Annotated in this window: 70 protein-coding genes and 1 pseudogene; 46 read left to right on the top strand and 25 right to left on the bottom strand. The window is 71.8% G+C overall.

Annotation, left to right across the window (positions count from 1 at the left end; translation table 11 throughout):
• A partial coding sequence (locus tag ABT360_RS15570; RefSeq protein ID WP_351815442.1) for a hypothetical protein occupies positions 1-259 on the bottom strand: 259 nt, incomplete at its 3' end.
• A 243-nt stretch (positions 260-502) separates the two neighbouring features.
• On the opposite strand from ABT360_RS15570, the gene ABT360_RS15565 reads away from it, so the two are divergent.
• The 12 genes from ABT360_RS15565 to ABT360_RS15510 all read left to right on the top strand — a co-directional run bounded on the left by ABT360_RS15565 (position 503) and on the right by ABT360_RS15510 (position 17,121).
• Positions 503-2,806 carry an ABC transporter family substrate-binding protein gene (locus tag ABT360_RS15565; protein ID WP_351815440.1) on the top strand — a complete coding sequence of 768 codons (2,304 nt, stop codon included), beginning with the start codon at positions 503-505 and terminating at the stop codon, positions 2,804-2,806.
• A gap of 325 nt (positions 2,807-3,131) precedes the next feature.
• Positions 3,132-5,039 (top strand): translational GTPase TypA, encoded by a 1,908-nt coding sequence (typA, locus tag ABT360_RS15560; protein WP_351815437.1) that lies wholly within the window; start codon positions 3,132-3,134, stop codon positions 5,037-5,039.
• Between the two features lie 534 nt (positions 5,040-5,573).
• Positions 5,574-7,190, top strand: a complete 1,617-nt coding sequence (locus tag ABT360_RS15555) for a peptide ABC transporter substrate-binding protein (protein WP_351815435.1) — start codon at positions 5,574-5,576, stop codon at positions 7,188-7,190.
• 157 nt (positions 7,191-7,347) lie between these two features.
• Positions 7,348-8,271, top strand: coding sequence for an ABC transporter permease (locus tag ABT360_RS15550; protein ID WP_351815433.1), 924 nt, complete (start codon positions 7,348-7,350; stop codon positions 8,269-8,271).
• Positions 8,264-9,217: an ABC transporter permease gene (locus ABT360_RS15545; protein WP_351815430.1), complete on the top strand. Its 954-nt coding sequence runs from the start codon at positions 8,264-8,266 to the stop codon at positions 9,215-9,217. The genes ABT360_RS15550 and ABT360_RS15545 overlap by 8 nt, the downstream gene beginning before the upstream one ends.
• A gap of 11 nt (positions 9,218-9,228) precedes the next feature.
• A complete protein-coding gene (locus tag ABT360_RS15540; RefSeq protein WP_351815428.1) occupies positions 9,229-10,263 on the top strand; it encodes an ABC transporter ATP-binding protein in 1,035 nt (344 codons plus the stop codon).
• Complete coding sequence (locus ABT360_RS15535; protein WP_351815425.1) at positions 10,256-11,404, top strand: ABC transporter ATP-binding protein; 1,149 nt, start codon at positions 10,256-10,258, stop codon at positions 11,402-11,404. Before ABT360_RS15540 ends, ABT360_RS15535 begins: the two co-directional genes overlap by 8 nt.
• A 173-nt stretch (positions 11,405-11,577) precedes the next feature.
• Positions 11,578-13,194: a peptide ABC transporter substrate-binding protein gene (locus ABT360_RS15530; RefSeq protein ID WP_351815422.1), complete on the top strand. Its 1,617-nt coding sequence runs from the start codon at positions 11,578-11,580 to the stop codon at positions 13,192-13,194.
• A gap of 25 nt (positions 13,195-13,219) precedes the next feature.
• Positions 13,220-14,143, top strand: a complete 924-nt coding sequence (locus ABT360_RS15525; protein ID WP_351815420.1) for an ABC transporter permease — start codon at positions 13,220-13,222, stop codon at positions 14,141-14,143.
• Positions 14,136-15,092, top strand: a complete 957-nt coding sequence (locus ABT360_RS15520; protein ID WP_351815418.1) for an ABC transporter permease — start codon at positions 14,136-14,138, stop codon at positions 15,090-15,092. The genes ABT360_RS15525 and ABT360_RS15520 overlap by 8 nt, the downstream gene beginning before the upstream one ends.
• A 3-nt stretch (positions 15,093-15,095) precedes the next feature.
• Complete coding sequence (locus ABT360_RS15515) at positions 15,096-16,079, top strand: ABC transporter ATP-binding protein (protein ID WP_351815415.1); 984 nt, start codon at positions 15,096-15,098, stop codon at positions 16,077-16,079.
• Entirely contained in the window at positions 16,063-17,121 is a 1,059-nt protein-coding gene (locus tag ABT360_RS15510) for an ABC transporter ATP-binding protein (protein WP_351815412.1), read from the top strand. Before ABT360_RS15515 ends, ABT360_RS15510 begins: the two co-directional genes overlap by 17 nt.
• A 144-nt stretch (positions 17,122-17,265) precedes the next feature.
• Here ABT360_RS15510 and ABT360_RS15505 read toward each other — a convergent pair whose 3' ends face one another.
• Positions 17,266-19,395: a S9 family peptidase gene (locus tag ABT360_RS15505; protein ID WP_351815409.1), complete on the bottom strand. Its 2,130-nt coding sequence runs from the start codon at positions 19,393-19,395 to the stop codon at positions 17,266-17,268.
• A gap of 156 nt (positions 19,396-19,551) precedes the next feature.
• On the opposite strand from ABT360_RS15505, the gene ABT360_RS15500 reads away from it, so the two are divergent.
• From ABT360_RS15500 to ABT360_RS15480, 5 genes are all read left to right on the top strand, one after another.
• Entirely contained in the window at positions 19,552-19,746 is a 195-nt protein-coding gene (locus ABT360_RS15500; RefSeq protein WP_189550932.1) for a hypothetical protein, read from the top strand.
• Between the two features lie 38 nt (positions 19,747-19,784).
• On the top strand, positions 19,785-20,669 hold the full coding sequence (gene mshB / locus ABT360_RS15495; protein WP_351815405.1) for an N-acetyl-1-D-myo-inositol-2-amino-2-deoxy-alpha-D-glucopyranoside deacetylase: 885 nt from the start codon (positions 19,785-19,787) through the stop codon (positions 20,667-20,669).
• Positions 20,666-21,034: a DUF6113 family protein gene (locus ABT360_RS15490; protein ID WP_351815403.1), complete on the top strand. Its 369-nt coding sequence runs from the start codon at positions 20,666-20,668 to the stop codon at positions 21,032-21,034. Before mshB ends, ABT360_RS15490 begins: the two co-directional genes overlap by 4 nt.
• Before the next feature lie 142 nt (positions 21,035-21,176).
• Entirely contained in the window at positions 21,177-23,072 is a 1,896-nt protein-coding gene (locus ABT360_RS15485) for a hypothetical protein (RefSeq protein ID WP_351815400.1), read from the top strand.
• A 105-nt stretch (positions 23,073-23,177) separates the two neighbouring features.
• Positions 23,178-23,849 (top strand): PepSY domain-containing protein, encoded by a 672-nt coding sequence (locus ABT360_RS15480; protein WP_351815397.1) that lies wholly within the window; start codon positions 23,178-23,180, stop codon positions 23,847-23,849.
• 256 nt (positions 23,850-24,105) lie between these two features.
• Here ABT360_RS15480 and ABT360_RS15475 read toward each other — a convergent pair whose 3' ends face one another.
• Both ABT360_RS15475 and ABT360_RS15470 read right to left on the bottom strand, forming a co-directional pair.
• Positions 24,106-24,930, bottom strand: coding sequence for a transglutaminase-like domain-containing protein (locus ABT360_RS15475; protein WP_351815394.1), 825 nt, complete (start codon positions 24,928-24,930; stop codon positions 24,106-24,108).
• A gap of 5 nt (positions 24,931-24,935) precedes the next feature.
• Complete coding sequence (locus ABT360_RS15470; RefSeq protein ID WP_351815392.1) at positions 24,936-25,937, bottom strand: GNAT family N-acetyltransferase; 1,002 nt, start codon at positions 25,935-25,937, stop codon at positions 24,936-24,938.
• 113 nt (positions 25,938-26,050) lie between these two features.
• On the opposite strand from ABT360_RS15470, the gene fdxA reads away from it, so the two are divergent.
• Both fdxA and ABT360_RS15460 read left to right on the top strand, forming a co-directional pair.
• Positions 26,051-26,371, top strand: coding sequence for a ferredoxin (gene fdxA, locus ABT360_RS15465; protein ID WP_031078476.1), 321 nt, complete (start codon positions 26,051-26,053; stop codon positions 26,369-26,371).
• Between the two features lie 78 nt (positions 26,372-26,449).
• A complete protein-coding gene (locus ABT360_RS15460; RefSeq protein WP_351815389.1) occupies positions 26,450-27,547 on the top strand; it encodes a bifunctional succinyldiaminopimelate transaminase/glutamate-prephenate aminotransferase in 1,098 nt (365 codons plus the stop codon).
• Between the two features lie 56 nt (positions 27,548-27,603).
• Here ABT360_RS15460 and ABT360_RS15455 read toward each other — a convergent pair whose 3' ends face one another.
• Entirely contained in the window at positions 27,604-28,032 is a 429-nt protein-coding gene (locus tag ABT360_RS15455) for an ATP-binding protein (protein ID WP_351815386.1), read from the bottom strand.
• Positions 28,033-28,641: 609 nt separating this feature from the next.
• Complete coding sequence (locus ABT360_RS15450) at positions 28,642-29,550, bottom strand: hypothetical protein (RefSeq protein ID WP_351815383.1); 909 nt, start codon at positions 29,548-29,550, stop codon at positions 28,642-28,644.
• Between the two features lie 42 nt (positions 29,551-29,592).
• Between ABT360_RS15450 and dapE the strand changes: the two genes are divergently transcribed.
• Positions 29,593-30,672: a succinyl-diaminopimelate desuccinylase gene (dapE, locus tag ABT360_RS15445; RefSeq protein ID WP_351815451.1), complete on the top strand. Its 1,080-nt coding sequence runs from the start codon at positions 29,593-29,595 to the stop codon at positions 30,670-30,672.
• Between the two features lie 77 nt (positions 30,673-30,749).
• Positions 30,750-31,520, top strand: a complete 771-nt coding sequence (locus ABT360_RS15440; RefSeq protein ID WP_351815380.1) for an LOG family protein — start codon at positions 30,750-30,752, stop codon at positions 31,518-31,520.
• Positions 31,521-31,529: 9 nt separating this feature from the next.
• Here ABT360_RS15440 and folP read toward each other — a convergent pair whose 3' ends face one another.
• Positions 31,530-32,390 carry a dihydropteroate synthase gene (gene folP / locus ABT360_RS15435; RefSeq protein WP_351815377.1) on the bottom strand — a complete coding sequence of 287 codons (861 nt, stop codon included), beginning with the start codon at positions 32,388-32,390 and terminating at the stop codon, positions 31,530-31,532.
• 128 nt (positions 32,391-32,518) lie between these two features.
• On the opposite strand from folP, the gene ABT360_RS15430 reads away from it, so the two are divergent.
• Both ABT360_RS15430 and ABT360_RS15425 read left to right on the top strand, forming a co-directional pair.
• Positions 32,519-32,851 (top strand): DivIVA domain-containing protein, encoded by a 333-nt coding sequence (locus ABT360_RS15430; RefSeq protein ID WP_351815374.1) that lies wholly within the window; start codon positions 32,519-32,521, stop codon positions 32,849-32,851.
• Positions 32,848-33,435: a DNA-3-methyladenine glycosylase I gene (locus ABT360_RS15425; RefSeq protein ID WP_351815371.1), complete on the top strand. Its 588-nt coding sequence runs from the start codon at positions 32,848-32,850 to the stop codon at positions 33,433-33,435. Before ABT360_RS15430 ends, ABT360_RS15425 begins: the two co-directional genes overlap by 4 nt.
• 466 nt (positions 33,436-33,901) lie before the next feature.
• Here ABT360_RS15425 and ABT360_RS15420 read toward each other — a convergent pair whose 3' ends face one another.
• The gene (locus ABT360_RS15420; protein WP_351815368.1) at positions 33,902-34,684 is read right to left on the bottom strand and encodes an enoyl-CoA hydratase/isomerase family protein; all 783 of its coding nucleotides are present in this window, start codon (positions 34,682-34,684) and stop codon (positions 33,902-33,904) included.
• A gap of 313 nt (positions 34,685-34,997) precedes the next feature.
• On the opposite strand from ABT360_RS15420, the gene ABT360_RS15415 reads away from it, so the two are divergent.
• The gene (locus ABT360_RS15415; RefSeq protein WP_003966491.1) at positions 34,998-35,165 is read left to right on the top strand and encodes a DUF3117 domain-containing protein; all 168 of its coding nucleotides are present in this window, start codon (positions 34,998-35,000) and stop codon (positions 35,163-35,165) included.
• A gap of 90 nt (positions 35,166-35,255) precedes the next feature.
• Here the strand turns inward: ABT360_RS15415 and ABT360_RS15410 are convergent, their stop codons facing one another.
• Positions 35,256-35,921 (bottom strand): O-methyltransferase, encoded by a 666-nt coding sequence (locus ABT360_RS15410; RefSeq protein ID WP_084895721.1) that lies wholly within the window; start codon positions 35,919-35,921, stop codon positions 35,256-35,258.
• A 144-nt stretch (positions 35,922-36,065) separates the two neighbouring features.
• Here ABT360_RS15410 and sigE point away from each other — a divergent pair, with 144 nt between their 5' ends.
• The 5 genes from sigE to ABT360_RS15385 all read left to right on the top strand — a co-directional run bounded on the left by sigE (position 36,066) and on the right by ABT360_RS15385 (position 40,878).
• Positions 36,066-36,827 carry an RNA polymerase sigma factor SigE gene (gene sigE / locus ABT360_RS15405; protein ID WP_351815364.1) on the top strand — a complete coding sequence of 254 codons (762 nt, stop codon included), beginning with the start codon at positions 36,066-36,068 and terminating at the stop codon, positions 36,825-36,827.
• Positions 36,824-37,681 (top strand): anti-sigma factor family protein, encoded by an 858-nt coding sequence (locus ABT360_RS15400; protein WP_351815361.1) that lies wholly within the window; start codon positions 36,824-36,826, stop codon positions 37,679-37,681. The genes sigE and ABT360_RS15400 overlap by 4 nt, the downstream gene beginning before the upstream one ends.
• Positions 37,682-37,774: 93 nt before the next feature.
• On the top strand, positions 37,775-39,475 hold the full coding sequence (locus tag ABT360_RS15395) for a S1C family serine protease (RefSeq protein WP_351815358.1): 1,701 nt from the start codon (positions 37,775-37,777) through the stop codon (positions 39,473-39,475).
• A gap of 141 nt (positions 39,476-39,616) precedes the next feature.
• Positions 39,617-40,054 carry a sec-independent translocase gene (locus ABT360_RS15390; protein ID WP_351815355.1) on the top strand — a complete coding sequence of 146 codons (438 nt, stop codon included), beginning with the start codon at positions 39,617-39,619 and terminating at the stop codon, positions 40,052-40,054.
• Between the two features lie 128 nt (positions 40,055-40,182).
• Positions 40,183-40,878, top strand: coding sequence for a hypothetical protein (locus ABT360_RS15385; RefSeq protein ID WP_351815352.1), 696 nt, complete (start codon positions 40,183-40,185; stop codon positions 40,876-40,878).
• Between the two features lie 88 nt (positions 40,879-40,966).
• On the opposite strand, the gene ABT360_RS15380 is transcribed toward ABT360_RS15385, so the two are convergent.
• Genes ABT360_RS15380 through ABT360_RS15370 form a run of 3 tightly spaced genes read right to left on the bottom strand, consistent with a single transcriptional unit; the run spans position 40,967 to position 43,960 of the window.
• Positions 40,967-42,100: an Mrp/NBP35 family ATP-binding protein gene (locus ABT360_RS15380; protein WP_351815349.1), complete on the bottom strand. Its 1,134-nt coding sequence runs from the start codon at positions 42,098-42,100 to the stop codon at positions 40,967-40,969.
• A gap of 44 nt (positions 42,101-42,144) precedes the next feature.
• Positions 42,145-42,690: a DUF1003 domain-containing protein gene (locus tag ABT360_RS15375; protein WP_351815346.1), complete on the bottom strand. Its 546-nt coding sequence runs from the start codon at positions 42,688-42,690 to the stop codon at positions 42,145-42,147.
• On the bottom strand, positions 42,680-43,960 hold the full coding sequence (locus ABT360_RS15370) for a magnesium transporter MgtE N-terminal domain-containing protein (protein WP_351815343.1): 1,281 nt from the start codon (positions 43,958-43,960) through the stop codon (positions 42,680-42,682). Before ABT360_RS15370 ends, ABT360_RS15375 begins: the two co-directional genes overlap by 11 nt.
• 176 nt (positions 43,961-44,136) lie before the next feature.
• On the opposite strand from ABT360_RS15370, the gene ABT360_RS15365 reads away from it, so the two are divergent.
• On the top strand, positions 44,137-44,916 hold the full coding sequence (locus tag ABT360_RS15365) for a hypothetical protein (protein ID WP_351815340.1): 780 nt from the start codon (positions 44,137-44,139) through the stop codon (positions 44,914-44,916).
• A 248-nt stretch (positions 44,917-45,164) separates the two neighbouring features.
• Here ABT360_RS15365 and ABT360_RS15360 read toward each other — a convergent pair whose 3' ends face one another.
• Positions 45,165-45,671: a hypothetical protein gene (locus ABT360_RS15360; protein ID WP_351815338.1), complete on the bottom strand. Its 507-nt coding sequence runs from the start codon at positions 45,669-45,671 to the stop codon at positions 45,165-45,167.
• Positions 45,672-45,685: 14 nt separating this feature from the next.
• A complete protein-coding gene (locus tag ABT360_RS15355; protein WP_351815335.1) occupies positions 45,686-46,819 on the bottom strand; it encodes a magnesium and cobalt transport protein CorA in 1,134 nt (377 codons plus the stop codon).
• Positions 46,820-47,293: 474 nt separating this feature from the next.
• On the opposite strand from ABT360_RS15355, the gene ABT360_RS15350 reads away from it, so the two are divergent.
• The gene (locus ABT360_RS15350; RefSeq protein ID WP_351815332.1) at positions 47,294-47,884 is read left to right on the top strand and encodes a suppressor of fused domain protein; all 591 of its coding nucleotides are present in this window, start codon (positions 47,294-47,296) and stop codon (positions 47,882-47,884) included.
• A 6-nt stretch (positions 47,885-47,890) separates the two neighbouring features.
• Here ABT360_RS15350 and ABT360_RS15345 read toward each other — a convergent pair whose 3' ends face one another.
• Complete coding sequence (locus ABT360_RS15345) at positions 47,891-49,114, bottom strand: MFS transporter (protein WP_351815330.1); 1,224 nt, start codon at positions 49,112-49,114, stop codon at positions 47,891-47,893.
• Positions 49,115-49,277: 163 nt separating this feature from the next.
• Here ABT360_RS15345 and ABT360_RS15340 point away from each other — a divergent pair, with 163 nt between their 5' ends.
• The 3 genes from ABT360_RS15340 (at position 49,278) to ABT360_RS15330 (ending at position 51,652) form a co-directional block, all read left to right on the top strand.
• Positions 49,278-49,916: a DUF6758 family protein gene (locus ABT360_RS15340; RefSeq protein ID WP_351815327.1), complete on the top strand. Its 639-nt coding sequence runs from the start codon at positions 49,278-49,280 to the stop codon at positions 49,914-49,916.
• 77 nt (positions 49,917-49,993) lie between these two features.
• Complete coding sequence (locus ABT360_RS15335) at positions 49,994-50,860, top strand: PHP domain-containing protein (protein ID WP_351815324.1); 867 nt, start codon at positions 49,994-49,996, stop codon at positions 50,858-50,860.
• A 186-nt stretch (positions 50,861-51,046) separates the two neighbouring features.
• Complete coding sequence (locus ABT360_RS15330; protein WP_351815321.1) at positions 51,047-51,652, top strand: MarC family protein; 606 nt, start codon at positions 51,047-51,049, stop codon at positions 51,650-51,652.
• Positions 51,653-51,738: 86 nt separating this feature from the next.
• Here the strand turns inward: ABT360_RS15330 and ABT360_RS15325 are convergent, their stop codons facing one another.
• Positions 51,739-51,891, bottom strand: a complete 153-nt coding sequence (locus ABT360_RS15325; protein ID WP_351815318.1) for a hypothetical protein — start codon at positions 51,889-51,891, stop codon at positions 51,739-51,741.
• A gap of 175 nt (positions 51,892-52,066) precedes the next feature.
• Between ABT360_RS15325 and ABT360_RS15320 the strand changes: the two genes are divergently transcribed.
• Complete coding sequence (locus ABT360_RS15320) at positions 52,067-52,978, top strand: NYN domain-containing protein (protein WP_351815315.1); 912 nt, start codon at positions 52,067-52,069, stop codon at positions 52,976-52,978.
• On the opposite strand, the gene ABT360_RS15315 is transcribed toward ABT360_RS15320, so the two are convergent.
• Both ABT360_RS15315 and ABT360_RS15310 read right to left on the bottom strand, forming a co-directional pair.
• The gene (locus ABT360_RS15315; RefSeq protein ID WP_351815312.1) at positions 52,963-53,832 is read right to left on the bottom strand and encodes an alpha/beta fold hydrolase; all 870 of its coding nucleotides are present in this window, start codon (positions 53,830-53,832) and stop codon (positions 52,963-52,965) included. The two genes, ABT360_RS15320 and ABT360_RS15315, sit on opposite strands and share 16 nt — an antisense overlap.
• 95 nt (positions 53,833-53,927) lie before the next feature.
• Positions 53,928-55,961 (bottom strand): DEAD/DEAH box helicase, encoded by a 2,034-nt coding sequence (locus tag ABT360_RS15310; RefSeq protein WP_351815309.1) that lies wholly within the window; start codon positions 55,959-55,961, stop codon positions 53,928-53,930.
• 481 nt (positions 55,962-56,442) lie between these two features.
• Between ABT360_RS15310 and ABT360_RS15305 the strand changes: the two genes are divergently transcribed.
• Positions 56,443-57,186, top strand: coding sequence for a ferritin-like fold-containing protein (locus ABT360_RS15305; protein ID WP_351815306.1), 744 nt, complete (start codon positions 56,443-56,445; stop codon positions 57,184-57,186).
• A gap of 333 nt (positions 57,187-57,519) precedes the next feature.
• On the opposite strand, the gene ABT360_RS15300 is transcribed toward ABT360_RS15305, so the two are convergent.
• The 4 genes from ABT360_RS15300 to ABT360_RS15285 all read right to left on the bottom strand — a co-directional run bounded on the left by ABT360_RS15300 (position 57,520) and on the right by ABT360_RS15285 (position 59,281).
• Positions 57,520-57,786: a hypothetical protein gene (locus tag ABT360_RS15300; protein ID WP_351815303.1), complete on the bottom strand. Its 267-nt coding sequence runs from the start codon at positions 57,784-57,786 to the stop codon at positions 57,520-57,522.
• 157 nt (positions 57,787-57,943) lie between these two features.
• Positions 57,944-58,171 (bottom strand): DUF3107 domain-containing protein, encoded by a 228-nt coding sequence (locus ABT360_RS15295; protein ID WP_351815300.1) that lies wholly within the window; start codon positions 58,169-58,171, stop codon positions 57,944-57,946.
• An 85-nt stretch (positions 58,172-58,256) separates the two neighbouring features.
• Complete coding sequence (locus ABT360_RS15290) at positions 58,257-58,898, bottom strand: TetR/AcrR family transcriptional regulator (RefSeq protein ID WP_351815297.1); 642 nt, start codon at positions 58,896-58,898, stop codon at positions 58,257-58,259.
• Between the two features lie 155 nt (positions 58,899-59,053).
• A complete protein-coding gene (locus ABT360_RS15285; protein ID WP_351815294.1) occupies positions 59,054-59,281 on the bottom strand; it encodes a hypothetical protein in 228 nt (75 codons plus the stop codon).
• A gap of 155 nt (positions 59,282-59,436) precedes the next feature.
• Here ABT360_RS15285 and ABT360_RS15280 point away from each other — a divergent pair, with 155 nt between their 5' ends.
• The 7 genes and pseudogenes from ABT360_RS15280 to moeZ all read left to right on the top strand — a co-directional run bounded on the left by ABT360_RS15280 (position 59,437) and on the right by moeZ (position 68,372).
• Positions 59,437-60,408 (top strand): alpha/beta fold hydrolase, encoded by a 972-nt coding sequence (locus tag ABT360_RS15280; protein ID WP_351815291.1) that lies wholly within the window; start codon positions 59,437-59,439, stop codon positions 60,406-60,408.
• Between the two features lie 9 nt (positions 60,409-60,417).
• Positions 60,418-61,680, top strand: a complete 1,263-nt coding sequence (locus ABT360_RS15275; protein ID WP_444852248.1) for a DUF3152 domain-containing protein — start codon at positions 60,418-60,420, stop codon at positions 61,678-61,680.
• A 184-nt stretch (positions 61,681-61,864) separates the two neighbouring features.
• Positions 61,865-63,550, top strand: a pseudogene (locus tag ABT360_RS15270) (DUF3492 domain-containing protein); the annotation flags it as partial.
• 547 nt (positions 63,551-64,097) lie between these two features.
• Positions 64,098-65,255: a hypothetical protein gene (locus ABT360_RS15265; protein WP_444852247.1), complete on the top strand. Its 1,158-nt coding sequence runs from the start codon at positions 64,098-64,100 to the stop codon at positions 65,253-65,255.
• A gap of 111 nt (positions 65,256-65,366) precedes the next feature.
• Entirely contained in the window at positions 65,367-66,356 is a 990-nt protein-coding gene (locus ABT360_RS15260) for an NAD-dependent epimerase/dehydratase family protein (protein ID WP_351815281.1), read from the top strand.
• Positions 66,344-67,132, top strand: coding sequence for a spherulation-specific family 4 protein (locus ABT360_RS15255; protein ID WP_351815278.1), 789 nt, complete (start codon positions 66,344-66,346; stop codon positions 67,130-67,132). The genes ABT360_RS15260 and ABT360_RS15255 overlap by 13 nt, the downstream gene beginning before the upstream one ends.
• A 61-nt stretch (positions 67,133-67,193) precedes the next feature.
• Positions 67,194-68,372, top strand: coding sequence for an adenylyltransferase/sulfurtransferase MoeZ (moeZ, locus tag ABT360_RS15250; RefSeq protein WP_351815275.1), 1,179 nt, complete (start codon positions 67,194-67,196; stop codon positions 68,370-68,372).
• A 64-nt stretch (positions 68,373-68,436) separates the two neighbouring features.
• Here the strand turns inward: moeZ and ABT360_RS15245 are convergent, their stop codons facing one another.
• The 3 genes from ABT360_RS15245 to ABT360_RS15235 form a co-directional block, all read right to left on the bottom strand.
• Entirely contained in the window at positions 68,437-69,981 is a 1,545-nt protein-coding gene (locus ABT360_RS15245; protein ID WP_444852246.1) for an alpha/beta hydrolase, read from the bottom strand.
• A 55-nt stretch (positions 69,982-70,036) separates the two neighbouring features.
• A complete protein-coding gene (locus ABT360_RS15240) occupies positions 70,037-71,653 on the bottom strand; it encodes an alpha/beta hydrolase (RefSeq protein WP_351815273.1) in 1,617 nt (538 codons plus the stop codon).
• Positions 71,654-71,788: 135 nt separating this feature from the next.
• Positions 71,789-74,431 (bottom strand): lysylphosphatidylglycerol synthase transmembrane domain-containing protein, encoded by a 2,643-nt coding sequence (locus ABT360_RS15235; protein ID WP_351815271.1) that lies wholly within the window; start codon positions 74,429-74,431, stop codon positions 71,789-71,791.
• Positions 74,432-74,610: 179 nt separating this feature from the next.
• Between ABT360_RS15235 and ABT360_RS15230 the strand changes: the two genes are divergently transcribed.
• The 3 genes from ABT360_RS15230 (at position 74,611) to ABT360_RS15220 (ending at position 81,571) form a co-directional block, all read left to right on the top strand.
• Positions 74,611-75,057 (top strand): MGMT family protein, encoded by a 447-nt coding sequence (locus tag ABT360_RS15230; protein ID WP_351815268.1) that lies wholly within the window; start codon positions 74,611-74,613, stop codon positions 75,055-75,057.
• A 149-nt stretch (positions 75,058-75,206) separates the two neighbouring features.
• Positions 75,207-78,728 (top strand): UvrD-helicase domain-containing protein, encoded by a 3,522-nt coding sequence (locus tag ABT360_RS15225; protein WP_444852245.1) that lies wholly within the window; start codon positions 75,207-75,209, stop codon positions 78,726-78,728.
• 44 nt (positions 78,729-78,772) lie between these two features.
• A complete protein-coding gene (locus tag ABT360_RS15220) occupies positions 78,773-81,571 on the top strand; it encodes an ATP-dependent helicase (protein ID WP_444852244.1) in 2,799 nt (932 codons plus the stop codon).
• Positions 81,572-81,599: the final 28 nt, after the last annotated feature.

Below are 81,599 nucleotides of genomic sequence, written 5' to 3'. Positions count from 1 at the left end.
AGGGTGGGCGCTTTCCGCGCACGTGTACCTGGTGCGGGGGCGGACGAGTGCGCCCGGGACGGGTCGGTCCGGCGTCTCCGCCTGCGTTGCTGTCGTACGGGGTGTCCGGGATGGTGACCAGGCCGTCGGGCCGGCCGACCGCCATGGGGACGGGCTTCTCCTCCCGCTGGTGCGCGAGGTTCCGCTCCAGCTGGATGACCGATCGGGCCAGCTCCTCAAGGCGGCGCTTGACCTCGGTCAGATCGTCTTCGAGTGACATGAATTGCCCTCACTTCCGCAATAGCGGGTGGCAAACACGCGCCTGAGAGTGTCGCGCGTCACATCCCCCATTGTGAAGCCATGTGCACGGATTCCACTCTTCCGAGGCTTGGGCCGCACGGGTGGTGTTTGCGTGCCGTGTCGCCGTGTCGCCGCCCCGGGGCCCTGTCGATCGATTTCAGTGTATGGGCAATAGGTGTGATCATCTCTAAATTCCACAAAACAGGACGAAGAGGTACAAGACATGTCCCACGTCGGCGCCCCTCGGGGGAGGACATGCTCCCGGGGCCCCCGTTCCCGCAGACTCCGGTCCGCCGTCCTCCTCACCAGCGGCGTACTCGCCGTCTCCGTACTGAGCGGCTGCAGCTCCCCCGAGGAGCAGAGCGACGCCAAGGCCGTCCCGCAGGACATCGCCCCCGCCGCGCGCGCCGACGTCGCCGACGGCGGCACCCTGCGCTGGGCCGTCGACGCGATGCCGACCACCCTCAACGCCTTCCAGGCGGACGCCGACGCCACCACCACCCGCATCACCCAGGCCGTCCTGCCCACCCTCTTCACCCTCGACGACCGGGGCCGCCCCCAGCGCAACCCCGACTACCTGGAATCCGCCGAGATCGTCGAGCGCGAGCCCAAGCAGGTCGTCCTCTACAAGCTCAACCAGCAGGCGGTGTGGAGCGACGGCCGCGAGATCGGCGCCCCTGACTTCGTCGCCCAGTGGCACGCCCTCAGCGGCAAGAACTCCGCCTACTGGACCGCCCGCAACGCCGGCTACGAGCGCATCGAGAAGATCGAACGCGGCGCCGGCGATCTGGAGGTCAGGGTCACCTTCAACAAGCCGTACGCCGACTGGCGCGCCCTCTTCTCGCCGCTCTACCCCAAGGACGTCATGGCCACCCCGGCCGCCTTCAACGACGGCGCCCGTACGCGGCTGACGTCGACGGCCGGTCCCTTCCAGCTCAAGGGCGTCGACGCCCGCAGCGGCACGGCCACGCTCGTACGCAACCCCCGCTGGTGGGGGCAGCCGGCCAAGCTCGACGCGATCGTGCTCCGTGCGGTCCCGCGCTCCGGTCGCGCCACCGCGCTCGCCACGGGCACGCTCGACCTCGCCGAGGTCGACCGCGCCACGGCGGACCGGATCGCCCGCGCGGCGAAGGGCCCGGACAAGGCGGCCCACGGCAAGCCCGCGCAGCCGGCGCCCGGCTCCGACGCCGCGAAGGCCCGGCTCCACGAGGCGGCGCCCCCGCAGAACCAACAGCTCGTCGCGGCGTACGCGGCCGAGCAGAAGGCGCTGCGCGGCTACGTGGTCCGCAAGTCGCTGGAGCCCGCGTACACGCAGCTGGCGCTGAACGGCGAGAGCGGCCCGCTCTCCGACGAGCGGGTACGCCGGGCGGTGGCCCGCGCCCTGGACCGCCAGGAGCTGGCCGAGGCGGTCCTGAAGCCCCTCGGACTGCCCGCGTACCCGGTCGGCAGCCACCTCGCCCTCGCCGGGCAGCAGGCGTACGCCGACAGCAGCGGCGCCCTGGGCGGCGAGGACACCGAGGAGGCCCAGGAACTGCTGGCCGACGCCGGCTGGACGCGCGGCGGGGCCCGTAAGCCCGCGGTCCCGAAGGACGGCGCGAAGGCGGGCGCCGAGGCGTCGCCCGCAGCGCACAAGCCGGCCACGGGCGGGAAGAACGGCGGGGAGAACGACGTACCGTCCGACGAGGGTCTGTACATCGTCGGCGACGACAAGCCCGCCGTCGGCGGCGACGGCCCGGAAGGGACGTACGTCCTGGCTCCGGCCCCCGCCGCGGCAGCCCAGGGCATCGCCCTCCACCGCCAGGCCGTGAGCCAGGCGCAGTCCGAGAACCGGACCGAGAACCAGTCCGAGGCCCTCCGCGACACCGACAAGGGCGCGCCCGGCCGGCCCGAGGCCCAGGGCGGCGGCGCCCCCGGCGCCTACGCCCCCCGCGGCACCGCCGCCCCCGCCCCGGCGGCCCCGGCCGGTCCCGCGGGCGACGCGGCCGCCGGCCCGCTCGGCAAGGACGGCGAGTCGCTCACGCTCCGCTTCGTCCTCCCCGCGGGCCCCGACTCCGAGTCCCTGCGGGCCGTCGGCGACAAGATCTCCCGGATGCTCGGCCGCATCGGCATCGGGACCGAGATCGTCAAGGTCCCTGACGAGAGCTACTTCAAGGACCACATCGCCTCCGGCGACTACGACCTGGCCCTCTACTCCTGGCCCGGCACCGCCTATCCGGCCACCGACGGGCGCCCCATCTTCGCCAAGCCCCAGCCGGCCGCCGACGGCTCACTGCTGGTGGAGCAGAATTACACCCGGGTCGGTACGGACCACATCGACCAGCTCTTCGACCAGGCGGCCGCCGAGCTGGACGAGAAGGCCGCCCGTGACCTGGTGAAGCAGGCCGACGCCCGGATCTGGGCCGCGGCCGGCTCCATCCCCCTCTACCAGCGGCCGCAGCTGGTGGCGGCCAGGCCGGCGGTGGTGAACGCCGGAGCGTTCGGTTTCGCCACTCCCCGCTACGAGAACATCGGCTTCCAGCGGAAGTAGGGCAACCTCAGAATCCGCTCAAGTCGCTTGCCCGCCGGTGCCGCCGGCGGGCAAGCTCCGTTACGGACCATGACCCGGGCCACACTTACGCACCCCCAGTGCACCGCAGGACACCGCAGGACCGCAGTACACGGACCCGTACGCACCGCGTACAGGCCTCCGTCCACGCCCCGTCACACACCTGTTCGATCTTCTCCGGACGGGCCGGGAAGCCTTGTGCGCGTCGGCCCCGTACCATGGACACAGCCGTGGCGCGTCCGCCCGGCGGGCGTACGAGGAACAAAGAGACGCCGCACCCACGATCCGAGAGAAGCGCAAGCCACTCATGCCCACGCGCCACGACATCCGTAACGTAGCCATCGTCGCCCACGTCGACCACGGCAAGACGACCATCGTCGACGCCATGCTCAAGCAGGCTGGTGCCTTCGCCGCCCACCAGCTCGACTCGGTCGACGACCGCATGATGGACTCGAACGACCTGGAGCGTGAGAAGGGCATCACGATCCTCGCCAAGAACACGGCGGTGAAGTACCACCCCAAGGACGGCGGGGCGCCCATCACCATCAACATCATCGACACCCCCGGTCACGCCGACTTCGGCGGTGAGGTCGAGCGCGGTCTGTCGATGGTCGACGGCGTGGTGCTGCTGGTGGACGCCTCCGAGGGCCCGCTGCCGCAGACGCGCTTCGTGCTCCGCAAGGCCCTCCAGCGCCGGATGCCGGTCATCCTCTGCATCAACAAGACGGACCGCCCCGACTCCCGGATCGACGAGGTCGTCAACGAGACCTACGACCTGTTCCTGGACCTGGACGCGGACGAGGAGCAGATCGAGTTCCCGATCGTCTACGCGTGCGGCCGTGACGGCATCGCCTCGCTGACCAAGCCGGAGGACGGCACGGTCCCGGCGGACTCCACCAACCTGGAGCCGTTCTTCTCCACGATCCTGGAGCACATCCCGGCCCCGGTCTACGACGAGGAGGCCCCGCTCCAGGCCCACGTCACCAACCTGGACGCCGACAACTTCCTCGGCCGTATCGCGCTGCTCCGCGTCGAGCAGGGCGAGCTGCGCAAGGGCCAGACGGTCGCCTGGATCAAGCGCGACGGCACCGTCGCCAACGTGCGCATCAGCGAGCTGATGATGACCGAGGCGCTCACCCGCAAGCCGGCCGAGGTGGCGGGCCCCGGTGACATCTGCGCCGTCGCCGGTATCCCGGACATCATGATCGGTGAGACGCTGGCCGACCCGGAGAACCCGATCGCGCTGCCGCTGATCACGGTCGACGAGCCCGCGATCTCGATGGTGATCGGTACGAACACCTCGCCGCTGGTCGGCCGCGGCGCCACCGGCAAGGGCGCGGACAACAAGGCGGCCGTCAAGGACCGCAAGGTCACCGCCCGCCAGGTGAAGGACCGCCTGGACCGCGAGCTGATCGGTAACGTCTCGCTGCGCGTCCTCGACACCGAGCGCCCCGACGCCTGGGAGGTGCAGGGCCGCGGCGAGCTGGCGCTGGCCATCCTGGTCGAGCAGATGCGCCGCGAGGGCTTCGAGCTGACCATCGGCAAGCCGCAGGTGGTCACCAAGGAGATCGACGGCAAGGTCCACGAGCCGGTCGAGCGCATGACCATCGACGTGCCCGAGGAGCACATGGGTGCCGTCACGCAGCTCATGGGCGTCCGCAAGGGCCGCATGGACAACATGTCCAACCACGGCTCCGGCTGGGTGCGCATGGAGTTCGTCGTGCCGTCCCGCGGCCTCATCGGCTTCCGTACCGAGTTCCTGACGCAGACGCGCGGCACGGGCATCGCCCACTCCATCCACGAGGGCCACGAGCCGTGGTTCGGCACGCTGACGACCCGCAACAACGGTTCGCTCGTCGCCGACCGCTCCGGTGCGGTCACCGCCTTCGCGATGACGAACCTTCAGGAGCGCGGCGTCCTCTTCGTGGAGCCGGGCACCGAGGTGTACGAGGGCATGATCGTCGGCGAGAACTCCCGCTCCGACGACATGGACGTCAACATCACCAAGGAGAAGAAGCTCACGAACATGCGGTCGTCCTCGGCCGACTCGTTCGAGGCGATCGTCCCGCCGCGCAAGCTCTCGCTGGAGCAGTCGCTGGAGTTCTGCCGCGACGACGAGTGCGTCGAGGTGACCCCGGAGGCCGTCCGCATCCGCAAGGTGAACCTGGATCAGCGCGAGCGCGCCCGCGCCGCCTCGCGCGCCAAGAACGGCTGACACGGGCCCGAGGCCCTGCCGCCCGGCTCCTGAGCTGTCAACTCCCCGTCCCGGGAGGGGTGATCCCCCTTCCAGGGCGGGGAGTTTTCTCTGCGCCCGTGCCGGGCAGGCACGGAGCGCCCGCCCTCCCATAGCAGAACCGCCGCGCGCCCCCGCACTGGCCGGTCTTCGTGGGTGCCGGCCGACTGCACGTCAAAGCCTTTTCGCCGCCGAAGCGTCCGGATATCGACCGTCGCTCTCCGGAACATGTGTTAACGGTCCGTTTCGCGGGTGTCTGTCTGTGCTCGCTTTGTCCGGATTTCGGTCTTCGGGCCGTTGGTGATGTTGCCAAAACGAGACCCTTTAAGTGTGGTTTACGGCCCGGACGTACTTAATAGTTGGCTCCATTGAGCTCGGGTCAATGGGTCACGCGCTGTGGGGAGCGCCGACTCACGAGCACACTCGGGGCACTTGGGTCATCGCCGTCAGGGGTGTCGGCATGCAACCTCGAAGTGCCCTTCTCGTAGTGATAAGTGGACTCATGAGGAGGAACCCATGCGCGGTGCCAAGAGCGCCAAGTGGGTCGCGGGCGCGATAGTCGTCGCCCTGGCAGCCACGGCTTGCGGTGGCGGTAGCGACAGCAAGGCCAACGGCGCCAAGCAGGTCGTGATGGAGCTCGGTGAGCCCCAGAACGGTCTGATCCCGTCGAACACGTACGAGTCCGAGGGCTCCGAGGTCATGAACGCCCTGTTCACCGGCCTCGTGCGGTACGACGAGAAGAACGAGGCCCAGCTCGACATGGCCGCGTCGATCGAGACCAAGGACAGCAAGGTCTGGACGATCAAGCTCAAGGACGGCTACACCTTCCACAACGGTGAGCCGGTCACCGCGCAGTCCTTCGCGGACGCCTGGAACTACGGCGCCAACCAGGAGAACACGCAGGAGACGAACCCTCTCTACAACAAGATCGAGGGCTACGCCGACCTGAACCCGGGCGAGGGCAAGAAGCCCGCGACCGACAAGATGAAGGGCCTGAAGGTCGTCGACGAGAAGACCCTCGAGGTCACGCTCACGGCGCCGTTCTCCGCCTTCAAGACCATGCTGGGCTTCAACTCCTTCTACCCGCTGCCGAAGGCCTTCTTCAAGGACCCGAAGGGCTTCGAGACCGCGCCCATCGGCAACGGCGCGTTCAAGATGGACGGCAAGTTCGTCCGCAACCAGCAGATCAAGACGGTCAAGTACGACAAGCACCCGAACGCCGGCCAGATCAAGATCCCCGGCGTCACCTTCAAGATCTACAACAACCAGGACACGGCCTACCGTGACCTGCTCGGCGGCCGCGTCGACATCATGGACACCGTTCCGCTGTCCGCGATGACCACCGCCGCCAAGGACCTCGGCGACCGCTACATCCAGGGCACCGACTCCGGCGTCGGCTACATCGGCTTCCCGATCAAGTACAACAAGGCCTACGCGAAGCCCGAGCTGCGCAAGGCGATCTCCCAGGCGATCGACCGCAAGGCGATCACCGAGAAGATCTTCGTCAACACCCGTACGCCGGCGGACGACTTCATCAACCCGCTGGTCCCGGGCTACCGCAAGGGCGCCTGTGGCGCGCCGTGCACCTTCGACCCGGCCGCGGCCAAGAAGGCCTTCGACGCCGCGGGCGGTCTGCCGGGCAACAAGATGGAGCTCGGCTACAACGCCGACGGCGGCCACAAGGACTGGATCGAGGCCGTCGCCGCGCAGCTCGAGAAGAACCTCGGCGTCGACGTCACCGTCAAGCCGTTCGAGCAGTTCCAGGGCATCCTGAACGACCTCGGCGACAAGAAGTACAGCGGTGCGTTCCGCCTGGCGTGGTCCATGGACTACCCGCACGCGGAGAACTACCTGCGCCCCGTCTTCTCCGAGGACGCGATCGAGCACGGCTCGAACTACTCGGGCTACGTCAACCCGCAGGTCGAGAAGTTCCTCGACCAGGGTGACACCGCGACCACCGAGGACGCCGCGATCAAGGCGTACCAGCAGGCTGACGACCTCATCCTGAAGGACATGCCGTACATCCCGGTGTACTTCTACAAGCTGAACGCCGGCCTCAGCAAGAACCTCAAGCCGGGCGTGCGGATCGACAACATGACCCAGATCGACTGGACCACGGTCAACCCCGCCTGACGGTTCAAGGGTCTCCCCAGGGAGATCCTGACAGCAGTGGGGGTGACGGGGTTCTGCCCCGTCACCCCCCTTCTGCCGTCTCGTTGTCGATTACCCCTCACCCGGGCCGGGGCCCACTGGTGTGCCCTCCCCCGGTATCCGTACAACTGGAGACCTGATGGGTCGTTATGTGATCAGGCGTCTTCTGCAGGCGATACCCGTACTGCTCGGCGCGACAATTCTTATCTACTGCCTCGTCTTCCTGCTGCCCGGCGACCCGATCCAGGCGCTGGCCGGGGAGAAGAAGGCAGACCCCAACATCACCGCCATCCTGCGAGAGCAGTACCACCTCAATGACCCGCTCTACCAGCGGTACTGGTACTACATCTCCGGCGTGCTGACGGGCGATTTCGGCACCGACTTCACCGGCCGGCCGGTGGCCGAGATCATGAGCGAGACGTTCCCGGTCACGCTGAACCTGGCGACCATCGCGTTCGCCGTCGAGGCGGCCGTCGGCATCGTCGCGGGCGTCTTCGCGGCCCTCGGCCGCGGCAAGTTCCTCGACAACGTCGTGCTGCTGTCGACCCTTCTCCTGGTCTCCGTCCCGGTCTTCGTGCTGGGCAACGTGCTCCAGCTGGTGCTCGGCGTCAAATGGGCCATCGCGCCCATCAGTTACGACTCCGAGGACATGACCACCCTCATCCTGCCGGCCGTGGTGCTCGCCTCCGCGTCGCTCGCGTACATCACCCGCCTGACCCGCACCTCCATGATGGAGACGATGCGCGCCGACTACGTGCGCACCGCCACCGCCAAGGGTCTGAGCCGGTCGCGGGTCATCGTGCGGCACGCCCTGCGCAACGCCATGATCCCGATCGTCACCTTCCTCGGTGTCGACCTCGGCGCCCTGATGGGCGGAGCGATCATCACCGAGCGCATCTTCAACATCCCCGGTATCGGCGGCACGCTCTACCAGGCCGTGTACCTGCGCCAGGGGACGACCGTCGTCAGCATCGTCACCGTGCTCGTCCTCGTCTACATCGCCGCCAACCTGATCGTGGACCTGCTCTACGCCGTGCTCGACCCGAGGATCCGCTATGCCTGAGAACACCTCCGCCACCGTCGAGGAGAGCGCGGTCCCGGTCGCGACCGCGCCCGGCAGCGCCATCAAGGGCACGAAGAAGGACAAGCCCGAGCGGGTCGCCAGCATGTGGAGCGACGCGCGGCGCGACCTGATGCACAACTGGGTGTTCCTGGTCTCCGCGGTACTGATCCTGGGCCTGCTGGTCATCGCCGCGTTCCCGGGGCTGTTCACCAGCGGCGACCCGTACGCCAAGGGCTTCTGCGACCTGTCGAACTCGGTCGTCCCGCCCAGCGGCGCGCACTGGTTCGGCTTCGACGTCCAGGGCTGCGACATCTACACGCGGACGATCTACGGCACCCGCAACTCGATCATCGTGGGTGTGCTGACGTCGGTGCTGACCACGCTGGTCGGCTGCGTCCTCGGCATGGTCGCCGGTCTGCGCAGCGGCTGGCTGGACGTCCTCGTCTCCCGCTTCACGGAGATCTGGTTCGCCATCCCGACCATGCTCGGCGGTCTGCTCGTGCTGGCCATGCTCGGCACCGGCAACGTCATCACCGTCTCGCTGATCATGGCGGTGCTCGGCTGGCCGCAGCTGTTCCGCATCATGCGCGGAGCGGTGATCACCAACAAGCAGAACGACTACGTGATGGCCGCCCGGGCCCTCGGTGCCGGCGGCTGGCGCATCGCGATGCGCCACATCCTGCCGAACGCGCTCGCCCCGGTGATCGTGGTCAGCACCATCAACCTCGGCGTCTACATCTCGGCCGAGGCGGCGTTCTCGTACCTCGGTATCGGCGTCCAGTCCCCGAACATCTCCTGGGGCCTGATGATCAGTGACGGCCAGGACCGCTTCCTGAGCGCCCCGCACATGGTGCTCTTCCCGTCGCTGTTCCTGAGCATCACGGTCCTGGCGTTCATCATGCTCGGCGAAGCTGTTCGCGACGCCCTCGACCCCAAGCTGCGCTAGGAGGGCGTACGTTGACCACCATCGACAAGAAGACGAGCGCGACGAGCGCCCCGCTCCTCGAAGTGCGCGACCTGCACGTCGAGTTCCACACCCGGGACGGCGTCGCCAAGGCCATCAACGGCGTGAGCTACAGCGTCGACGCCGGCGAGACCCTCGCCGTCCTCGGCGAGTCCGGCTCCGGCAAGTCGGTCACCGCCCAGGCGATCATGGGCATCCTCGACATGCCGCCCGGCCGCATCCCCAAGGGCGAGATCCTGTTCCACGGCGAGGACATGCTGAAGATGTCCGCCGAGGAGCGCCGCAAGATCCGCGGCCGCCGGATCGCGATGATCTTCCAGGACGCGCTCTCCTCGCTGAACCCGGTGCTGTCCGTCGGCTACCAGCTCGGCGAGATGTACCGCGTGCACCTCGGCCTGTCCCGCAAGGAGGCCAAGGCCAGGGCGATCGAGCTGATGGACCGGGTGAAGATCCCGGCCGCCGCGGCGCGGGTGAACGACTACCCGCACCAGTTCTCCGGCGGTATGCGCCAGCGCATCATGATCGCCATGGCGCTCGCCCTGGAGCCGGACCTGATCATCGCGGACGAGCCGACCACCGCGCTCGATGTGACCGTCCAGGCCCAGGTCATGGACCTGCTCGCGGAGCTCCAGCGCGAGGAGAACATGGGCCTGATCCTCATCACCCACGACCTCGGAGTCGTCGCCGACGTCGCCGACAAGATCGCGGTGATGTACGCGGGCCGGATCGTCGAGCAGTCGCCGATCCACGACCTGTACAAGCGCCCCGCGCACCCGTACACCCGTGGCCTGCTCGACTCCATCCCGCGCCTGGACCAGAAGGGCCAGGAGCTGTACGCGATCAAGGGCCTGCCGCCCAACCTGATGAAGATCCCCCCGGGCTGCGCCTTCAACCCGCGCTGCCCGAAGGCGGAGGACATCTGCCGTACGGAGGTCCCGGCCCTGGTGCCGGTGACGGAGCAGGACGGCGGCGAGCTGCCGGGCCGTGGCAGCGCATGCCACTTCTGGAAGGAGACGATCCATGGCTGAGCTCAGGAAAGAGGACGAGGCCGTGGACGCGACCCCGAACGTCACCGAGGTGGAGACGGTCGAGGCGGCCACCGAGACCGCGGCCGTCGCCGCGATCGAGGCCCCCGTGGAGCGCGGTGAGCCGATCCTCCAGGTGCGGGGCCTGGTCAAGCACTTCCCGCTGACCCAGGGCATCCTCTTCAAGAAGCACGTCGGCGCGGTCAAGGCCGTGGACGGGGTCTCCTTCGACCTCTACCAGGGCGAGACGCTCGGCATCGTCGGCGAGTCCGGCTGTGGCAAGTCCACCGTGGCCAAGCTGCTGATGATGCTGGAGACGGCGACCGCGGGCGAGATCTTCTACAAGGGCCAGGACATCACCAAGCTGTCCGGCCGGGCGTTGAAGGCGGTCCGCCGGAACATCCAGATGGTGTTCCAGGACCCGTACACCTCGCTCAACCCGCGGATGACGGTCGGCGACATCATCGGCGAGCCCTTCGAGATCCACCCCGAGGTGGCCCCCAAGGGCGACCGGCGCCGCAAGGTGCAGGAGCTGCTCGATGTGGTCGGCCTGAACCCCGAGTACATCAACCGCTACCCGCACCAGTTCTCGGGCGGACAGCGCCAGCGCATCGGCATCGCCCGCGGCCTGGCCCTGAACCCCGAGATCATCATCTGCGACGAGCCGGTCTCGGCGCTGGACGTCTCGGTGCAGGCGCAGGTCGTCAACCTGATGGAGAAGCTCCAGGACGAGTTCAACCTCTCCTACCTCTTCATCGCGCACGACCTGTCGATCGTCCGGCACATCTCCGACCGGGTCGGCGTGATGTACCTGGGCAAGATGGCCGAGATCGGCACCGACGTGCAGATCTACGACCACCCGACGCACCCCTACACCCAGGCGCTGCTGTCGGCCGTCCCGGTGCCGGACCCCGAGGCCCGCGAGGGCCGGGAGCGCATCATCCTCACCGGTGACGTCCCGTCGCCGGCCAACCCGCCGTCCGGCTGCCGCTTCCGTACGCGGTGCTGGAAGGCCGAGGAGAAGTGCGCCACCGAGGTGCCGCTGCTGGCGGTCCCGGAGCGGTTCCAGGGCTCCGACACCCCGGCGGCGCACGAGTCGGCGTGCCACTTCGCCGAGGAGAAGGACGTCGTCCACGCGGCGTGACCGTCGGCAGGTACCTGAGGGCGCCCCGGGCAGCAGTCGGCCCGGGGCGCCCTCATGCATGCGGGTGGTGCGGCGCCCGGACGGCGGGGTAAAGCGTGCGTCGGCGTACCTTATGCGGTGATATGTGGGCCTAGGTGAGGTCGAAGACCGGACGAGGACCACGGGAGGCACCCATGCGCGGAGCCATGCACGCCAGGTCGGCCGCGTGCGCGGTGGCCGTCGCCCTCGCGGCGACCGCCTGCGGTGGCGGCGCCGGTGGCGGCGCCGACGGGATCGTCAGCTCCTCCTGGGGCGACCCGCAGAACCCGATCGAACCGGCCAACACCAACGAGGTCCAGGGCGGCAAGGTCCTCGACATGCTCTTCCGCGGCCTGAAGAAGTACGACCCGGAAACCGGCGAGGCCAGGGACATGGTCGCCGAGAGGATCGAGACCACCGATTCGCAGAACTTCACCGTCACCCTCAAGCCGGGCTGGAAGTTCAGCAACGGAGAGCCCGTCACCGCCCGGTCCTTCACCGACGCCTGGAACTACGGCGCCCACGTCGACAACAAGCAGGCCAACGCGCCCTTCTTCGCCGACATCGTCGGCTACGACGACGTCCACCCCGCCTCCGGCGCCGCCAAGTCCACGACCATGCGCGGCCTGGTCGTCAAGAACGACCGCACGTTCACCGTCGCCCTGAAGGAGAAGTTCTCCACCTGGCCCGAGACCCTCGGCTACCAGGCCTTCGTCCCCCTGCCCCGGATGTTCTTCACCGACCACGACGCCTGGCTCGCCAAGCCCGTCGGCAACGGCCCTTACACGGTCGAGTCGTACACCCGCGGCAGCGGTATGAAGCTGCGCCGCTGGGACGGCTACCAGGGCGAGGACAAGGCGCAGAACGGCGGTGTCGACCTCAACGTCTACACCGACAACAACACCGCCTACACCGACCTGATCGCCGGCAACCTCGACCTCGTCGACGACGTACCGGCACAGCAACTGAAGAACGTCGGCAACGACCTCGGCGACCGCTACATCAACCAGCCCGCCCTCATCATCCAGACCCTGGTCTTCCCGCTGTACCGCCCGGAGTGGAACAAGCCCGGCATGGAGAAGGTCCGCCGGGGCCTGTCCATGGCGATCAACCGCGACGAGATCACCAAGCAGATCTACCAGGGCACCCGCACCCCCGCCAAGGACTGGACCTCACCCGCCCTCGGCGGAGACGGGGGCTACAAGGAGATCTGCGGCGACGCCTGCACCTACAACCCCACCGAGGCCAAGCGGCTCATCGAGGAGGGCGGCGGCCTCCCCGGCGGCAAGCTGACGCTCACCTCCAACGTCGACACCGGCTCGCACCGCGCCTGGATGGACGCCGTCTGCAACAGCGTCAACAACGCGCTCGGCCGGGGCGCCGTCTGCACCGTCAACCCCATCGGCACCTTCGCCGACTTCCGCAACCAGCAGACCACGTTCAAGTTCAGCGGCCCCTTCCGCTCCGGCTGGCAGGCCGACTACCCCCTCATCCAGAACTTCCTGGAGCCGCTCTACTACTCCGGCGGATCCTCCAACTACGGCAAGTTCAGCACCAAGGAGTTCGACGGCCTCGTCGACAAGGCCAACCGCGAGCCCGACCAGGCAACGGCCGTCAAGGACTTCCAGGCGGCCGAGCAGATGCTCGCCGAACAGATGCCGGCCATCCCCCTCTGGTACCAGAACGGCAGCGCCGGCTACTCCGAGCGGCTCTCCGACGTGTCCCTCAACCAGTTCAGCGTCCCCGTCTACGACCAGATCAAGGTCAGCTGACCCCCCGCCATCCTCCGGAGCCCTCATGGGACGCTATGTGATCCGGCGGCTGCTCCAGATGATCCCGGTGTTCATCGGCAGCACGTTCCTCATCTTCTTCATGGTGTACGCGCTCGGCGACCCGGTCGCGGCCCTCTTCGGCGATAAGGCGCCCGACCCCGCCACCGCCGCCCGCATCCGCAAGGACCTCCACCTCGACCAACCCCTGTGGAAGCAGTACCTGCTCTACATGGGCGCGATCTTCCAGGGCGACTTCGGCACCGCGTTCAACGGCCAGAAGGTCACCGAGCTGATGGCCTCCGCCTTCCCGGTCACGCTGCGCCTCACCCTCGTCGCCATCGTCATCGAGATTGTCATCGGCATCACCCTCGGCGTCATCAGCGGCCTCAAGCGCGGCCGCCCCCTCGACACCGGCCTGCTCGTCCTCACCCTCGTCGTCATCTCCGTCCCCACCTTCGTCTCCGGCTACCTCCTCCAGTTCCTCCTCGGGGTCAAATGGGGCTGGGTACGCCCCTCCGTCTCCTCCGACGCCCGCATCGACGAACTGATCCTCCCGGGCGTCGTCCTCGCCCTCGTCTCCCTCGCCTACGTCACCCGGCTCAGCCGCACCTCCATCGCCGAGAACGTCCGCGCCGACTACGTCCGCACCGCCATCGCCAAGGGCCTGCCGCGCCACCGGGTCATCACCCGTCACCTGCTGCGCAACTCCCTCATCCCGGTCGTCACCTTCATCGGCGCCGACATCGGCGCACTGATGGGCGGCGCCATCGTCACCGAGCGGATCTTCAACATCCATGGCGTCGGCTACCAGCTCTACCAGGGCATCCTGCGCAACAACGCGCCCACGGTCGTCGGCTTCGTGACGATCCTCGTGATCGTCTTCCTGGTGGCGAACCTGCTCGTCGACCTGCTCTACGCGGTCCTGGACCCGAGGATCCGGTATGCCTGAGCCCCGCGACCCCGCGAAGGACGTCATCGCCCCCACCGGCGCGGGCGGCGCGATGGACCTGGCGATGAGCGAGGCCGAGACCCTCGAAAGGGCCGACACGGGCCGCCCCCGCAGCCTCTGGTCCGACGCCTGGCACCAGCTGCGCCGCAACCCCGTCTTCCTGGTGTCCGCGGCCCTCATCGTCTTCCTCGTCCTGATCGCCGTCTGGCCGCAGATCCTCACCAGCGCCGACCCGCTCCGCTGCGACCTCTCGAAGTCGCAACAGGGCTCCGCCCCCGGCCACCCCTTCGGGTACGACACCCAGGGCTGTGACGTGTACACCCGCACCGTCCACGGGGCGCGGGCCTCCATCACCGTCGGCGTCTGCGCCACCCTCGGCGCCGCCCTGCTCGGCAGCGTGCTGGGCGGGCTCGCCGGGTTCTTCGGCGGCTGGTGGGACGCGCTGCTGTCCCGGATCGCCGACGTGTTCTTCGGCATCCCCGTCGTCCTGGGCGGCCTGGTCTTCCTGTCCGTCGTCACCAGCTCCACCGTGTGGCCGGTGGTCGGCTTCATCGTGCTGCTCGGCTGGCCCCAGGTCGCCCGTATCGCCCGGGGCTCCGTCATCACCGCCTCGCGACACGACTACGTCCAGGCCGCGCGGGCCCTCGGTGCGGGCAGCGGACGGATGCTGCTGCGGCACGTGGCGCCCAACGCCGTCGCGCCCGTCATCGTCGTCGCGACCATCGCGCTCGGTACGTACATCGCGCTGGAGGCCACCCTGTCCTTCCTGGGCGTCGGGCTGCGGCCGCCCACCGTCTCGTGGGGCATCGACATTTCCAACGCCGCCCCGCAGATCCGCAACGCCCCGCACATGCTGCTGTGGCCGGCCGGCGCCCTGAGCATCACCGTCCTCGCGTTCATCATGCTCGGCGACGCGGTGCGCGACGCCCTCGACCCGAAGCTGAGGTGAGACGTGCTCCTCGAAGTGCGCGACCTGCACGTGGAGTTCCGTACCCGGGACGGGGTGGCCAAGGCCGTCAACGGGGTGACGTACTCCGTCGACGCGGGGGAGACGCTCGCCGTGCTCGGCGAGTCCGGCTCCGGCAAGTCCGTCACCGCCCAGGCCGTCATGGGCATCCTCGACATGCCGCCCGGCCGGATCACCGGCGGCGAGGTCCTCTTCCAGGGCCGGGACCTGCTGACGCTCAAGGAGGACGCCCGGCGCACGGTGCGCGGCGCCGAAATGGCGATGATCTTCCAGGACGCGCTGTCGTCCCTCAACCCCGTGCTCACCGTCGGCGACCAGCTCGGCGAGATGTTCGTCGTCCACCGCGGCATGTCCAGGAAGGACGCCCGCGCCAAGGCGATCGAGCTGATGGACCGGGTCCGCATCCCCGCCGCCCGGGAACGCGTCGGCCAGTACCCGCACCAGTTCTCCGGCGGCATGCGCCAGCGCATCATGATCGCCATGGCGATGGCCCTGGAACCCGCCCTCATCATCGCCGACGAACCGACCACCGCCCTCGACGTCACCGTCCAGGCCCAGGTCATGGAACTCCTCGCCGAGCTCCAGCGGGAACTCGACATGGGCCTCATCCTCATCACCCACGACCTGGGCGTCGTCGCCGACGTCGCCGACAGGATCGCCGTGATGTACGCCGGGCGGATCGTGGAGACCGCGCCCGTCCACGACATCTACAAGGCGCCCGCCCACCCCTACACCCAGGGGCTGCTCGACTCCATCCCGCGCCTGGACCACAAGGGCCGGGAGCTGTACGCCATCAAGGGCCTCCCGCCGAACCTGACCGCCATCCCGCCCGGCTGCCCCTTCCACCCGCGCTGCCCGCGCGCCAGGGACGTGTGCCGTATCGACGTACCACCCCTGTACCGGGTCTCCGAGGACCGGCGCAGCGCCTGCCACTTCTGGGAGGAGACGATCAATGCCTCCTCTTCTTGAGGTCCGCGAGCTCGTCAAGCACTACCCGCTCACCCGCGGCATCCTGTTCAAGAAGCAGATCGGCGCCGTCAAAGCGGTCGACGGGGTCTCCTTCGCCCTCGACACCGGCGAGACGCTCGGCATCGTCGGCGAGTCCGGCTGCGGCAAGTCCACGGTCGCCAAGATGCTCGTCAGCCTGGAGCGGGCCACGTCCGGGCAGATCCTCTACAAGGGCGAGGACATCAGCAAGCTGTCCGGCCGGGCGCTGAAGGCGGTCCGCCGGAACATCCAGATGGTGTTCCAGGACCCGTACACCTCGCTCAACCCGCGGATGACGGTCGGCGACATCATCGGCGAGCCGTACGAGATCCACCCCGAGGTCGCGCCCAAGGGCGACCGGCGCCGCAAGGTGCAGGAGCTGCTCGATGTGGTCGGCCTGAACCCCGAGTACATCAACCGCTACCCGCACCAGTTCTCGGGCGGACAGCGCCAGCGCATCGGCATCGCCCGCGGCCTCGCCCTCCGGCCGGAGGTCATCGTGGCCGACGAACCGGTCTCCGCCCTCGACGTCTCCGTACAGGCGCAGGTCATCAACCTGATGGAGAAGCTCCAGGACGAGTTCGGGCTGAGTTACGTCTTCATCGCGCACGACCTGTCGATCGTCCGGCACATCTCCGACCGGGTCGGCGTGATGTACCTCGGACGGATCGTCGAGACCGGTACGGACACCGAGATCTACGACCACCCCACGCACCCCTACACCCAGGCGCTGCTGTCCGCCGTCCCCGTCCCCGACCCCGAGGCCCGGGCGCAGCGCGAGAGGATCCTGCTGACCGGCGACGTGCCCTCGCCCACCAACGTCCCCTCGGGCTGCCGCTTCCGCACCCGCTGCTGGAAGGCGCGCGAGCGGTGCGCGCTGGAGGTCCCGCTGCTCGCCGTCCCCGCGGACTTCCGGGACGTCCCCACACCGGCGCGCCACGATTCGGCGTGCCACTTCGCGGAGGAGAAGCACGTCGTCCCCGGCGATGCCCGGGGGCACGACGCCCAGGAACAAATGGGCTGATCAGCCCTCAATCCCGTTAACAGGCAGGCAACTTGCCGGACCCCGTACCGATATACGGACACGCCAGGCTGAACAGCGTACGGCCGTGCGGGTGCCGTGGACCGGCCGGGGCGCACCATGTCGCCCCGGCCGGTCGCCGTGCTCCTACGCCAGGTCCAGTGCCCGCTTCAGGAAGTCCACCTGGAGCAGCAGCAGGTTCTCGGCCACCTGCTCCTGGGGCGTCATGTGCGTCACGCCCGTCAGCGGCAGCACCTCATGCGGCCGGCCCGCCGCCAGCAGCGCCGACGACAACTTCAGCGTGTGTGCCGCCACCACATTGTCGTCCGCCAGCCCATGGATGATCATCAGTGGCCGGGCGGGGTTCTCCGGCGCCGACAGACCGTCGTCCGTGATCAGCGAGTTCGCCGCGTACACCTCCGGAGCCTCCTCCGGAAGCCCCAGGTACCGCTCCATGTAATGCGTGTCGTACAGCCGCAGATCCGACATCGGCGCGCCCGCGACGGCCGCGTGGAACACATCCGGCCGCCGCAGCACCGCCATCGCGGCCAGGTAGCCGCCGAACGACCAGCCCCGCATCGCCACCCGGTCCAGGTCCAGCGGGAACCGGTCCGCCAGCCCGTGCAGCGCCTCGATCTGGTCGTCCAGCGTCAGCGTGAACCGCTCCTTGATCGCCTTCTCCCAGCCCGGCGAACGGCCCGGTGCGCCCCGCCCGTCCGCCACGACCACCGCGAAGCCCTGCTCGGCGAACCACTGCGACGTCAGGTGCGGATTGTGCGCCGCCACCACCCGCTGCCCGTGCGGCCCGCCGTACGGGTCCAGCAGCACCGGCAGCGGCCCGTCGCCCTCCCGGTAACCCCGGGGCAGCAGCACCGCGCACGGGATGCGGCGCGGACCCGACTCGGTGAGCGTCAGGCGCGGCGAGAGCACCGGCTTCTCCGCGTACGACGCCACCTCCGCCACCGGCTTGCCGTCCCGCAGCACCCGCACCGTCGTCCCCGGCTCACCGGGCCGCGCCGATGCCAGGACGGTCACCGCCCCGGACCGGACCGCCGAGTGGATTCCGGGCCCCTCGGAGACGCGCTCCACGCCCAGTTCGTTGACCCGGTACACATGAATCTCGCCAATTTCCGCCTCCGCGGCCTCCTCGCCCGCCGACGCCGACACCAGCACGTCGTTCTCGCCCACGTCCAGGACGCCCCGGAGGTGGAGCTGCGCTCCCGTCAACGTCCGGTCGCCGACCGCCAGCACCCGCGCCCCGCCCTCGTCGGCGATCCGCACCAGCCGCCCGTCCGGAGCCCACGCGGGCACCCCACCGAGCAGTTCCAGCCAGTCCGGGTCCTCGTCGACATGGACCGTCCGGGTCGTCCCCGTCGCGGTGTCCACCGCCAGATACAGCTGCGTACGCTGGTCACGGGCCTGCACCAGCAGCAGCGGCGCCCCACCGGAGGACCAGTGCACGCGCGCCAGATACGGGTAGCGCGTACGGTCCCACTCGACTTCCGTACGCGTTCCGTCCAGGCCGAGCAGACACAGCGACACCTCCGCGTCGGCCGTGCCCGCCGCCGGATACGCCACCTTCACCGGCTCCCGGTCCGGATGCGCCGGATCGGAGATCCACCAGCGCTGTACGGGGCTGTCGTCGGCCCTTGCGACCAGCAGCCGGTCCGACTCCGGCGCCCACCAGAACCCGCGCGAACGGCCCATCTCCTCGGCCGCGACGAACTCCGCCAGCCCATAGGTGACGTGCTCGTTCTCCGGCTCGGCCAGCGCCCGGTCGTCGCCCTCGCCCCCGGCGCCCGTCACCCGCAGGGCGCCCCCGGACACATACGCGACGTACCGCCCGTCCGGCGACGGCCGCGGATCGATCACCGGACCCGGTACGCGCAGTTCACGCGCCGTCCCGGCCCTCAGCTCGGCCACGAACAGCCGCCCCGACAGCGCGAACGCCGCCAACTCGACGGCTCCGTCCACCGCGTACCCCACGATGCCGCCCGCGCCTTCCCGGCTGCGCTCGCGGCGCGCCCGCTCCTCGGGCGACAACTCCTCCTCCGCGCCGCCCAGCAGGGCCTCCGGCTCGGCGGCCACGCGCTCGCGCAAGCCGTCGTCCAGATCGAGCACCCACAGCCGGTTCGCTCTGTCGGTGCCGGAGGGGGAGCGGAGGAAGACGACCCGGGAGCCGTCGGGCGAGACGGTGAACGCCCGGGGAACACCAAGGGTGTAGCGCTGAGTCCGTGCGTACTGGCGAGGGAATGAGAGCTGTTGCCTGGAGGTCATACGACCGAAACTAGCGGTCGTGCGCCCCCAGTGCTGCCGTGCACCGATCGATGCGTGGGAACGGATAGTTATGATCCGTAGCGCCAGGTGGGTATGTACCCTCCGGCACGTGCGCCCTGCCCGGTCCGGAACGAACACGTATGGAGGTGAACCGCCGTGGCACTCTCGATTTCGGCGGTGGTGCTGCTGGCGATCGTCGTCTTCCTGCTGATCCGGAAGTCCGGCCTGAAGGCCGGCCACGCGGTCGTCTGCATGCTGCTCGGCTTCTACCTGGCGAGTTCCTCCATCGCCCCGACCATCAGTGAGCTGACCACCAACGTGGCGGGCATGATCGGCGGCATCAAGTTCTAGGCGCCGGGTTCCGGGCGGCCACGTTCTAGGGTGTCCGTATGACGGAACTCCCCGCCCGTCGTCTGCTCCTGGTGCACGCGCACCCCGACGACGAGTCGATCAACAACGGCACCACCATGGCCAAGTACGCGGCCGAGGGTGCCCAGGTCACCCTGGTGACCTGCACACGCGGCGAAGAGGGCGAGGTCATCCCGCCCCACCTCGCCCATCTGGCACCCGACCGGGAGGACCGGCTCGGCCCCCACCGCGTCGGCGAACTGGCCGCCGCGATGAAGGAGCTGGGCGTCACCGACCACCGCTTCCTGGGCGGGCCGGGCCGGTTCCGCGACTCCGGGATGATGGGCGCCGAGCAGAACCGCCGCGACGGCGCCTTCTGGAACACGGACGTGGACGACGCCGCTCCGTACCTCGTCGAGATCATCCGGTCCGTCCGCCCGCAGGTGCTGGTGACGTACGACCCGGACGGCGGCTACGGCCACCCCGACCACATCCAGGCCCACCGCGTCGCCATGCGCGCCGCCGAACTGGCCGCCGAGCCGGCCTTCCGGCGCGACCTCGGCGACCCGCACGAGATCGCCAAGATCTACTGGAACCGGGTGCCGCGCACGGTCGCCGAAGAGGCCTTCGCCCGGCTGCGGGCGGCAGACGCCTTCCCGCACGTCGCCGCCGTCGACGACGTACCCGGTGTCGTCGACGACGAGCTGATCACGGCCGAGATCGGTGGGGCGGACCACGCCGAACGGAAGGCGGCGGCGATGCGCGCCCACGCCACGCAAATCGCCGTGGAGGGGACCTTCTTCGCGCTCTCCAACAACCTGGGGCAGCCCATTTTCGGTACGGAGTACTACCAGTTGGTACGGGGCGAGCCCGGCGCCCCGGCCGGGCGGCGCGAGGACGACCTGTTCGCCGGGGTGGCGTCATGAGGGCCGCGCGGATCGTCTGGTACGCGGGCCTGGCCGTCCTCGGGGCCGTGGTCGGCCTCGCCGGGGCGCTGGTGCAATCCGCCTGGTTCCCGGGCGGGTTGCTGCTGGCGCTGACCGCGTGCGCGGGCCTCTTCTACGGCGGCCTGCGGGCGACGGGCACGCAGGTGGGCGTGGTGGCGCCGGGCGTCGGCTGGCTGGTCGCCGTCGTGCTGCTGAGCCTCGGCCGGCCCGAGGGCGACCAGGTCTTCTGGGGCGGCGCCGCCGAGCTGGTGTACGTCCTCGGCGGCATGGTCGCCGCTGTGATGTGTGCCACGATCCCACGGCTCCCGCATCGGGACGGCCGATCCGGGTCACCTGGCATGTGACGTGCCCTGACTTGGGGCGGAATGACCGATCGGGTTCTCCCGGTCGTGGGATACCCGGCGGCGGTGGCCAGTATGGTGGTGCGCGCCGCCGAGCGCCCGCACGTGTAAGAGCGGGCGGCGGAGCCAACCGGGAGAACCTGCTTTGAGTCGTGAAACTGACAGTTCGTCCTCCGGCCCCCAGGGGCGCGGCGGAGCCGCGTACCCCTCGGGTACACCGCCGTACGGATCGCGCCAGTATCCGTCGCTGCACCCGACGCAGGACGCACCGGAGGAGGGTGCCGGAGCCGCCGCCGCGGAGCCGGACGAGCCCAGGACCGAGACCACGCTGACCACCCGCATCCGGATCAACATCCCCGGATCGCGGCCCATCCCGCCGGTCGTCGTGCGCAAGCCGGTGAGCGAGACGGACGGGATTGTCGCGGCCCCGGCCCCGGCCCCCCGGGCCGCCGCCGAGCGGGCACCGGCGGCCGAGGCGCCGAAGCCGGCGGAAGAGCCGCAGGCGGAGGAGAAGCCGGCCAGCGACTGGTTCGCCCCCCGCAAGCCCCCGACTCCCGCGCCCACGCCCACGTCTTCGTCCGCGCCCACGCCCTCGTCCGCGTCCGCGCCCGCGCCCGGGTCCGCCCCGCACGGTGACGTCCCGCGCCCCGAGGCCCCGCGCCCGCACAGCTCGCTCGCGGAGCTGGCGGCGGACGCGTCGGCCCCCGGCCGCCCGGCGCACCCGAGCGGCCCGACGACGGGCCCGGCGACCGGCAGCATGGGCGCCGTGCCGTGGGTGTCCGACGACACCGCCGTACTGACGCCGCAGAAGCCCGCGCCCGGGCCCGGGTTCGAGCCGGAGTACGAACGTTCGTACGAGCCGGGCCCGCCGGCCGGTGGCAACGTGTCGGGGGACACGCTCACCAGCGGCATCCCCGTGGTCCCGCCGGAGCACCGCACCTCGTCGCCGTTCCCGGTCTCCGGCCCGGCGCAGGTCGCCGCCGAACGGGGCCCCGCGCCGTACGAGGAGCCCGCCCCGGCGCCGGCCCCCGCGCCGCCCGCCCCGGCTCCCGCACCCGCTCCCGCCGCCTCCACCCCCGCCCGCCCGCAGAAGAAGGGCCGCTCGAAGCTGGTCCTCCTGGGCGTGGCGGCGATCGTCCTGACCGGTGTCGCGTACGGCGCCGGTCTGCTCCTCAACCACTCCGACGTACCCAAGGGCACCACCGTCCTCGGCGTCGACATCGGCGGCGGCACCAAGGAGCAGGCGGTCCAGAAGCTCGAAACCGCCTTCGGCGAGCACGCCTCCGCCCCGCTCCAGCTCAGCGTGGACGGCAAGAAGGAGGAGCTGGCCCCCGAGAAGGCCGGCCTGTCCCTCGACGCCCAGGAGACCGTCCGGGCCGCCGCGGGCGCCGACTACAACCCCGTCTCCGTGATCGGCTCCCTCTTCGGCGGCAAGCGCGTCGCCCAGCCGGTCATCCCGGTCGACGAGGAGAAGCTGGGCGTCGCCCTGACCGAACTGGCGGGCACGTCCGGCTCGGCCACCGAGGGCACGATCCGGTTCGAGCCGAACAAGGCCGTCGCCGTACCCGGCAAGGCGGGCAAGGCCCTCGACGTCCAGCGGTCGATGATCTCCGTACGGGACGCCTACCGCGCCCAGGTCGAGACGGGCCGGACGAACCCGGTGGAACTGCCCGTCGTCACCAAGGAACCCACCATCACCCAGGCCGAACTGGACCGGGCGATGAAGGAGTTCGCCGAGCCCGCGATGTCCGGGCTGGTCACCATCAAGGCGGGCGGCAAGGAGATCCAGTTCGGCCCGTCGCGGTCCCTCCCGAAGATCCTCTCCATGAAGCCGATCAACGGCCGCCTGGTCGAGGTCTACAACAAGCAGGCGATCACCGAGCTCCTCGACGGCGTCTTCGAGGGAGTCATGATCACCAAGGGTGACGGCAAGCAGCACGAGGTCTCCGCCGACGACGTGGCCCACGCGATGCAGAAGGCCCTCCTCGGCAAGACCCCCGCCGAGCGCACCGAGACGATCGAGCTCGACCCCCAGGGCTGACCCGCCCGGGCACAAGGCCCCCCGCCCACCCGGGCGGGGGGCCTTTCGGGTGAGCCGGGGGCGGCCCGGGCATGCCCGGACGCCGCAGGGGTTACCGGTGCCGGCATGACCGCTCAGCTCCGCCTCCGTACCCTCTCCGTCGCCGCTGCCGTGTGCGCCGCGGCGGCGGCGGCCCCGCTCCTCACCGGCTGCGGGGACGCCCGGGAATCACGCGTCGCCGCGGCCGCGCCCTCCCCGTACGGCAGCCCCACCGGCACCTCGTCGCCACGCCGGCCGACCCAGGACCAGGCGGAGCGGAAAGCCCTGCTCGGAGCCACCAAGGTGCCGTGGGACAAGGCGGCCGGGACGGCGGTCGGCGGGGTGCCGGAGGGGAAGCTCGCCGAGATCGAGCTCACGTGGGCGCGCTCCGCCGTCGGCAGCCCGAGCCCGGGTCCCCGCACCCCCGAGTGGGAGTCCACGGTCGTCGCCAAGGACGGCACCGCCCACACCGTCCGCGTCGACGCCGTGTCCGGCAAGGTGACCGAGTCGCGGATCGACCCCGGTCAGGCCCCGGACGACAAACGCGAACTCGCCGACCGGCTCGGCGCCGTCACGGTCACTCCGCAACGGGCCGCCAAGACGGCCACCGACCGGAAGAAGGGGACGGTCACCGCCGTCCAACTGGACGACGCGGTCTGGTCCGTGGACGTCGTGACGACGAACGACTGGAACAAGACGACGTACGACCTCGACGCGAAGACCGGCAAGATCGTGCGCGAGCACATGGACCGCGACTGACGCGGACCCCGCGCCGGGCGCCCCGGCGAGGTGCCGGACACTGCCGGTGGGTGGGGGCGTGGCCCCTCCGGGCTCACCTCCTCGAGGCCGGCGGCCTCGGGTGCCCACTACGGGAGCCGTCCCATGGCCGCCGACCTCTGCGGGGCGACCCTGCACGGCCCCGCCCGGCCGTCGTCCGTCTACGGGCCGGGGGGTGCGGCCTCGCCCGGGCGTCGTCCGTCTATCGGGCCGGGGGTGCGGCCTCGACGCGGCGGGGTCAGTTGAGCATCGCGCGGGCCGCCCGGGCCCGGTGGCGGACCGTCTCCGCCATGGCCGGTTCGACGGGGGCCACGACCTCGGCGTACGCGTCCATCTCCGCCGCGCCCGTCAGGAAGTCGCCGCGCTGGACCAGCAGCTGGGCGCGCTCGTAGCGCAGCCGGGCCGGGTGCGCGGGCAGCAGCAGGGACAGCTCGACCGCCCACAGGGCCACGTCCGAGCGCTCCGGGCGTACGGAGGCCCAGGCGCGGATGTTGTTGAGGATCCGCTGCATGATCTGCAACGGGTCCGTGGGGGTCAGCATCGACGGGTGCAGGCGCTCCCCGGTCGCCCCCGCCACCAGCAGCTCCGCGTCCGGCCCGGTCAGCGCCCGGCCCCCGGCGAACGGGTCCGCGAGCACCTGCTCCTCCGGGTCGCCGAACCCGACCACGAAGTGCCCCGGCAACGCCACCCCGTACACCGGCGCGCCCGCCCGCCTCGCGACCTCGATCCACACCACCGACAGCAGGATCGGCAGGCCCCGTCGGCGGCGCAGCACCTCGGGCAGCAGCGACGACTGCAGGAGCTGGTAGTCGCCGGGCGTGCCGTGGAAGCCGCACCGTTCGCCGAGGAGGCCGGCGAGCGCGGCCGCCCAGGAGCGCGGTCCGCGCACCCCGTACGGCAGCAGCCCGGCCAGCCGGTCCAGCTCGATCTCGGCGGCGTCCATCCCGGCCTGTCCCAGCGCCGGGTCCGCCTCGGCGCCCACCAGCAGGCACAGCGTCGCGAGGTCCGGCCGTTCCTCGCGGGCCTCCTCGGCGAATCGGCGGCGCCACTCGGTGGTGTGCATACGCGTCACGTACCCGCTTCGGGAGATCGGAAGTGGTGGTACAGGTGGTGGACGGTGAAGCCCATCCCTTCGTACAGGGTCAGGGCACCACCATTGTCCGACTCCACCTGGAGCCACCCCGCGGACGCGCCCTCCTCCAGCGCCCGGCGGGCCAGCGCCGCCATGACCGCCGTGCCGAGTCCCTGCCTGCGGTACGCCGGGTCCACCTCGACCGCCATGAAGCCGGCCCACCGCCCGTCGACCACGCACCGCCCGATCGCCGCCGGGACGTCGCCGTCGCCCGGTACGGAGGCGAACCACACGGACGGGCCGCTGTCCAGGACGTGCAGGACGTGGGGGCCGGGGACGCCCGAGCGGTTGTAACGGCGCAGCCACGCCTCGTCCACGGACCGGGAGAGCCGGACATCGCCCGGCTCCTGGTCGCCGACCGGCGCCAGGGCCCCGATCCGCACCTCCGCCGTGACCTCCCGGCGCCAGCCGCGCTCCTCCAGCGCCGCGCACAGCCGCTCCTGGGTGCCCTCCGCGCCGGTCGCGGTCTGTACGTACGGGGGCAGGCCGCGCTCCTCGTACCAGGCACGCGCGCGTGCCAGGGCGTCGTCCAGCGGCATGCCGGGATCACCGAGCGGCAGCACCGAGTTGGCCCGCCGGGTGAACCCGCCGGCGGCCCGCAGCGTCCACTCCCCGAGCGGCTCGCTCTCCACCGGCTGCCACGCCCGCGCGGTCACCCGTGCGAGCTCCTCGAAACCGGCCGCGGGGCCCCTGCGCCGGGCGGGCGCGGCGGGTACGACCTTCCCCGCGACCAGCGACGATTCCGGGATTCGGACAGTCTCGCCGGTCCGTCGTGTGATCAGCAGCACACCCTCGGTCCATGATGTGAGAACACCAACCGTGTCGGTGAACCTCTCCGGCCGTGCTCCGGTGTCGCTCAACCGGCGGACGGAGACTCGTTTACCCACGTCAGAGGGGCTGATCCGGACCTCCAGCCGTCCGCCCGCAGTGAATTCCACAGCTGTGTCCGCCCCTCCTGTTCGGTTCCGTCCCGAGAACGGAGATACTAGGTGCGGGCATCGACGACGCCGCGCTCCCGCGCAAACAGCCCTACCGAGGAGGAACGACCAGCGTGACCTACGTCATCGCGCAGCCTTGTGTCGACGTCAAGGACAAGGCGTGCATCGAGGAGTGCCCCGTCGACTGCATCTACGAGGGCCAGCGGTCCTTGTACATCCACCCGGACGAATGCGTCGACTGCGGTGCTTGTGAGCCGGTCTGCCCGGTCGAGGCGATCTTCTACGAGGACGACACTCCGGAGGAGTGGAAGGACTACTACAAGGCGAACGTCGAGTTCTTCGACGACCTCGGTTCGCCCGGTGGTGCCTCGAAGCTGGGCCTGATCGAGCGCGACCACCCCTTCATCGCCGCCCTGCCGCCGCAGAACGGCTGATCGCGCACTCTCGGTCCCGTACGGCCCCGCCGCTGTACGGGACCGACGCGTACGCCCCTCAGTAAGAAAGCGAGCACCGTGTCCTCCCCCGTCTCCTCACGCCTCCCCGTCTTCCCGTGGGACAGGCTCGAGCCGTACAAGAAGACGGCCATGGCCCACCCGGACGGCATCGTGGACCTTTCCGTCGGGACGCCCGTGGACCCCGTCCCCGAGGTGATCCGGCGGGCACTGACGGCCGCGGCGGACTCGCCGGGCTATCCGACGGTGTGGGGGACCCCCGAGCTGCGTGACGCGCTCACCGGCTGGTGCGAGCGGCGCCTCGGCGCACGCGGCTTCGCCCACACCAATGTCCTGCCGGTCGTCGGCTCCAAGGAGCTCGTGGCCTGGCTGCCGACCCAGCTCGGCCTGGGCGCCGGGGACACGGTGGCCTACCCGCGGCTGGCCTACCCGACGTACGAGGTCGGCGCGCGGCTGTGCGGCGCGACGCCGGTCGTCTACGACGACCCCACGGAGCTCGACCCGGCCGGGCTGAAGCTGCTGTGGCTGAACTCGCCGTCCAACCCGACCGGCAAGGTCATCCCCAAGGACGAGCTGATCCGGATCGTCGCCTGGGCGCGCGAGCACGGCATCCTCGTCTTCAGCGACGAGTGCTACCTGGAGCTCGGCTGGGAGGCCGACCCCGTCTCCGTACTGCACCCGGACGTGTGCGGCGGTTCGTACGAGGGCATCGTCGCCGTCCACTCGCTGTCCAAGCGCTCGAACCTGGCCGGGTACCGCGCCGCGTTCATCGCGGGCGACGCGGCCGTCCTCGGCGAGCTGCTCCAGATCCGCAAGCACGGCGGAATGATGACGCCCGCCCCGGTGCAGGCGGCCACGGTCGCCGCGCTCGGCGACGACGCACATGTGGCCGAGCAGCGCGCCCGGTACGCGGCACGGCGCACGGCGCTGCGCACGGCCCTGGAGACGCACGGCTTCCGGATCGAGCACAGCGAGGCGAGCCTGTATCTGTGGGCGACCCGCGACGAGGCGTGCTGGGACACGGTGGCGTACCTGGCGTCCCTCGGGATCCTGGTCGCGCCAGGTGACTTCTACGGCGCGGCGGGGGAGCGGTTCGTGCGCGTGGCGTTCACGGCCACGGACGAGCGGGTCGAGGCCGCGGTCAAGCGGCTGGGCTGAGACACGCGAAGGGCCCGGGGAGAGTGGGTGACTCCCCGGGCCCTTCGCATGCGGTTCTACTTGCCGGGCGCCGGCAGGGTCTTCACCGGCAGCTGAGCCGGCACGCCGCCGCCGAGCGCGTCGGTGGGCGCGGCGCCCGCGGCCCCGCCGACGATGTCACCGGCGCTGCCGGCCGCGTCACCGGCGGCCTTCTGGGCCGCGGGGGTGGTGGTCTCGCCCGTCTTGGCGACGGTCTCGCCCGTGGCGGGAACCGCCTGCTCGACCGCCTGGCCGCCGGCCTCGCCGACCATGCCGGTCGTGCTCTTGGAGGCGCCGCTGGCGGTGTCGGTCGCCGAGGCGGTGTCGAGGCTGCTCACGCCGCCCAGCTGGGGGGCGTTGGGAAGGTCCACGGCGCTTGCGGAGCCGGCCGCACCGACCACGGGAGCTGCGCCCGCTGCGATCAGCAGCGCGGCACGGGCGATCCGACGGGTCAGGGGGAGGGACATGATGCTCCTTCGACGGGAGAGGTCGTTTGACTGTGGTGCCTGTCCGACGATCGGACGCTGTGACAACCGCTCGGAGGGCGGGGAAGGTTGCGGTGGCCCGAGGTAAAGAGTTGGTAATGCGTCGCATTATCGGCTCCGCCTAAATCCGGGCAAACGAGCAGAGTTCCCAGCGGGCGAAGAACCGTCACTTCCCTGTGCTGACAAGGGAATTGGAGCCGAGTGGCGAGTTGAGGGAAATCCGGCCGCCGACGCAATGCCGAGTGCCTCGGCCGAGTGAATTCCCGCACGCGCGCCCGGCCGCATTTCGAGCACCAGCACCCGCGCATGCGGTGCGGGCCGCACCCGTTGCGGTGTCCCCCGCAGACGCCGGACGGCCGGGCGGGGCCGTGCAGGGTCGCCCCCGAGGGGCCACGCCCCCACCCACGACCCCGCTGCGCGCGCGCCGGGCGGGGTCCCGCGTCGGCCCCGGGGCGTCACCGGGGCACGACCTCGGGCACCGGCACGGGCACGGCCAGGGCCACCGGCACGGCACGGGCACCGGCACGGGCACGGCCACGGGCACCGGCACGACCACGGGCGCGGTGCCCCGCCGTGCGTGAGGCGGGGGTGCTACTTCGCGACGCGGATGCGGACCTCGTCCATGGGCGCGGCGTCGTCCGGGGCAGGGCGCCAGCCGTCCTCCGACTCCTCCGCGCTCCAGACGCGGCCCGCGTACGAGACCTCCGCCAGTCCGAGGGCGTCCGCCTGGGCCACCGCCCACTGCGCCAGCTCCCAGCCGCCGCGCGACCCGTCGCCGGGCGTCGCGCCCTCGGGACCCGAACCGGCGGTCACGCTCCGGACCGGTACGGAGATGCCGGGCGCCGCCCCGCCCGGGGGCAGGTCGCCGAACGCCCGCTTCAGCTCCGCCCGTACCCTCGCCGGGTCGCCGGCCTTCACCGGCCCGCTGCCGGACGTGCACGTCAGGGACGCGGGCGCCCGCCCCGTGAGCGCGGCGGCGAGCAGCGAGGCGTCCGGCTCGTGCTTCGCGTACGCCTGCGGGAAACCGCTGCGCTGCACGCGCTGCGCGGCGACGGTCAGCGGGAGCCGTGAGTAGCCGGGGACCTTGGCGAGGTGGTCGTAGAACTTCCCGGCCGAGAAGACCGGGTCGAGGATCTGCTTCTCGGTGCCCCACCCCTGCGAGGGGCGCTGCTGGAACAGGCCGAGGGAGTCGCGGTCGCCGTACCGGATGTTGCGCAGGGCGGACTCCTGGAGAGCGGTCGCCAGCGCGATGGTGACCGCGCGCTCGGGCATTCCGCGCGACGTTCCGACGGCGGAGATCGTCGCGGCGTTGGAGGCCTGCTCGGGCGTGAACCGGTAGGTGTTGCTCCCGCTGCCCACGACGCAGTGCGGGGCGTCTTTGCCGCCTGTCACGTACTGCACGACCACGTACGCGATCACCGCCAGCAGCACGGCGAGCGCGACGGCGATTCTCGGAGGGCGAGGTCGGCGGGGGCGGGTGGACTCGGACACGGAGCCCACCGTACTGGAGGCCGGGATAGGCTCGGCACCATGTCCGAGACCATGCCTGCCACCATGCTGGACCTCACCCAGGACGGCCCTGCACTCACCGCCGCGCTCGTCGACTTCCCCTCGGTCAGCGGCACGGAGAAGCCCCTCGCCGACGCGATCGAGCAGGCGCTGCGCACGCTTCCGCACCTGACGGTCGACCGGTACGGCAACAACGTCGTCGCCCGGACGAACCTGGACCGGGCCGAGCGGGTCGTCCTGGCCGGGCACATCGACACCGTGCCGATCGCCGACAACGTCCCCTCCCGGCTCGACGAGAACGGGATCCTGTGGGGCTGCGGCACCTCGGACATGAAGTCCGGCGTCGCCGTCCAGCTGCGCATCGCCGCGACCGTCCCCGAGCCCAACCGCGACCTCACCTTCGTCTTCTACGACAACGAAGAGGTCGCCGCCCACCTCAACGGCCTCGGGCATGTGGCCGCCGCACACCCGGAATGGCTGGAGGGCGACTTCGCCGTCCTGCTGGAGCCGTCCGACGGCCAGGTGGAGGGCGGCTGCCAGGGCACGCTGCGGGTCCACCTCCGCACCAAGGGCGAGCGGGCCCACTCCGCGCGCAGCTGGATGGGGTCCAACGCCATCCACGCCGCCGCCCCGATCCTGGCGAAGCTGGCCGCGTACGAACCGCGTCGCCCGGTGATCGACGGCCTGGAGTACCACGAGGGTCTCAACGCCGTCGGGATCGAGGGCGGGGTCGCCACCAACGTCATCCCCGACGAGTGCACCGTGATCGTCAACTACCGCTACGCGCCGGACCGCTCCATGGAGGAGGCCGAGGCCCACGTGCGTGAGGTGTTCGCGGACTGCGGCGTCGACGAGTTCGTGGTGGACGACCACACGGGCGGCGCCCTGCCGGGGCTGTCGCACCCGGCCGCCGCGGCCTTCATGGCGGCGGTCGGCGGCACCGCTCAGCCCAAGTTCGGCTGGACGGACGTGTCCCGGTTCAGCGCGCTGGGCGTGCCCGCCGTCAACTACGGCCCCGGTGACGCGCTCTTCGCGCACAAGCGGGACGAGCACGTCGCCGTCGACAAGATCACGCACTGTGAACGGCGACTGTACGACTGGCTCACTGCCTGACCTCCGTAATTTCGCCTTTTGTCACGTCCGTCGCCCTACCCTGAGCGGGAAACGATGTTCAGCGGAGGGAGCGGATCATGGGCAACCCCGAGGCCGAGGCCGAAGGACTGCGAGCGCTGGCCGAGCAGCGGCTGGGGCCGGTACTGCGCCGTCGGGAGCAGGTTCAGCCCGGCACCACCGATCAGCGGCTGCTGGACACCGCGGGCGACTCCGAGTGGGTCCACACCGACCCGTGGCGCGTCATGCGCATCCAGTCGGAGTTCGTGGAGGGCTTCGGCGCGCTGGCCGAACTGCCCAGCGCGATCAGCGTCTTCGGCTCGGCCCGCACCCCGGTGGGCACGCCGGAGTACGAGGCGGGCGTCCGGATCGGCCGGGCGCTGGTCGAGGCGGGCTTCGCGGTGATCACGGGCGGCGGCCCGGGCGCCATGGAGGCGGCGAACAAGGGCGCACGGGAGGCGAAGGGGGTCTCCGTGGGCCTCGGCATCGAGCTGCCCTTCGAGCAGGGGCTGAACCCGCACGTCGACATCGGCGTCAACTTCCGCTACTTCTTCGTGCGGAAGACGATGTTCGTGAAGTACGCCCAGGGCTTCGTCGTCCTGCCGGGCGGGCTCGGCACCCTGGACGAGCTCTTCGAGGCGCTCACCCTGGTCCAGACGCGGAAGGTGACCCGCTTCCCGATCGTGCTGTTCGGTACGGAGTACTGGTCCGGCCTGGTCGACTGGCTCCGCGGCACGGTCATCGCCCAGGGCAAGGCCTCCGAGCACGACCTGATGCTCTTCCACGTCACGGACGACGTCGACGAGGCGGTCGCCCTGGTCACCAAGGAGACCGGGCCCGGCCGCCCCTGACGAGAGGCCCTAGGCCAACCCCCGGCGGGCGACCGCCGGGGGGCGGTGCCCCGCGATGGAGGCCACCATGTCCAGTACCTGCTTGGTCTCCGCGACCTCGTGGACGCGGTAGACCTGGGCGCCCAGCCACGCCGAGACGGCCGTCGTCGCGAGCGTGCCCAGCACCCGCTCCTTGACCGGCTTGTCGAGCGTCTCGCCGACGAAGTCCTTGTTGGACAGCGACACCAGCACCGGCCAGCCCGTGTCCGTCATCTCGCCCAGCCGGCGGGTCGCCTCCAGGCTGTGCCGGGTGTTCTTCCCGAAGTCGTGACCGGGGTCGATCATGATGCCGTCGCGGCGTACGCCCAGCTCCACGGCGCGTTCCGCCAGCCCCACGGTCACCCGCAGGATGTCCGCCATCACGTCGTCGTACGTGGTCCGGTGCGGCCGGGTGCGCGGCTCGGCGCCGCCCGCGTGCGTGCACACCAGACCCGCGCCGTGCCGCGCGGCGACCTCCGCGAGCCTCGGGTCCACCCCGCCCCACGCGTCGTTCAGCAGGTCGGCGCCCGCCTCGCACACCGCCTCGCCGACGTCGTGCCGCCAGGTGTCGACGCTGATCACCACCTCGGGGAACCGCCGGCGCACCTCGGCCACGAAACCGACCGTGCGACGCGCCTCCTCCTCGGCCGTCACCTCGTCCCCGGGACCGGCCTTCACTCCACCGATGTCGATGATCGCAGCACCCTCGGACACCGCCTGCTCGACGCGGGCGAGCGCCGGCTCGTCGCGGAACGTGGCGCCCTGGTCGTAGAAGGAGTCCGGGGTCCGGTTCACGATGGCCATGATCACCGGCTCGTGCGCCTCGAATTCACGCCGTCCCAAGCGCAGCATCCCGTGTCTCCTCCTCGCGTTCGGTCGCCTGCGACCTTAACCGTCGGTGGCGCATGGCACGATCGGCAGCGATACGTTTTCGCTCCCGGTGGAGAGGCACGCTCGTGTTCTGGTTCTTGGCTGTAGCGATGGTGGTGGTCGTTGCCGCGGTCACTCTCGCCGTGATCGGCGGTGGGGAGAGCGACGTGCTTCCCGAAGCGGCGCCCGAGCACACGGTGGACCAGCTGCCGCTGACCCGGCCCGTCGACCGCGCCGACATCGACGCGCTGCGGCTGCCGCTGGCGCCTCGCGGCTACCGCATGGCGGAGGTCGACGACGTGCTGGACAGGCTCGGCGCCGAGCTGGCCGAGCGGGACGCGCGGATCGCCGAGCTGGAGGCCGCGCTGGCGGGAGCCCGTGCGGAGGCGTCGGGCCGGCCCCCCGCGGCCGGGGAGGCGCCCGGCGAGGAGCGGGGCCAGTGACCGGTGAGGCCCTGCCCGGCCCGGACGGGAGGCTGCGCTGCCCGTGGGGCCTGTCCACCGAGGACTACGTCCGGTACCACGACGAGGAGTGGGGCCGCCCCGTCCACGGCGACGACGCCCTGTTCGAGCGGCTCTGCCTGGAGGCCTTCCAGTCGGGCCTGTCCTGGATCACGATCCTCCGCCGCCGGGAGGGCTTCCGCCGGGCGTTCGCCGGATTCAAGATCGCCGCGGTCGCGGAGTTCACCGACGCCGACAAGGGCCGGCTCCTGGCCGACACCGGGATCATCCGCAACCGCGCCAAGATCGACGCGTCCATCGCCAACGCGCGCGTCCTGGCCGGCTGGGCGCCCGGTGAGCTGGACGCCCTGATCTGGTCCTACGCCCCGGACCCCGCCTCCCGCCCGGCCCCCCGCACCGTCGCCGACGTCCCGGCGGTGACGCCCGAGTCGACGGCCCTGTCCAAGACGCTCAAGAAGGCGGGCCTCCGCTTCATCGGCCCGACGACGGCGTACGCCCTGATGCAGGCCTGCGGCCTGGTCGACGACCACCTCGCCGGCTGCGCGGCCCGCGGCGGCGGGGCCTGACCCGGGGCCCCCGCGGGAGGGCTTTCTCCCGCTGTGGGCCCCTCCCGGCGGGAGCGTCTCCCCCGGTTGTGCCCACCCGTCCCGCAGGGCGATGGGGGTGCCCCCTGCTCGAGCGAAGCCGAGAGCTTGGGGGAGGGTGGGCACAACGGGGCGGGGCGGTGCCTGTTCCCGGTTCCGCCCGGGGCGGGGCGGGTGGCTGGGCCCGGTGGCCTGGTCGGGGCCCCCCGGGCTCGACTCTCCCCCAGAGGGGGCACCCCCACGCGGCCGGCGGCCCCAGACCCGGGCAGGGGAGCCGTTTCCAGGCCGCCGGCCTCTGCGGGGACGACCCTGCACGGCCCTCCTCGCCGTAGTCGAGGAAGGGCACCCGCGGGCCGAGGCGCGGCCACGGCTCAGGCGCCTGCCCCGGAGACGGCCCCGCCGCGGTCGCGCGATCGGCCCTCCTCCACCTGGCACCCCGCCGGAGGGCTCAGCGGCCCAGGTACTTGGGCTTCTCCTTGGCCAGGAAGGCCTGGACCGCGATGGCGTGGTCCTCGGACGCGCCCGCCAGCGTCTGGAGCTCGTCCTCCTTGTCCAGCGCCTCGTCCAGCGTGTGGGACGCCCCGTACGCCAGGGACCTCTTCAGCGCCGCGTACGCCAGGGTCGGCCCCTCCGCGAGGCTGCGGGCCACGGAGGCCGCCTCGGCCGCCAGGTCCGCCGCCGGGACCAGCCTGGTCGCGATGCCCAGCTCGTACGCCTCCTGTGCCGTGATCGAGCGCGGGAAGAACAGCAGGTCCGCCGCCCGGCCGGGACCCACCACGCGGGGCAGCGTCCACGAGACGCCCGAGTCGGCGGTCAGCGCCACCCCGGCGAAGGAGGTGTTGAAGGACGCCGTGTCGGCCACGACCCGGTAGTCGGCCGCCAGCGCGAAGCCGAAGCCCGCCCCGGCCGCGATCCCGTTCACCCCGGCGACCACGGGCTTCGGCATACCGGCGATCGCCCGGACGATCGGGTTGTAGTGCTCCCGCACGGTGCTCATCGTGTGTTCGGTGCCGATCAGCGCGACGTGCTCCTTGAGGTCCTGCCCCACGCAGAACGCCCGGCCCGTCGCGGTCAGCAGGACCGCCCGTACGGCCGTGTCCTCCGCCGCGGCGAGCAGCGAGTCCCGGAGGGCGGTCTTCGCCTGCGCGTTCATCGCGTTCATGGCGTCGGGCCGGTTGAGCGTGATCGTGGCGAGTCCGTCGCTCACCTCGTACAGCACGGTGTCGGCCATGGCAGGGTCCCCTTTGCGGCTACGGCGGTGATGTCCCGCCCAGCATGGCGGAGATCATCGCGCCCGGACATGTGACCTGCGTCAAAGAAAGTCAGGCCCCGCCGCCGTGCGCGGCGGCGAAGTATCGCAGGCGTATCGCCGAATTGGACGGTTTTGCGAGAGCGCGTTGCGCAAGCGATGCCTACTGATGTTGGTCATCGGGTCCTGCCATGCGGGATAATGACCTGGAAGCAATGTGTTCGATGCCGGTGATGCGTGCCCATGCCAGAGGGCCGTCGGCGACGATGAGCTGGTTTCAGGAAGGGGAACGAGCATGGCGGCCATGAAGCCGCGGACGGGCGACGGCCCGCTCGAGGTGACCAAGGAGGGGCGGGGCATCGTCATGCGCGTTCCGCTCGAAGGCGGCGGTCGGCTTGTCGTCGAGCTGACTCCGGACGAGGCCGACGCGCTCGGCGACGCACTCAAGAAGGTCGTGGGCTGACGCGGAACGCTCCCTGTTTTCCGAGAGCCCCGGCACGGTACGCGGTGACGCGACCGGGCCGGGGCTTTCGTATACGGGTGAGTGCGCCGCTCAGCCCCGGCGCACCGCGCACAGCAGCCCGTCGCCCACCGGCAGCAGCGACGGCAGCAGCTCCTGGCTCTCCCGTACCGCCCGCAGCAGTTCCCGCAGCCTGAGCACCTCGGCCGGCTGGGCCGCCGAATCCACCGTGCGGCCGTCCGCGAAGACGCCCTCGAAACAGACCAGGCCACCCGGTCGCAGCAGGCGCAACGATTCAGCGAGATAGTCCAGGCACTCCGTGCGGTCGCCGTCGCAGAAGACGAGGTCATAGCCGCCGTCCGCGAGCCGGGGGAGTACGTCGAGGGCGCGGCCGGGGATGAAACGGGCCCGGTTCCCGGCGAAGCCGGCCGCCCGGAACGCCTGCTTGGCGAACTGCTGGCGCTCCGGCTCGGGGTCCACCGTGGTCAGGACGCCGTCGGGACGCATGCCCTCCAGCAGGTAGATCCCGGACACCCCGGTCCCGGTGCCGATCTCCGCCACGGCCTTGGCGTCCGCCGTGGCCGCGAGCAGACGCAGCGCGGCGCCGGTGCCTGGCGACACCGAGGGCAGCCCCGCGTCCCGTGCCCGGTCACGGGCCCAGCGCAGCGCTTCGTCCTCGGCGACAAAGGCGTCGGCGAACGCCCAGCTCGTCTGCCGGTTGGCGGTAATGACCCTCTCCTGTCCCCGTAGTTGGCGCAACGGTGACTGTAGCCGTTCGGGCCCGGGAACCCGCAGATGGGACCGCGCGTTATGGAGGGGCAGGGGGAGCACATGGATCAAGAGCCGAAGACGGTCCCAAATTCACGCAAAGATTCTTATCCGGAGCTAACGGGCGAGGTGGCTATGGTAGGGGCTCCACTGGACACCACCAGAGCCGATAGGGGAGGTGCGGCTGCGCCTGTGGATCGGGGAGGAGTGCTGCGGCGCTTTCTCAGGTCGGCGGGTGAGCCGAAATCCGTGACCGACACCGCTGACCGTTCCATGCCCGCCGACTTCGCACCCACCACCGCGACCTTCGCCTCGGATGCGGAATCGCAGGCGTGGACTCCGCCCTCGTGGGAGGAGATCGTCAGCACGCACAGTGGCCGGGTCTACCGCCTCGCGTACCGCCTGACCGGCAATCAGCACGACGCCGAGGACCTCACCCAGGAAGTCTTCGTCCGGGTCTTCCGCTCGCTGTCCACGTACACGCCCGGGACCTTCGAGGGCTGGCTGCACCGCATCACCACCAACCTCTTCCTGGACATGGTGCGCCGCAAGCAGCGCATCCGGTTCGACGCGCTCGGCGACGACGCGGCGGAGCGGCTGCCCAGCCGCGAGCCGTCGCCCCAGCAGGTCTTCCACGACACGCACTTCGACGCCGACGTTCAGCAGGCCCTCGACACCCTCGCGCCCGAGTTCCGCGCGGCGGTGGTCCTGTGCGACATCGAAGGGCTGTCGTACGAGGAGATCGCCGCGACCCTCGGGGTCAAGCTCGGCACCGTCCGCAGCCGTATCCATCGTGGCCGCTCCCACCTGCGCAAGGCCCTCAAGCACCGGTCGCCCGAGGCCCGGGCCGAGCAGCGCACCTTCGTGGCCGTGGGCGGGGAGGGCGGACCCGCGTGAGTGGCACAAGTCCGACCCCCGCGGAACAGCATCTGGGGGACCGCCTCGCCGCGCTCGTCGACGGCGAGCTCGGTCATGACGCCCGCGAGCGGGTCCTCGCCCACCTGGCGACCTGCCCCAAGTGCAAGGCCGAGGCCGACGCGCAGCGCCGGCTGAAGAGCGTCTTCGCCCAGGCCGCCCCGCCGCCGCCCTCCGAGGGGCTGCTCGCACGCCTCCAGGGGCTGCCCGGGGGTGCTCCGGGCGGTGACGACGACCGGGGCGGGCCCTTCGGCCGCGACGGCGCCTTCGGTGTGAGACCGGGCCCCTTCGGCTACGCCGGGGGAGCGGATGCGGGTTTCCGTATCCACGAGGTGGGCCGCCAGGAGGCGGAGCGTTCCTCGTGGCGCGGCCGGAGGTTCGCGTTCGCGGCCGCCAGCGCGGTGTCGTTCGCGGCGATCGCCCTGGGCGGTGCGCTGCCGACGGTCGCCACGGTGGACGCACGGGGCGACGGCACGGGCAACAGCGTCACGCCGTTGCGGTCGTCGCCCGGCCAGACGCAGGGCACCGGCACGGGCACCGGCGAGAACAGCCGCCGCCGCGGCGGCGGGTACGAGCCGGCCAAGGCGACGGACCGGCCGGCCGCGCCCCTGTCCGCCGCGCCCCTGTCCGCCGTGCCGCTGCAGGCGGTGCAGCGACCGGGAGTCCATCCCTTTCTGTCGGCTTCGCCGCTGGGCACGGTGAGCGCGCTGAACACCACGGCACCCGCACCGCTGATACGTCCCACGGCGCTGGCACCGCACCTCGCCACCGCCACCCGGCCCACTCCGACGGCCACCCCGTCACCCAGCTCGCTGCCGCTCCCCGCGGGCCGCTGACCGGCGCCCCCTGCGCGGGGACCGCCGGACCTGGTTGAATCCCCCGCAGGGGCGTCCCGCGGGGGCGCGGAACGGGCACGCAGCGGGGAGAACATGGACGACGGGAAGCCCACGGAGTCGAAGCCGAAGTGGTGGAGCCGCCCGACGCGGCAGCACGCGGTAGCGGAGCCGGGCAGCCCCGAGGGCGCCCAGCAGACGCCCCCGCCCGCCCCGGCCGAGGAGCCGGTCTCCTCTCCGGCCACCGCAGCGGAGACCGCCGTGCAGGCCGCCGCACCGTCTCCGGCCACCGCAGCGGCCGGGGAGCGGACGGCGGTGGCGGCGGCGCGCCCGCAGCCGTTGCACCAGCCGGACGAGTACAGCACCCCGCCCTACGGCGAACCCGGCCCCTGGGCGCCCGCACCGCCCGTACAGCGGCCCATGGCGACCCCCGCGCACGGGACCTCCGTCCCGCCCGCGTACGGCACGCCGCAGCCGCCGAGCGCGCCGCCGACGGGCACACCGCAACCGGGTCCACCGCAGCAGCACCCCCAGCCCCCCGCCCCGCCGCAGCCGCAGCCGCAACAGGCCCATCCGGTGCCCCAGCCGACGCAGTGGTTGCAGTACGACCCCTGGAGCACACCCGGTGGCGGGCCGCAGCAGCCGCTCCTCCACCCCGGCGGCCCCGTACCGCACGCACCGCGCAAGGGGCGGCGCCGCGGTCTCGCCGTGGTCGCCGCGCTGCTGTTCGCCGGGCTCACCGGCGTACTGGGCGGCGGCGTCGGCGCGTACATCGAGCGGCACGGCGGCATCACCACCCTCGAGCTTCCGCAGGCCGGCCGTGAGGACGGCGGCCGGGCCCCCGACAGCGTCGCCGGTATCGCGGCCAGCGCCCTGCCCGGCGTCGTCACCCTCCACGTCAGCGGCGGCGGCGAACAGGGCACCGGCACCGGCTTCGTCCTCGACGAGCAGGGGCACATCCTCACCAACCACCATGTCGTCGACCCGGCCGGCCCCTCCGGCGACATCACCGTCACCTTCAGCGGCGGCGAGACGGCCGTGGCCGAGCTCGTGGGCAAGGACAGCGGGTACGACCTCGCGGTCGTCCAGGTGAAGGGCGTCTCCAACCTCAAGCCGCTGCCGCTGGGCAACTCCGACAACGTCCGCGTCGGTGACCCGGTCGTCGCGATCGGCGCCCCCTTCGACCTCCAGAACACCGTGACCTCCGGCATCATCAGCGCCAAGGAGCGGCCCATCACCGCGGGCGGCGAGAAGGGCGACGGCAGCGACATCAGCTATGTCGACGCCCTCCAGACCGACGCGCCGATAAACCCCGGCAACTCGGGTGGTCCGCTGCTCGACGCCAAGGCGCGGGTCATCGGTATCAACAGCGCCATCCGTGCCGCCGACAGCGGCTCCGGACCCGACGGCGGCCAGGCCGGGTCGATAGGGCTCGGCTTCGCCATCCCCGTCAACCAGGGAAAGCGCGTCGCCGAGGAGCTCATCAACACCGGCAAGGCGAGCCACCCCGTCATCGGCGTCAGCCTCGACATGAAGTACACCGGTGACGGCGCCAGGGTCGGCGAGAAGGCCCAGGACGGCGGCGCCTCCGTCACGCCGGGCGGCCCGGCCGCCAAGGCGGGCATCCGGCCCGGCGACGTCATCACCAAGGTGGACGGCCAGCGGGTGCACAGCGGCGAGGAGCTGATCGTCAAGATCCGCGCCCACCGCCCCGGCGACCGGCTCCGGCTGACCCTGGAGCGCGGCGGCAAGGAGCAGACCAAGACGCTGACGCTCGGTTCCTCCGCCGGTGGCTGAACATCCACCGGGAGGTCACCACGAGGTACCGCCCGGCCAGCCCGGCCAGGTACCGTGTTACGGGCCCCGGGCCCTGACCGGACGGACCGGACGGACCGACGGACCACGGACCACGGACCGGACCTGTGAAGGAGCAGCAAGGTGTTCAACGACATAGGCGCACTCGAGCTGGTGGCGCTCGTGGTCCTTGCCGTGCTCGTCTTCGGCCCGGACAAGCTGCCGAAGGTCATCCAGGACGTCTCCGGCTTCATCCGCAAGATCCGTGACTTCTCGGAGAACGCGAAGCAGGACATCCGCAGCGAACTCGGCCCGGAGTTCAAGGACTTCGAATTCGAGGACCTGAACCCCAAGACGTTCATCCGCAAGCAGCTGACGGAGAACGAGGACCTGAAGGAGCTCCGCAGCAGCTTCGATCTCAAGAAGGAGATCAACGACGTCGCCGACGCCGTCAACGGCCATGAGCCGGACGCGTCGGTCCCGGCCGTGGTCAACGGCGCGCACGGCGGCACGGACCTGCTGAAGAAGGGCGACGGGCCCGGCCACGGCGAGCGCCCGCCGTTCGACGCCGACGCCACCTGAGCCCCTCCCGCGCCGCTCTTCCGGAAAGACCTCCCGCAGGGTGGCTATCCTCTCCATCTGTCCGGTTGCGAGACCGCCCGTGGGGCGCGCCGTACCGGACTCGATTGATCGAGGAGGCGGCCGGGCAGATGGAGACGACGAGTCGAGTAGGGGCGCAGGGTGCCGCACCCGGCACCACGTCGACGTCCGAGGCGACCGGGACGCCCGAGGGGGTGCCCGCAGCCCGGCGTACGGTCGACGGCTATCTGCGTGCGTCGTTCCCCTGGTACGGGCTGGACGAGGCCTTCACCGGGCCGCGCTGGCTGATGCAGGTCGGCACGTCCGCCGACGGCACGGTGCAGCACGGCTCGATCGGCCACGGTGACGAGCCGTCGATACGGCCGGACCGGCTCGAAGCGGCCGGGGCGGAGAAGGAGCGGTTCGCAGCCGTCGTGACGGTCGCGGCGAGCCCCGTGCGCCGCAGCGGTGACGGTACGGGGGTGCTGGACGCCACCAGCGTGTCGTCCGCCGCCTGGCTGGCCGGTTCGGGGCTCCTCGCGTACACCTGGCCGCCCCAGCTGGACCACTCACTGCGGGACGACTGGCTGGACCAGCAGACCGAGGCCGCCTTCGAGCTCGCCGACGACCTGAACGGCCCGGAGTGGTCGACGCTCTCGCTGCCGGTCGACGGCGTCCCGACGCCGTTCCACTACCGCGAGTCCGAGTTCGGCTGGGTGCTGGCCGGGACGACACGCAGCGGGGTCCATCTGGGTGCGTACGGACGGGGGATGAGCGCGTACGGCCTGGGGTTCGCCGTGGTGCAGGACATCACCGCGTACGCGTAGCCGGGCACGGAGAACGCGGGAAGGGGCACCGCTCGGCGAGCGGCGCCCCTTCCGGCGTGATCAGAACGTCGTGATCAGAACGTCGTGATCAGAACTTGTTGCGCGGGGTGATCCCCAGCGACATGCCCGACAGGCCGCGCTGACGGCCGCCCAGCTTGCCCGCGATGGAGCGCAGTGCCGCGCCCGCCGGTGAGTCGGGATCGGTCAGGACGACCGGCTTGCCCTCGTCGCCGCCCTCGCGCAGCCGTACGTCGATCGGGATGGAGCCCAGCACCGGAACCGTGGCGCCGGTGGTCTTCGTCAGGCCGTCGGCGACCTGCTGGCCGCCGCCCGTGCCGAAGACGTCGACCATCTCGTCACAGTGCGGGCAGGGCAGGCCCGACATGTTCTCGACGACGCCCACGATCTTCTGGTGGGTCTGTACGGCGATCGAGCCGGCCCGCTCGGCGACCTCGGCGGCGGCCTGCTGCGGCGTGGTGACGACCAGGATCTCGGCGTTCGGCACCAGCTGCGCGACGGAGATCGCGATGTCACCGGTGCCCGGCGGCAGGTCCATCAGCAGCACGTCCAGGTCGCCCCAGTACACGTCCGCGAGGAACTGCTGGAGCGCGCGGTGCAGCATCGGGCCGCGCCAGACCACCGGAGCGTTGCCCGGGGTGAACATACCGATGGAGATGACCTTCACGCCGTTCGCCGACGGCGGCATGATCATGTTCTCGACCTGGGTGGGGCGGCCGTCCGCGCCCAGCATGCGGGGCACGCTGTGACCGTAGATGTCGGCGTCCACGACACCGACCTTCAGCCCGTCGGCGGCCATCGCCGCCGCCAGGTTCACGGTCACGGACGACTTGCCGACGCCGCCCTTGCCGGAGGCCACGGCGTACACCCGGGTCAACGAGCCGGGCTTGGCGAACGGCACCTCGCGCTCGGCGGTGGTGCCGCGCAGCGCGGCGGCCAACTCCTTGCGCTGCTCGTCGCTCATCACGTCGAGCGTCACGTCGACGCCGGTGACGCCCTCCACACGGGAGACGGCCTCGCTCACCCGCGTGATGATCGTCTCGCGCATGGGGCAGCCGGAGACGGTGAGGTAGACGGTGACGGCGACCGCCCCGTCCGCACCGACCTCCACCGACTTGACCATGCCGAGCTCAGTGATCGGTCGGTTGATCTCGGGGTCGTTCACCGTCGCCAGTGCTTCGCGCACCGCGTCTTCCGTAACCATATTGGAGATGGTACGGCGCCGGACCCGGGGCCCGGAAAGCCCTGTCAGCGGTCGGCTTCGTCACTCCTGTGGGATCCCCCCGGCGGGAATAGATCCCGCCGCTCGTCGAGCTCCCTGACCAGGTCCTCCAGCTCGGAGCGGATCCAGTCGCGGGTGGCGACCTCGCCGAGGCCCATCCGCAGCGCGGCGATCTCCCTGGTCAGGTACTCGGTGTCGGCGATGGAGCGCTCGTTCTGCTTGCGGTCCTGCTCCAGGTTGACCCGGTCCCGGTCGGCCTGCCGGTTCTGGGCCAGCAGGATCAGCGGAGCCGCGTAGGAGGCCTGGAGCGACAGGGCCAGCGTCAGGAAGATGAAGGGGTACTCGTCCCAGCGGAGGTGCCCGGGTGCCGAGATGTTCCACACCACCCAGACGATGACGATCACCGTCATCCAGACCAGGAACCGCCCGGTGCCGATGAAACGGGCGACCCGCTCCGAGAGCCGGCCGAACGCCTCGGGGTCGTACGCCGGCAACAGCTTGGGCCGCCGGATCCGTGGCTGGTCCAGCCGGATGCGGGGGGCGGGCGGCTCGCCGGGACGCTCATGCGCCATGCGCGGCCTCGCTCTCGCCCTCCGGCTCGAACTCCGTCTCCCGCCAGTCCTCGGGCAGCAGGTGGTCGAGTACGTCGTCGACGGTGACCGCGCCGAGCAGTGACCCGCTCTCGTCCACGACCGGGGCGGCGACCAGGTTGTACGCGGCGAGGTAGCTGGTCACCGAGGGCAGTGGGGTGTCCGGGGTGAGCGGCGCCAGGTCGGTGTCCGCGATCGCCGAGACCAGCGTGAAGGGCGGGTCGCGCAGCAGCCGCTGGAAGTGCACGGTCCCCAGGTACTTGCCGGTCGGGGTCTCGTCGGGCGCCCGGCACACGTACACCTGGGCGGCGAGGGCCGGCGACAGGTCCTGCTGACGTACTCGCGCCAGCGCGTCGGCGACCGTCGCATCGGGGCGCAGCACGATCGGCTCCGTGGTCATCAGACCGCCCGCCGTGCGCTCCTCGTACGACATCAGCCGGCGTACGTCGGCGGCGTCGTCCGGCCGCATCAGCGTCAGCAGCCGCTCCTTGTCCTCCTCGGGCAGCTCGGACAGCAGGTCGGCGGCGTCGTCCGGGTCCATGGCCTCCAGGACGTCGGCGGCCCGCTCCTCCTTGAGCTTGCCGAGGATCTCGACCTGGTCGTCCTCGGGCAACTCCTCCAGGACGTCGGCGAGCCGGTCGTCGTCGAGAGCGGCGGCGACCTCGGCGCGGCGCTTGGGGGTCAGGTGGTGCAGGACGTTGGCGAGGTCGGCCGCGCGCATCCGCTCGAAGGTGGCGACCAGGCTCTCGGCGCCCTGCCCCACCTCCTCCAGCGAGAAACCGGTCACCGCCGACCACTCGACGGTCAGCGTCTCGCCCTTGCGGCGCAGCGCCCCGCCGCCGCCCCGGCGCACGAAGACCTTGTCGATCTCCCAGTCGCGGCGGGCCGGGAGCTGCTGGATGGCGACGTCGAGGACGGTCACCTCGGAGCCGTCCTCGACGAGCCGGACCCGGCGGTCGAGCAGTTCGCCGAGGACCAGGCGCTCGGTGGGGCGCTGCTCGAAGCGGCGTACGTTGAGCACGCCGGTGGTGATCACCTGGCCGGACTCGACGCCGGTGACCCGGGTCATGGGCAGGAAGATCCGGCGGCGCCCGATCACCTCCACGACCAGGCCGAGGAGGCGAGGCGGGCGGCGGCCGACGCGCAGCATGGCGACCAGGTCGCGCACCCGGCCGACCTGGTCGCCGTTCGGGTCGAAGACGGGGATGCCGGCGAGGTGCGAGACGAAGATCCGGGAAGCGCCTGCCGCCATGCCGCACACCTCCTCGCCTGCCGGAATCCACATGCTTTGTGCCGATTCAGGCTAGCCCGTCCTGGTGCGGGTCGCCCAGGCAGGGCGTCCGTACGGCTCTCTGCCGAGGGTCGTATACGGCACGGGTACGCTGCGGTCTGCCAACCCCCCACGGTTTGATGAGAGGCAGTGCGCTGGTGACCTTTCTCGCCCCGGCTTCGCGCGCCCGCCGGGCCGCCCTCCCCGTCGCGTTGTGCGCGGGACTGACCGCGGTGCTCACCGCCTGTGGAGAGGAACCGCCCCCCGATCCGGACGCCGGTACCAACGGGGTGGGCAAGCTGTCCGCCACCGCGATCGAGTCGAAGGCGCGCGCGGCGGCGGGTGGGGCCCAGGCCGTACGCCTGTCGGGGACGCTGGTCAGCAAGGGCGGCACGTACGAGCTCAACATGCGGCTGAACCGGACCGGCGCGGCCGGCTCGGTCGTCACCAAGACGTCCACCTTCGAACTGCTGCGGGTCGGCGACGCGCTCTACCTGAAGGCCGACGCGGACTTCTGGGCGAGCGCGACGAGCGCGGAGGGCGAGGCGCGGGACGACTCCGGCACGGGGGCGGCGGACAAGCTCGACGACAAATACGTGAAGGTGCCCGAGGACGACCCCTCCTACAAGCAGCTGCGCGGCTTCACGGAGATGAACGTCCTGCTCAACGGGTTGCTGGAGCTGCACGGCGACGTCGTCAAGGGCGACCGCTCCAAGATCGGCGGCATCCGCACCATCAAGGTCGCGGGCGGCCCCAAGGGCGAGGGCGGCACCCTCGACGTCTCCCTGGAGGGCACGCCCTATCCGCTCCAGTTCGCCCGCGGAGGCGGCGCGGGTGTGGTGGTCCTGTCGGACTGGAACAAGACGTTCCCGCTGACGCCCCCGTCCAAGGACGAGACCCTCGACTACGGCCGTCAGCTCCCCCGCACCAGCGACTGACGCGCCCCCGCTCGCGGGACGGCTGTGCCCCGGCGCCGACGCCCGGCTCCGCCCCGGGCGGGCGCCGCAGCCCCCCGTCGCGGGCGGCCGCCCGTTTTCCGTTCCGGCCGGGCCGGTAGCCGGGTCGGTGGCCGGTGGCCGGTGGCCGGTGCGGGTGGTCGGTGGCCGGTGCGGGTGGCCGGTGGCTGTGCGGGTGGCTGGTGCCGGTGAGCAGGGGCCGGGACGGCTCCGGGCTCGCGACGCGGCGGTCAGCGCTTGCGGCGCTTCAGCAGGAGGCGGGGCAGCGCCGCCGGGATCGGGTGGCGGGTGGTGGCCGGGGTGGGGAGCGGGGGCGCCGCCAGGGAGCCGTCCGGGTGGGCGGTCGTCGCGCCCTGCGGGGTGAGCCGCAGCACCCGGCACTCGCGCGCCCAGCGGTCGGTCATCGTCTCCGCGTCCGGGGCGTTCAGCCGCTTGCCCTTCAGCTCCGCGACGGCCGCTTCCCACGGCTCCGAACCCGGGGCCAGCTCGGTCACGGTGGCCGTCCAGGCGACCACGCGGCCGCCCTTGTCCTTGCTGCGCACCGTCACCTCGGCGGCGGAGCCGTCCGCGAGCCCCGGCAGCGGCTGCTCGCCCGGCCCGTCGCCGACGACGTGCGCCGCGCCGTCGACCCACACGTGCCACAGCGCGCGGGCCGGGCCCTCGCCCCGTACCCAGATGAGGCCGGACTTCTTGGTGGCCTCCTCGACGAGGGCCTGGTCGAGCAGTGCGTCTGTCATGACTCGCAGCTTAGCTACAGCCATCCGTTGCGCTTCAGGGTGCGGTGGATGGCGAAACAGATCACCGAGATCCCCACCAGGACCAGCGGATAGCCGAACTTCCACCGAAGCTCCGGCATGTAGTCGAAGTTCATGCCGTACACGCCGCACACCGCCGTCGGTACGGCGATGATCGCCGCCCACGACGTGATCTTGCGCATGTCCTCGTTCTGCGCGACCGTCGCCTGCGCCAGGTTGGCCTGGAGGATCGAGTTCAGCAGCTCGTCGTAGGAGATGACCTGCTCCTGGACCCGCGCCAGGTGGTCGGCGACGTCCCGGAAGTACTTCTGGATGTCGGGGTCCACCAGCCGCATGGGCCGCTCGCTCAGCAGCTGCATCGGCCGCAGCAGCGGCGACACCGCCCGCTTGAACTCCAGCACCTCACGCTTGAGCTGGTAGATCCGTCCCGTGTCGGCGCCGCGCGTGGAGCCCTTCGCGGGGGGCGAGAAGACGTCGATCTCGATCTGGTCGATGTCGATCTGCACCGCGTCCGCGACCGCGATGTAGCCGTCCACCACGTGGTCGGCGATGGCGTGCAGCACCGCCGACGGCCCCTTCTCCAGCAGCTCCGGCTCGCCCTCCATCCGGTGCCGCAGGTTGCGCAGCGAGCCCTGCCCGCCGTGCCGAACGGTGATCACGAAGTCCCGGCCGGTGAAGCACATCACCTCACCGGTCTCCACGACCTCGCTGGTCGCCGTGAGCTCGGCGTGCTCCACGTAGTGGATCGTCTTGAAGACGGTGAACAGCGTGTCGTCGTACCGCTCCAGCTTGGGCCGCTGGTGGGCGTGGACCGCGTCCTCGACGGCCAGCGGGTGCAGTCCGAACTCCGCCGCGATTCCGGCGAATTCGGCTTCCGTCGGCTCGTGCAGCCCGATCCACGCGAAACCGCCGCTCTCGCGCACCTGCCGCATGGCCTCGCGCGGCGTGAGGCAGGCGTCGGTCGCGTCGTCCTTCACCCGGCGGCCGTCGCGGTACACGGCGCAGTCGACGACCGCGGTGGACGTCGACGGGTCACGGGTCGCGTCGTAGGAGTTGTACGTGTTGTAGGGGGCACTGCTCTTGCGCAGGGACGGGCGGACCGCTGCGCGCAGGTCACGGATCATCGACATGGCTGGCTCCTTCACGGAGAGGCCGTCGCGGGGCGTGGCACAGCCCGGAATGAGGACGTGGCGTTCCTTACGTCCGCAAAGCGGGCGGCACCGCGGGATCGCGGTGACGGCGTTCGCTACAGACAGGCAAAACGGTGTGCTCTTCCGTCGTGCGAATAGCCATGACCTCACACTCACGCTCCATGAGGACGAGCGGGAGCAGGCAGGTGAGATGCCTCTCAGGTCACAGAGAAAAGCCGCGGGCGGAAGAGCGGTTGGTACTGCACGGTCGACTTCGATCCACCGCAGCCCCACCTCCTCCGGCCGGTCCCCCTTGAGGGATGACGTGTTGTCGGGGCTGGAAAGCGACTCCCCCGGCTACCGCTGGGAGGTGCCCCCGGCGTGCTGCCCCGACTAGCAGGCGGCCAAGACTATCAGCCGACTGAGGGTCAATCCCTTACTTTGCCCCTTCCATATGCGCTCTATGCTCCCCGCATGGGAGAAGTTCTTGCTCTGGTCGAGGCACGGCTGCGTACCGCCCTCGGTGAACCGGACGCGCGTGCCGCGGTGACGTTCCTGGGGACCGATCGCATCGAGGTCCTCCGCTTCCCGGACACCGCGCTCGGCCTGGTGAGATACGCCACTCTCGGCATGTCGGCGCAGCCGATGACCGACCCGACCGAGGCACTCGCCGACCCGGTCAAGGGCCCGCGCGCGGAGCTCCTGCTGTCCGTACGGGCGGGGCTCGCCGACACGGACAAGGTGCTGCGCCCGCTCGCGGTCCTAGCCGCTTCGCCGCAGGTCGAGGGAGTGGTCGTCGCCCCGGGCGCGTCCCTGGACACCGGCGAACCCCTGTGGCCCGGCGCGCCGTTCACCTCCGTGCTCGTCGCGGAGCCCGGCGGGCTCGTCGAGGACCTGGAGCTGGACGCGCCGATGGACCCGGTGCGGTTCCTGCCGTTGCTGCCGATGACGCCCAATGAGGCGGCGTGGAAGCGCGTGCACGGTGCGCAGGCACTCCAGGAGCGGTGGCTGACGGCCGGTACGGACCTGCGCGATCCGCTGCGCAGGTCCGTAACTCTCGACTGATTCCCGTCAGTTGGCCGCGAAGGCGGGCCGGGCCTGTCGCGAGCGGTGTTCCTCGGCCTCGTGGGTGAGTGCGCGGCGGCGCGCCCACACGATGCCGGCGCCGATCGCGGCCGCGACGCCCGCCGCGACGAACGGCATGTGGATGTCGCTCCACTCCTCGATCCTGGGTGCGAGCCAGGGCGCGGCGGCGGCCGCGAACCATCGCACGAAGTTGTAGCCGGCGCTGGCCACCGGCCGCGGGGCGTCCGACACGCCGAGGGCCAGCTCGGTGAAGACGGTGTTGTTCACGCCGATGAAGGCACCGGACAGGACGGTGCAGACGATCGCGGTGGTGTGGTCGCCGTATCCGAGGACGACGACGTCGGCGGCGAGCAGCAGGAGCGAGCCGCCGAGCACCCTCAGCGACCCGAACCGCTCCTGGAGGCGCGGCGCGACCAGCACGGAGAAGACCGCGAGCAGCACCCCCCACGCGAAGAACACCGCGCCGGACTTGTACGGCGTCATGTTCAGCACGAACGGCGTGAAGGCGAGCACCGTGAAGAAGGCGTAGTTGTAGAAGAACGCGGAGGCGGCGGCGGACGCCAGCCCGCCGTGCCCGAGCGCCTTGAGCGGGTCGGACAGCGACGTCTTGCGGGCGGGCCTCGGCTGCTCCGTCAGGAACGCGGCGATGCACAGGAAGCCGATGGCCATCAGCACGGCCGTGCCGAAGAAGGGGTAGCGCCAGCTCGCGTCGCCCAGGACGGCTCCGACCAGGGGCCCGCAGGCCATGCCGAGGCCGAGGGCCGACTCGTACAGCAGGACCGCGGCCGCGCTGCCGCCCGCCGCCGCGCCGACGATGACGGCCAGCGAGGTGGAGACGAACAGCGCGTTGCCGAGTCCCCAGCCGGCCCGGAAGCCGACCAGCTCGCCGACCGAGCCCGACGTACCGGAGAGGGCGGCGAAGACGATCACCAGCGCGAGCCCGGCGAGGAGCGTCCTGCGGCCGCCGATGCGGCTGGAGACGAAGCCGGTGACCAGCATGGCGACGGCGGTGATCAGGAAGTACGAGGTGAACAGCAGCGACACCTGGCTGGGTGTGGCGTGCAGGCCCCGGGCGATGGACGGCAGGATCGGGTCGACCAGCCCGATGCCCATGAAGGCGACGACGGACGCGCCGGCCGTGGCCCAGACGGCCTTCGGCTGCCGCAGGATGCTGCCGGCCCCCTCGTCGAACGGATCCTTCTCCCGCATGCCTCTCCTCCGATGGACTGCCGGATGGATAGTTGTCACATACACACAATAAGTTAGAGGGGCTAATTGATGCAAGATGCATTTATATTGGGTGGGGGAAGCGGCACACCGGACGGGTGATCGTCCTTGACGAGGCGACGGCCGGGGAGGACCGTTGAACCCTATGAGGGGCGAACCCAGTTGCCCGAAGTGCGGAGGCCGGGTCCGGGCGCCCGGTCTCTTTTCCGACTCGTGGCAGTGCGACGTGCACGGCGCCGTGCACCCGCTGCAGCCCGTGATCCCGCCCAGTGTCGAAGCGCTCGGCGTGGTCACGCACCGCGCACAGGTGCCCGTCTGGATGCCCTGGCCCTTGCCGGTGGGCTGGCTGTTCACCGGTGTCGCGTACGCGGGGGACGACCGCAGCGGCGGCCGCGCCACCGTCGTCGCCTGCTCCGGCCCCGGCCCGCTCGGCGGCATGGGCGAGCTGCTGCTGGTCGCCGAGGAGCTGGGCGTCGGACTGGGAGCGCGGTACGCCGGGATCGACGGCCCCGACCCGGGACCGCACATGTGCACCGGCAACCGCCCGCAGGCCAAGGTCCTCGCCGCCGGCCGCCCCACCCCGCTCTGGCACGTCAGCGACGCCCCGGAGGACCGCGCGGTCTTCGCCGGCGAGGCACGGGGGCTGTGGCTGTGGGCCGTCGTCTGGCCCGAGAAGTCGGGCCTGCTGATGTACGACGAGCTCGTCCTGACGGACCTGCGGGAGGCCGGATCCGAGGTGGAGCTGCTCCCGTGCGGCGCGCTGAGTCCCAGGCTGCTGGACTGACGGGCGAGAGCCCGGGCGGAACGCCGGTATCCTTTTGAGCGTCCCCCGTCCGTCCCCGAGCCCCGGAGTCACGCGTCGTGCGCATCGACCTGCACACCCACTCCACGGCTTCCGACGGCACGGACACCCCCGCCGAGCTCGTGCTCGGCGCCGCCGCGGCAGGGCTCGACGTCGTCGCCCTGACCGACCACGACACCACGCGGGGCCACGCCGAGGCGATGGCCGCGCTTCCCGAGGGCCTCACGCTGGTCACGGGCGCCGAGCTCTCGTGCCGGATCGACGGCATCGGCATGCACATGCTCGCGTACCTCTTCGACCCGGACGAGCCCGAGCTGGCCCGCGAGCGCGAGCTGGTGCGAGACGACCGCGTCCCGCGCGCCCGCGCCATGGTCGGCAAGCTCCAGGACCTGGGCGTGCCCCTCATGTGGGAGCGGGTCGCCGCCATCGCAGGAGACGGGTCCGTCGGCCGGCCGCACATCGCCGAGGCCCTCGTCGAACTGGGCGTCGTGCCCAGCGTCTCCGACGCCTTCACGCCCGAGTGGCTCGCCGACGGCGGCCGGGCGTACGTCGAGAAGCACGAGCTCGACCCGTTCACGGCGATCCGTCTCGTCAAGGCGGCCGGCGGCGTCACCGTCTTCGCGCACCCCGGGGCCGCCAAGCGCGGCCGCACGGTGCCCGAGTCGGTCATCGCCGACCTGGCCGCGTACGGCGTGGACGGCATCGAGATCGATCACATGGACCACGACGAGCCGACGCGCGCCCGGCTGCGCGGGCTCGCCGCCGAACTGGGCCTGCTGACCACCGGTTCCAGCGACTACCACGGCACCCGCAAGACCTGCCGCCTCGGCGACCACACCACCGACCCCGAGATCTACGGCGAGATCACGCGCCGCGCGACCGGCGCGTTCCCGGTGCCGGGCACGGGGGGACCCTCCCAGGCATAGCTCTGGGGGAGGATCGCGTCCATGATCCCCGCGCGGGCGGTGTGCCCGCCGACGGACGCCGCCCGGGCCCTGTCCCGCGTGGCGGGACGCCCTCCGTGACCCCTCATGGGCGGAATCCCGTCCATGAGACCCCCTCCATCCGCACACCGAACTCCTCTGTACGACCCTCCTCCCGCAAGGCTCACCGTGTTCGACGTCGCCGTCTTCGGCTCCCTCTTCCTCACCCTTTTTGTCATCATGGATCCCCCCGGGATCACCCCGATCTTCCTGGCCCTGACCTCCGGCCGGGCCACCAAGGTCCAGCGCCGGATGGCCTGGCAGGCCGTCGCGGTCGCCTTCGGCGTGATCACCGTCTTCGGCATCCTCGGCCAGCAGATCCTGGCGTACCTGCACGTCTCCGTGCCCGCACTGATGATCGCGGGCGGGCTGCTCCTGCTGCTCATCGCGCTCGACCTGCTGACCGGCAAGACCGACGAGCCCAAGCAGACGAAGGACGTCAACGTCGCCCTCGTACCGCTGGGCATGCCGCTGCTGGCCGGTCCCGGCGCGATCGTGTCGGTGATCCTCGCCGTGCAGCACGCGGACGGCGTCAGCGGGCAGATCTCCGTCTGGGCGGCGATCGTCGCCATGCATGTCGTGCTGTGGCTGACGATGCGCTATTCGCTGCTGATCATCAGGGTCATCAAGGACGGCGGTGTGGTGCTGGTGACCCGGCTCGCCGGGATGATGCTGTCGGCGATCGCGGTGCAGCAGATCATCAACGGTGTCACCCAGGTCATCCAGGGTTCCTGACACACCACTGCGCCCCCGTACGGATTCCGGCTCCCTCGAAGCGGCCGGAGTCCGCGCGGGGGCGCGGTGTCAGAGCGTCGATCCTGCTATGAGGCCGTGGTCGCGGCCGGGCGGATCCAGATGCGCTGGCCGATCGAGGCGGCCTGCTGCACGATCCGGTTGACGGAGGCGGCGTCCACGACGGTGGTGTCCACGGGCGTGCCGTCGACGTCGTCGAGTCGCAGAATCTCGAAGCGCATGGGCTTCTCCCTTCGTCCTGAGTTGATCCTCCTGAAGGAGAACTGTGTTCACGTACGAGTTCCAACGGCTTGTAGGGGGCAAACATTCCCTACGCTAAAGAAATTTTTTGAGCGTCTAAGTAATCGCGGGTGGCTGGTGGCGGGCACGGTCGCGGAGCCGGACAATGAGCCCCGTATGAACCATGACCCGGACACCCCCGCACTCACCGAGCTCGGCGCCCGCCTGGAGCGCACCAATGAGCTCCTTCAGCGCATGCTGGCCGAGGTCGCCAAGACGCCCTCGACACACGCCATCTTCGTCGACGCCGGTTACGTCCATGCTGCGGCCGGGTTGCTTGTGGCGGGCACCGAGGACCGGCGCTCCTTCGACCTGGACGCGGAAGGGCTCATCGAGGCCTTCATCGACAAGGCCCGCACCATCTTCGCGGACAGCCGCCTGCTGCGCGTCTACTGGTACGACGGCGCCCGGCGCCGTATCCACACCCCCGAACAGCAGGCGATCGCCGAACTCCCCGACGTCAAGGTCCGGCTGGGCAATCTCAACGCCAACAACCAGCAGAAGGGCGTCGACTCCCTCATCCGCACCGACCTGGAGTCACTGGCCCGCCACCGCGCCATCAGCGACGCGGCGCTGATCGGCGGCGACGAGGACCTGGTCTCGGCGGTCGAGGCGGCCCAGGGGTACGGGGCCCGGGTCCACCTCTGGGGCATCGAGGCGGCGGAGGGCCGCAACCAGGCCGAGCCCCTGCTCTGGGAGGTCGACAGCACCCGCACCTTCGACCTCGCCTTCTGCCGCCCCTACATCACCCGGCGTCCGGTGACGACGTACGAGAGCGAGGGCGAACCGCCGCCGTCACGTGACGAGGTGCGTTTCCTGGGCGCGCAGATCGCGGAGACCTGGCTGGGGGAGCGGGGGCACGACGCGATGGCCGAGCTGCTGCCCGGCCACCCGTACCTCCCCGGTCCGGTGGACCAGGATCTTCTCGTCGAGGCGGAACGGCGGCTGAGCCGGTCCCTGCGCGGGCACGCCGTGCTTCGGCGGTCGCTGCGGGACGGCTTCTGGCAGCAGCTTCAGTCGCGGTTCTGACGGTCCCAGAACCGCGCCACGGCGGTCGAGGTCTCCACCGGGCGGTCGGTGTTGGGCGAGTGCTCGGCGCCCTCGACGCGCGTCCGGTGGGCGCCCAACCGGTCCGCCATCGCGTCGAGGAGCGGCACCGGCCACGTGTCGTCCCGGATGCCCGAGATCACGTGCACAGGCAGTGGCGGGCGTACGGCGGCGAGCTCGTCGACCCGGTCGGGCTCGACGGTCAGTTGGCGGCCGGTGGCCAGGAGCTGCGCGGGATTGTGCAGCAGCCAGCGGCGGCGGAGGTCCTCCCGGTGACTGCCCGCCTCGTCGGCGTCCTCCGGCGGGTCGAGGGCGCGCATGGCGTCCCACACCTGGCCCATGGTCATCACCGCGAGAGCGTCACTCAGCAGTTTGATCTTGTCCTGCTGGGCTGGCGTGACCTGGGCGGGCCCGGACGACATCAGGGTGAGGGTGACGAACGGCTCCGGGTCGAGCAGCACGGCCGCCCGGGCGATCTGGCCGCCGAGGGAATGGCCGAGGAGATGGACCCGACCGCTGTCGAGGGCCTTCGCCTGTGCCAGTACGTCACGCGCCAACTCGTCCTGGTCGTAGCCCTGTTGATCGCTGGGACCGGGGGTCTCGTACTGCCCGCGACCGTCCACGGCGACGGTGCGGTAGCCCGCGTCGGCGAGCGGTTCGAGCATGGCGATGAAGTCCTCCTTGGACCCGGTGTACCCGGGCAGCAGGAGGGCCGTCCCCTTCGGCTCCGTACCGTCGGCGGGCGCCGCGTCCAGCACGGCGAAGTCGCCACGGGACGTACGGAGGGTGCGGGCACGGGCGCAGAGGGGCGGGGTGAACGTGGGCGGGCGGCTCATGGGACGAGGCTAGCGGGGCCCGGGCCCGGGTGCCGACAGCGACGGCCCCGCTCCCTGGGAGGGGGCGGGGCCGTCGCTCGTGGATCGGTCAGCCGTCAGCTCTCGGCCTGCGCGGCTGCCGCGGCCTTCGCCGTCCGACGCCGGCGGGGCTTGGCCTCGACCGCCTCGACCGCCTCGACGGTCTCGGCGACCGGCGTGGTGGCCTTACGGGTGCGGCGGCGGGGCTTGGACTCCGCTACCGGCTCGGCGGCCTCGGTGACCGGTTCGGTGGCCGGCTGGGCTGCCTTACGGGTACGGCGCGGCTTGGCCTCGACCGCCTCGACGGTCTCGGTGGCCTCGCCGGCCGGCTCCGCGGCCTTGCGGGTCCGGCGGCGGGGCTTGGCTTCGGCCTCGACGGTCTCGGTGACCGGTTCGGTGGCCGGCTGGGCTGCCTTGCGGGTACGGCGCGGCTTGGCCTCGACCGCCTCGACGGTCTCGGTGGCCTCGCCGGCCGGCTCCGCGGCCTTGCGGGTCCGGCGGCGCGGCTTGGGCTCCGCTACGGGCTCCGCGGTCTCGAGGGTCACCTCGGCGACCGGCTCGGTGACCGGCTCGGTGACCGGCTCGGCGGCCTTGCGAGTGCGGCGGCGCGGCTTGGGCTCCGCTACCGGCTCCGCGGCCTCGGTGGTCACCTCGGCGACCGGCGCGGTGGCCACGGCTTCCGCCGCCGGGGCACCTGCGCGGGTGCGGGTCCGGCGCCGACGCGGGGTGCGCGGCTCCGGGGCCTCGTCGGCCGCGGGAGTCACCGTCTCGGTGGTCGTCGCCGCCTCGTCGCCCGTCACGGGGGCGCCGCTCCGCGTGCGCCGGCGCTGACGCGGTGTCCGCGTACGCTCCGGGCGCTCCTCCGTACGGTCGGAACGCTCCGTACGCTCCGGACGCCGCCCGCGCGACCCACGGCCGCCCGTCTCGCCGAGGTCCTCGACCTCTTCCGCGCCCAGACCGGCACGGGTCCGCTCGGCACGCGGCAGGACGCCCTTCGTACCCGCCGGGATGTCCATCTCCGCGTACAAGTGCGGGGACGTCGAATACGTCTCGACCGGGTCGTGGAAGTCCAGGCCCAGCGCCTTGTTGATCAGCTGCCAGCGCGGGATGTCGTCCCAGTCGACCAGCGTGACGGCGATGCCCTTCTTGCCTGCGCGGCCGGTGCGGCCCACGCGGTGGAGGAAGGTCTTCTCGTCCTCGGGCGTCTGGTAGTTGATGACGTGCGTGACGCCCTCGACGTCGATGCCGCGCGCCGCGACGTCGGTGCAGACGAGGACGTCCACCTTGCCGTTGCGGAACGCGCGCAGCGCCTGCTCACGGGCGCCCTGGCCGAGGTCGCCGTGGACCGCGCCGGAGGCGAAGCCGCGCCGCTCCAGCTGCTCGGCGATGTCGGCCGCCGTGCGCTTCGTACGGCAGAAGATCATCGCGAGTCCGCGGCCGTTGGCCTGGAGGATGCGCGAGACCAGCTCGGGCTTGTCCATGGAGTGCGCGCGGTAGACGCGCTGCGTGGTGTTCGCGACCGTCGCGCCCGCGTCGTCCGGTGAGGTGGCGCTGATGTGCGTCGGCTGCGACATGTAGCGGCGGGCCAGGCCGATGACCGCGCCCGGCATGGTCGCCGAGAACAGCATGGTCTGGCGCTTCGCCGGAAGCATGTTGATGATCTTCTCGACGTCGGGCAGGAAGCCCAGGTCGAGCATCTCGTCGGCCTCGTCGAGCACGAGAGCTTTGACCTTGGACAGGTCCAGCTTGCGCTGCCCGGCGAGGTCGAGGAGGCGGCCCGGGGTGCCGACGATCACGTCGACGCCCTTCTTCAGGGCCTCGACCTGCGGCTCGTACGCACGGCCGCCGTAGATCGCGAGAACGCGGACGTTACGGACCTTGCCGGCGGTGAGCAGGTCGTTGGTGACCTGCGTGCACAGCTCACGGGTGGGGACGACCACGAGCGCCTGCGGGGCGTCGGTCAGCTGCTCGGGCTTGGCCCGGCCCGCCTCGACGTCCGCGGGGACGGTGACGCGCTCCAGCAGCGGCAGCCCGAAGCCGAGGGTCTTGCCGGTGCCGGTCTTGGCCTGGCCGATGACGTCGGAGCCGGAGAGGGCGACCGGGAGGGTCATTTCCTGGATGGGGAAGGGGGACGTGATGCCGACGGCTTCGAGCGCCTCGGCCGTCTCGGGAAGGATCCCGAGCTCTCGGAAAGTCGTAGTCAGGGTGCTGCCTCTTCTGTGAGACGCGGCATGAGGCGAACGCTGGGGGTCTTACCGTGCCGGGACTGTCCGGCCGCAGTCGGACACGAACACAGCCGGGTGGCACGGGACCACTGCCGTCGCTCGAGCGTCATACCGCTGAGGGGCCCCTCATGTGCGGCTCATGCGCACGGAGGGCTGTCGGGTCGGAGCCGATCGGGCCACCGACCGGGCATCCTCATTCATGAGATGACCCGCCGAGTACATACGAACATGACTGACTACTCAGCAGGCGCATTACCACTGTACCCCGGATCCTCGCAGGTGTGTTGGGCCAATTCATAAGGAGGGGGAGGTCACAGTGGATGACCAGGGCCTTCGGCCGCGCGGCGGGCGGGCTATTGTGCGCTTCATGGAGACGCCTGACAACGCCGCCGCTTCCGCCGCCGCCGAAGAACCGACCGGGATCGCCGCCCTGGACTGGGCCGGCGCCTCCGCCGAGCCCCAGTACCGCGCCGCGGTCGTGGACCTGCTCGGCGCGCTCGCGTACGGGGAGCTGGCGGCCTTCGAACGGCTGGCCGAGGACGCGAAGCTGGCGCCCACGCTCGCCGACAAGGCGGAGCTGGCGAAGATGGCGTCGGCCGAGTTCCACCACTTCGAGCGACTGCGGGACCGGCTGTCGGCGATCGACGCGGAGCCCACGGCCGCGATGGAGCCGTTCGCGAAGGCGCTGGACGACTTCCACCGCCAGACCGCGCCGTCCGACTGGCTGGAGGGGCTGGTCAAGGCGTACGTCGGCGACTCGATCGCCAGCGACTTCTACCGGGAGGTCGCCGTCCGGCTGGACTCCGACACGCGCGCGCTGGTGCTGGCGGTGCTGGACGACACCGGGCACGGGAACTTCGCCGTGGAGAAGGTGCGCGCCGCGATCGAGGCCGACCCGCGGGTGGGCGGCCGTCTCGCACTGTGGGCGCGCCGGCTGATGGGCGAGGCCCTGTCGCAGGCCCAGCGGGTGGTGGCGGAGCGGGACGCGCTGTCGACGATGCTCGTGGGCGGCGTGGCGGACGGGTTCGACCTGGCGGCGGTGGGCGAGATGTTCTCCCGTATCACCAAGGCCCACACCAAGCGCATGGCCGCGCTTGGCCTGGCGGCCTGACGGGACGCTGTCCCGTCGCCCCTGACGGGGTGAACGACGGTGGTACGTGGGGGCTGACGCCCCCACACGCCCGGGCCCGGCGCTTCGCGCCGCGAGGCGCGTGGGCGGTCCCGCTCGTGGGCGGTCTTGCCTTCCGGGCCCTGCCTATGGGGGGCGTCTTCCGGGTCCCGGTTTCCGGTCCCTGCCTTCGGGGTCCCTCTTCCGGGCCCTGCCTATGGGCCCGCCTTCCGGTACCGCCTTGGGCCCCTGCCTTCCGGGTCCGTCTTCCGGGGCTCGGTGCCTTGGCCGCCCGCAGCGCTCGCGCCGGGGGGCCGGGGTGTGCCGCCGGCCCGGTTAGGTCGCCGCCGAGCGGCGCAGGCGGCGGGCCGGGCGCAGGAGGAGCGAGAGCACGACCGCCGCGACCGCGACCGCGCCCAGCAGGGTGCCCAGGGCATAGCCGGGGCCAAGCGCCGCGTGGGTGATCAGCGCGCCGAAGAGCGCGCCGAGCACACCCGCGCCGAGGACCACGCGGCGTGACGGAAGCCGGTCGGCGAGTCGGTGGACGGCAGCCCAGGACAGTGCGAATCCGAGCACGACGGAGCCGAAAGCTTCCCAGAACACGCGGATCACCTCGCGGACGGCGGGGCGGGCAAAACGGTCACAGGCCGTACTACCCGATGCACGCGGAACGCAATCCTCCTCATGCGGCACGTGAAAGGCCCGGCGGGGCAACCCCGCCGGGCCTTCGCGTCGTACTTCCGTATTCTCAGAGCGATTCTCAGAGCGCCCCGAAGCCCACTCGCGGCTTCGCCGGCTCGCCGATCTCCACGTAGGCGATACGGTCGGTCGGCACCAGGACCTTGCGGCCCTTGTCGTCCGTCAGGCTGAGCAGCTGCGTCTTTCCGGCCAGCGCCTCGGTGACCGCGCGCTCCACCTCCTCGGCGGACTGCCCGCTCTCCAGAGCGATCTCCCGGGGCGCGTGCTGCACGCCGATCTTGACCTCCACGGCTATGTCCCTCCGAACGGTCAGCGTTGCGCGGTCAGCCGCGCCGTACGCTGCACACATTAGCCCGGAGAGACGACACCGATCATCAGTGGGATTCCGAGCCGTGCAGCGGGAAGCCGGCGATGCCCCGCCAGGCCAGCGACGTCAGCAGCTGCACCGCCTTGTCGCGCGGGATCGGCGACTCGCTGGACAGCCAGTACCGCGCGACCACCTGGGAAACGCCGCCCAGGCCCACGGCCAGCAGCATCGACTCGTCCTTGGACAGGCCGGTGTCCTCGGCGATGACGTCCGAGATCGCCTCGGCGCACTGCAACGAGACCCGCTCGACGCGCTCGCGCACCGCCGGTTCGTTGGTCAGGTCCGACTCGAAGACGAGACGGAAGGCGCCGCCCTCGTCCTCCACGTACGCGAAATAGGCGTCCATGGTGGCCGCCACGCGCAGCTTGTTGTCCGTGGTGGAGGCGAGCGCGGTGCGCACCGCCTGGAGCAGCGACTCGCAGTGCTGGTCCAGCAGTGCCAGGTACAGCTCCAGCTTCCCGGGGAAGTGCTGGTAGAGCACGGGCTTGCTGACGCCCGCGCGCTCCGCGATGTCGTCCATCGCGGCCGCGTGGTACCCCTGTGCGACAAACACTTCCTGGGCGGCGCCCAGGAGCTGGTTGCGTCGGGCTCGGCGCGGCAGGCGCGTGCCCCGCGGGCGCGCCGCCTCTGTCTGCTCGATGGCTGTCACGCCGCCTCCCAAAATCGATCCTTGCGTGTTGTGCGCCGCGCCCGCCATCGTACTTTTGGGTAAACCGGCTGTGCGCGGTGCGAGCGCAGAATTTCACGTACCGGACGCCTGGGGTAGCCGGATATTCAACATTAAACCGGCTAAATCAGTGCCAATCAGCGGTAGTCGTCCTCGTCCAGCGTGACCACGCGGGTCTGCTCGGCGGCGTCCGCCTCGTTCGCCACGGCCGGATCGACGTGGGTGAGCGGGTCGTCGGCGCGCGGTTGCAGCTCCCTGTGCTGCTCCGCGGCGTCGGCTTCGGGGGTCTCCTCGTCCAGTGCGGCGGTCGGTTCACCGTTCTCGGTCGCCTCGAAGGTCTCCGGGTCGGTCGGGTCGACGGTCATGGTCTCCCTTTCGCTGGGCGGGTTCACATCGGCGTGCGGGGGCCTGGGCGAACTGCCCTCACGTACGAGCCTAGGAGGTACCCCTTTTAAGCGCTATGCGATCCTGTGACGGCCGCCACATCGGTGCCGGTGTGATCATCTCGTAACATTGCCGCATGTCTTCGACCGAGCTGCCGGAATCCATCGCCGCCACCGCGGCGGGACCACGGGTGAGCGCCGTCCGGGTCGCGGAGGGGGAACGGCTGCGGTCCGTGACCCTGCCCGGACTGACGCTGAACGTGCGCTACCGGCCGTCGGACCGCACCGGACTGCCGCCCGCTCTGTACGTGCACGGGCTCGGAGGTTCCTCGCAGAACTGGTCGGCCCTGATGCCGCTGCTCGAGGACATCGTCGACGGCGAGGCGCTCGACCTCCCCGGTTTCGGCGACTCCCCGCCGCCCCACGACGGCAACTACTCGCTGACCGCGCACGCCCGCGCGGTCATCCGGCTGCTGGACGCCGCCGAGCGCGGGCCGGTGCATCTGATCGGGAACTCGCTGGGCGGCGCCGTCGCCACCCGCGTCGCGGCGGGCCGCCCCGACCTCGTCCGCACGCTGACGCTGATCTCGCCCGCGCTGCCGGAGCTCCGGGCCCAGCGCGGCGCCTGGCCCACCGCGCTGCTCGCGCTGCCGGGGGTCGCGTCCCTGTTCACCCGGCTCACCAGGGACTGGACGGCGGAGCAGCGGGTGCGCGGCGTGCTCGCGCTCTGTTACGGCGACCCCGGCCGGGTCACCGACGAGGGCTTCCGCAACGCCGTGGAGGAGATGGAGCGGCGCCTGCGGCTGCCGTACTTCTGGGACGCGATGGCACGCTCGGCGCGCGGCATCGTCGACGCGTACACGCTGGGGGGTCAGCACGGGTTGTGGCGGCAGGCGGAGCGGGTGCTCGCGCCGACGCTGCTGGTGTACGGGGGGCGTGACCAGCTCGTCTCGTTCCGGATGGCGCGCAGGGCGGCGGCCGCCTTCCGCGACTCGCGGCTGCTGACGCTTCCGGACGCGGGGCACGTCGCGATGATGGAGTACCCGGAGACGGTCGCCCAGGCCGTACGGGAGCTGATCGACCACACCGACCACGAAGACGGGAGCTGATCCGGGGCCGTGGGACGACATAGCCGCAAAGGCCCCGCACCTCAGGGCTCCGAACAGGCCACGGGCGCGGTGCGCGAGGGGGCGGCTTTCGGTACCGGACGCCGGCGCAAGACCTCCGCGGCGGCGCCTCCCGAGCCGCAGCACCACCAGAGCGTGCCACCCACGGGGCCGCAGCAGCCCGTACGGGGCGGCCACCCCGAGCAGCGGGAATCGGGCGGGGCCCGGGGCGAGTCCGGCCGGTACGGCGACTGGCGCGGCGTACCGACCCGCCCGGGCCGGCCCGGCGCCCCGGCGACCGGGGTGGGCGTGGGCGCCCGGATACCGGGACCGCGCCGCGAGTTCGTGGAGGCGTTCGACGGGACCCCGCGCGCGACTCCGCCGGAAGAGGCCGAGGCCGAGCAGCCCGGCCTCCAGGACGGCGACCGGAAGACGGACCGTCCGGCCGGAGCCGGCAAGGGGCGTACGTTCACCGGTATCGCGGCCGCCGCGGTCACCACCGTCCTCGCCGTCGTCGTGGCCGGTCAGGTCACCGGTGCCGGTCCGGACACCTCCGCCTCGCGCCCGCCGGGCGAGAGCGCCGGCCGCGAGGCCCCCGACGACGGCGACGCCCGGTCCGGCCGGTCCGACGAGCGCGCCGCCCCGCCGCCGCCCGCGCGGCGGGCCGCCCCGGCGACGTACGCGCAAGCGATGACCAAGCGGTTCCCGCTCGACCCCAAGCTGACGGGCTCCGGTGAGTTCGAAGTCGTACCGGGCACCGACAGGGCACCCGGCAAGGGACAGAAGGTGCGCTACCGGATCGACGTCGAGAAGGGGCTCGGGCTCGACCCGACGCTGTTCGCGCGGGCGGTCCAGGAGACCCTCAACGACGACCGCAGCTGGGCGCACAACGGTGCCATGACCTTCGAGCGCGTCTCCAGCGGCGAGGCCGAGTTCGTGGTCACCCTGGCGAGCCCGGTGACCACCGGGGTCTGGTGCGCCAAGTCCGGGCTGGACACCACCGTCGACAACGTCTCGTGCGACTCCGCCGCCACCGAGCGCGTGATGATCAACGCGTACCGGTGGGCACAGGGTTCGGAGACGTACGGGGTCGCGGCGATGCTCCCGTACCGGCAGATGCTGATCAACCACGAGGTCGGGCACCGGCTGGGGCACAACCACGTGAACTGCCGTACGCCGGGCGCCCTCGCTCCGGTGATGCAGCAGCAGACCAAGTCGCTGGAGATCGAGGGCATCAAGTGCCGCCCCAACCCCTGGGCCTTCCCCAACGGCTGAGCGGGCGAATCCGCCTCTAGCGCGTCGAAACGCGACGGGTGCCGGAAAGTTACGAGCATTCACCCCTTCCGGTGGCGCAACGGACAACCGTCCATCACGCCACCGGCATATCCGCTTACGTTCTTCCCGCTGTGAGCCGCCGGACCAACGGTGGCCGCACACAAGGGAGATCGGGGGTGTACTCGTGCGGATCGGACTGCTCACCGACGGTGGATACCCGTATACGACGGGTGAGTCCAGGGTCTGGTGCGACCGGCTCGTGCGCGGGCTCGCGCAGCACGAATTCCACATCTACGCGCTGAGCCGCAGCGCCCGGCAGGAGGACGCCGGCTGGGTCCCGCTCCCGCCCCAGGTGCAGCGCGTGCGCACGGCTCCGCTGTGGGGCCCCGAGGACGACCGGCCGGGCGTGCGTGGCGGGCGCGCCGGTCATGGCGGGCGTGCGGGGCGCGCCGGGCGCGCGTACGGCAGGCGGGAGCGCCGGCGCTTCGCCACCTGCTTCGCGGAGCTCGCGGCCGCGGTCTGCGGGACGTCGGACGCCCGCACCGGCTTCGCCGAAGGGCTGTACGGGCTCGCCGAGCTCGGCCGCGAATACGGAGGCCTCTCCGCCGCCCTCCGCTCGGAAGCCGCCGTCCGCGCCCTGGAGTCCGCCTGCCGCGCCGGTGGCGTACGCCGGGGCGCGCACGGTGCCACCGTCCCCGACCACCTCGCCTTCGCCGACCAGCTGGAGCGCGCCCTGCGGCCCCTGTCCCTCGACTGGTACGGCGAGGAGAGCCTGGGCGCGGTCGACCTGTGCCATGCGGCCTCCGGGGGGACCGCCGCCCTGCCCGGACTGCTGGCCAAACGCTTCTTCGGGGTGCCGCTGCTGGTCACGGAGTACGGCGTACAACTGCGCGCGCACTACCTCGCGGTCGCCGACGCGCCGCTGAGCGCTCCCGTCCGCGCCCTGCTCGCCGCCTTCCACGGGTGCCTGGCCGCCGAGGTGTACCAGCAGGCGGCCGTGATCACGCCGGGCAACACCCATGCCCGCCGGTGGCAGGAGAAGTGCGGTGCCGACCGGGCCAAACTGCGCACCGTCTACCCGGGCATGGAGGCCGAGCGGTTCGCGGCGGTCGGCGAGGGCGACGACAGCGGCGATCCGCACACCCTGGTGTGGGTCGGGCGCATCGAGCCCGCGAAGGACCTCGTCGGCCTGCTGCACGCCTTCGCGGAGGTGCGGAGGGAAGAGCCGCGAGCCCGGCTCAGGATCGTTTCCGCGCCCGTCCGCGACGCCGAGTCCGCCACGTACCGCGCGCACTGCGAGGCCCTGGCCGCGCAGCTCTTCCCCGACGAGGCGGCCGACGCGCACGCCGTGGGCGACAACCCCGTCTCCTTCGAGGACCTCGGCGGCCCGTACGCGCCCGACGTCACCGACGCGTACGCCGCGGCCGGCGTGGTCGTCCTCTCCAGCGTGGTCGAGGGCTTCCCGGTCAGCCTCGTCGAGGCCATGCTGTGCGGTCGTGCCACCGTCTCGACCGACGTCGGCGCGGTCGTCGAGGTCATCGGGGGCACGGGACTGGTCGTGCCCCCGCGCAACCCGCGGGCGCTCGCCGACGCGTGCCTGGCGCTGTTGCGCGACCGGGCGCGGCGCGAACGACTGGGCGCCGCCGCGCGCGCCCGTGCGCTCGAACTGTTCACGGTGGAGCAGAACATCGCGGCATTTCACGGCATTTACCTGGAGCTCATCTCCCGCGCGCCCGTCCGGCGCGACGCGGAAACCGTCGGCGCGGACGGCGAACCCCTGCCCTTCGCACACCCGGCGGAGGCGTACGTACCCGGCCACTGGACCGGCCGCGCCCCAGGAGCCGCGGCCACCCCGGCATGGGCCACGGCGGAACACCCGGTGAGGGTGGGCCCGTCCACGCACGGAACCCCGGCGCCGGGCACGTTCCGGTGCGCGGGTTCGGGGCAGGCCGCGGTCACGGACCGGGTGCCGGGCGGGATTCCGGGACGGGCCCAGGGCTCGGACGAGGCCATGGACCGGGTCTCGGCCTCGGGCCGGGATGTGCGTCGAGTGCCGGATCCGGTCTCGATCTCGGACGCGGGCGCGGGTGTGATTTCGAGCGCGGGCTCCGGTCCGCCGGCGCACGGTGTACCGGGCTCCGGTCCGCTCGCGCACTGCGTACCCGACTCCGGCCGTGTACCGGCCGGAGTTTCGGGCCCGGTCTCCGGCCGGGTGCCGGCCGGGGGCTCGGGTCGGGGGGCGGAGGCGGTCTCGGGGCCGGTCGTGGCCTCCTTCCCGGTCGCCGCCTCGTTCCCGGTCGTGGGGAGGGCCGATGGCCATGTCTGACGGAGGCACACGCACCCCGGCCGGGCACGGCCAGGGCGTCCGCCCGGCTGACGGGGCGACTGCCCGTTGGCGCAGCCACGCGGAGGCCCTGTTGTCGGAGCCCGCACTCGGGGGCCATGACGAGCACGGCGCGTCCGAGGTGGTCGGTCACGGTCCGGCGGGCGGTCCGGCGGGCGGCGGCGTCGCGGGGGTCGCCCGCGCGGGCGTCACCCGGCGGAGGCCCGCCGATCCGGTCAAGGCGTTGCTGCACCGGCACCGGGAGCTGTGCGAGCGGGCGGTCGACCCGTTGGAGATCGCCGCCGGGCTGGAGGCCCATGGGGTCACCGACCGGACCGCCGCCCGGTTCCGGCACCGGGACGTGTTCTCGCTCGCCGAGGAGCTGTACGCGCGCGTGCCGCGCGGCGACGACGACACCCGGCGCCGCTCCCCCGCCCGCGCACCCGGCACCGGCGCCTCGAGGAGCGTGCGGGCCGCCCTCCTGGCCCTGCTGCCCGGCGTCGTGGGCGTGCTCACCTTCGCGGGCCTCACCGCGACCGACGGGCCGCTGCGGGCCGCCGTCGGCGTCGTGGGCGCCGCAGGGCTCGCCGTGGCACTCACCACCGGCCCCGGCGCACCGGGCACGCGCGCGTGGACCGCGTTCCTGCTCCTGTACGTCCTGTTCGGCGACGGACTCCTGGCCCAGCTCCTGGCCGGCGGCCCCGACGGAGCCTGGCCGGTGGACGCCCCGCCGCTCCTGGGCATCGCCCTCGCCGCGGCCCCGGCGACCTGGTGCGCCCGGCTCTTCGCGGTGCGGGCGCGGCGCGGACTCGCCGGCAGCCGCGGCCTGGCGGACTTCGCCGCCGGGACCCGCCCCCTGCTCCTCGGCGTCGTCGCGCTCCACACGGCCGCCCTGACCGGACTGGTCGCGCTGGTGGGCACCGTCCTCGGCCACGGCTCCCTCAGCGGGGGCGCCGTCGCTCTCGGCACCCTCCTGTTCGCCGCCCGGCTGCTCACCGGCCACGGCTTCCCCGGGGCCGCCGCCGGCCTCCTCGCCGCATGCGCCGCGGAGGCCCTCGCCCTCGCGTCCGTGCTCGCCGGCCGCGTCCCCGGCTGCGACTGGCTCGCCCGCCCCGTCGAGGCGGTCACCGCCACCTGGGGCTCCTCGGCCGTTCCCGTGCTCGCGTGCGGCGCGGCCGCGCTCGCCCTGCTGGCGTACGCCACCGCCGTACTCGCCCGGGCCTCCGCCCATGCGGGCACCACCGCCGGCTGAAACCGGTCGGTACCCGCGTACACCCCTCTCACCGTCACACACCCCCAAGGAGACAACGACCATGACCCCCCAAACCCCCGCAACGGCCACTCGGCGCGAAGGGGGCGCGCGATGAGGGTGCTGCTGCTCGGTGCCAATGGATTCATCGGCCGTTTCGTCGCCGACCGGCTGCTCGCGGACCCGGCCGTCCACCTGACCGCCCTCGGGCGCGGCGACGACGCCGACGTACGCTTCGACCTCGCGGGCGGCAGCCCCGGCGCGCTCACCCGGTTCCTGGACGCGGTCCACCCCGGTGTCGTGATCAACTGCGCCGGGACCACCCGGGGTGGCGCACGCGAGCTGACCCGGCACAACACCGTCGCCGTCGCCACGGTCTGCGAGGCGCTGCGCCGCAGCGGCTGCGGGGCGCGCCTGGTCCAGGTCGGCTGCGCCTCCGAGTACGGGCCCTCGCAGCCCGGCTCGTCCACCGCTGAGGACGCGGTGCCACGCCCCGGTGGCCCCTACGGTGTGTCGAAGCTCGCGGCCACCGAGCTGGTCCTCGGATCCGGCCTGGACGCGGTCGTCCTGCGGGTCTTCTCACCGGTCGGCCCCGGCACCCCCGCCGGCTCACCGCTCGGCCGGCTCGCGGAGGCCATGCGGCGCGCCATGCAGACCGGTGACGGCGAGCTGAAACTCGGCGGCCTCGGCGTACAGCGCGACTTCGTCGACGTACGCGACGTGGCGCGCGCCGTGCACGCCGCCTCCCTCTCCGCGGCGCAGGGCATCGTCAACATCGGCACCGGCCGCGCCGTACGGCTCCGGGACGCGGCCGCCGTCCTCGCCAGGGTCGCCGGGTACGCGGGTTCCCTGCACGAGCTGGATGCGCCCCCGGTCAGGCCGGCCCTGTCGTCGATGGGGGCCATGGCGTCCATCGGCGCCCAGCGCGGTGAGAGCGGTCCGGACCACCTGGCCCCCGCGTCGGTCCACCCGTACCCCGACGGCTGCGGCGGCTGGCAGCAGGCCGATGTGCGCACCGCGCGCGACCGGCTCGGCTGGCGGCCCCGTATCAACCTGGAGGAGTCCCTGGCCGACATCTGGATGGAGGCGGCGTGCCGCATCTGACCAGCATGGACACGGGGCTCTCCGCGACCGGCGCCGAACGGCTCGGGTTCGGCGTCCCCGGCTACGCCCACCCCCTGCTCGCCCCCGTCGAGTGGGCGGAGCTGACCCGCCCCGGTACGCCCCTGCACTGGGCCGTCCTCAATGTGGCGGACGGCCCGGGGGCCCGGCCCGACCCCCACTGCCTGGAGGCGGCCGGGAAGCTGCGCAACGCGGGGGTGCGGGTGCTGGGCCATCTCGACCTGTGCCACGGCTCCCGCCCGTTCGGCGAGATCGTCTCCGACGCGCACCGGTTCCTCGACTGGTACAAGGTGGACGGCTATCTGCTGGACCGCTGTCCCACGGACCGGGCGGACCTGCCCGCCGTACGGCGCACCACGGCCACGCTGGAGGTGATCCTGGAGCACGCCGACGGCGGCCACCTGGTGCTGGGCCACGGTTCCCACCCGCACCACCGGTACGCGGAGATCGCCGACCAACTGGTGACGTTCTCCGGACCGTGGGCGGAATACCGCTGGTCACAGGTGGCGGAGTGGACCGCCGACCATCCTCCGGAGCGGTTCGTCCACCTCGTCCACGGGGTGCCGCGCACCCATCTCGACGAGGCGATGCGCATCGCCCGCTGGCAGGGAGCCGGGACGATCTTCTTCACCGATCGCACGGGAGACCGCACCGGGAGCCCCGAGGGAGACCGCATCGGACAAACCAACCCATTCGCGGCGCTGCCCGGCTACTGGGACGAAATCGTCTCGCAGATCGGACCGGGTGTCTCGGAATGAGGAGGGCCGTGGCAGTGTTACGGGAGAACAACCGTACTGACTACCGACCAACGGAGTCCCCGTGTCGCTGCCACCCCTGGTCGAGCCGGCTGCCGAGCTCACCGTAGACGAGGTCCGCCGGTACTCCCGCCACCTGATCATCCCCGACGTCGGGATGGACGGGCAGAAGCGGCTCAAGAACGCCAAGGTGCTCTGTGTGGGCGCCGGCGGCCTGGGCTCGCCGGCCCTGATGTACCTGGCCGCGGCGGGCGTGGGCACGCTCGGCATCGTGGAGTTCGACGAGGTCGACGAGTCGAACCTCCAGCGCCAGATCATCCACAGCCAGTCCGACATCGGCCGCTCCAAGGCCGAGTCCGCGCGTGACAGCGTGCTCGGCATCAACCCGTACGTGAACGTGATCCTCCACGAAGAGCGGCTCGAGGCCGAGAACGTGATGGAGATCTTCAGCCAGTACGACCTGATCGTCGACGGCACGGACAACTTCGCCACGCGTTACCTGGTCAACGACGCGTGCGTGCTGCTGAACAAGCCGTACGTATGGGGTTCGATCTACCGCTTCGACGGCCAGGCCTCCGTCTTCTGGTCCGAGTACGGCCCCTGCTACCGCTGCCTGTACCCGGAGCCCCCGCCGCCGGGCATGGTCCCCTCCTGCGCCGAGGGCGGAGTGCTGGGCGTGCTGTGCGCGTCCATCGGTTCCATCCAGGTCACCGAGGCGATCAAGGTCCTGGCCGGTGTGGGCGACCCGCTGGTCGGCCGCCTGATGATCTACGACGCCCTGGAGATGCAGTACCGCCAGGTCAAGGTCCGCAAGGACCCCGACTGCGCGGTCTGCGGCGAGAACCCGACCGTCACCGAGCTCATCGACTACGAGGCCTTCTGCGGCGTCGTGTCCGAGGAGGCGCAGGAGGCGGCGCTCGGCTCGACGATCACTCCCAAGCAGCTCAAGGAGTGGATCGACGGTGGCGAGAAGATCGACATCATCGACGTCCGGGAGCAGAACGAGTACGAGATCGTCTCGATCCCCGGCGCCCGCCTGATCCCGAAGAACGAGTTCCTGATGGGCAACGCCCTCCAGGACCTTCCGCAGGACAAGAAGATCGTCTTGCATTGCAAGACGGGTGTCCGCAGTGCGGAAGTCCTCGCCGTGCTGAAGTCCGCGGGCTTCGCGGACGCGGTGCACGTCGGTGGCGGCGTCATCGGCTGGGTCAACCAGATCGAGCCGGAGAAGCCGGTCTACTAGACCACGCTCGCGACGAGGGGCCGGACCTGGCACGGGTCCGGCCCCTCATGCTTTCCGGGTGCGCTCAGGAGCAGGTCTTGCCGTTCGCCGGGACCTTGCCGTCCAGCAGGTAGCCGTTCACCGTGTCCCGCACGCACGCATTGCCGCTGCCGTACGCGCCGTGCCCCTCGCCCTTGTACGTGAGGAGGACGCCCACGCCCGCACCGAGCTCGTCCGCCATCTTCTTGGCGCCCTCGTACGGTGTCGCGGAATCGCCCGTGGTACCCACGACCAGGATGGGACCCGAACCCGCGGCACTCGCCTCCGGAGTGGCGCTCTCGCCCTTCACCGGCCAGTTCGCGCACCAGCCGGCCGTGTCCCAGGCCATGAACTCGGCGAAGACCGGCGATATCCTCCGGAACTCCGGCAGCAGCGCCCTGGCCTCGGCGGCCGTCGGCCGGCTGCTGCTGTCGGCGCACGAGATGGCGCGCTGCGAGTGGGCCTGTGTGCCGTAGGTGCCGTCCGCTCCCCGGTCGTTGTACATGTCGGCGAGGTGCAGCAGGGCGTCGCCCCCGCCCGACTCGGCCTCCTTGAGGCCCTCGGTGAGGTCCGGCCACATCTCTTTCGAGTACAGGGTCTGGGCGATGCCGGTGAGGGCGAGGCTCTGCGTGAGCTTGCGGCCGTCGACGGTGGACAGCGGCTCGCGGTCGAGCCGCTTCAGCAACGCGGTCACGCGCGCGTTGCCCGCCGTCGCTCCTTCGCCGGTGGACGCGAAGTAGTTGTCCAGCGCCCGCTGGAAGCCGATGGCCTGGTTGCGGGCGTGGCCGGTCGTGTCCGCGGTCGGGTCGACGACCGCGTCCAGGACGGTCCGTCCGACGTTGCGCGGGAACAGGTGGGCGTACGTCCCGCCCAATTGCGTGCCGTAGGAGAAGCCCATGTAGTTGAGCTTCTTGTCCCCCAGCACATGCCGCACGAGCTCCAGGTCCCGTGCGGTGTTGCTCGTGGTGACATGGGGGATGACCTTGCCGGACCGCTTCGCGCAGCCGGCGCCGAAGTCGGCACCGTCCTTCAGGAACGCGGCCTCTTCGGCCGGTGTGTCCGGCGTCAGGTCGATCCTCGCCAGGGAGGCGGCCTGCTCCTTGCTGTCGCGGCACACCACCCCGGAGCTCCGCTCGACACCGCGCGGGTCGAACCCGACGAGGTCGTAGCGGGCGGCCAACTCCTCGAACTGCTCGCTCGCGTGCGGCATGGCGGTCACCCCGGAGGCGCCCGGGCCGCCGAAGTTGAACAGCAGGGAGCCGATCCGGCGGTCCTTGTAGCGGGCCTCCTTGCGGATCAGCGCGATGGAGATGGTCTCGCCGTCCGGCTTCGCGTAGTCGAGGGGCACCTTCACGCTCGCACAGCGCCACTGCGGCCCGGGCTTCTCGCCCCCCGCGGGCGCCTCGCAGCCGCGCCAGTCGGGCTTCTGGCCGGTGAGCGCGGGGGGCAGTGAGGTCATCGCGACGCCCGCGGAGGTGCCGCTGCCCCCCGTACCGCTGCCCGTGTCGCCGCCGCTGTCGCAGCCGGTGACCAGGCCGGCCACCAGCCCTGCCACGACCGTCAGGCCTCCGGCCCGTACCCGCATGGACATACGCCCCCCCAGCTCCTGTATCGAACAGCCATCCTAGGCCGGGCCACCGACAGCGCTACGGGCAGACGGTCCCCGACTTCGGAACCTTGCCGTCCAGCAGGTACGCGTCCACCGTCCGTTTCACACACGCGTCGCCGATGTTGTACGCGCCGTGTCCCTCGCCCCGGTACGTCAGCTCCACTCCGACGCCCTTGCCCAGAGCCGCCGCCATCGCCCTGGCCCCCGCGTACGGTGTGGCCGGGTCACCGGTGTTGCCGACGACCAGGATGGGTGCCGAGCCCGGGGCGCTGACGTCGGGGTGTTCCCACCCGCCGGGCACGGGCCAATGGGAGCAGCCGATCAGACCCCAGCCGAGGAACTGGCCGAACACGGGGGACGCCTTGCGGAACTCGGGGAGTTTCTCCTTCGCCTGCTGCACGGAGAACCGCGCCTTGGCGTCGACGCAGTTGATGGCGGCGTTGGCCGCCTGGAGGTTGCTGTAGGTGCCGTCCTGGTCGCGGCCGTTCATGGAGTCCGACAGGGCGAGGAGCAGGGCCCCGTCGCCGCCGTCCGCCTCGTCGAGGCCCTGCTCCAGGTAGGACCAGTACTCCTTGGAGTACAAGGCCTGGAGGATGCCGTTGGCGGCCTGGGACTGGGTGAGCTTCCGGTCACCGAGGCCGGGGACGGGCTTCTTGTCGAGCCTGGCGAGCAGGTCGGTGATGAAGCCCTCGATCTCCTTGGCGTCGGAGCCGGGCAGCTTGCAGGCGTCGCCGCGCTCGACACAGTCCTCGGCGAAATTGTTCAGGGCGAGCTGGAAGCCCTTCGCCTGGCTGAGTGCGCCCTGCTCCGGGTTGTTGGTCGGGTCGACGACCGCGTCGAAGACGGCACGGCCGATGTTCTGGGGGAACAGGTGGGCGTACACGCCGCCCAGTTCGGTGCCGTAGGAGATGCCGAAGTAGTGCAGCTTGGCGTCGCCGAGCACCTGGCGCATCAGGTCCATGTCGCGGGCGGCGTTGACGGTGCCGACGTGCGGGAGCACGTCGCCGGAGTTCTCCTCGCAGGCGTCGGCGAACTTCTTCAACGCCTCCTGGTAGGTCTTCTCCTCACCGGCGTCGTCGGGCGAGGAGTCGAGCGCGTAGAACGCGTCCAGCTCCCGGTCGTCCTGGCACTCCACGCCCTCGCTGCGGCCGACTCCGCGCGGGTCGAAGCTGACCAGGTCGTAACGGGTGCGCAGGGACTCGTAGCTCTTGGCGAAGGAGGGCAGGCCGGTGATGCCGGAGCCGCCGGGGCCGCCGAAGTTGAAGAAGAGGGAGCCGATTCGTTTCGCCGGGTCGGACGCCTTGGCCCGGATGAGCGCCAGCTCGATCGTGTCGCCGTCGGGATCCGCGTAGTCGAGGGGGGCCTGCATGAAGGAGCATTCCCACTTGGTGCCGCCGGGGAGCGGGGACGGGGCGGTGCCGGTGCCCTCCTGGAGGGCCGGGCCCGGGCACGCGTCCCAGGTCAGCTTCTGGGTGGCCAGTTCCTTGGGCCGGTCCGGGTCCCGGCCGCCCGTGTCACCGCTGTCCGAGCAGCCGGCGACCATCAGGGCGGTGGCGGTCGCGGCGGCGAGCACGGCGGCGGACCGGGTGGCGGGCCGGGCGGCGGCACGCCGTGGGGTGCGGGTGGCGGCGGTCCGGGCGGCTCGGGTGGTCATGGATCCATCGTGCGCCGGGCTCCCGTCCGGCGCCCGTGACGAGGTCCATGCGGGTGGCCGGCCGGAGCCCGTGGAGGCACGCCGGAGCCGGTATCCGTGGACGTGCACCGGAGGCCCGAATCCTTCGGACGGGCGCTAGAGGGCGCCCTTGCGCGTCAGGAAGTTGAACGAGAACCAGCCAGGCAGCACCGGCAACCACAGCGTCATCAGGCGGTAGAGCAGCACCGCCGGCGCCGCGACCTCCGCGGGCAGACCGCCCACGGCCACCAGACCGAAGGTCAGCGCGCCCTCCACCGCCCCTACGCCTCCGGGCGTGGGCGCCGCCGACCCCAGGGCGTTGCCCGCGAGGAACACCACGGCGAGGCTCGCGTAGCTCAGCGGCTGCTCGCCGTCGGAGAAGGCCCGGACCGACGCGTCCAGGCAGAGCACGAACGCACCCGTCAGCAGCAGCATGCCGCCGATGCCGGTGATCAGCTTCCCCGGCCGCTGGAGTACGTCCAGCATGCGCGGCACCACGCCGGCGAACAGCGACCGCAGCCGGGTCGAGACGAACTTGCGCAGGGCGGGGATCGCCGTGACGACCAGGACCAGCACCGCGGCCGTCAGCAGCCCCGCGATCACGGTCCTGGAGGGGGTGAAGTCCTGGGTCTTCTCCGTACCCGTCAGATAGCCGAAGGAGAGCAGCAGCAGGATGTGCGCGCCGAGGCCGAACAGCTGCGAGGCGCCGACACTGGCCACCGCCAGCCCGGGCCGGACTCCGGAGCGCTGGAGGAACCGGGTGTTGAGCGCCACGCCGCCGACCGCCGCCGGAGCGACGATCTTGACGAACGACCCCGCCACCTGGGCGATCACCGTGCGCCCGAAGGGCACCCGCTCGGGAACGAAGCCCAGCAGGCTCATGGCGGCCGCCACATAACTGAGGGCGGAGAAGAGCAGCGCCAGCATGACCCAGGCCCAGTCCGCCCCGGCGAACGTGGAGACGGACAGCGAGGCCTTGGAGATCTGGGAGATCAGGAAGTACACGGCGATCGCGCCGGCGATGATGCTGATGAGCGTGCGCGGCCTGATCCGCTCCAGCCGGGCGGGTTCCACCGGCGCCTGGGGCCTGATCAACAGCACCTGCTGCCGGATCTGGGCCAGCAGGTCCTCCTCGCGGACCTCGTCCATCGCCTCGTCCAGCGCCCGCTTCTCGGCCTGCTTCTCCGCGCGGACAGCCTTGCGGCCGGCCCTCTTCTCCTCCTCGGTCTTCTCGGCGTGATCCTCCAGCCGCGCCCGCTTGGCCGCCTCGGACGCGGCCAGAGCCGCCTCCCGCTCCCGCTGCGCGCGTTCCCGCGCGAGTCTGCGCAGCGTCGCGCGGGTCGAGCGGCTCAGCGCGATCGGCTGGAGCAGCGGCAGACAGTCGGCGACCCTGTCGGGGCCCAGCGCGTCGACGGCGGCCGCCACCGCGCGCTGCGCGCCCACCCGGAGCCCCAGCGTGGTCAGCAGCTGTGCGATGTCCATCCGCAGGACGAGGTCCCCGGCGGCGATCTCCCCGCCCCGGAGATCTGTGATGATCACTTTGCCGGAACGATCCACCAGAAGCGCGTCGCCGGTCAGCCTGCGGTGCGCGATACGCCGCGACTGGAGGGACTTCACCTGCTGCCAGGCGCCCCGCACGACCTCGTCGGTGATCTCCTTGTCGTCCAGCGCGTCCAGCGAACGGCCGCCGAGGTGCTCGTACACCAGCATCACGGCGTCCGGGCCCAGCTCGGCGGTGGCGATCAGCTTCGGCGCGTTGGCGCCGGCGGCGATCGCCGCGTACGCGAGCAGTGCCTCCTGCTCCAGCGCCTGGCGCAGGGACTGCAGGGAGCGGCGGGTGGTGATGCCGCGCAGCGTCAGCCGGCGCCAGACCCGGTAGAAGAAGCCCTGGGCCTGCTGTTCGCGGTCGACGACGGTGACGTCGAGCGGCGGACCCTCCTCCAGCGTGACCAGGTAGCGGCGGCCGCGGTCGCCCTGCTCGGCGGAGTCGGAGACGTCCTCGGCACGCATCGCCGTGACCGGGCGGAAGCCGACGTGTCGCAGGCCCGCGAGGAGGGTCTGGCCGGTCGGCCGGACGTTCGGGGAGCCGACCGCGTACAGCGTGCCGTATGCGACGGTCCAGCCGATCAGGATGGTCAGGATGATCGAGAACGGAGTGGTGTAGTCGGCGACGAGCATCGCGAAGGCGTCGAGCAGCAGCACCACCCACAGCGACACCCGCCAGCGGGGCCTGCGAGCCATTCCCACGGCCGTCATATAGGCGATGACGGGGGCGAGGTATCCATGGACGGGGTCGGTCAGGCCGCCGCCCGCCTGGGGCTGGGTCAGCGCCTCCTGGATCGTGCTGGGTGCCGCCCTGGCGACCCACAGGTCGGTGGCGAGGGTGACGCCGTGCGCCAGTACGGCGGCGAGGACGCCGTCCGCGATGCGCAGCCCGTCCCGCTTGATCAGCCGTTCGATCGCGAAGGCGACCGGGACGAGCAGGACGGCGATGCTGGAGACGAGCCCGGCGACCTTGACGAAGACGTCGGGGGCCTGGCCGGTGCCCTTGCTGATGTCCTCTTCCAGGCCGGTGGTGGTGGCGTGGGCGAAGGCGGCGATGGCGATGACGACGCCGATGGCGAGGATGCCGACGAGCAGGCGCAGCAGGTCGGACGGCCGGTGCACGCGGGCGGCGAGAAGCGGCTCGTCACCGGAGACGCGGTCGATGTGCCTCTCCGCGTTCACGCACACCGTCTCCTTCGTCTGATTCTTCTCCATCGTCTCAGGAGGCCCCGAAGTGGTCGCCACCTCGGGAGGCCGCACATCCTGCCCCTTCGCCGCGTCTGTGTCTTGTTGATCTCGTATCACCGGTCACCGCCCGGAAGATGGTGGCATGACCGGGCCGCGCAGGGGGCCAGCAGGGTGCGTTGCCCGCGTTGTCGGTGGTGTGGTGCAGGATGGACCGGGTGAGTGCTGAGGAGCTTCCGGAGTACGCGGAACGGGTGCTGGAAGTCGCCGAGCTGATCCCGGCCGGCCGGGTGATGACGTACGGGGACGTCGCCGAATGGCTCGCACAGGAGGAGGAGCGCGAAGCGCTCTCGGGCAAGGGTGGTGGTGGGCGACGGGTGGGCGGCCCGCGCCAGGTCGGGCGCGTCATGGCGCTCTACGGCGGGGCGGTGCCGTGGTGGCGGGTGGTACGGGCCGACGGGCAGCTCCTGCCGGGCCACGAGCTGCGGGCCCTCGACCACTACCGTGAGGAGGGCACCCCGCTGCGCGCGGCCACGCGCCACGCCGAGGGGCACCTGCCTCGGCTCGACATGCGGCGGGCGCGCTGGGACGGGGGTGACGGGTCCGGCGGCGGAGGTGGTTCCGGCGGCGGCGCGAGTGTGATGGCTCACAGGTGACAGCTTCGGCCATGCGGCCGTGCGGTGGACAGAGTGGGCATCGTGGGCACGACCGTACGGAGTACGCGTAACGTCGTCCCGCACAGCGTGCTCACCGCACCCACCCAGCATCCTCAGCACCAGCACACCCACCAGGACCGGCGATCCACGTGAGCTCCTCCTCGATTACCACCGGGCGTACGCCATCTCGTGGGCGGACCCCGGGCGCGTACCGACTGGTGCGTACCCCGCCGGCTCCCGTGAGCCCCCCTCTCCTGGACGCATCGCAGCGCGCTGTGGTTGACCATCCCGGCGGGCCGCTCCTGGTCCTCGCCGGACCGGGCACCGGCAAGACGACGACGCTGGTGGAGGCGGTCGCCGCCCGGATCGCCCAGGGCACCGACCCGGACCGGATCCTGGTCCTCACCTTCAGCCGCAAGGCGGCCGTGGAACTGCGCGACCGGATGGCGGCGCGGATCGGCGGGGTGCGCGCCCCCCAGGCCACCACCTTCCACTCCTTCTGTTACGCCCTCATCCGCGCCCACCAGGACGCGGATCTCTTCTCGGAGCCGCTGCGCCTGCTGTCCGGCCCCGAGCAGGACCTGGCCGTACGCGAGCTGCTGGCGGGCCAGCTCGACCTGGAACGGGAGGGACTGGCCCGTATCCACTGGCCCGACGAGCTGCGGGCCTGCCTGACCACGCGCGGCTTCGCCGACGAGGTACGTGCCGTGCTCGCCCGCTCCCGCGAGCTGGGCCTGGGCCCGCGCGCCCTGGCGGACTTCGCGGCGCGCACCGGGCGGCGGGACTGGTCGGCGGCGGCCGAGTTCCTCGCCGAGTACCTGGACGTGCTCGACATGCAGGGTGTGCTCGACTACGCGGAGCTGGTCCACCGGGCGGTGCTGCTGGCCGGTTCGGCGACGCTGCCCGACTACGACGCCGTGTTCGTCGACGAGTACCAGGACACCGACCCGGCCCAGGTCCGGCTGCTGCGGGCGCTCGCGGGCGGCGGGCGGACGCTGTACGCCTTCGGCGACCCGGACCAGTCGATCTACGCGTTCCGGGGCGCGGACGTCAACGGGATCCTGGACTTCCCCGACACGTTCCGCCGCGCCGACGGCACCGCCGCGCCGGTCGCCGTCCTCACCACCTCGCGCCGCTCGGGCGCCGCCCTGCTGTCCGCCACCCGCCTGCTGACCACCCGGATGCCGCTGCCGCGCCTGCCCGCCGAAAAGGCCCGGGCGCACCGGGACCTGGCGGCGGTGCGGGGCGGCGGCCGGGTCGAGGCGTACACCTTTCCGACCCCCTCCACGGAGGTCGACAACATCGCGGACATCCTGCGGCGCGCCCACCTGGAGGACGGCGTCCCGTGGAGCGACATGGCGGTCCTGGTCCGCGCCGGTGGCCGCACCATTCCCACCCTGCGCCGCGCCCTGACCTCCGCGGGCGTGCCGGTCGAGGTCGACGGCAACGACGTCCCGCTGCGCCACGAACCGGCGGTGGCGCCGCTGCTGACCGCCTTGCGGGCAGCGGCGACCCCGGAAGGCCTCGCGCCGCCCGCGCCCGGGGACCCCTCGGCGCCGCCCGAGGAGCGGGCGGGTGCGTCCGTGGAGCAGGTCGGGGCGTCCGGTGAACCGGCGGGTGCGTCCGTGGAGCAGGTCGGGGCGTCCGGTGAATCGGCGATTGCGCCCGGCGAGCCGGAACTGCCGGGCGCCGGGGCGGACGAGCCGGGCGCCGAGCCGGGGGAGCGGGGCGCCGGGGCGGAGACGTCCGGGGCAGTTCCGGGGGAGCGGGGCGACGACGCTCCGGTGGAGACCCGGGTGTGGCTCGACACCGAGACGGCGATCAGCCTGCTCACCTCGCCGCTCGGCGGCATGGACGCCGCCGATCTGCGCCGCCTCGGGCGGGCCCTGCGGGACGAGGAGCGGGCGGGGGGCAACAAGGTCCCGCCGCCGTCCGACGTCCTGCTCGCCCGCGCCCTCGCCGAGCCCGAGCGGCTCGTGGCGCACGACCCGGCCTACGCCCGCGGCGCCCAGCGGCTCGGCGACCTGCTGCGCCGCACGCGCGAGCTGCTCGGAGGCGGCGGCACCGCCGAGGAGGCCCTCTGGCTCCTGTGGAACGGCACCCCCTGGCCCGCCCGCCTCCAGCGCGCCGCGCTCCGGGGCGGCGCCGCCGGCCGCAACGCCGACCGGGACCTCGACGCCGTGTGCGCCCTCTTCGACACGGCCGCCCGTGCCGAGGAACGCACCGGCGGCCGCGGCGCGCTGAACTTCCTCGAGGAGCTCGACGCCCAGGACATCGCCGCCGACACCCTCTCCAAGCGGCCCGTACGCCCCGACGCCGTCCGCCTGATGACCGCCCACCGCTCCAAGGGCCTCGAATGGGGCCTGGTCGTCGTGGCCGGCGTGCAAGAAGGCCTCTGGCCCGACCTGCGCCGCCGCGGCTCCCTCCTGGAGGCCGACCGCATCGGCCGCGACGGCATCGCGGAGCCGCTCACCCCCGGCGCCCTCCTCGCCGAGGAGCGCCGGCTCTTCTACGTCGCCGCCACCCGCGCCCGCGACCGGCTCGTCGTCACGGCCGTCAAGGCGCCCGCCGACGACGGCGACCAGCCCTCCCGCTTCCTCACCGAGCTGGGCGTCGAGCCGAAGGACGTCACCGGCCGCCCCCGCCGCCCCCTCGCCGTGGCCGCGCTCGTCGCCGAACTGCGCGCCACCACCGTCGACCCCGACGCGACCCCCGCACTGCGCGACGCCGCCGCCCGGCGCCTCGCCCGGCTCGCCGCGCTCACCGACGACGAGGGGCAGCCGCTCGTCCCCGCCGCCCACCCCTACCGCTGGTGGGGCCTGTACGAGCCGACCCACGCGACCGCCCCCCTCCGCGACCGCGACCGCCCCGTCGCGCTCTCCGGCAGCGCCTTGGACCAGCTCGCGAACACCTGCGCCTTGCAATGGTTCCTGGGCCGGGAGGTCAAGGCGGACGCCCCCGCCACCGCCGCCCAGGGCTTCGGCAACGTCGTCCACGTCCTCGCCGACGAGGTCGCCTCCGGCCGTACCCCCGCCGACCTCGCCGTCCTCATGGAGCGCCTCGACTCCGTCTGGGACGCGCTCGCCTTCGACGCCCCCTGGAAGTCCGCCCAGGAGAAGGAGCACGCGCGCGTGGCGCTGGAAAGGTTCCTGCGCTGGCACGTCATGGACCGCGGCGGCCGCACCCCCGCCGCCACCGAGCACGACTTCGACGTCACGCTGGAGGCGGGGGAGTACGAGGTTCGGATCCGGGGCTCCATGGACCGGGTCGAGGCCGACGAGCACGGCCGGGCCTACGTCGTCGACTTCAAGACCGGCAAATCGGCCCCCACCAAGGACGAGGTCGCCCACCACCCCCAGCTCGCCGTCTACCAGCTCGCCGTCCGCGAGGGCGCCGTCGACGAGGTCTTCGACGGCCGCCGCCCCGAGCCCGGCGGCGCCGAACTCGTACAGCTGCGCCAGGCCGCGCCCAAGAAGGAGGGTGGCGAGCTGCTGCCCAAGGTGCAGGCCCAGGAGCCCCTCAGTGGTGAGTGGGTCGGCGACCTGCTCGCGACCGCCGCCGGACGCGTACTGGACGAACGTTTCACCCCGTCCACCGGCAAGCACTGCGACCACTGCGCGTTCCGCGCCTCGTGCAGCGCCCGGCCCGAGGGCCGCCACATCGTGGAATGAGCACGAGTGAGGACTGTCAGTGGGGCCGGTTAGCCTCGTTGACCGTGACCACTCGCCTGACCGACCCCGAGCAGCTCAAGGAGCTCCTCGGCATCCCGTTCACCCCGGAGCAGACGGCCTGCATCACCGCGCCGCCCGCCCCGCAGGTCATCGTTGCCGGAGCCGGCTCCGGCAAGACGACGGTGATGGCAGCCCGGGTGGTCTGGCTGGTCGGCACGGGGCAGGTCGCGCCCGAGCAGGTCCTGGGGCTGACGTTCACCAACAAGGCGGCCGGCGAGCTCGCCGAGCGCGTCCGTAAGGCACTCGTGCGCGCAGGAGTGACCGACCCCGACGTCATCGACCCGGACGATCCGCCGGGCGAGCCGCGCATCTCCACGTACCACGCCTTCGCCGGCCAGCTGCTGACCGACCACGGCCTCCGCATCGGTCTGGAGCCCACCGCCCGCCTCCTCGCCGACGCCACCCGCTACCAGCTCGCCGCGCGTGTGCTGCGCGAGGCGCCCGGGCCGTACCCCGCCCTGACCAAGTCGTTCCCCACCCTCGTCAGCGACCTCCTCGCCCTCGACGCGGAGCTCGCCGAACACCTCGTACGCCCCACCGACCTCCTCCGGCACGACACCGAGCTGCTCACCGCCCTTCACGACGCCCGCCTCACCAACGCCGACCTGCGCAAGGTCCCCGAGGCCGCCGCCGCCCGCCGCCAGCTCACCGATCTCGTCATCCGCTACCGCGCGGCCAAGCGGGAGCGCGACCTGCTCGACTTCGGCGACCAGATCGCCCTCTCCGCGGAGCTGGCGCTCACCCGTCCCGAGGTCGGCGCGATCCTCCGCGACGAGTTCCGGGTCGTGCTCCTGGACGAGTACCAGGACACGTCCGTCGCCCAGCGGCTCCTGCTGTCCGGGCTCTTCGGCGGGGGCACCGGGCACCCGGTCACGGCCGTGGGCGACCCCTGCCAGGCGATCTACGGCTGGCGCGGCGCGTCCGTCGCCAACCTGGACGACTTCCCCGAGCACTTCCCCTACGCGGACGGCACGCCCGCCACCCGCTTCTCGCTCAGCGAGAACCGCCGCAGTGGCGGCCGCCTCCTGGACCTCGCCAACGGGCTCGCCGAGCCCCTGCGCGCCATGCACGAGGGCGTGGAGGCGCTGCGCCCGGCGCCCGGTGCGGAGCGCGACGGCACGGTCCGGATCGCCCTCCTGCCCACCCAGGCGGAGGAGATCGCCTGGCTCGCTGACTCCGTCGCCCATCTCGTACGGACGGGCAAGGAACCGGGGGACATCGCCGTCCTGTGCCGTACGGCGACCGACTTCCCCGAGATCCAGGCCGCCCTGGTCGCGCGGGACGTCCCGGTCGAGGTCGTGGGCCTGTCCGGGCTGCTGCACCTGCCGGAGGTCGCCGACCTGGTCGCGGTCTGCGAGGTCCTCCAGGATCCGGGCGCCAATGCCTCCCTCGTGCGGCTGCTCACCGGTCCGCGCTGGCGGATCGGCGCCCGTGACCTGGCGCTGCTGGGCCGCCGGGCCCGGCTGCTCGTCCACCGCTCCCGGGACGACGGCGACGCGGACCCGGACGAGCGGCTGGCGGCGGCGGTCGAGGGCGTGGACCCGGCCGAGGTGGTGTCGCTCGCCGACGCCCTGGACACCTTCCTCGAACCGGCCGGTGAGGACGACGGCCTGCCGTTCTCCGCCGAGGCGCGGGTGAGGTTCGCCCGCCTCGCCACCGAGCTGCGCGACCTGCGCCGCTCCCTGGCCGACCCCCTGATGGACGTCCTCCACCGGATCCTGGCCACCACCGGCCTGGAGGTCGAGCTGTCCGCCTCCCCGCACGCGCTGGCGGCCCGCCGCCGCGAGACCCTCTCGAACTTCCTCGACATAGCGGCCGGCTTCGCCTCCCTGGACGGCGAGGCGACCTTGCTGGCGTTCCTGGGCTTCCTCCGCACGGCCGCGCAGTACGAGAAGGGCCTGGACAACGCCCTGCCGGGCGGCGAGAACACCGTCAAGGTCCTCACCGCCCACAAGTCCAAGGGCCTGGAGTGGGACGTGGTCGCCGTCCCTGGCCTGGTCACCTCCCAGTTCCCCAGCACCAGGTCCCGCGAGTCCTGGACCGCCCAGCCCCAGGTCCTGCCGCACGCCCTGCGAGGTGACGCCCCGACCCTCCCGGCGATCGAGGACTGGGACGCCCGGTCCCTCAAGTCCTTCAAGGACGCCATGAAGGACCACCAGCACACCGAGGAACTCCGCCTCGGGTACGTGACCTTCACCCGCCCCCGCACCCTCCTCCTGGGCTCCGCCCACTGGTGGGGCCCCTCCCAGAAGCGGCCCCGGGGCCCGTCGCCGTTCCTGCACGCGCTCCACGACCACTGCGCGGCGGGCTTCGGCGAGATCGAGGCCTGGGCGGACGAACCGGACGACGACGCCGAGAACCCCGTGCTCCAGGAGTCCACGGCCGATCACGCCTGGCCGCTCCCCCTGGACCCCACCTCACTGGCGCACCGCCGCGCCGCCGCCGACAAGGTCATGGAGTACCTGGACTCCGATCCGGAGCCCGCCCTCGCCGCCTTCCCCGAGCCGGACCTCCCGGGCCCCGACCACCAGGGCCTCGGTCACCATGCCCTCGGCCACCCGGAATCGGACCACCCGGACGCGGACGTGCCCGGACACCCCGACCCCGACGAGCCGTGGCCCGACGAGCCGTGGCCCGACGACCTCGCGGAGTGGGACGACTGGGCGACCGAGCTGCCCGGCGGCCCCGCACCCGCCGACCGGGCGGCGACCACCGCCACCCCCACCGCCCCGCACCCGCACCTCCCCGCCCCCCGCCCCGGCGCTATAACGCCCACGCGGTGAACTTCGTTGTGGCTTAAGTGTGTTAATC

It is taken from the genome of Streptomyces sp. NPDC000229 (genome assembly GCF_040300825.1).
Lineage (GTDB): Bacteria > Actinomycetota > Actinomycetes > Streptomycetales > Streptomycetaceae > Streptomyces.
Note: the sequence above shows the minus strand (reverse complement) of the source record. Positions and strands in the feature narration are given on the sequence as shown.

Excerpts from the sequence above, each read along its gene's own strand:
- ABT360_RS15285 (WP_351815294.1), bottom strand. The coding sequence starts at position 59,281 with ATGACCGTCGACCCGACCGACCCGGAGACCTTCGAGGCGACCGAGAAC.
- ABT360_RS15420 (WP_351815368.1), bottom strand. The coding sequence starts at position 34,684 with ATGGCCGACACCGTGCTGTACGAGGTGAGCGACGGACTCGCCACGATC.
- typA (WP_351815437.1), top strand. The coding sequence starts at position 3,132 with ATGCCCACGCGCCACGACATCCGTAACGTAGCCATCGTCGCCCACGTC.
- ABT360_RS15320 (WP_351815315.1), top strand. The coding sequence starts at position 52,067 with ATGAACCATGACCCGGACACCCCCGCACTCACCGAGCTCGGCGCCCGC.
- ABT360_RS15355 (WP_351815335.1), bottom strand. The coding sequence starts at position 46,819 with ATGTCGATGATCCGTGACCTGCGCGCAGCGGTCCGCCCGTCCCTGCGC.
- mshB (WP_351815405.1), top strand. The coding sequence starts at position 19,785 with ATGACGGAACTCCCCGCCCGTCGTCTGCTCCTGGTGCACGCGCACCCC.
- ABT360_RS15230 (WP_351815268.1), top strand. The coding sequence starts at position 74,611 with ATGGACCGGGTGAGTGCTGAGGAGCTTCCGGAGTACGCGGAACGGGTG.
- ABT360_RS15535 (WP_351815425.1), top strand. The coding sequence starts at position 10,256 with ATGGCTGAGCTCAGGAAAGAGGACGAGGCCGTGGACGCGACCCCGAAC.
- ABT360_RS15480 (WP_351815397.1), top strand. The coding sequence starts at position 23,178 with ATGACCGCTCAGCTCCGCCTCCGTACCCTCTCCGTCGCCGCTGCCGTG.
- ABT360_RS15430 (WP_351815374.1), top strand. The coding sequence starts at position 32,519 with ATGGTGGTGGTCGTTGCCGCGGTCACTCTCGCCGTGATCGGCGGTGGG.
- ABT360_RS15530 (WP_351815422.1), top strand. The coding sequence starts at position 11,578 with ATGCGCGGAGCCATGCACGCCAGGTCGGCCGCGTGCGCGGTGGCCGTC.
- ABT360_RS15240 (WP_351815273.1), bottom strand. The coding sequence starts at position 71,653 with ATGACCACCCGAGCCGCCCGGACCGCCGCCACCCGCACCCCACGGCGT.
- ABT360_RS15490 (WP_351815403.1), top strand. The coding sequence starts at position 20,666 with ATGAGGGCCGCGCGGATCGTCTGGTACGCGGGCCTGGCCGTCCTCGGG.
- ABT360_RS15545 (WP_351815430.1), top strand. The coding sequence starts at position 8,264 with ATGCCTGAGAACACCTCCGCCACCGTCGAGGAGAGCGCGGTCCCGGTC.
- ABT360_RS15475 (WP_351815394.1), bottom strand. The coding sequence starts at position 24,930 with ATGCACACCACCGAGTGGCGCCGCCGATTCGCCGAGGAGGCCCGCGAG.
- ABT360_RS15280 (WP_351815291.1), top strand. The coding sequence starts at position 59,437 with ATGTCTTCGACCGAGCTGCCGGAATCCATCGCCGCCACCGCGGCGGGA.
- ABT360_RS15325 (WP_351815318.1), bottom strand. The coding sequence starts at position 51,891 with ATGCGCTTCGAGATTCTGCGACTCGACGACGTCGACGGCACGCCCGTG.
- ABT360_RS15520 (WP_351815418.1), top strand. The coding sequence starts at position 14,136 with ATGCCTGAGCCCCGCGACCCCGCGAAGGACGTCATCGCCCCCACCGGC.
- sigE (WP_351815364.1), top strand. The coding sequence starts at position 36,066 with ATGGTAGGGGCTCCACTGGACACCACCAGAGCCGATAGGGGAGGTGCG.
- ABT360_RS15550 (WP_351815433.1), top strand. The coding sequence starts at position 7,348 with ATGGGTCGTTATGTGATCAGGCGTCTTCTGCAGGCGATACCCGTACTG.
- ABT360_RS15510 (WP_351815412.1), top strand. The coding sequence starts at position 16,063 with ATGCCTCCTCTTCTTGAGGTCCGCGAGCTCGTCAAGCACTACCCGCTC.
- ABT360_RS15345 (WP_351815330.1), bottom strand. The coding sequence starts at position 49,114 with ATGCGGGAGAAGGATCCGTTCGACGAGGGGGCCGGCAGCATCCTGCGG.
- ABT360_RS15565 (WP_351815440.1), top strand. The coding sequence starts at position 503 with ATGTCCCACGTCGGCGCCCCTCGGGGGAGGACATGCTCCCGGGGCCCC.
- ABT360_RS15375 (WP_351815346.1), bottom strand. The coding sequence starts at position 42,690 with ATGGCGCATGAGCGTCCCGGCGAGCCGCCCGCCCCCCGCATCCGGCTG.
- ABT360_RS15340 (WP_351815327.1), top strand. The coding sequence starts at position 49,278 with ATGAGGGGCGAACCCAGTTGCCCGAAGTGCGGAGGCCGGGTCCGGGCG.
- folP (WP_351815377.1), bottom strand. The coding sequence starts at position 32,390 with ATGCTGCGCTTGGGACGGCGTGAATTCGAGGCGCACGAGCCGGTGATC.
- ABT360_RS15315 (WP_351815312.1), bottom strand. The coding sequence starts at position 53,832 with ATGAGCCGCCCGCCCACGTTCACCCCGCCCCTCTGCGCCCGTGCCCGC.
- ABT360_RS15455 (WP_351815386.1), bottom strand. The coding sequence starts at position 28,032 with ATGTCCCTCCCCCTGACCCGTCGGATCGCCCGTGCCGCGCTGCTGATC.
- ABT360_RS15350 (WP_351815332.1), top strand. The coding sequence starts at position 47,294 with ATGGGAGAAGTTCTTGCTCTGGTCGAGGCACGGCTGCGTACCGCCCTC.
- ABT360_RS15440 (WP_351815380.1), top strand. The coding sequence starts at position 30,750 with ATGGGCAACCCCGAGGCCGAGGCCGAAGGACTGCGAGCGCTGGCCGAG.
- ABT360_RS15260 (WP_351815281.1), top strand. The coding sequence starts at position 65,367 with ATGAGGGTGCTGCTGCTCGGTGCCAATGGATTCATCGGCCGTTTCGTC.
- ABT360_RS15385 (WP_351815352.1), top strand. The coding sequence starts at position 40,183 with ATGGAGACGACGAGTCGAGTAGGGGCGCAGGGTGCCGCACCCGGCACC.
- ABT360_RS15415 (WP_003966491.1), top strand. The coding sequence starts at position 34,998 with ATGGCGGCCATGAAGCCGCGGACGGGCGACGGCCCGCTCGAGGTGACC.
- ABT360_RS15380 (WP_351815349.1), bottom strand. The coding sequence starts at position 42,100 with ATGGTTACGGAAGACGCGGTGCGCGAAGCACTGGCGACGGTGAACGAC.
- ABT360_RS15305 (WP_351815306.1), top strand. The coding sequence starts at position 56,443 with ATGGAGACGCCTGACAACGCCGCCGCTTCCGCCGCCGCCGAAGAACCG.
- ABT360_RS15370 (WP_351815343.1), bottom strand. The coding sequence starts at position 43,960 with ATGGCGGCAGGCGCTTCCCGGATCTTCGTCTCGCACCTCGCCGGCATC.
- ABT360_RS15360 (WP_351815338.1), bottom strand. The coding sequence starts at position 45,671 with ATGACAGACGCACTGCTCGACCAGGCCCTCGTCGAGGAGGCCACCAAG.
- ABT360_RS15555 (WP_351815435.1), top strand. The coding sequence starts at position 5,574 with ATGCGCGGTGCCAAGAGCGCCAAGTGGGTCGCGGGCGCGATAGTCGTC.
- ABT360_RS15235 (WP_351815271.1), bottom strand. The coding sequence starts at position 74,431 with ATGGAGAAGAATCAGACGAAGGAGACGGTGTGCGTGAACGCGGAGAGG.
- ABT360_RS15395 (WP_351815358.1), top strand. The coding sequence starts at position 37,775 with ATGGACGACGGGAAGCCCACGGAGTCGAAGCCGAAGTGGTGGAGCCGC.
- dapE (WP_351815451.1), top strand. The coding sequence starts at position 29,593 with ATGCCTGCCACCATGCTGGACCTCACCCAGGACGGCCCTGCACTCACC.
- ABT360_RS15525 (WP_351815420.1), top strand. The coding sequence starts at position 13,220 with ATGGGACGCTATGTGATCCGGCGGCTGCTCCAGATGATCCCGGTGTTC.
- ABT360_RS15245 (WP_444852246.1), bottom strand. The coding sequence starts at position 69,981 with ATGTCCATGCGGGTACGGGCCGGAGGCCTGACGGTCGTGGCAGGGCTG.
- ABT360_RS15310 (WP_351815309.1), bottom strand. The coding sequence starts at position 55,961 with ATGACCCTCCCGGTCGCCCTCTCCGGCTCCGACGTCATCGGCCAGGCC.
- ABT360_RS15505 (WP_351815409.1), bottom strand. The coding sequence starts at position 19,395 with ATGACCTCCAGGCAACAGCTCTCATTCCCTCGCCAGTACGCACGGACT.